This window comes from Paenibacillus litoralis (genome assembly GCF_046244365.1).
Lineage (GTDB): Bacteria > Bacillota > Bacilli > Paenibacillales > NBRC-103111 > Paenibacillus_V.
In genome coordinates, this window is sequence record NZ_CP176395.1 from 7,855,101 (window position 1) to 7,970,443 (window position 115,343).

Below are 115,343 nucleotides of genomic sequence, written 5' to 3' on the forward strand. Positions count from 1 at the left end.
TTATTTTTCCCTCGATATCCCTGCTTTGGGAGTAGATAACCAGTCCTCCCGTCCTGATTCCCGTTGTGGCCGACCAGCAGCTCTTCCACTCGCAATTATGACCATCGAAGATGCCTGCTATACATTATTGTGTATTTTTATTCATAACTATATAGGAGGTGACGGTCAGGAAACTGACCTGACATCAATGAACCAAGCGATGATCAACGAAGGACGCTTTCAACATTTGTTGGAAACGGAACACGATAGCTGCGGGATTATTTGCATAATCGAGAAGAATGGCCACCCTTCCCGCGACAACATCCAAAAAACGATCGATGCACTTGTTAAGATGGAACATCGTTCGGGTTTTATCGCAGGAGAAGGAGACGGCTGCGGTATTTTGACGGACATTCCACGTGCGCTATGGGAGAAACGTCTGCAGGACGCGGGGCTTGACGGCAAGCTCGCTTATGATGCGCGTTTTTCGATCGGCCATATTTTCGTACCGCGCAAGCTGGACATCAGCGCCGCCGACATGCAAGCGGAAATCCGCGGCATGTTCAAGCAATACGACATCAATATCGTTTTTGAACAAGAAAATCAGGTGGACAGCAGCGTCCTCGGACCGAACGGCAGAAACGACGAGCCGGTATTCTGGCAAATCGCCGCGATCTGCGAGAAAGCCGAAACGCCTGCAGCCGACCATCTCTATGAGCTGCACGTCGCCATCGAAGCCCGTTTCAACGTGCACGTAGCATCCCTTAGCAACACAACTGCCGCTTACAAAGTGCTTGGCGCTGCCAGCATTTTGCCGAAATATTTCAACGATACGCGCGACCCGCTCTTTACCGCTCAAGTCACAATCGGTCATAACCGGTATTCCACGAATACGCTGTCCAGCTTTTTCCGTGTCCAACCGTTCTCGCTGCTCGGTCATAACGGCGAAATCAACACTGTCAAAAAAATGCGTTACGAAGCCGATATGATTGGCGTTCCGCTTGTAAACGGCGGCAGCGACTCGCAGGACATGAACCGTGTCATCGAGACGTTCATTCACCGTTTCGGCATGAGCCTGTTCGAGGCGATGGAAGTCGTATTCCCGCCGATTCACAACGAAATGAAGCTGTTCCGTCCGGAGCTGCAGGATATGTACGTTTACTTCCGCCAAATTTGGGGACATTACGCACAAGGACCTGCAGGTATCGTCTCACGTTACGGCAACGAATGCATTTTTTCCGTCGATGCGCTTGGACTGCGTCCCGTATGGATGGTCGAAAGCGAAACGTCCCTGTACTTCTCCTCGGAGCAAGGCGTTATTACGGCTGATGAAATGGTTGCCGATCCGAAATCGATCGCGCCGGGCGAGAAAGTCGGCGTTGTCCTGACACCGGGCGAACACGTACAGGTTATTCCTTATAACCGCGTGCAAACGCTGGTGCATGAACGTTCCAGTGCCAGAATCGATTACACGGGCCTGCGCAAGCATCTCGGCTACAACGAAACCGGTATCGAGGCTTCGCTGAACGCAGCCCCGGAAGTGACCGATTCCGTATACAGCGCGTTCGGTTGGGACCGCGACGGCATTCAAATGATCGAATCGACCGCCGAAACAGGCGCCGAACCGATTCGCTCGCTCGGTCACGACAGCCCGCATGCCGCTTTGAACTGGGAGCGTAACAATATTCCCGATTTCATTAAAGAGAGCGTTGCTGTCGTCACGAACCCTGCGATCGACCGCGACCGCGAGATGGAACACTTCTCGACCCGCGTCGTAGTAGGAACCCGTCCGGTCGTTTACGGCGAAGTAGGCAGCAACCCTCCTATCGAACTGCTCTACCCGCTCATTCTCGAAGGCGATAATGGCGTAGACAGCGAGAAAGAGCTTCATCACCTGTCGCTGGAGCAGCTGCTGGCACGGTTCCGCGGGTTAGGCGAAAAAGCCGTCGCCACCTTGTCCTTGACCTTCGCCAAAGGCGGATCGCTCAAGGAAGCTCTCGACGCTCTTGCCGAGCAAGCCGTTCAAGCCGTTCAAGACGGTGCGATGCTGCTTGTGCTGGACGATTCGGAAGCGCACAGCGGCGACCGCTTGTGGATGGATCCGCATCTTGCGGTTTCCAAAGTCGACATCGCGCTGCGCGGCGTTAAGCTGGGCAACGGCGACAACCTGCGCCGCCACGCTTCGATCGTGCTGCGCTCGGCCGCCATCCGCAATCTGCACGACATTGCCGTCGCCTGCGGTCTTGGCGCGGACATCCTTTCGCCTTACGTTCTGTTCGCCACCGCTTCCGCGAAAAACGGCGCTCCTGCCGCCCGCAAAGTGTTCACGGCGCTGAGCAAAGGCCTGGAGAAAGTCATTTCCACCATCGGTACGCACGAGCTGCGCGGATACACCCGCTTCTACTCGTCCATCGGCCTCAAGCCGGAGCTTGCCGAGGTGCTTGATATCGTTAACTATTTAGGCAGCGAAAAAGCCGGAACGGGATTTGCCGATCTGGAAGCCGACGCCGAGGCCCGCTATAACGACTATGCTAACCCGAAAGCCAAAGCGGCGAAAAACTTCCGCTTCTTCCAGCGCATGTGGAAAGCACTCGGCGATGCCGCTTCAGGAGCCGCTCCTTACACCGAGTATCGTGACAAGCTGCGCGAAGAAGAGGGGCGCAATCCGATTTCGATCCGCCATATCGCGGGCATCAACTTCGAGAAGGCGCTGGCCGAAGGCCGCAAGCCGCTTGATCCTTCGGAAGTCGACATTTCGATCGGCGGTCACGATCTGCCGATGCTTATCTCGTCGATGTCGTTCGGTTCGCAGAACGAAACCGCGTTCCGCGCCTACGCCGAAGCCGGCGAGCGCCTGAACATGGTTACGATGAACGGCGAGGGCGGCGAGATCAAAGATATGCTCGGCCGCTACAAACGTACTCGCGGCGCGCAAGTCGCATCCGGACGTTTCGGCGTTAACGTCGAGCTGGCCAATGCGGTTGCGTTCTTGGAGATCAAAATCGGTCAAGGCGCGAAGCCGGGCGAAGGCGGTCATCTGCCGGGCTCCAAGGTAACGGCCAAAATCGCCGCAGCACGTAACGCGACGATCGGCTCCGACCTGATCTCGCCTTCGAACAACCATGACATTTACTCGATCGAGGATTTGGCGCAAATCATTTCCGAGCTGAAGGAAGCAAGCGGCCGGAAAGCCAAAATCATCGTCAAAATACCGATCGTGCCGGGTATCGGCACAATCGCGGTCGGCGTCGCCAAAGCAGGCGCTGACGTCATCACGCTGTCCGGCTTCGACGGCGGTACGGGCGCGGCTCGTATTCACTCGATCACGCACGTCGGCTTGCCGACGGAGATCGGAACGAAGCTTGCGCACGTTGCCCTGATTGAAGCAGGTCTTCGTCACAAAGTCGAGCTATGGTCGGACGGCGGTCTGAAATCCGGCGCCGACGTCGTGAAGATGGTCCTGATGGGCGCGAACCGCTGCGGCTTCGGCAGCATCGCGATGCAGTCCGTCGGCTGTACGACATGCCGCGGCTGTCACCTCGACACCTGTCACGTCGGGATCGCAACGCAAATCGACTCGATGGAAGAAGCCGAGGAAAAAGGGCTGCGCCGCTTCGTGCCGCGCGTCTTCGATACGGCGGTAGACAGCCTGGTCCGTCTGTTCGGCGGCATCGGCGAAGAAGTGCGCGAAATCGTCGCGCAGCTCGGTTACAAAAGCCTGCAAGAGCTTGTCGGCCGTTCCGACCTGCTTGAGCAAATCGCGAAGCTGGATAAAGTCGACCTGAGCGACATCCTGCGTCCGGCTCCGCTGCAATTCGTTTCCCGCGAGCAGGCGACTGCCGAAGCGGAAGCTGCGGCAACGGAAGTTTCTTCGGATATCCGTATCGCAGCAGGCGCGGAAGGCCAAGCGATGTTCCCGGATGCGCTCGAGTTCAACGCGCCGGTCGAACGCACATGGTCCCGCATCGACGCCGAAACGCGCATTCTCGGAAGCCGTTTCTCCAGCCACCGCGTCAGAGACCGGTTCGACGGCAGCTTCGAAAGCCTGCCTCCGGTTAAGCTGTCGCTCGTCGACGGCTCCGTACCGGGCAACGGCCTTGCGGCTTTCAACGCACGCGGCGTGGACATTACCGTTCACGGCGGCGCGGAAGACGGCGTAGGCAAAATGGCGAACGGCGGTAAAGTCGCCATCTTGAAATCGCCAGGCAAGAACAAGGCGTTCCTCAACGGCTCCGTAGGTAAATCGTTCGGTTACGGTGCGCAGCGCGGCTTGTTCCTTATCCAAGGCAATGCCGATACGCGCGCATGTATCCGGTTCTCGGGTGCAGACGTCGTATTCGGCGGGGAAATTACGTCCCCGCTGCAGGATGAGCTTGGCGGTATCGCCAGCCGTGCGAACCTGAAGGGCTTCGCTTTCGAATATATGACGAACGGCCGTGCCGTCGTTCTCGGCGACCCGGGCCCATGGATTTGCGCAGGGATGACCGGCGGCGTGATTTACCAGCGTCTGAACCCGGAAATGGGTATGGACGAAGCGGCGATTGCGCGTCGTGTCGCCAAAGGCGCGAAAGTGAAAGTAGAATCGATCGGCCAGCAAAGCCGCAAAGACCTGAACGAGCTGCTCGGCGCTTACCGCGATGAGCTTGCCGCGTCCGGCCAAGCGGAAGAAGCCGCGAAGATTCAAGTCTTGCTCGACAACTTGGAGACGAACTTCGTGCGTATCGCGCCGGTCGGCCTGCAAGCCGATCAATCGGTAGCGACGGAATAAGCTTGTTAGTAAAAAAGGCAGTCCCGATAAGCTTTACTTCGGGAGCTGCCTTTTTTGCGTTACCGCCAATCCTTTCTTCATGCCGCATGCCGGCGGGGCTGACCGCCTTCCGTTTAACACGGGCGGCAACTTTTGATACAATGGGTTCAGGAAAGGGGGCATGACCGATTATGACGGGTCACACCAACAACAAATTCCGCGTTTCCGCGGTTCAGTACCATTTGCATACGATTTCTTCCTTCGAGGAATTTGCCGCACAGGTCGAGCACTACGTAAAGACGGCCGAAGAATTTGCGGCGGACTTCGTCTTGTTCCCCGAGTTTTTTACGACGCAGCTGCTTTCGATCGGCGACGGCAAAGGCAACGCCCTGACCATTAACGAACTGCCCGACTTCACCGAGCGATACCGCTCGTTATTTACTAGTCTTGCGCGCAAAACCGGCATGCATCTGATCGGAGGCACGCACGTAATTCGTAAGGGCGACCGGCTCTACAATGTCGCACATCTGTTTTACCCGGACGGTCGTGTAGCCGAGCAGGCCAAGCTGCACATCACCCCTACCGAGGTAACGGAGTGGAACATGTCCGCCGGAGACGGCCTGGAGGTGTTCGAGACGGATAAAGGCACGATCGCCATGCTGACCTGCTACGATATCGAGTTTCCGGAAATCGTGCGAATGGCTCGCGCCAAAGGGGCAGACGTTATTTTTTGCCCGTCGTGCACCGACGACCGCCATGGCTTTTACCGCGTCCGCTATTGCTGCCATGCACGCACGATCGAGAACCAGATCTACGTCGTGACGACCGGAACGGTCGGCTCGCTGCCGACGGTGGACTTCATGCGCGGCAACTACGGTCAAGCGGCGGTCATTACGCCGAACGACGTTCCGTTCCCGCCTCGCGGCATTATGGTCGAAGGCGAGATCAACGGTGATATGATCGTCACCGCCGATGTAGACCTGAGCCTGCTTCACGAGGTTCGGCTTAAAGGCTCCGTGACGACTTGGCGCGACCGCCGCACCGACTTGTACACGGACTGGAAGTAATTCCCGCATGTGCGGGTCCGTCCCGCGTTCTACGGTGGGAAACGGCTTACTTCCATTAAGGAGTCGCCCCGCCATGCGTTGGGAGCAGCGCGCAGTGCGGCAAGCAAGTCCGTCCGGCACCATTTTAGCGGAGGCTCCAGGACGCTCCATGCTCCATGATGAGGAGGCAATCGGATGTATCGCAAATCATTTTATGCGTTCGGTGCGGACGGCAAGCCGTCTCCAGCAGTCGTCCGCCGATACCGGGAGAACGATTTCGACGAGCTAATCGGCATTCAAAGTGAATGCTTCCCCCCTCCCTTCCCGTCGGAGCTCTGGTGGAACAAGGAACAATTGGGCAACCATGTCCGTTTGTTCCCGGAGGGCGCATTATGCGTCGAGGTAGACGGCACGTTGGCGGGCTCGATTACCGGGCTGCTCGTCGACTTCAACCCCAGCGACCCGAACCACGCATGGGCGGACGTCACGGACAACGGGTATATCCGAACGCACAGGCCGGATGGTGATACGTTATACATCGTGGATATAAGCGTGCGCCCTTCTTTCCGCAAATGGGGGCTGGGCAAGCACCTTATGCAGTCGATGTACGAGCTGGTTATCGAGCGAAGACTGGCGAGGTTGCTTGGCGGCGGCCGGATGTCGGGCTATCACCGCGTCGCGGAGCAGATGACGGCAGAGCAGTATTTACAAAAGGTAGCGGCCGGCGAGCTCAAGGATCCGGTCATTACGTTCCTGCTTCGCTGCGGCCGAACGCCGCTCGGCGTCGTCGAGGGCTACCTCGACGACGAGGAATCGCGCAACTATGCCGCGCTGATGGAGTGGCGCAACCCGTTTATGGCGCGGTAATGCCACGAAATAGTGAATCTAGCGTCACTATTAGTGAACCAAAGTTCATTATTTAGGCTGGAATCCCAGCAACATAATGAATAGTGAAGCAAAGTTCACTAATAATGAACTTGCCGGCCAAATAGCGACGTCTGCTTCACTATCGGCCACCCTTTGCTCTTCAGGAAGTAAAATAGTGAATTTAGCTTCACTAATAGTGAAGCTACGTTCACTAATCAGAATTCTTGGAGCTAGGCCTACAATCCAATTAGCAGCAGACGTCCCAGTAGCAACTTAACGTTACTTTATAAGCACTACAACTCGACCTGTTCCACTAATCAGCGCTACTTTTGGAGTCAGGCCAGCGATCCAATTAGCAGCAGACGTCCCAGTACCAACTTAACGTTACTCTATAAGCACTACAACTTGACCTGTTCTGCTAATCATCAACTTTTGAAGCTAGGCCAGCGATCCAACTGGCAGCAGACGTCCCAGTACAAACTTAACGTTACTCTATAAGCACCACAGCTTAACCTGTTCCACTAATCAGCGCTACTTTTGGAGCCAGGCCCACAATCCAATTAGCAGCAGATGTCCAAGCACCAACTTAACGTTACTCTATAAACTACAGCTCGACCTGTTCTGCTAATCAGCGCTAGTTTTGGAGCTAGGCCCACAATCCAACTAGCAGCAGACGTCCCAGTACCAACTTAACGTTACTCTATAAACACTACAGCTCGACCTGTTCCGCTAATCAACTACTTGTGGAGCCCAGGCCCACAATCCAACTAGCAGCAGACGTCCCAGTACCAACTTAACGTTACTCTATAAGCACTACAGCTCGACCTATTCCGCTAATCGGCTCAACAAGCAGCAGCCACCTAAGCTGCCATGTTTCACTAATTGGTCTCATTACTCCGAGCCCATTCATTGCCCGAAACGACAAACAAGGAGGAACAATACCCATGGAATATATTCGCATTAGCAGCATCAACGATCCGCTGTTTCGCAAAATGCACGATATGATGAAAACCGTATTTCCGCCGGTGGAGGTTCTGGCTTACGAGCTTTGGAAGGAGCCGCTGGAGGATCCCGGCATCCGCGTGTTCGTCGCCGTACACGAAGGAGAGGTCGTCGGCGCTACCGAGTACCGGTATTATGCGGATTTTGAAGTCGCGATGACGGACTTTACGATTATCGGGCGCGAAGGCCTCGGCGTCGGGCCGTTCCTCGCCAAGCAGCGGCATAAGGAGCTGGTTGCGCTGGCAGCCGAGAACGGCACGCGTCTGACCGGCATGTTTGCGGAAATTTATAATCCGTACCTCGTAGAAGAATACGAATTCGGCGGTGTCAAAGCGATGAACCCGTTCGTCCGCCGCGAAGTGCTGTCCCATCTCGGCTACCGCCGGCTGGAGCTGGCTTACGTGCACCCTTCGTGGAACAATGACGGCGAAGCCGTAACCGGCCTCGACCTCGGCTTTCTCGCTTACGATGAGGAGCAAGACAGCGTGCCGGCCGAGCTGATCGTGCGCTTTTTGACGCGCTACTATGCCGTGCTTCCGAACAAGCCGCAGGCTTGGCTCGATATGATCGAATCGCTGAAAACACGCGATGCCGTAAAGCTGCTGCCTCTATAAAGCCGGCTGAACGCATCCGATCCCGGACTGCCTGACAGGACTTCATAACCGCCGAAGCGCTTCCTGCTTAATCGAATAAAAACCTCCAAACCACGGAACGGAACGTGCGCAATGACGACAAAACGGATCGAGGCTCTGGCCTTAACCCTCTTGTCGCCAGACACCGTTTGCCTGCGGGATTGGAGGTTTTTTCAAACCTGATTAACGTTAACGGAGTAACCTTTTCTCGGCGAGTTTCTTCCTCATTCATCCGCCTGGCTCGCCGCCCTTAATTGATAGAAGAAGCTATCAGCTTCATCGCCTGCACACAACTTGCCTTACTCACAACCCTTTCCGCTTCCCGCGGATTCGCTCCGCTTCCTTCGCGTTGCCAAGCGATTCATAGATCGTCTGCATAAGCTCGTAATCGAACTTGGCCGGAGCGGCGATCTTTTGCAAATAAGCCAGCGCTTTGGCTTTATCTCCTTTGTCCTCGAAGGTCCAGCCGTTCATCCACAGCAAGGCGAGCGCACGCAAAGCGTACGGATTGTCCTGCTCTCCCTCATAAGCCTGTATAGCGCCGGGATAATCGCCCTCCAGCACAAGCTTGTCGCCTTTTAGCTGCTGCGCGTCATCGATGGAGAAGAACGGAACCTCGCTCGCAAACGAAAAATAGTAACCGCTGGAGCTGCTGATCCTTCGCCCTTCCGTGTCGAAAGCATCGACGGACCAGATAAAATCGCCGCCCGGATAGACGGCCCCCAAAATACCGGATGAAGCCAGCCAAACCTTGTCAGCCGTTCCCGATTTGCCGACGCCGCGCGGATACGTCCGGAGCGTATCGATGGCATATTCCGCCCAAGGCTCCTTCCACGTTTCGTCCAGCCGTACGGTAAACGTTCCGTGCGTCTTGCCCTCTTTGTCCCGCTCCAGCGCCGTTAGGCTCACCTTATAGTTAGCCGCACCGGGATAAGGCTCCCACGCAAAACGAATACGGTCCCCGTCCTTCCCGCTCACCGTCTCATGATTCATCGGACTCGAAACGCCGACCTTGGGCACAAAACGCATGTCGACGGACACCGTCTTGCCGGCGGTCACGACAACCGAAGAGGCCGCTGCCCCCTGCTCCGTCAAAAAATAACCGTCGACCTCCCGATCCGTCACGCCGATGCCGATCTCATACTCCCCGGGAGGAACGTCGTTAAACCGGAAAACGCCGTCGCCATTCGTCATCGCCATCGGGTAGTGTCCGTAAGGAGACGAGTACCACCCGTTGTCGGACTTGCGGCGAAGCACCGCGTAGGCGTCCGCCGCAGGACGGTTCCCGATGTACAGCGTACCGGAGACCGATGGAGTGCCGCGATCGTCAAGCCGTCTGGACGCGAGCAGATCGGCGTATGCCTTCGCTTCTTTCCTTTTGTAATCGTCCTTGGCCGACGCAGCCAGCAATTGAAACAAGCGCTCCGCCGAATCCGGCTTTTTCTCGGCCAAATAAATTTGCGCCAGCTTCGAGCGGGCCATGTCGATATGGCGGTAGCCGGGGTATTTTTCGATTAAGCGAATGAGCATCTTTTCCGCATAATCGAGCTGCTCCCGGGTATGCAAGCCGTCGCCCGAGACGTTTACCGAACCGGGAAAAATAAAGACCCGCCCCTCCTCCTGCGGATTCGGCACCGCCGTTTCCGCCGCCCAATACAAAGCATCGGGAGCCTCCTTGCTGCCCGAAAAGAAAGTCAGCACGCTGTCGTATTGTTTCATTCGCATCAGGACGGAGGGGAGAACCGAATATACCGCAATCAGCAGCAGCACAAGCGCCACGCTCCCGATAGCAAGCGTCTTTACCTTCATACGGATCATTTTCTCCCTCCTTCCCCAAACGATCTCGCGTTATATACGCCGCCGTTCAGCACGACAAAGGTTCGTTCCTCCGGTCCTGCGGAGCCATTCGCGCCATCCCCCCGCTCCCGCTCGGCGGAAGGCGGAACGGGCGCATGGTGAACGGACCGCTGCACCCATACACCGACCACGGCAGAGAGAAGCAAACAAACGATAACCGCTGCCGAAACGGGGATGCGCACCTCCCGCTCCCAGAATGATCTCTTGGCACGCTGCAGCACGCGAAGCTTCAGTTCCTCACGGAACGCCGTCTGCGACAACTCCCGCTCCAGCCGTTCCCGCAGCGCATCCTTCTCAAAATCCGTCCCCATCGTTCCAGCCCCCTTCCTCCAATTTCGCCCTCAGCAGCTTTCTTCCGCGGGAGAGCTTGCTTTTGACCGTCCCCTCGGATTCTTCCAGAACGCCGCCCATTTCCTTGACCGACAGCCCCTGATAATAGTGAAGAACGATCGCTTCCCTGTATTTGTACGGCAGTTGCCGTATAGCGTACGTTAACGATAGGCCATCCGCCGCTTTCTCAGGGCCGGGCTCTGCGCTAGGCAGCTCGTAATCGGCGATCTCCCGAAAGATCAGCCTCTTCCAGGATGCTCTTCTCATTTTGCCCCGGCATAGATTGACCGTAATTTGCAGCAGCCATCCTTTTAGCGAGCCTGTGCCGTTGAACTGCCGTATATTCCGAAAAGCGGCCAAGAACGCTTCCTGACTGATGTCCTCGGCCAAATGTCTGTCCTTCAGCAGCAAGAAGGCGGTCCGGTAGATGTCGTTGCCGTAACTGTCCATCAGTTGTCTCAAGGCGGAGCCGCGTCCGCTGCGAAGCTGGTCGAGCCATTCCCGTTCCTCGGCCGGGTTCATTCGGTTCACCTCTAACTCTCTACATAACAAGATGCATCCAGGCCCCCGAAAGGTTGCAAAAGACCGATTTTTTCCGCTTACCGCGTATTTTTGGGCTCTTGTCGCGTTTTTACAAATGTTCCGACTCGGTTTATGTTACATTACACTAAAACCATCAACCGCTTCACAACCGCTAAATGAAAGGGGAACCCGCATGGACAATAACCGATCGATCGAAAAACAAAGGAACATCAACGCGACGAGTGCCGAGGTCTGGCATGTGCTCACACAACCGGAACTCATCAAGCAATGGCTGGGCGTGACCATCAGGACGGATTGGACCGTAGGAAGTCCGATCGCGTTCTCCTTCGAGTGGGAAGGCAAAGCATTCGAAGACAAAGGACATGTGCTGGCGTTCGATGAGCATCGAGCGTTCTCCTACGACTACTGGAGCGCATTTTCCAATATGCCTGACAGTCCGGAAAACTACTCGGTCATCGCTTTCCGCATTACCGATAACGAACGGCAATCCGTATTGTCCTTGCATCATAGCCGTTTTTCCACTCCGACGATGTACGAGCATTCGGACGCCAATTGGGAAGAAACGCTGGATACCGTTAAAGGGCTCGCGGAAGGGCTCCATCAACGCTAACTTGGTATGCGCATGCCTATCGGAGTACCCCCCCTACATTAACAAGCGGACTGTAAATCGATAGATGCCGCGCCATTTTTCAGCATTCAACAAAAAGAACGTTCGATGCCGGCATCGAACGTTCTTTTGCTTGTCGCGGTTAGGCCTCGCTGCACGGCGCCCTTCCTTGCAGTTTTACGCCATTTCCCTTGGATATACCGGATGTGTTCAGCGCCCGGCTGCTGTTGCACGCTCTATTTCCCCGGGGTATTCGGACGCGTTCAGCACCGCCTACTGTCGCACGCTTTATTTCCCCCGAACCTGCGCGAGCAAGCCCTTAAAATCATGCAGCAGCCGGGTAAACGCCTCAACCGACAGCCCGCTCTGCTCGACCAAACGCTCCGGCACGGTGCAGGCCTGGCTCTGCAGCGCCTTCCCTTCCTCCGTCAAGCTGATCATCACCTTGCGTTCGTCGTCCCCCGAACGTTTGCGGACGACGAGCTTCGCCGCCTCCATTCGTTTAAGCAGCGGCGTCAGCGTACCGGAGTCCAAGTATAGGCGGTCCCCAAGCTCTTTAACCGTAACCTCGTCCTTCTCCCACAACACCAGAAGCACCAAGTACTGCGGATACGTAACGCCAAGCTCATCCAGCATGGGACGATACAGCTTCGTGACTTCCCTCGAGCAGGCATATATCGCGAAGCACAACTGATTGTCCAGCTTCAACCGATCGTCGACGGTCACCCTGCATGCCCTCCGTTCTGCAGCAACCGTTTGATGTCGCCTTCGATTTTTTGCGGAGAGGTCGTCGGCGAATACCGTTTAACGACATGACCTTCGCGGTCGATCAGGAACTTCGTAAAGTTCCATTTAATGCTTTTGACCAAAAATCCACCCTTCTGCTTCTTCAAATAATCATATAGCGGATGCGTATTCGGACCGTTTACATCCACCTTGGCGAACAGCGGGAAATTGACGCCGAAATTGAGCGAGCATGCGCTCTGTATATCCTCGTTGCTGCCCGGCTCCTGATCACGGAATTGATTGCAAGGAAAGCCGAGCACCGAAAAGCCTTTATCCTTGTACGTGTCATGAAGCTTCTGAAGCCCGGTAAATTGAGGCGCAAAGCCGCATTTGGTCGCCGTATTCACGATCAACAGAACCTGATTGGCATAACCGGCAAGCGGCTGCTCTTCCCCTTTGATCGTTTTGGCCGAAAAACGGTAAACGCTCATATCGGACACCCCCCGCGAAAGATTGATAACTCGTAACTATATTGTATACAATTAAATTTATAACAATTACACTAAAAAGGCAACTCCTTTTTCATTCCATATGTTGCGCCGACAAGCAGCCTAGTATACTATATTTAGTGCCTACTCAAGAAATGAAAGGAATGAAAGCTTTGAAAACGATATGTGTATATGCGGGCTCCAACCCGGGGAACAGTACGGAATATGAACGGTATGCGGTCATGCTGGGGGAGCTTTTGGTCGAAAAGGGATACAAGCTCGTTTACGGAGGTTCCAAAATCGGATTGATGGGACGTCTGGCGGATACGGTTTTGGCGGGCGGAGGGGAAGCGGTCGGCGTGATGCCGCGCGGCCTGTTTCGCGGAGAAATGGTGCATGCCCGGCTGACCGAGCTGATCGAGGTCGATTCGATGCACGAGCGCAAAGCCAAAATGCAGGAGCTCGCGGACGGCTTCGTTGCGCTTCCGGGGGGATTCGGTACGCTTGAAGAGCTTTTTGAGGCGGTAAGCTGGTCGCAGCTGGGCATACACGCGAAGCCTGTCGGCTTGCTGGATGTCGAAGGATATTATGCTCCTCTGGTCCGCTTCGTCTCGCACGCGGTCGACGCCGGTTTCATCCACAGCGCCCATGCCGGGCTTTTGCTGCTGGAGCGCGAGCCTGCCAACCTGCTGGAGCGTATGGAATCGTTCCGGCCTCCGCAGAACGTCAACAAATGGTCGGAGCTGCCGGTTTCGAAGTAAAGGGGCCGTCCCGCACATCCCTTCGCATGCAAGAGAACGGGACGGGCATATCCAATTGAGCAGGCACTCGAAGCAGACGTTACGGCCGTCGTGCAGGCGCGTATCCGCTAAACGCAGTGCCCGCGCCAGTCCGATCAGAGAGCGCAGAGCTCGATCTCGAAACCGAGATCCTCGATCATACGATGGTCCAAGGTCGCTTCCTGCCCCTCGGTCGTCAAATAATCGCCGACGAACACGGAGTTCGCCGCATACAAGGCAAGAGGCTGCAGCGAACGCAGGTTGAGCTCCCGTCCGCCGGACGCGCGGATTTCTTTGGACGGACAGATCAAACGGAACAGCGCCAGCACCTTCAAGCATTTGCGCGGGTTCAGCTCTTTCAGTCCTTGCAGCGGCGTTCCCGGAATCGGATTCAGGAAATTGACCGGTATCGAATCGGCATCCAGCTCGCGCAACGAGTAAGCGATGTCGACGATATCGCGGTTCGTCTCCCCCATGCCGACGATGCAGCCGGAACAGGGCGACATGCCCGCGGTTTTCGCTTTTTCCACCGTGCTTATCCGATCCTCGTACGTATGCGTCGTCGTAATGGAGGCAAAATGGCTTCCGCTCGTATTCAAATTATGATTGTACCGGTCTACCCCCGCTTCCTTCAAACGCCTCGCCTGATCCTCCGACAATATGCCGAGACAAGCGCAAATTTTCATCGGCATCGTCGATTTGATTTCCTTTACCGCTTCCACTACTTGATCGAGCTCCTTGTTGGTCGGACCTCGTCCGCTGGCTACGATGCAGTACGTCCCGACCTTCAGCTCCAGCGCTTTGCGGGCGCCGTCCACCAGCGTATCCTTCTCCAGCAGCGGATACTTGCTGACCGGAGCCGTCGAGACGAGCGACTGCGAGCAGTAGCCGCAATCCTCGGGACATAATCCGCTTTTGGCGTTGATAATCAGGTTAAGCTTCACCTTCTTGCCGTAAAAATGCTTCCGCACCCGAAAAGCCGCCTGCATAACCGCCAGCAGCTCATCGTCGTCCGCCTCCAGCACGGCCAGCGCCTCCTCTTCCGTAAGCCGCTCGCCTCTCAGAGCCTTGTCGGCAAGCTCGTTCCAGTCGTAAGCAGGAATAGCCAATGATTGCTCGTTCATCTTCAGGAATGCCTCCTATGTATTCGTATGAATGGTTCGTTATAGAACAAAAAAACGTTAACCAAAATATTATGTCATGGTTAACGATTAATCAACATGTTTTTGCCTCGGCATAAAAAAGCCGGGGATTGGCGAGCGTTTAGGACTCCTATTCCTCCGGAAATGTGACGATATGCTGCGCCTCAGCGTGCACCTTGACTAACACGACTTGAATAAAAACAGGCCGCTCCTTAGGAGAACGACCTGTTTGCCCTGTCATTATTTGATCACGAGCACCGGAATTTTCGCATGCTGCACGACATTGTGGCTGACGCTGCCGAGCACGAACTCGCCGAAGCTGCCCAGCCCTCTGCTGCCGATCACGATGAGGTCGGCTTTCGCTTCCTCGGCATAAGCCAAAATCGTTTTCGCCGGGCTGCCCTGACGGACTTCGATGTGCGTATTGTCGGTATCGCTGATTTTCTCTTGAATCTTGGTGATCGCCTGCTCGGAGTAACCGTAGTAATCTTCTTCGTTTTTGATCGGAGGAACGAACATGACATCGCCCACGACATAGGTCGGAACATTAAATACGTGAATGATGTCCAACTTCGAATAATGGTTAAGCTTGGCCAGCTTGATAGCGGTATCGAGCGCTTTGTCCGAAGCTTCGGAGCCGTCATATGCGAGTACGATTTTGGAATATAACACGGTCATCACCTCATTCGTTTGATAATGATAGGTTAGCAAGTTTGTGCCGCCCGCACTGTGACAAACATCACAGAGGAGCCTCCTGCCGCTCTATCATTTCGCTCCAAGCATATGTAAATCATAACATATATTTGAGAGATGTGAAACCTAGCCGAAGCATCGCCGCGCCAACTCCGGGCCCGTTCTCCCCCCATTCGTGGTACAATATGGACAAGCAGCACCATCTTCAAGCGAAAGGAATCACCCCGTGAAAACGTTGATCATCGCCGAAAAACCCGACATGGGACGGACAATCGCAGCCGTCATCGAGCCGAAAGCGGCCAACAAACGGACGCATCTCGTCGGGCAAAATCATATCATTACTTGGGCGATCGGACACTTGGTCGGCTTGGCCGAGCCGGATCGCTACGATGATAAATATAAAAAATGGAACCTCGGCGACCTGCCGATCATTCCGGAGCAATTCAAGCTGATTCCGAACGCAAGGACCAAAGACCAGCTCGCCGTCATCGCCGAGCTCGCCAAAGAATGCGACAGCCTTGTCAACGCCTGCGACGCCGGGCGCGAGGGCCAGCTTATTTTCGCCTATATCCAGCAGCATCTCCGTTTGCGGCAGCCGGTGAAGCGGCTGTGGATTTCCGACCTGACGGCCGAGACGATCCGCAGCGGCTTCGAGGGCTTGAAGGACGGCGCCGCGTACGAAAATTTGACGAAAGCCGCGCGGGCGCGGAGCGAAGCGGATTGGCTGATCGGCATGAACGGCTCGCGCGCGTTCACGACGCGGCATAACGAGCTGCTGTCGGTAGGCCGGGTACAAACCCCCGTGCTTGCGCTCGTATATGACCGGCAAATTTTGATCGAGCAATTTACGTCGTTAAAATTTTACGATATTGAGGCAAGCTTCGATCAGCAGGCCGCGAGCTACAAAGGCATGTGGCAGGGCGAACGGTTAACCGATCCGCAGAAGGCCGAAGCGATCGCCGCCAAGGTGTGGGGCAAAACCGGCAAAATCGCCAGCTATGAGGTTAAGGACACGAAGGAATACCCGTGGAAGCTGTACGATCTGACGCTGCTGCAGCGGGAGGCGAACGGCAAGTACGGCTTTTCCGCCAAAAAGACGCTCGATCTCGCCCAAGCGCTTTACGAGAAGCACAAGGTTATTTCGTACCCGCGTACGAACTCCAACTACGTCAACGACCAGAACATCGGCGACATGCACCGCGCGCTGGACGCGTTAAGGGGCACCTCGTACAACGATCTCGTACAAGGCGCGGAGAAGCGGTTCGTCCACAAGAACAACAAGAGCATCTGCAACCCCTCCAAGGTCGAGGATCACCATGCCATCCTCCCGACCGCCAAGAAGGCAGGCAGCCTGTCGGCCGACGAGCAAAAGGTGTACGACCTGGTCGTCCGGCGGTTTTTGTCGCATTTCTATCCGGCGGCGGAGTATAAAATGCATACGGTGCTGACCGAGGTCGAAGGCGAAACGTTCAAAACGAACGTCAAGCAGCTCCTCTCGCTGGGCTGGAAGGTTGTTTATCCGGATCAGAAAAATGCGGCCGCCAAGGGCAAGAAAGAGAGCGACGAAGCCAAAGATAAAAGCGGTAAGCCGGGCGAGGACGAGAAGGACGCCGTCGCGGAAATCGAGACGGACGCGCCGTTCTCCGTCGATCCCGAATCGCCCGTGCTCTGCTCGGACGCGCAGGCGAAGGAAAAGGAAACGCAGCCGCCCAAGCCTTTTACGGAAGGCACGCTTCTGAAGGCGATGGAAAGCGCGGGCAAGCAGGTCGAGGACGACGAGCTGCGTGAGGCGATGAAAGACTCCGGCCTCGGCACCCCCGCCACGCGTGCGGCAACGATCGAGCGGCTGAAAAACGTCGGCTATATCGTCATGCAGGGCAAGCGGATCACCATTACGGCCAAAGGGCGCTTAGCCATCGAGCTTATCCGCGGCGCAGGCGTGGAGCTGCTGACGTCGCCGGAAATGACCGGTCAGTGGGAGCGCCGCCTGACCGATATTTCGCGCGGACAAGCCGCCGACGACGCCTTCATGGAGAAGGTGAAAAAATTCGCCGCCTTGATCGTCGACAAGGTGCGCATGCAGTCGCCTGCCGCGAAGCAGGCGTTCGCGGCGGCCGAGCAGCCCGCGAAGCGCGGCCGCGGCAGCCGCAGCGGCGCCGCCGCAGACGAAGGCGGCGCGGGCAAGCGCGCCGCTAGCGGGCGGGCGCCGCGAGGCGCAGCCGCCGGCGGCACGCGCAGCGCAGGCGGCGGGGCGAGCGCCGGCGGCGGCTACGCGGCGGCGCAGCGCGGCAGCGCAGGCGCTTCGCGCAGCGGCGCGGCCGCGAGCACTGCGGCTGCTGCGCAGAGCCGCGTGCGGCAGCCCGCCGGCGAAGCCGGTGCCGCCCCAGCGCCGGCGGCACCGCAGGTCATCGCGGCGTGCCCGCGTCCCGGCTGCGGCGGCGGCATTTTTATGGGCCGCCGCGGCTACGGCTGCAGCCATTACAAGAACGGCTGCTCGTTCGTCGTCTGGAAGACGAGCTTCGGCAAGACGCTCACCGACGCCACCGTCCGCACGCTGATCGAGAAAGGCAAGACAAGCAAGCTCAAGCTGACCGATGCGAACGGCAACGAAGTGAGCGCCCGCATCGTGCTGAAGGATGCCGCAACCGGGGCTCTGGAGCTGGAAACTTGACCGCGAACGATTGTTGAAGGGCCCTTTGCGGCCCTTTTTTCAAGAGTGCCCTCTATACGAATCTACCTGATGCCGAAAACAGACGACGCGAAAGACTCGTAAATCGGTCATTTCGCAGATTTGCAGGAATTTAGACGACGCGAGAGACTCTTAATCCGGTGAAATCGCGATAAAACAGACCATACTGGCAAAATAAGAGACACCGGCGTCTTCTATTTTGGAAAACTCAAGAAATTCTCGCAAATAGGAGACGTTTACGTCTCTTAAGCAAATGGCTCGCAGTTGCAGCCGGAGCCAGGGTGATACGAAACCGCGAAACCGGCTGGCGCAACCCTTTACACCAATTTTATATTACAATAATAGGGAAAAAGAAATGAGGTCTGCCGCATGTCCACCGCAACGCAGCAACAAATCCAAGTCGCCATGTACACGATGTGTCTCGTCCAAGACGGGGACAAGGTTCTGCTGATCAACAGGCCGAACAGGCTCGGTTTTCCCGGCTATATCGGCCCCGGCGGGAAAGTGGACTTTCCTGAAAGCTTGACGGAAGGCGCCGCCCGCGAGGTTTGGGAAGAAACCGGATTACGCGTCTCGAATCTGGTTTACAAAGGGCTTGACGAGTTTGTCGATCCGAAAAAGAATTACCGGTACATGGTGTTCAATTACGTCGCACGGGCTTATGAAGGCGAGCTGCTGCAGAACCCGCCGGAGGGCGAGCTGCTCTGGGTTCGCATCGACGAAGCGCTGAATTTGCCGATGCAATCATGGTTTAAACGGCGTTTCCCTCTGTTCTTCGAGGAAGGCACTTTCGAAATCCACTCCGCCTGGGATCAAGACGCACAGCTAGCGCTTAAAGAAACCACCATCAAAAAACTGTAGCGCCAACCGCATCCGCCTAGCCTAACCGAGTCGCTCCTCAACGGCCTGATCCGCATCCCTGCCCTTCCGATGCCCGGCCTCTAAGGACAAGGTAACGTGCCGGGCAGACGGGATTTATCCGTATTGCCATTATCCAACGGGAGGAATTCAATCATGAAGAACAGCTTAGCCAAAGCCATATACGAAACCGCGCATCTGACGGGCACCTTTACGCTTCGGTCGGGACAACAGTCGGACAACTATTTCGATAAATACCGTTTCGAGGCGAATCCCGCCGTTCTTCGCCAAGTAGCGGAGCGGCTTCGCGCGCTTATTCCTGCAGGCACCGAGGTTTTGGCGGGACTGGAGATGGGAGGCATCCCGATCGCCACAGCGCTATCGCTCGAGTCCGGCGTTCCGGCCGCTTTTGTGCGGAAGAAGGCTAAGGAATACGGAACGTGCAAGCTGGCTGAGGGCTTCGATGTTGAAGGCCGGCGCGTTTGCGTCATCGAGGACGTCGTGACGACCGGAGGTCAAGTCATCTTGAGCACCAACGACTTGCGCGCAGCCGGGGCGATCGTCGAGGATGTCATTTGCGTCATCGAACGCAACCCGGAAGGAAGAAAAAAATTGGCGGAGGCCGGGCTCAGGCTGCATGCCCTTTTCACGATGGAGGAGCTGCTCGCCGCAGGAACCGTGGAAAACGTGTAGTGGCGGAGAAAGGTTTCCGGGGCCGATCGCAGTCATGCCGTTCCCGGTTCGGTAATCCCCCTACGCCCTATAGTGTCTCGGCGACATACCGACCACCTTCTTGAACATGCGCGAAAACAAGAGCGCGTCCTGATAACCTACCGAGCGGGCGACCTCACCGACCGTCAGTCGTCCGCCTTCGATCAGCTCGCACGCTTTGCGCATGCGGTAGCGGAGCAAATACTGCTGTGGCGAGACGCCCAGCGCTTCCTTGAACAGCGCGGACACATACTTTCTGTCCAGCCCCAGATACGCAGCAATTTGCTGAACCGTCATTTCATTGCTGTACCTGGCATGAATGTACGCAACTCCCTTTTGTACGTAGCCGCCCTTCGGCTTGAGCGCCGAGTCCGTCTCCCGGGAGCCGGGCACCGTATCCACAAGCGCCGCCAGCAACTGATACATCAGGCTCATCATGCGCAAATCCCGGCTTCGCTCCTCCGCATAGGCCGACGCTAAACGTTCCACGATTGCCGGCATCGTCTCCTCGTCCATCCCAAAAACCGGACGTTCCGGACTAAGCGACGTGCGCTCCAGCAGTTCCCCCGCCCGCTCCCCGTCAAAAGCAACCCACGAATACGCCCAAGGCTCCTCCCTATCCGCTTGATAAGAAACGACCCGGTCCGGAAACGCGATAAACGCCTGACCCTTCTCCACGGGATGCGTAAAGCCGCCGGATTTGACGACACCACGGCCGGCATGAATGAAATGCAGTTTGACATGGTCCCTCACCCCCGGACCCCATGTATGCTCGGGCCGGCACTGCTCTTGTCCCCAGTACAACAGCCTCAATGCAGTACTGTCTACCGAGCCGGCAGTCGCGATACGGACAAATTTCTTTTCCATCCCGCACACCTCCTCCGACGATCATCATCAGACATTATGCCATTACAATAATACCTGCTGCCATAGAAAACAAGCCCGACGATGCTACAATAAATGAATACCGATCTTGAAGGAGGAATCATGTTGGGATACTTGGCAAACGAACAACGTTACGACACCATGACATATCGTCGCTGCGGCAAAAGCGGGGTAAAGCTGCCCGCGCTTTCGCTTGGGCTCTGGCATAACTATGGAGACGGCGACCGCTTCGAGAACAGCCGGGCGATGATTCGCCGCGCGTTCGACCTCGGCATCACGCATTTCGACTTGGCGAACAATTACGGGCCGCCGCCGGGTTCGGCGGAAATCAATTTCGGCCGCATCCTGAAAGACGATCTGAAACCGTACCGGGACGAACTGATCATCTCTACCAAAGCCGGCTACCGGATGTGGGCGGGACCTTACGGGGAATGGGGCTCCCGCAAAAACCTGCTGTCCAGCCTCGACCAAAGCCTGCAGCGGATGGGGCTCGACTATGTCGACATTTTCTACTCGCATCGTCCCGATCCGGAAACGCCGCTGGAAGAAACGATGGGCGCGCTCGATCATGCCGTCCGTCAAGGGAAAGCACTGTATGTCGGGCTGTCCAATTATAGTGCCGAGCAAACGCAGCAAGCAGTTGACATCCTGAAGCGGCTCGGGACGCCGTGCCTGATTCATCAGCCGAACTACTCCATGCTCAACCGCCGTCCGGAGGAAGGGCTGTTCGATGTTTTGCAGACGGAAGGCGTCGGCTCGATCGCGTATTGCCCTCTTGCGCGCGGCTTGCTTACGAGCCGTTACCTGCACGGCATTCCGGCCGATTCGCGGGCAGCGGGCTCGAGCGTCTTCCTCAAGGAAAGCGACGTAACCGAGGAACGCATCAACCAGGCGCGGCTGCTTAACGAGCTGGCTCAGCAGCGCGGCCAAAGTCTGGCGCAGCTGGCGCTCGTGTGTGTGCTGCGGGGCGGCCGCGTCACCACCGCTTTGATCGGCGCCAGCAAGGTCGGCCAGATCGAGGAAAATGTCGCCGCGCTGCAGCAGTCTCATTTTACCGACGAAGAATTGCAAACGATCGATCGGATTTTGCAGCCTGCGGGCTAAAGACGTTAAACCGTACGGCCGTTCTCTTGGAGCGCGGCTGTACGGTTTTTTCTTTGTGCTGCAGCCTATTTTCATCCGAAACATTCAGCTTCGCACCGGGATATGGTACGATGGTAAGTACCGGCGCCTAACAAGGTTTTCCATCGTCACGAGGCCCTTAGAGGTCCTAGCCTTATCGCCGACGCTCCTACTCTTCCGCAAGCTTGGAGGCGATACGATGAAAAGACGGAACGAAGAGAAGCTTCATCTGGAGAAAGAAGCCATTTCGATATTCGTGAACATATATAACCGCAACAACCCGGTCAAGCTGCGTCTGCTGTACCAGCAGGAGAAACCGGATGCCGTGCTGCAGGACGCGAAGCGGCAGAAGCTCGGTCTGGAAGTGACGCATCTGTTCTTCGGCTCCGAGGAGGCCAAAATGCTGTTCGGCCGCTCTCAGGAAACGTCCTGCGCTTTGGAAACGCTCGATGTGCTCGTCGAAGAGCTGAATAAGCGGATTGAACGGAAGGAACAGAAAATAAGCGCCTACTCGCATGATTATCCGGTCGCCCTGCTGATCCGCAACGCCTCTCCAGCCTTCGGCATGTCGAACATTTTGGCGGTCAAGGACCGCATCCGCAAACCGCTGCCTTCTTTCGTGCATACGTGGTTTTTGTCGCGCGACGGCTCGGAGGAATGGCTGCTTAAGGACCTTAACGATCTGACCGAGGCGGAAAAGGATGTGAACTGACCGTTGCCCTTTACGTTTGCTCATCCCTTGTATGCCTTCCCTCTTAAGCTTGCCGCACCGGCTTCCTTCAGCATGACGGGACTCGTGCTCGGGAGCATGTCGCCCGATTTCGAATATTTCATCGCGCTTGAGCCGTATCAAGCTATCGGGCACACGCATGCGGGACTGTTGGCGGAAGCGCTGCCGCTCTGCACGCTGCTCGCCTTCCTGTTCCACCGCGTCATCCGGATGCCGCTTGCCGTGCATCTCCCGTCAAGCTGCGGCCTGGACGCCAGAGCCGTACAGCTGATTACGCCGTGGGAGCTGAATACGCTCCGCAAATGGATCGTCTTTGTGCTGTCGGTGGCAGCGGGCTTTTACTCGCATGTGCTGTTGGACGGATTTACGCATAGCGGCGGAGCTTTCGTTGGGCGGCTCCCCCTCCTTAAGGACACGCTTGCGGGGATCCCTCTATATAAAATCGGACAGCATTCGCTTTCGCTGATCGGACTTGCCGTGCAAACCGTCCTTCTGGCGTCGCTGCTGCTGCGGAAGAAGCCGGCTATGGCCGGAGAGTTCCCTAAGGCAGACAGCCGGCAAAAGCGGATGTTCTGGCTGCTTGCCGCCGCGGCTGCGGCCGTCACGATCGCCTTGAAGCTTGCTTTTACGGATAGCGCCAACGGCATAGGCATTCTTGTCGTTTCCACGCTCTCCGGCGGCTTTCTAGGAATAACCGCCACATCCGCCATATGGACGGTGCGCTTTGCGCAACTCCGAAGACGCTGAGCCCCGCAGATCGGGACGACCCTATCGCTGGCGGCAGCCGGCTGTCCGTAAGCTTGAACAACGGAAGCAAGATGACGAAAACTCGCGCACTCAAGCGCATTGGACAACTCGCTTAGGCGGAATTCGCTGCAGGCAAGCCGTTTCATAAGAAACGAAACGACTGGCACGGAGGTTGACGGATGACTTCTTTCACTATTCGCAGTTCGATCGGCACGTATGACGAAGACTGGTTCGACGACGGGTTCCATCATCATCCTACCGTTGAAATCAGCATCGTGCTGGAAGGTCGCGGGCTTTTTGAATGGAATGAACGCAAAATCGTGGAAACCGGCCACATCGTCGTCGTTCCGCCTGATTTGCCGCACCGTTATGCCGCCGTGTCCAGCGTGCGCTTCGGCGTCATTCATCTGCTTGACTATGCCGAAGATACGGCGGAGCTGCTGGGGCAGCTTGTCGACCTATCCGGGGCCAAACCCAGCATTGCGGCCTTATCCCGGTTGGACAAGGAAAGGTTTGAACGATTGTTTCGGGAGTGGCTTCGGATCAAAGCCTCTTCGCTCAAGGACACGCCTCGCAATTACGCCGCATGGACCCATATGATGCTGCTGTTCTTGCTCGAGCATTCCCAAGCCGATCTGCACGCCATGACGGTGACGAAGGCCGCCGACTATATTCGCGAAAATTTACAGCAAAACGTTCAAATGTCCGACTTGTCCGAGCTCGCAGGGTTAACGGTGGCCGGCTTCCGCAGGCTTTTCGAGCAAATATACGGAATGAGCCCGAAACGCTACCAGCAGCAGTGCCGGATGAACGAAGCGAAATGGCTGCTCAGCTCCACCGGCAAAGACATTCAGGAAATCGCCGAGCAGATCGGCTTCGAACGGCTTCATTCGTTCTCCCAATGGTTCAAAGAATCCGAGGGGCTATCCCCTACCGCATGGCGCAGAAGATTGCATATGAAAAGCAACGGATCAGACTAGCTGCTAGCTGCGGATGGAGTGCCGGATGCATGACGGATTCGAGAGCCTGCCCGTGTTAAACCAAAACGACCGCGCATGCACCCGGTAACGGGCGATGCGCGGTCGTTCAGTTAGTAAGACTATGCTCGATTTGCCGGGGCTCCAGCCTGCGAGACCTCCCTCCGTAAACGGAGAGAAGCACTTTGGCTTTGGCTACAAGCTATTGCTCCGGCTCCAGCTGGGCTGGGCTAGGCTGCTGTGCGGTTATGGCAGCTCCCTTAGCTTCGACGCGATCGGCGTCCTCTCCTTGACGGCCGGTACGTCCGCCGGATAGCCTACGCCGAATACGCCTACCACGTCGCAGCCTTCCGGCACGCCCATGATCTCGCGGTTTCGCGGCGAGGCGCCGAAGGACGTCCAGCGTGTAGCCGCTCCGGCTTCATGCGCCAGCAGCATGAAGTTCTGCACGAAACAGGATACGGCCATCACATGCTCGTCGCGGTCGAACGGCGTCATAGCCGGCGTCGAAAGCACCGCAAGCACGACCGGAGCTCCGCCGAAATCGTCCTTATGGTTCAGCTTCGCTCTCGTTTCGGGACCGACAACGAGAATTTCCCACGGTTCGGCCATCCTGTGATTCGGCGCATAGCTGGCCGCTTCCAGCCATTCGTTCAACAGCTCGCGACCGATCGGATCGGGCTTAAACGCCTTCACGTTACGGCGCGTAACAACGGCTTGTTTGACATCCATGCTTCAACCACTCCTTCACAGAAATGCATAGAATACACTATTCCATCTCGGATGTTTCGTGTTCCTTTCATTATCCGATTGTCCGGTAAGGGATGCAAGTCGGACCTGCCAAACGATAGCCGATTGTTCGTATCGATGTATCGATCCCGCCGTGCAGCCGTTAAAAGCAGCCGTGCTGCAAGCGCAACGATACCCTTCACGCCAAACGCCCCCCGCTGCAGCCAATGGCCGACGACGAGGGGCGCTACTAACTCTATCGTTACTTGTTCAACAAGCTATGAATGACCTGCGCAACCTCCGCACGGGAAGCCAACGCCTGCGGCGCGAACGTATTTCCTTCGCGTCCTTGAAGCAGGCCGGCTTTCTTCAAGCTGAGCACGTCGGCTTTCGACCAAGAGCTGAACTCGTTCTCGTCTTGGAACGTTTCACCGCTTCCGGATGGAAGCGATCGGCCGTTCAGGCGCTCCCATGCGCGCTTCAGCATGACGGCCATTTGCTCGCGGGTCAGCTTCTCGTCCGGCGAGAAGGACGTTCCGCTCGTGCCTTGCACGATGCCGGCTTCATAAGCGGCCGCAACGGCATCCGCGTACCAAGCTTGAAGCGGCACGTCGCCGAAAGGTCCGGACTTCGTCGCCTTCAGACCGAGCCCGCGAGCCAGCATAGCGGAAAATTCCGCACGCGTCACAAGCTGCTCCGGAGCGAACAAACGGTCCGTTATTCCCTGCACGACGGCTTTGGCCGCCAAATCGGAAACGACCGTGCTTGCCCAGTGGCTTTTCATATCGTCAAACGATTTGTTGATTTCGAGCACGGCATACGGGCTGAAGTGGTTCAGATCCGCCGAGAGCGACTTCCCGTCCGCGCTCCACGTACCTTCGATGCGCTCCAGGGAGCCGTCCGCCGCGATATAAAATACGCTTGTGCGCATCTTGTTCGCGCCGTCTTTTACGCTAAAGTTTACTTGCACCGGAGCGCCGAACTGCTCCAAGCGATAAGATTTATCGCCGTCCCGAACGGAAAGCGAGAAATCGTAAACGTCGCCCGCCGCGGTAATATCGGCATTTTGATGATGTCCGGAGGCCGTCAGCAGTTGCGCGGCCGCGGCTTCAGCCAGCGGTTTTGCTTCCAGCTCGATCGTTGCGTTCGGGCCTGCCTGCGTCATTCCTTTTTGCAGCTGCGTCAAAACTTGAGCGGGAATCGTCAGCGTAACGCCTGCGAATTTCACTTCGGCAACGCCGGTTCCGAGCAGTTCGCCCGCATTGACCGGCAAGGAAACCTTGCCTTCCTTCGCGGAATCGATGACCGCTTTGCCGTTCTTGCCTGCTTCTAACAGCGCCGTCACCGTTACCGGCACAGGCGGTACGGTTACCGGAGACGTAGCGGAAGGCGCCGGATCCGGCTGCGGTTGTTGCGTTACATGAACGCTTAAACCGTAGGAAGCGGTGAAACCTTCGTAAGTCGCCTGGATAACGGTGCTGCCGCTTTGCAAAGCGCGCACCAGACCGTTTGACGATACGCTTGCCACACTCGAAACCGAGCTTGTGAACGCGACGCCGGTCATTTGCTTCGCAGTCAAGTTGTTGCTGAACGTAGCCGTAACATCTACTTGGCTCTCGGAGCCTGCCGCCATGGATGTCGGTCCGCTTATCGCAATGCCGGTCAACACGACGTCCGGCTCCAATACTTGAAGCAGGTAACGCGCTGTGTAGTTAAGGTAGGCTGCCGAAATTTCCGTACTGCCGGATGCTAAGGCGGTAACCTTTCCATTCGCATCCACAGTCGCAACGTTCTTGTCGCTGCTGTCGAACGTAATGCCCGCAGTTACTACAACACGGCTGCCGTCCGAATAAACGGCATTTACGACAGCGGTTTGAACCTGTCCGGCTTTAACAGCGCTAAGTCCGTTAAGCTCGATGGATTCGACGATCGGCGTCACGCGTACCGTCAAGGTTCCGGTTTGTCCGCGGTAAGCCGCAATGACGTTCGCGACGCCAGCTTTGAGACCTTGGATCGCGCCAGCCGGGCTCACTTGCAATACCTCCGTATTGCTGGAGCTGAACGTAACCTCAGGGGTAACGACAAATGCCGAGCCGTCCGAATAAACCGCCGTTGCCACCGTTTGCGCTTGGCCGCCTTTTGGCAATTCAGCTGGACCGCTTACGGCAATACCGGCCAATACCGTTTCGTTCATATCCACGATTCGCATATTGGCGTAATAGCTGTTCAGGATCTGGCTATACGTCCAGCCCTTCCCTCCTAGCATGGAAGCGCCGTATTGGCTCATGCCAACGCCGTGTCCGTTGCCTCCGCCATAGAACGTAACGCCGGTCGGAACACCTGCTCCGTCCTTTGCGATATCGAACGTAAAAAAAGCGGAATACAGAATGCTAGGGTTCTTCAAATTGCCGGCCGGGTCGTAATCCGACGATCCTCCCTTTGCCCTGTAAGCCAGCACGTCGTTGCCCAGCGTGTACGTTTTGGTAGGACGAATCGTAAAGCGGATGTTGTATTCTTTTAAAATTTTATAAGTGCCGGTAGTGCCTTCGATGACCAGCTCGACCGCGTTGCCGCCGGCACCGCGCTTGGTCACGTACATATTTTTGAATTGGCCGATTCCTTCGGCCGGTATCGCTTTGCTTTCAAATACGCCGTACTCGTTCTTCGTCAGCACGGCTCTCGGGTCGGCAGCCTGACGAGGCTTTAGGTTGGCGTTGATCGTATTTTCCAATTCCGTCTTGGTCAAGCCGACCTTCCAGCGGAAATACAAGGATTCGGAGTCATAGCTTTTCAAAGCCAAATTTTTATAAAACGCATTTAATTGCGCTTCATCGGACGTGTCGATCGCCAAAATTTTCGTTTCGTCACTCGGATCGTATGTATAGCTTCTCGCGACTAAGTAAGGAATTGGCGTACCGGGGAACATCTGGTTCGCGTCCGTATCCGCCCACACCTCGTGCTTCGAGGCGCCATAGCCGCCGGAGGTCGAATAGAAGCGGGCATCGACAAGATCATTGCCGCTTTTCATGATTTTGCCCGATGTATCGTTAACCGCCTGCGTGGTGGTCGTATTTTCGGCACTGTTATTGTAAACCTGGCTTAGCGTGCTGTCGTCGATATGGAAGCCGCGGTCTGCGAACCGGTTGCTGTAATAATCGGTCAGCGCATACGTGCGCGCCGCGATCGCTTGCGCCCGCAAAGCTTCTAGCCCGAAGCTGGCAGGCATTTCGCTCGGCACGACCTGATACAAATATTGCTCGACGGTCACTTCGTTTACGAGCTTCATCGTAGCGCCGTCGGCGTTCAAGGAAATCTCGAACACGCCGCGGTAAAGCGGATTGCCCTGAGCCCGGGTGTAGGACATCGCTTGAATCAGCGAGTTCTCGCTGCTCGGCACGACATAGAGCCGATTCCCCGTGCTGTATATCTCTGCTCCGGCCGCCACCGACATTTGCCCTCCGGCTGCCGTAAAAGTTACAAGCTCATTCGAAGCCGCCGTCAGCTCTTTGTTCGCTTTTTTGTCCACGATTTTGAAGCCGCCCGCCGATTTGAACGAGATCGCCGAGTGGTTGAATTGCGAATAATCCGTGATGTCATTGATGTTTTTGCGGATTCCGACGCGCATCGTTTCGACCGGGGTATGGCCGTCGATGATCATTTTTTGATACCTTATTCTCTCCGTCGAACTGAAAACGGACGTTTTTGGTGCCGACCATGACCTGGCTTAGCGATTTGTTGATGACATGGCCGTTCAGATGCTGCTCGACCTTATAGCCTTCCGCCAATTGCACCGAACCGGCATTCTCAAGCTCGATCGATTGAGCGGCAACGTTCTTCGCAAGCAGCCGGTCGCTCACCGGACTGGAAGCGTTTGCAGAAGAAGCGCCTATAGGATCGCTGCCGTTCGCCATAACGCCGGGCGCCAGCTGGGCAACACATAAAGATACGGCGAGGAAAGCGGATACGACTCGACGTTTGGATAAAGCGCTTGCAAACAGTTTAAAACGCATGAGGATACTCTCTCCTTTTAATCAGATTCGCTAATCGCGACAAGCAGATTCGTGATCTCTTCCTATCGGTCCCCCTATTCCGCTAAAGTCATAGAAATCATAATTTAAAATAAAATTTTAGTCAATTATTAATTCAATAAAATAAAAATTTAAACCAGATGTTGCTTTTTGCGTAAATTGCCTAGCGATTTCCTTAAATACAGACCGGGCCGAATCGACTATTCTGTTCGTGTACGGGTTCAACCGCACAGGACAAGGGAGGAAATACGGGTGGAAAAAGTTAGAGTAGGATTTATCGGAGTAGGCGGCATTGCGGAATACCATTTGAACACGCTGAAAAAAGTCGAGCAGGCCGTCATTACGGCCGTTCATGACATTAATGCGGAAAGAGCGCAGCAGATCGCAACGACCTACGGCGCAACCGCTTACGAAACTGCAGAGCAGCTGCTCGACTCCGGACAAATCGACGCGCTATACATATGCACGCCGCCTTTCGCCAGGAACGGCATCGAGCAAGAAGCGGCCAAGCGCGGTATTCACCTGCTTTCGGAGAAGCCCGTCACGCTGAATTTGGAGGAAGCCAAAGCGAATGCCCGCGTCATTCGCGAAGCCGGCATCATCAACAGCTCCGGCTACTGTCTCCGTTATTTGGACAACGTTCAACACGCCAAAAAATATTTGGCCGGCAAGGAAATCGACATGGTGCTCGGCTACCGGATCGGCGGCATGCCCCCCGTTGCCTGGTGGCGCAAAATGGAGCTGTCCGGCGGCCAGCTGGTCGAGCAATCCACGCATCAGGTGGATTTGATCCGTTATTTGGCGGGCGATTTCGCGGAAGTACACGCAATTCACGAGCAGCGTCAAATTCAGAAGCTGCATCCGGAAGCGACGGTATACGATGTCGGCGTCTTCTCGTTCAAGATGCAGTCCGGCGCGGCAGGCAACTTCAGCAACACGTCTCTGGCCAATCATTTCGGACGCGCCGACGTGGAATTTTTCGGACGGGATTTCTATATGCAGCTCGACGGAAACGGCACGACGTTGCGAATCATCGACGATGAGCAGAACATTACGATCAAATCGAAAATGGACTTCTATCTCGAGCAAAACCGGGCATTCGTAGAAGCGGTGCGCACGAAGCGGCAGGATCTTGTGCTGTGCAGCTACGACGAAGCGGTCGCTACGCTTGAAGTGACTTTGGCGGTAAACGAATCGGCCGCTCAACACCGCTCGGTTTCCATCCCCGGCTCCGCAGCTCACGCGTAACGAAGACGCCCGGTTTTACCGTTCGAACAGTACGATATGCGATTGGATGAAGGGAGATTTCATACATGCTAAAGGGTGTTAACCAATGGTGCTTTCCGGCAGGCACGCCGCTAGAGCAGCTGTTCGCCGTCAGCCGCGAGGCCGGCTACGACGCGGTTGAATTGAACATCAATCCCGAGGGCGATGTCGGATTGACGATGGACACGACGGCCAGCGAAGCCGAAGCGATCGGCCGTCTGGCGCGGGAGAACGGCCTGCAGCTGCGCAGTATTTCGACCTCGCTCCTGTGGCGTTCGCCGCTATCCGCAGTCGATCCCGCCGTACGCGAACAAGGACGCCGCGTTGTCGTTAAGCAGCTGGAGCTGGCCGAGATCCTCGGAGCCGACACGGTGCTTGTCGTCCCGGGTGCCGTCAATGAGGAGACGTCTTACGACGTCTGCTACGACCGCAGCCGCGCGGAGCTGGAGCTGCTCGTTAGCGAGGCGGAGAAGCGCAACGTGCGCATCGGCGTGGAGAACGTGTGGAACAAGTTTCTCCTCTCCCCGCTTGAAATGAGAGATTACGTCGATCATTTCGGGTCGAAGCATGTCGGCGTATATTTCGACGCAGGCAATATTCTCGCTTACGGCTTCCCTCAGCAGTGGATCCGGATTTTGGGCGAGCGCATCTTCAAGGTTCACGTCAAAGACTTCCGCCCAGGCATCGGAACCGGCAACGGCTTCGTTCCGCTGTTGTCGGGAGACGTCAACTGGACCGCGGTTCGCGAAGCGCTGCAGGAAATCGGATACACGGATACGTTGACCGCGGAAGTCGGCATTTATAAAGAAACGCCGCTGCAAACGGTATACGATACGGCCAGACATATCGGCGTCATTATCGGTGAAGGCGCAAAATAATTCGCGCTTCATGAAAGCAGCGCACACAGGCAGGTGCCCTAAACGGGGCCCTGCCTTTTAGCTTTCGACACGCGGCTTTCGGGCTCCGACTCGCCTCGATAAGGAGGAATTATAAGCCTCTATCCCGAAGTAGAAACTCCAGGGAAAGAAAAAAAGCCACAGCATCATACGCCGGTACGTCTATCGAAAGAACGAATCCTAGTATACGGGGGAGCCAGAATCCGGTCCGTGTGAAAAGGTTCTTCCTCCCTATCAACCAAGGAGAGACATGATGATACGACCTTCGGAAACCACCTGTATACGCCCCCTGACCCAAGCCGATGCGGAAAGCATGTGGCGGCTTCGGGAGGAAAACAGGGCGTTTTGCAACCCTTCGAGCCGCTTCGGCCGGAAAGCTTCTATACGCTGGAGACCCAGCGGGAACAAATTGTACGCAGCGAGCAAGGCAGACGCAACGATGCGGAATACGTCTTCGGCGTGTTTCTCGGCGCTGGCGAAACGGAGCTGCTGGTCGGAAGGATCGCGCTGACCGGCGTAGCGCGAGGACCTTTTCAGAACGCGAATCTCGGTTATTTTCTGGGGAAGGCGTTCACCGGCAAAGGCTACGGAAAAGCCGCCGTCGGGCTGGCCGTCTCCTTCGCATTCGGCGAGATCGGATTGCACCGCGTGCAGGCTGCCGTGATGCCGTGGAATAAGCCGTCGATCGGCGCACTGGAACGGAATTCGTTCGAATACGAAAGGCTTGCCAAAAAGTATTTGCAAATTAACGGGATCTGGGAAGATCACAACATCTATGCGCTGACCGTCGAGACGTGGCGGGAAAGACCTGATAATCAGGAAGTCGGCCATTCCCCTCCATATAGGTAGCCCTGCCATGCGCTTTTTATGGGGATGCGCTGGTCATTCCTCGGTTTGCCCACCTTGGCATGACGGTCGTCGAACCCTAAATTTTGGAATATTATTTCCGGGGAAATGCTCGACCTCGCTCGAAACAAGTCGGCTCCCGCGAACGGAGTCGCCAATCCAAACGACGAAAAGAGGCGCAACATGACAATTAAAGCCGTTTTGTTCGATTTTGACGGGACGCTGGCCGATACGCTTCCACTCTGCTTCGAAAGCTTTCGCAAGCTGTTCCGGGAGTATGACGGGAGACATGTCTCGGATGAAGAGGTCGTCTCCATGTTCGGTCCGTCGGAGGCCGGGATCATCCGCATCCATTTGGCGAAGAAGGAAGGCGTCGACCAAGCGATCGAGGATTTTTACGCGTCTTACGAGGAGCTTCATACGGAAATGGTCAAGCCGCACCGGGAAATCGCGGAGCTGCTCCAACAGCTGAAAGCAAGCGGCATCAAGCTAGGCATCGTGACCGGCAAAGCGCGCAGAAGCCTCGACATTTCCCTCAGGCTGCTGGAGCTGACGGACTTATTCGACGTCTCGATCACGGGTGATGACGTAACGGAACCGAAGCCTGCCCCGGAAGGCGTTCTGAAGGCTCTCTCGATGCTAGGAGCCGGCCAAGACGAAGCCGTCTTCGTCGGGGACAGCGACGCTGACATCGCAGCCGGCCGCAGCGCAGGCGTCACGGTCATCGGCGTCCGCTGGCTGGACGTCGTCCAGTCCCCGGTCTTCGCGTTCGAGCCCGATGCAACGGTCTCGAACGCGGAGGAATTCCGGCGCTATTTGGCTGCTTTCCCGCAAGCATGAGCGACGGAAATTGAACCGGAGGACATGCGTGAACATGGCGGAAGATAAGAGGAAGCATAGCAGAGGATACGTGGAAACGTATCAGAAGAGTGGAAGCATAACGGAAGATACGTGGAAACGTGCCGTCTCTAGACGGCATGTTTTGCTATTGAAGCGTCGTCGTTCGCCGTTCGCGGCAGTTCGTTTTCTATCCCCTTCATCGGCTAATTGCGGCTAATTTATCAGGGCAACCGAGCAACAGAGCGATCATATAAAGGAAACCTATGCTAGTAAGAGTAGCACAACATATAATGTTTGGACTTAACTAAGGATAAATCCAAATAGTGAATCCAAGTTCACTAATAATGAATCAAACTTCACTATTTTGGCGCCAACGTCTGCTTTTCTAGCAAATAATGAACTAGACGTCACTAATTTGCCGTTTCCTTCACTAATAGTGAACTTTACTTCACTAAACCTCTATGCCTTCCCTTTATCCGGAACTTTAGCATTCCTGTAGATGCTAAGAAATCGGCTTTGTAAAGCACGAGCACCCTCTGTATAGTAGATCATGTCACGGGCAGTGACTAACAGATCCACATGGGAGGGTGCTCTACTATGAAGTTTAAACAAAGAGACGTACAAAATCAACGGATTGAACGAATTTCTACGAATCATCTCATTATCGGTATCGACATTGCCAAGGAGCGGCATGTGGCTCGTGCCGTTACTTACCGTGGATTAGAGATAGGCCGACCTGTCACGTTCGAGAATCAAGGAGAGGGCTTTGGGAAACTTTTACGATGGATCGGACAACTCCAACAACAGAAAGGCCTCTCCTCACTCATCATCGGCCTTGAACCGACCGGACATTATTGGTTCAGCTTGGCCGATTGGTTGATGGACCTTGGCCATGAGGTCGTTCTCGTTAACCCCCTGACCACAAAACGTAACAAGGAAAACCGAGATAACAGCCAATCCAAGAACGACATCAAAGACGCGCTGGTCATTGCCGATGCCGTAAGCCGTGGATATTACACCACTTACAATCGGCACGCAGCCATCTATCGGCGGTTGCGCATGGTAATGAACGACCGCGAATACTGGGTCAAGCAACTGACAAGCTTGAAGGGCCGACTTCACCGCTGGCTGGATATTCACTTTCCTGAGTACAGACTGGTATTTTCCGACTGGGAGATTGCGCGGTCAGTCGCCACGCTGAAGGCTTTCCCGCTGCCCGAAGATATCGCACCGATGACAGCTGAGCAGATGATTACCGGCTGGAAGGAAGAAGGCGGCATGAAGCGTGCAGGCGGGAAGACAGGACTAGAAACGGCCGCCAGGCTCCTCGCTGTAGCCCGTAGTTCTGTTGGGAGTAAGGTTGGATGTGAAGAAGCGCGTAAAGAAATTGCGCGGCTTGTAGAGGACTATGAACGGTTAACCGAAAGGCTAAAGGAGATGGAGCATGAGCTCGACATCCTACTTGCCCAGGTACCGGATGTGGTGAACCTACTTCGCACCATAAAGGGGCTGAGCACGCTGTTCATAGCCGCTTTATTGGCCGGATGCGGAGAGATAAGCAAGTATGCACATGGACAACAGATCCTTTCCCAAGCGGGTCTCAACTTAACGGATAACAGCTCGGGGAAATACGAAGGCAAAGTAGGAATCTCAAAACGAGGCAGGCGACAGCTGCGCAAATATCTGTATTTGGGAACCTTGTCCTTGATTACAAATAACCCGCAGTTTAAACGGTGGCACGAGCAAAACGTAAAAGAAAAGAAGATGAAAAAGCATCGCTCCGTCTTTAAACTGATCGGTAAACTAACACGGATCATGATAGGTATGGTAAAACGAGGGGAAGCCTTTCGGGCGAACGATGTACAAGAGGCTGCAGCCTAGGAGGCTCCCACTTGGGCAACATGTTTCACAAGAGGAAAGTAGCATGGGAACACAAAGGTTAGCGTACGTATTTTGGCTCATTCGCAGGATGGAAAACACATAAGCACGGAGTACCGAATGTGGGTTCACAAAGGGCACTGACCCGTTACACTAGCATTTCGGCCTCCACCTCTTGGATAGGTATAACGAAGGAATGTAAGGGCGAAGACCCGTTGAGAATTGGGAGGGTAAACCACCAAGACGATTGTGGAGTATACGTGCATCATAACGGAAATGATTGGGGATTGAGGCCTTTCCTCTATTCCCGCATACCCAAAATGATGCTCCCAACGGGTCAGGTCCTTGCCTCTACGGAAAGCCTGCTTCAAAGAATGGTGAAATCCTGCGAATGAGCGAGTATTCGTGAGATAATCACTACGAACAGAGGGAGTGAACTTAGGTTCAGTAATAGTGAGCCCAGCTTCACTATTGTTTTTAACTTAGGAGGGTTTGCCCGAGACGTCTACTTTCGCTTTCGATTCTCCCAATTGGGGGTTTGCGAAAGACGCTACTTTCACTTTAGATCCCTCCTACGTGGCCTTACCCGAGACGTCTACTTTCACTTTCGATTCTTCCTAGGAACTTTATGGGAGAACATGCTCCGGACACCGTACGCAAATGCGTTCCGCTTAACACCGGCGCTAAATCGCCTTTAGCCGCCGCGAAGCTTGCGTAAATACGCCTCATAGTCGGCCGGCGCGTTCCAATTCTCGAAGCAGCCGCTGCCGTCCGGCTCTACATATACGGCTTGCAGCTCCGCATAAAAAGCTTGCAGTCGCAAACGGTCATCACGCAAGCACGCTTCCGCCGTTTGGGCGACCCGCTTATGGTAAAAAGCATGAAAAGGCTGTCCCGCGCATAAGACGGCGCCTACGCTTCCGTCCAGCCGTTCGACCATCTCCCGGTATAACGGGACGGACACATGCGGCATATCGCATGCCATGATGAAGCCGTAGCCGGCTTCCGGGATGGCCGACAAGCCGGCGTGAATGCCCGCAAGAGGTCCTTTCCCCGGGTAGCGGTCTTCCGCAAAGCGGATCCGGCTGTCCGTGTCGGCTGAGAGCACATCCGCATAGCGTCGCTCCTGCAGGCTCGCGACAACTACGGTGACATCTGCGCACAAGGCAAGCAGGTTGTCGCAAATATGCCGGATGAGCGGTTTGCCTTCAACAGGCAGCAGCGCCTTATCAGTGCCCATCCGCGAACTGCGCCCGCCGGCCAATAATATACCGTGAATCATCGCCGCTCCCCTCTCTGTTGTCCGTTCGTGTGGACGATAGCGAGCAGCAAGCGAGATATTCCGTCAACATCGTCGATCAAGAAGCGCGGCACCTTTGCCTGTTCAATGGTAGCGCCCCCTTCCGCATCCTCTCTCTCATACCAACAGACGGCGGCAAGCGGACGGGAAACCGCATCCAGCAGCTCCAGATGCGCGGGTTCTTTGAGCAGGACGATTTTCGGATAATGCTCCGCCTTAAAGCCCTCAACCAAAATAACGTCCGCCTCGCGCATCCGGTCGATCAGCTCCTGCAGCTCCGCCGGACCGCTGCGGATCATCGCCGTTTGATAAGCCGACGTTATGGCCACCATATCCGCACCGGCCGCTCTTTGCTTCCACGTATCGGTGCCCGGCGTATCCATGCGGAAATCGTGCCCGTCATGTTTAATCGTACCGACTCGGTAACCGCCGGCTTTGAACGCTTCGATCAACCGGCAGATCAGTGTCGTTTTGCCGGTATTTTTGTACCCGACTACTTGAAACACGCAGGGACCGCTCACCTCCATCACTCCCATCCGTTTATCGCCGTTCGAATTATCGCCTTGATTGCTGCGAAAAATCATTGTCTGCATACGCTTTCTTTGTTAAGATTAGCATAAATCAGCCATAAAATAACCTTGGACATGACGCCGGGCGCTCGCGCATACCAATAAAGGCGATCTCTTTTTCGGATTGCCGGCCCAATACGGACGCTTCAGCACAGCTTTGCGATACTCGATTGACACGGAATAGCGCAACCTGTTACCGGTTAAACGAACGCGCAAACAATGAATAAACCGGCGGAGTTGAGAACGATATGAACAAAACGGAAGCCGAGTTCAGCAACATCGTCAAGGCGTTTCGCAAGCGGCATATGGGCAAAGGCCCCCGCGAAATCCGAACGACGTTCTGCAAAAACTGGGCGATCTGCGAAATATCCGGTAACTTGTCGCCCGTCGAGAAATTCATTTCGACATCGGACGACGGCAAGCATATTTTACGGCAGGCCCGCACTCAAATGGTGAAGGACATGTATCGCAACCATCCGCCTGTCGAGCTGGAGGAGCTGCTGGGCGCGAAATTCCTCGATCTGTACGTCGATATCGACATCGATAAAGACTTCGGCATGTCCGTTTTCGTATTCGATCAGGACATTGCGCATAAATTCGGCGGGAACGAAGCCGGCCCCGTTAAAGGACACTAGACGCAAAAAGCATAGAAGCCGTTGGCGCTTGGCAGCGAACCTGCCGGAGACGAACGCTGTGAAATGACGTTAGCATGTGAAACCGTCATATCGCGGCGTTTTTTAATTCCATACTCCCGAAAGACGAAAGAGGTGCTACGAATGGGCAACACGAAACATAGCGGGCCGATCAAGCTGCCCTCCCGCCCCGATCCGCGCTTGTGGGTGAGCAAGGTTCCTTTCGGTCTCGGCAAAATCAAGCCGCATCATATTCGCGATACGATGAAGGTGGTCTGGGAAAACCGCGACAGCCTCCCGTACGCTTACCGGATTTTGACACAGGGCGTCTGCGACGGTTGCGCGCTCGGCGTGTCCGGTTTGTACGACCGGACGCTTGAAGGCCCGCATCTCTGCACGACGCGGCTGAACGTGCTGCGCCTGAATACGATGCCGGCGATCGCGCCGGAAACACTCCATGCCGATATCGGCGAGCTCCGCAAGATGGACAGCTCCGAGCTGCGCAAGCTGGGGCGCATCCCCTATCCGCTCATCCGCCGAAAGGGAGAAGAGCGCTTTAGCCGCATCTCTTGGGACGAAGCGCTCGATCTGGTCGCGGACAAAATACGCCGCATCCGGCCGAAGCAGCTGGCCTTCTATTTGACGGCGCGCGGCATCACGAACGAATCGTATTACGCGGCCGGCAAAGTGGCGAGACTTCTCGGGACGAACAATATCGACAATGCGTCCCGTATCTGCCATTCGCCTTCCAAGACCGCGCTGAAGCGTTCGCTCGGCATCGGCGCTTCCAGCTGCAGCTACAAGGATTGGATCGGTACCGACGTGCTCATTTTTTGGGGCAGCGTCGCGGCCAATAACCAGCCGGTCTCCACGAAATATATGTATGCCGCCAAACGCAAAGGCACCAAAATTATCGTCATCAACCCCTATCACGAACCTTCGATGGACAGCTACTGGGTGCCGTCGATCCCGGAATCGGCCTTGTTCGGCACGAAGATCGCGGATGACTTTTACCAGGTTAACATCGGCGGCGATATCGCTTTTATGAACGGCATCATGAAGCACTGGTTCGACATGGAGGACAAACAGCGGGGATCGGCAATCGACAGACGCTTTGTCGAAGCGCATACGACCGGGCTTGCGGCAATCGAAGCGCACATCAGAAGTCAGGATTGGAGCCTGCTGGAACGATCCTCCGGTCTGACCAAGGCGCGTATGCGCGAATTCGCGGAGCTTTTGGCCGGAGCGAAATCCGCCGTTTTCGTCTGGAGCATGGGACTGACACAGCACCGCTTCGGGACCGACAATATTTCGCAGGTCGCCAATCTGGCGATGCTGCGCGGATTTCTCGGGCGCGAGTATTGCGGGGTCATGCCGATTCGCGGCCACAGCGGCGTGCAGGGCTCGGGCGAAATGGGCGCCGACCCGTTCAGCCTGCCCGGCGGCGACTTCAAAGAAGACGATATCCGCAGAATCGAGCGGCTTTGGGGCTTTCCCCTGCCCCGCTGGCAGGGCGATATCGTCGGCGTGACGCTGGAGAATGCCGTACTGCCGGAAGAGCACGAACGGAAGCTGAAGCTGTTCTATACGTCGGGCGGCAACTTTCTCGAAACGATGCCCGATCCTGCGTTTATTGGACGCTGCCTGGAATCGGTCGACATTCGCGTCCATCAGGACATCATCCTCAACACCTCCACGCTGGCGGATGCTCAGGAGGCGGTCGTCGTGCTGCCGGCGATGACCCGCTACGAGCAGCCGGGAGGCGGAACGTCGACGTCGACGGAGCGGATGGTCTACTTCTCGCCCGAAATCGAGGGAAGGCGCATGGGGGAAGCCCGCGCCGAATGGAGCATCTACGCCGACCTCGCCGGGCGCGTAAAGCCCGGGCACAAAGCGCTGGACAGTCTGGCCAGCGCGCAGGCGATTCGCGAGGAAATCGCGAAAGCCGCTCCCTATTACGACGGCGTGCAGCATTTGCGGCAAAAGGGCGACGTTTTCCAATGGGGCAACGCCTATCTGTGCGAGGGCGGCGCGTGCCCGACTTCCGACGGCCGCGGCAGGCTGCTGCCGATCGAGCTGCCGGAGCTGCGGAAGCCGGAAGGGCATTTCTACGTCACGACGCGCAGGGGCAAGCAGTTCAATTCGATGGTGTACAGCAGCACCGATCCTTTTAACGCCGCAGACCGGTTCGACGTGCTCGTTCACAAGAACGACGCCCGCACGCTCGGCATTCGCGAAGGCGACGCCATCGTCGCCTATAACCGGCACGGCTACTTCTACGGGCGAGCCAAATTCGATATGATCCGCGAAGGCAATATCGCCGTCTATTGGCCGGAGGGCAACGCCCTTCTGCCCAAGGGCGTCTACGAGCCGTTTGCCGGCATTCCCGAATACAACGCGGCGGTCATCGTCGAGAAAGCGGAAACGTTCCACGCCTTCAAGGACACGAAGTACGTAGAGCGGCGAATCGCCGAGCTGGAAACCGAAATCGAGTAGCTTTCGACAGCGTCTGTTGCCCATGTATGTCGAGAGAAATAAGCGGGAAGAAGAACGTGCGATGACAAGCTGGGCGAAGTTGAGAGAAGCTAGATGAACGTCTGACGGATGAAACCTTCGGATATACAACCATAAATAAATGCCTTATACCACACCGGCTCTAGGTCTGGCTCTAGCTCTGGCTCTGGCTCTGGCTCTGGCTCTGGCTCTGGCTCTGGCTCTGGCTCTGGCTCTGGCTCTGGCTCTGGCTCTGGCTCTGGCTCTGGCTCTGGCTCTGGCTCTGGCTCTGGCTCTGGCTCTGGCTCTGGCTCTGGCTCTGGCTCTGGCTCTGGCTCTGGCTCTGGCCTGGCTCTGGCTCTAGCCTGGCTCTGGCCTCTAGCTATAGCTATAGCTCCGGCTCTGGCTTGGCACCGGCACACCGGCACCGTAATGCCGATCGTCTAAGAGTCCCTAGGGACTCTTAATTGGTCCCCTTCCCTCATTTGGGCACATTTAGAAGACGCCAAAGACTTCTAATTCCGGCTATCCGCCCCAAAATCGCTCTACACAGCCAATTAGAAGTCCCTAGAGACTTCTATATTCACAAGATCAGGGGTAACTGACGGATTAAGCGTCTTTAGCGTCGTCTAAACTCCTGTTCTGCGAGCAGTATTCAGCCTGCGCAAACAGAGCGCCCAATACATTTCCCATTATTTCCCAAAGTTTCGGGTTGCCTTCTATCAAAAAAAATGCCGCCCACGAATCGTGAGCGGCATGTTCTATTTCAACCAAACGGTCCCTCCGTGAACCGGCTCGAGCAGCCTGTCGGGATCGAGCAAGCGGCGCCCCCACTCGGTGTAAAGCCGGTTGAGGGCTTCCTTCGGCGTATCGTCGGCCAGCCGGAACGCCCCGTAATGCATCGGGATCATATAATGGCCTCCCGTATCCACGAACGCCTGCACCGCCTCTTCCGGACTGACGTGCTGCAGCTTCATGAACCATTCCGGCTCGTACGCGCCGATCGGCATCAGGACGTAATCCGGCTTATATTTCGCGCCAATTTGGGCGAAGCCGCCAAAATATCCGCTATCCCCCGCAAAATAGACGGTGCGGCTTCCATCCCGCAGAACCCAGCCTCCCCAATGCGAGGAGTTCGTATCCCAAGGGGTACGTCTCGTCCAATGCTGAGCCGGCACGAACGTAAACGTTACGCTCCCTTCCTGCATGTCCTCCCACCAAGCGAGCTCCTGCACGCGGGAGAATCCTTTCCTTCGCATTTTACCGGCCAAACCGTGCGGCACCAGCACAAGCGGCTGCCCCTTGGCGCGAATCCGGCGAAGCGTCGGAAAATCGAGATGATCGTAATGGCCGTGCGAGATCAGCACGACATCGATCGGCGGCAGCTTCTCCAGCGGTACGCCGGGTGCCGCAAGCCGTTTCATGAATCCCATGCTTTCCGCCCATACCGGATCGGTTGCGATCCATAGACCGCCGAGCCGCATCAAAAAGGTCGAATGTCCGATCCACGTGACGGTCGGCTCGTCCCCGGCAGCGAGCATGCGTTCGATCTCTTCGCTTGGCGCCTGCGGCACGACGAAGGACAAATCCTTCCGCTTCGCCTTCCGTTCCTTGCGCCATTGCAGCATATCACCCAGCGTGTTCATCCGCTCGACACCGCCCATATTCGCATAGCGGTAGCGTTGTTTCGACATGACGTTGTACCCCCTTAATCGTTAATCCCCTATATGGTTAATGACCCAAGGATAAACGGCTTCGCCGTCCTTTTAGGGACAAGCGCGTTTACCGAGATTTAGAGCGACTTCCACGATATACTTTCTGATCAATCAAGGATCAACGGCTTCGCCGTCCTTGGTATACGAAATCCGTTTGCGCGCGGCAAAGAGCGGGGATGTCGGTATAGCGGCCGTAAACGTTGCACCCCATTCCCCCATCCGCCTTTGCCGCTTTCTTCTACGCTTTATTCCAACCCGTGGCTATCTAGATTAATACGATACAAAACCGAAGACGTTCCGGCATGATGCCAGGTCGCCATTTGCGAACCGCCTTCCGGAACCGAAGACCGTCCCTCGTTCCCTCTACATAGCAAAAAGACGCCAATCCGAAGGATTGAACGCCTTTCTCTGTGCTTTTATAGACCTGTCGCCTTCGCTTCGGAAAGAACCGCCTGGAGCTCGCCGTGGATGGCGCCGTTCGTGGCGATCACATGGCGCGTTTCCAGCGAGTACGGACGTCCCGCCGTATCCGTAATGTGCCCGCCCGCTTCCTGAACCATCAATGAACCTGCCGCAATATCCCACGGATGGAGCCCGATTTCCCAGAAGCCGGTCAACCGGCCAGCCGCCACGTAAGCTAAATGCAGCGCGGCCGCTCCAGCCGTACGTATGTTGCGGACTCTAGGAGCGAGCGCCTGAATGCCCGCCAAGTTGCAAGGCAGATTCACCTTCCGGTCGACCGGGAAGCCCGTTGCGATCAGCCCGTCCGCAAGCTTGAGCTCCTGCGAAACGGTCATCCGTTTGCCTTTGACATAAGCGCCCTTCCCCTTCTCCGCAACGAATAGCTCGTCGCGAATCGGGTCGTAAATCACGCCGACGATCACTTCTCCATTGTGCGCAAGAGCGATCGACACCGCAAAATAAGGAAAGCCGTGCACGAAATTCGTCGTGCCGTCCAGAGGATCGACGATCCATAAGTACTCGTCTCCCCGCACTTCCTTAAGCGCTTCCGCCGAAGCTTCCGGCCCCGCCTCGACGCCTTCCTCTCCAAGGAAAGAATGGTGCGGAAAATGCGTCATGATCAAATTGCGGATCATCGTTTCCGAGCCCTTGTCCACTTCCGTTACAAGATCGTGGCTGGAATATTTCAAGTCGAGGTTATTGTAATCGCCGAGCTTGCTTTTGATCCATTCTCCGGCTTTCGCCGCCGTATTGATGGCAACCGCCGTAAAGCTTTTACCGCTAACTGTATATGCCGATTTGCCTTCAGTCGTCAATGGTATCCACTCTTTCATTCTGACTTACCGCCGGAGGACCCGAAATCGTCCGACCCGCGGCCTTCGCTTTTACGGAAAAAGCCCGAAACCAGCGTTGCGAAAGCGTTTTTCCGTACAAGTTCAGTATAGTCATATTACGTTATAATTGCTACGGCGTTTCAACCAAAATTGATCGTGACATGTGACAAATCGGGGAATACGGCAAGCAACCGCGCTCCGTCTCTCCCAATCGTTACAGTCCTGCAACGATCATCCGGACGGCCAGCACGAACAGCGTGATGCGGAGCAGCCAAAGCAGCCCTTTGCCGCTCATACGCGAGGCGATGCGCGCTCCCAGCTTGCCGCCGAACCAAGCCCCCGGCGCGAGCGCCGCAACGGCAAGCCAGTCCACCTCGCCCAAGGCGACATGCGTCGCGCTGCCCAGAATGGCGGACAAGAAGATGACGAACATCGAAGTCGCGGTTGCCACATGCGGCGGATACCGGAACAATAGCACCATAAGCGGCACGAACAGCGAACCTCCGCCTATGCCGAACAAACCGGATATAAGGCCGACTCCTACGCCAACCAGCAGTGCGGATATGATGTTGTAGCCGTAACGATGCTCCGTACCCGAGGCGTCTACGAGCACCCTTTGGATGCGCCAATCGATATGGACGGGCTTCAAGTAATCCCGCGCCACCATCAGGCCCGCCATAAACAGCATAAAAAAGCCGAACGTGAGCTGAAAGCCCGATCCGTTAAACGCCCCCGTAAACGAAGCGCCGAGAATCGACGCAGGTCCGCTTGCCGCAAAATAGAGCCAGCCGCTGCGAAAATCGACCTTGCCTTGCTTGACGTAAGTAACGGTCGAGGCCAGCGCGGTAACGATCAGCACCGTGAGGGAAGTCCCTACAGCGACGGGGCTTGAGATCGTTTCGCCGAGCAGAGCCGGTCCCAGCAGCGTAAGGGCGGGAACGATAATGATGCCTCCGCCGAGGCCGACGATGCTTCCGAACGTGGCGGAAACGAGACCGATAAGAAACAAAACGATGAATCCGATAACCAATCCGCTCTACTCCCTTATCTGCAATGTCGCTTGAAGTTTGATTTCTCTTTATTAAGACTATGCATGCCGAAGCCGGAAAACCGGTTTGCGCCGGGCCTTCTTGCCGATCATCCAAAACGACGAAACCATCCGGGCAAGGGTTCCCCCTTGTTACGGATGGTTCGTTTACAGCGCGCGATCGCTTGCTGCGGGATTAAAGTCTATACGCCTACGATATGATAGCCGTTATCCACATAAATGACTTCGCCGGTAATGCCTCGGGACAGATGGCTCATCAGGAACATCGCGGTGTCCCCGACCTCGGCGGTTTCGGTCGTCCGGCGCAGCGGCGCTTTCTCTTCGACCGTTCTCAAGATCGAGTTGAAATCTTTGATCCCTTTTGCGGCGAGCGTGCGGATCGGACCTGCGGAAATCGCGTTGACGCGGACGTTGTACTGGCCAAGGTCGTTAGCCAAGTAGCGAACGCTCGCTTCGAGAGCGGCTTTGGCGACGCCCATCACGTTGTAGTTTTTCATGGCGCGTTCGGCGCCGAGGTAAGTCATCGTCATGATGCTGCCGCCTTCGGTCATGAGCGGATAAACGCGCTGGCTGACGGCGACGAGCGAATAGGCGCTAATGTCGTGCGCAAGCGCAAAACCTGCCCGGGACGTATCCACGTACAAGCCTTCCAGCTCCTCGGTTTTGGCGAATGCCACGCTGTGGACGTAGCCGTGCAGGACGCCGAACTGCTCCTTGAGCGCTGCCGCGAGCGCGTCGATTTCTTCGTCGACGGTCACGTTGCAAGGAATAACGAGCGAGCTCCCCGGAAGCGTCTCCGCCAGCTTGCGGACGCGTTCCTCCACCCGTTCGCTTTCGTATGTAAAGGCAAGGCGTGCGCCTTGGGCTGCAAGCGATTGAGCAATCGCCCATGCGATGCTGCGATCGTTTGCCACACCCATGACGAGAATATTTTTACCGGCTAACAATTGACTCATGATTAAACCGATCCCCTCTCCTACAAAGTAACCTCGCGAAGGAAGCCCTGCTGACCAGAACAGTCTCGATAGGCAGCACGGTCCGTTCAGCCCCTTCGGCGGGCGCTCCAAAAAAACGCAGAATAAATAGGATAACGTTAAAAGGACAAGCGCTTTCTATCCTTCAACGTACCCCATTTTTACCCATTTTTCAAGTGGGAAAAGCGGTTTTTCATGAATCGAAAAGGCCTTGGCGTCAGCCGATTTCAACGGAAGCGGCTCCAAGCGGCTTGACGCCGGGAATACCGGTCAAATCGCGCATGAGCCGAAACAGCGCGGAGTCCTTCATTTTGGCTTCCAGCATGACATCGAGCCGCGGCGTGTCGCAAGCGACCGCCTGCAGAAATGCCAGCAGCGGGGACGCATCGACGTATTCGGCGTGAGCCCGGAAATCCTTCTCGTTCTTCGGACTGGAGACGTGAATCTTCGGCGGGAGCGGCGCTTGTTCGCCATCTGGCGCCGAGCTAGCTTCTTGCTGCCACGTTTGCCGGATTCGGGGCCATAGCTCCTCTGCCGATGTCCCTTCGTTATTGACCGTATGATGATGCAGATCCAGCACCATAGGGATCCGTACCCGTTCGCAGGCCGTCAGCGTTTCCAGCGCCGTGTACGTTTTATCGTCGTTCTCGAGCGTCATCCGGCGTTTAATCCGCGGCTCCAAGTCCCCGAACTGCCGGCAGAACCGTTCGAACGACGTCGGCTTGTCGCCGTAGGAGCCGCCGATATGAATATTGCATTTCGCCGACTCGTCAAGCCCCATCGCTTCCAGCATGCGGACATGCGTGTCCAAATCTTTCGCCGAGCTGCGCAGCACTTCGGGACGCGGCGTGCTCAGCACCGTGAAATGATCCGGGTGAAAGCTTGTCCGCATGCCGTTCTCCTTCACGTATTCGCCGATTGCGGCGAAATCTTCGGCCAGAACCGGGAACGGGTCCCAGCCGGCCAGCAGCTCATGGCTGAAGAGAGGAATCAGCTTGGACGAAAAGCGGTAAACGCGAATGTCGTGCGCCCGGTTATGGCGCAGCAGACGCAGCGTATTTTGCAAATTTTCGGCGGCGATCCGTTCAAGCTTGCGAATGGCCGCTTCCCGGTCGGGCAGCTGGGCGAACCGGGTCGCCGTCATCGTTCTGGAAGGCGATGCATGCTGGACGACGGTAGACATCGCGACATAGCCGAATCGTACGATCATCGGAACAGGGCTCCATTTCCCGCTTCGGAGGCGTAAAGAAGGCTGCCGAAGCCATTATACTCTGCATAACGTGTAACATTCCCCGTACCGAACGAAAATATGGCTCAGCCGTCCCCTAATCGTCTTACCGAAACCGGCAAAAAAATTATTTCTGATGCTCCCCGAAAAACATTTCATGAGCAAGCGACGTCTGCACTTCCGCTTCCTGGGCGGTCAGCTTGCGCACAAGCTCCATTTCGACCTGCGTCACTTCCTCGCCCTGGAAGTTGATCTCGGCGATCGAAGCGATGATCCGTACGATCGCGATCGCCTGGTTTTCCGGCGTATACGCGATGACCTTTTGGCCGGTCGGGAATACGCGGAAGCCGCTTTTGACCATTTTGCCCCGGCCGTACTCAAGAAGATCGTCCAGCTCCTGCTTGGACTTGAATTTACAAACGGAATTGAATTCGGTCTGAAACCCCATCCTGACACCTCCGCTAAAATAAAATCACCCATTAATTATGCCGCGAGACAAGCTTTTGCAGCCTCCAAGACCGCAATTCACGCTAAAATAACCCGCTGCGCTCCGGCGCGATAAGAAATCCTAGCGCCGCGAACCTTACTCGACATCAAAGCTGTAACGGATGCTCCGTTTTGCTTCATGGCGCTCCAGCGCAAGCCGGATCAGATCGTTCAGCAGCTCGCCGTAAGGCTTGCCGGATTCGGCCCAAAGCATCGGATACATGCTGAACGGCGTGAAGCCAGGCATCGTATTGATTTCATTGATGTAGATGCTTCCGTCCGCCTTGTCGAGGAAAAAGTCCACGCGGGACAAGCCGGATCCGTCAATCGCTTCAAATGCGCGAACGGCAAGCTCGCGCAGCCGTTCCTTCGTTTCATCCGGAATTTCGGCCGGTATGATCATCGCCGACTTGCCGTCGACGTACTTCGCTTTATAATCGTAGAACTCGTTCGACGAAACGATCTCGCCGGGAACGGACGCCTCTGGCCGATCGTTGCCGAGAACGCTAACTTCCACTTCGCGCGCGTCGATCAGCTCCTCCACGACAACCTTCCGGTCATATTGGAACGCCTCCGCCACGGCCCTCAGCAGCTCCTCCTGGTTGCGCGCCTTCGAAATGCCGACGCTCGATCCAAGGTTGGCCGGCTTAACGAAGCACGGATAGCCGAGTACCGTTTCAATTTCCATCAAATAGAAGGACTGGTTCGTCTCCCATTGGGAGCGCGTAAAATGGCGGAACAAGCACTGCGGCAGCCCTTCCTGCGCAAACAGCTTCTTCATCATGACTTTGTCCATGCCCACAGCCGAAGCTAGGACGCCTGCACCGACGTACGGAATATCCGCCATTTCGAGCAGCCCCTGGATCGTTCCGTCTTCCCCGTACGTGCCGTGCAGCAGCGGAAAAACGACGTCAAGAGGACGGCCGTCCTCCTCCCCTGCCGCGGTGAAGATCGGCGAGATCGCATGCTGCGAAGCTTCTCCGGTCTGTCCGTCGCCGCCATCCGGCAGCGATGCAAACGTCAGTTCCGCTTTGGATGCAACAGGCGCGGCGAGCGCAGGCCCTTGGCGCCATTCGCCCTGCTTCGTAATATAGAACGGATGAATTTCATATTTGGCATGGTCAAACGCCTTAATAACGGCCAGCGCGGTTTGCAGGGATACGTCATGCTCCCCCGATTTGCCCCCGTACACTAGTCCAACCCGGATTTTCTTCGTCATCGGTGCTCCTCCTATAGGGCTTTCCGGCGGAAAGCCCGGCGATAGTTATTTTTCTCTATGCAAATAGCGCGATTGACGCGGCGGGGTACGCTCACATCCTGTCGGCAATATGATAAAAGCTGTATTTGGTTTGCTCGGTCCACGCGTAGGAATCGCGATAATCCCAATACCGGTGGCGGCTGTCAACCGTATGAGCGTTTACTAGTGGCATGCCCTCGCCGTCAAATGCCGTTACGATCGTGCTGTGCTGATACGGACCGCCCTCCCAGCTGTAGCTGACGACGTCCCCGAGCTCCAGCTCGCGCGGCGAATCGACCGCTTCGGCGCTTAGTCCGACGCGGCTCTTGGAGCCCAAATACCGGGCCAGCGAGTTGGCGACCGCCCAGCTGTAGCTCCACAGCTCCTGGTACCCGAACTTGCCGCGGTACCACCACCCCAAACCTCTTTTTCCAGTATAGTTCATTGGCGCTCCGCCTGCAAAGATGCACTGCGATACGAAGCTCGAGCAATCCACCTCGAAATGCTCATACTGCGGATTCGCTCCATTCCACCATGTGTCCGCGTATTGGCGGACTTTTTCCCGGTCGTACGTCATACGCCGCTCCTGCGCCTCCAAATGCGCGTACACTTGACGTTTGTTTATAAACGGGGTGGATTTCACCACCGTCAAGTCATCCGGTTCCGCTCCAAAAACATCCGAATAGGAATCTCCCGTTCGGGTCCTGGCGAAATCTCCCGGACCTGCCCCCGAATCCCACGGCCTCTCTCCGTTATCCGCAAGCTCCTTGTCTGCCTGCAACCACTTGCCCGAACGGTCATCCTCCGTTTGCAGGGAGATGACCTCCGCAATGATCCAGCGCCCGTTCCGAAACGACAGCTTGATCCGTTCGCGTTCCGAACGGTCTTCGCGGCTCCGTCTGCCTCTGCATTCGTAAATCATCATCCGGTTCATGGCGATATCGACATACAAATTTCCTTCGGTTTCTTCCAGCGACAGCAGCTTCAGCCTTGTTTCATGGCGCAGCGGCTTCAAATTCCGTTCCATATGCAGCAGCATCGTCCGGCTTACCCTGCGGTTCAGCCTATCCGCAAACGCTTCGTCGCGTACCAGAGACAGGACGGGAGCAACCGCATAATCAAGCTCCATTTGGCTCCGGTTGTGCACATAATCGTAAAGCACCGTTTTCCAGCTCACAAAAGGCACCTCCTTGGCGTTTGGGCAGCATGACAGGCAGGACCGCGCAAGCGACCTGATCATTTCTAAACCATATGAAACCGCGGCGCAAAAAATGTTTAGTTCACTCCGCTTCAGGGGAAGCTATGCTCCGATGCGTGCAGACCCCCAAAGCCTCCGTAAAATGGAAGGCCGCCGATCGCAAGCGCTGAACCGTTCCAAAAGGCTTGCCGCAGCCCGGTTTCAGACGAAAAACCGCCTTCGCAGCAGGTGAAAAGGGGGTTTACGGAACAGCCGTAAAACGGTATACTTATAGTATGGAAATTTGAAATTCAGTTTCATCTGTTGAAACAGCAACGATTTCAAATGACTTCATTTCATAAGGAGGCCAATTGAGATGCCAAAGAAAGACCATTTTTCGGTTAAAAGCTCGCTGGCGGTAAACGGCAAAGATTACGTCTACTACAGCCTGCAAGGTCTTGAAGAAAAAGGACACGGTGACATTTCCAAGCTCCCTTTTTCCATTAAAGTACTGCTTGAAGCAGCGGTTCGCCAGTTCGACGGCAGAGCCATCACAAACGAACATGTCAAACAAATCGCCGGCTGGGCGACCGGACGCGACGATAACAAAGAAATTCCATTTATTCCGGCACGTATCGTATTGCAAGACTTCACCGGGGTACCGGTTGTCGTCGACCTCGCCGCGATGCGCGCAACGATGAAACGCACAGGCGGAGATCCGAAGCGGATCAACCCGCTCGTACCGGTCGACCTTGTTATCGACCACTCCGTAATGGTCGATGCGTTCGGCTCCAAAACGGCGCTTGAAACGAACATCAACCTCGAGTTCGAGCGCAACGAAGAGCGTTACCGTTTCTTGCGCTGGGCGCAAACGGCGTTCGATAACTTCCGTGCGGTTCCTCCGTCAACGGGTATCGTTCACCAAGTTAACCTGGAGTACCTCGCTTCCGTCGCTGCAACGAAGAACGCAGACGGCGAAACCGAAGTGTATCCGGATTCCCTAGTGGGTACGGACTCCCATACGACGATGATCAACGGTCTCGGCGTTGTAGGCTGGGGCGTCGGCGGCATCGAGGCGGAAGCCGGCATGCTCGGACAACCGCTTTACTTCGTTGCGCCTGAAGTTATCGGCTTCAAGCTGACCGGCAAGCTGGCGGAAGGCTCGACCGCTACCGACTTGGCGCTTACGATTACGCAAATTCTTCGTAAAAAAGGCGTTGTCGGCAAATTCGTCGAGTTCTACGGCTCCGGCCTCAGCAACATCAGCCTGGCCGACCGCGCGACGGTTGCCAACATGGCTCCGGAATACGGCGCTACGATCGGCTTCTTCCCTGTCGACAGCGAAACGCTGAACTACCTGCGCGGCACCGGCCGTGAAGAAGAGCAAGTTGCGCTCGTTGAAGCGTACTATAAAGCACAAGGCATGTTCCGTACCGACGAAACGGCCGATCCGATCTTCACCGACGTGATCGAGCTCGACTTGTCTACGGTTGTGCCAAGCTTGGCCGGTCCGAAGCGTCCGCAAGACCGTGTAGAGCTGACTGCGATGAAAGAATCGTTCAACACGATCGTCCGCAACCCGATCGACAAAGGCGGATACGGCCTGAGCGAAGAGAAGCTCGCCGAAACCGTACAAGTCGAGTACGCGAACGGATCCGTTCCGATGAAGAACGGCGCTGTCGTGATCGCGGCGATCACAAGCTGTACGAATACGTCCAACCCAAGCGTTATGGTCGCTGCAGGTCTCGTAGCGAAGAAAGCCGTTGCGCTCGGACTCCAAAAACCGGCATACGTGAAGAGCAGCTTGACTCCAGGCTCCCTTGTCGTTACCGAATATCTCACCAAAGCAGGCCTGATCGAGCCGCTTGAAGCGCTCGGCTTCCACGTTGCAGGCTACGGCTGCGCAACTTGTATCGGTAACTCCGGTCCGTTGCCTGACGAAGTAAGCAAAGCGATCGCCGACAACGACATGACCGTTGCAGCCGTTCTTTCCGGTAACCGGAACTTCGAAGGCCGCGTTCATGCTCAAGTTAAAGCCAACTACCTGGCTTCGCCGCCGCTTGTCGTCGCTTACGCGCTGGCAGGAACGGTCGACATCGACCTGACGAAAGAGCCGATCGGCTACGACGGCAGCAACAACCCGGTATACCTGAAGGACATTTGGCCTTCCAACCAAGAGGTTTCCGAAGCCGTGAGCAGCTCGCTGAATGCGGACATGTTCCGCGAAAAATACGCGAACGTATTCCGCGCCAACGAGCGTTGGAACGCGATCGACGTACCGGAAGGCGAACTGTACGAGTGGGACGAAAAGTCCACGTACATCGCAGAGCCTCCGTTCTTCAAAGATCTCGGCACGACGGTTGGCGATATCGCGGAAGTACACGGAGCCAAAGCGCTTGCGCTTATGGGCGACTCCGTAACGACCGACCATATCTCCCCTGCCGGCAATATCAAAGCCGACAGCCCGGCCGGTAAATACCTGATCGAGCACGGCGTGAAGAGAGAAGACTTCAACTCGTACGGCTCCCGTCGCGGTCATCACGAAGTTATGATGCGCGGTACGTTCGCAAACATCCGGATCCGCAACCAAGTGGCACCGGGAACGGAAGGCGGCGTAACGACATACCTGCCTACCGGCGAAGTGATGTCGATCTACGACGCATCGATGAAATACCAAGAGCAAGGCACGCCGCTTGTCGTTATCGCAGGCAAAGAGTACGGAACAGGCAGCTCCCGCGACTGGGCGGCGAAAGGTACGTTCCTGCTTGGCGTCAAAGCCGTTATCGCGGAAAGCTTCGAGCGTATTCACCGCTCCAACCTCGTCGGCATGGGCGTTCTGCCGCTGCAGTTCGCTAACGGCGAAAGCTGGAAATCGCTCGGCATTACGGGAACGGAAACGTTCGACATCGCCGGCATCAGCAATGACGTGCAGCCAGGCCAAAAAGTGACCGTCACCGCTACCCGCACCGACGGATCCAGCTTCACGTTCGAAGTCGTCGTACGCCTCGACAGCTTGGTCGACGTGGACTACTTCCGCAACGACGGCATCTTGCAAACCGTTCTGCGTCAAATGATCGCAAACAAATAAGCTGCATCCGCCTAACGGCAGAGCGCAGCACGGCCCGGCCCCGCAGCAGATTCCTGCTTCGGGGCCGGGCTTTTTTACACGCCTTCGCCGATCAAATGCGACGAATTTGTTGCCTTATTTAGTCACGCTTGTCTATATAGACGAATGTTTGCTTCTGAACAGCGAGTATTTGTGCTGCTTCACGTGATATATGGTGGAGTAGAGCGTAAAGAAGGAGTAGAGCTTAAAGAACGGGGAGCAGGCTCTTTTACCTGCTCTCCGTTCTTCGCGTTACGTCCAGAAAGTCAGCGAGCTCCGCGTTCACCAGCTCCGCCTGCTCGGCGATCAGACAGTGCCCGGCACGGGACACGATGACGGTCCGGACATGAGGGAGAACGGACGCGGCGGCTTTAGCCGCTTTATCGGCATCGTAGATCACTTCCTCCGCCCCCGCCAGGAACAAGACGGGCGTCTTCAGCCCGTTCCACGCCTCCTTCGGGAATACGCGAGGAATAACCTTCATGCGTATCCGGCAGTGCGTGTACGCTTCGATGATTTGCTTCATGACGACCGGATGCAGCTCGCCTCCCTTTGCGCAAAACCATTGCCATGCCCGCTCGATCCGCTTCGGCTTCGGAAGCAGCAGCGCCGGATAGACGCGCCTCAGCATCTTGAGCAAGGGCATCGGCAGAAACGTGCCGACCGGCGCCAGAAGCGCCAGCCGCTCCACGCGTTCGGGTCTCGCGAGCGCATAATTCGCCGCCAGCCAGCCGCCCATCGAGTGCCCGATCAGCGCGGCCCTGTCCGCGCCGGCCGCCTCGAACAGTTGGTCTATCCAGTGCGCGCAATCGCCGGCATCCCGCAGCGGGCGGGTCACCGTGCTTCGGCCGAAATCCCCGGGCACGTCAACGCAGTACGTACGGTAAGCTTGCAAAGCAGGGATCGTAGCGTACCATAGGCCGGAGCTGCCCGTCATGCCGTGCAGCAGCAAGACCGTCTTGCCTTCGGCCGGTCCGCTGGCGATCACATGGCAGCGGCCGTAATCGGTCTGCCACTCGAGCGTCTCGTAAGGAACGCTCCACAGCTTCATCGTTTCCTCGTAAGCCTGCAAAAACGCCTCGCGGCCTTCGCCGCTTCTGAAAACCGCGATTTCTTCGCCCATCGTTCCTTCCTCTCCCGGCGCCCTCATCGGCCCGCCTTTTCCCTTCCCAGCGCCGTCTCCAGTACCCGGACCATAAAGCCGAACTGCTCCCTCAAGCCTATCCTTTCATGACCGTTCAAGATGGCCTCCATAAACACGCCGTCCAGAAACGAGACCAACGCATGCGCGACCGTATCGGCCTGCTCCTTCGGCGCGAATTCGCCGCGCTCGATTCCCTGCTGAAGCAGCTTACGAACCGCTCCGTGAACCGCCTTATACCTCTCCTCCTGCAGCGCCTTACGCTTGTCGTCACGGCGCCCGGCAATGAAAAATTCATACATGACCGGGGCGAGTCCGTCCGCCGCCTTCTCCGCGCGCTTCCGCTGCCCTTCCATAAAGAGCTCCAGCGCTTCCCACGCCGTACGCCGCTCCGCCTGCGCGAAATCCGGCTCCATTTCCGCATAGCGGCGCTTCAGCAGGTCGTAAAACAGCTCTTCCTTGTTCTTGTAGTACATATAAACGCCGCCGAAACTTTTGCCCGAAGCCTCTACGATGTCCTTCATCGTCGTCGCTTCATAGCCCTGGCGCAGCAATACGCCCTCTGCGGCGGACAAGATTTCCAGCCTTTTGGCATGCCTGTGCTCTTCGGTCACCTTGGGCATAAGACATTCTCCTCCTTTCCTAGCCTGACGTTCGGATGTGCCCTTTTGAAAAAGCCCCATCCTGCAGCTCTCTATCCAACTTTGCCGGAAAACCGCTTAACGGATTTGGAAGGCGTTATTCGGGCGCATTTAGCCATTTTGTTCCCGATAGAGGACTTTCAGGTGCCTATTGCGGCTTTCCCCTCATTCGCAATGCGATACGCCATCATATAGAGCCTCCAAAATCCGTTATTCCGATTCAGCACACTCGCTAAAAACGAATAACGACTTGAAAATCCGCTTTTTCGCATCGACCTGCTTACCGGTTTCACATGATTAGCACGCTAAAACTGAGGCTATTTTCAAACACAAAAAAAAACGAGAAGGCTCTCTTTTATAATAGCGAGAACCTTCTCGTTTTACAATACTAGCGGGTAAAGCTGTCTTCGCCGCCGTCCTACAGCTTTCTAAGCAGCACCGATTCGACGGAATGATCCGCCTGTTTCTTCAGGATGAGGTGGGCCCGGTATTTCGTCGGCAAGATGTTCGCCCGTAAATTAACAAGGTTAATTTCTTTCCAGATGGTCGCGGCCATCTCTTCGCCTTCTTCCTTCGACATCCCGGCGTACCGCTTGAAATACGAATCGGGCTTGCGGAACGCCGTCTCGCGGAGGACATGAAAACGCTCGATATACCAGCGCTCGATATGCTGCTCGCTCGCGTCCACATAGATCGAGAAGTCGAAGAAATCGGAAACAAACAGCTGCGGCGCCGAACCGAATTGCCCGATTCGCGGCCCTTGCAGAACGTTAAGCCCTTCGACGATCAGCACGTCCGGACGGTCAACGACCTGCGTTTCATCCGGTAAAATATCGTAAGTCATATGCGAATAGATCGGACAGCGAGCCTGCGGCTTGCCGGACTTGACATCGACCAGAAACCGGAGCAGACGCTTCGTGTCGTAGCTTTCGGGAAACCCTTTGCGCTTCATGATGCCGCGCTCCTCCAGAACGCGGTTGGGGAACAAGAAGCCGTCGGTCGTGACGAGATCGACCTTCGGATGGTTCGGCCATCGCGACAACAGCGCTTTCAGGACGCGGGCCGTCGTGCTTTTGCCTACCGCGACGCTGCCCGCGATACCGATTATGTAGGGCACCTTCTGCGCCTCGCTGCCGAGAAACGTCTGTGCGGCCCCATGGAGCTCCTGCGTCGCATTCACGTACATGTTCAAAAGCCGCGACAGCGGAAGGTACACATCCTGCACCTCGTCCAGCGACAGCTCGTCGTTCAGTCCCCGCAGCTTGTCTATATCCTCCGCGGTCAAACTCAGCGGGGTATGGTCGCGCAGCTTGGCCCAGTCTTCCCGGTTAAACGCCATATACGGCGAGAACGTTTCATTGTTTGTCCGGCCTGTCATCTTCAGTCAAGGCCTCCTTCATAAAAAATCTCTTAAAAAGCCGTCCTCGTCTTCCGCATCCTTAGGGTATCTAATGGCCCATTCAAGGATGCAGCCATCCGTATAGCGGCATAAAAGCAAGCGCGGTCACGATCCCGGCGATCGCCATCGCCAGTCCGCCGAAGCTTCCCTGCGTCTCGGATTCGCGGATAAGCCGCGCCGTACCGATGCCGTGCGCGGCCGTGCCTACCGCCACGGCTATAGGAAGCTCGCCGCGAATGCCGAGCAGCCTCAGCAGCTCGGGGCCGATCATGCTGCCGAGCAGCCCGGTCAGCACCGTAAGGACGGCTCCCAGCTCCGGGATGCCTCCCGCTTGGCGCACGATTTCGATCGCGATCGGGCTTGTCGCCGACTTCGGCATCATCGTCGCCATCAGCTCCCGCGTGCCGCCGAGCAGCCAGACGAGAAAGCCCGCGCTGGCGATCGAGCTGACCGAGCCGACCGTAACGGCGGTCAGCACGGCGGCCGCGTGACGGCGGATGCGCTCGGCTTGCTTGTATAGCGGAACGCCGAGCGCTACGGTTGCCGGACCCAAGAAGAAGGCGATCAGATCGCCGCCTTCGCGGTACGATTCGTACGGCACATCCAGAGCGAGCAGCAGCGCAATGAGTGCGCCGGCGCAGACGAACAGCGGGTGCAGCCATTTCCAGCGGCGGTGCAGCCGCTGCGCAGCCGCATAGGCCAGGACGGTTATGGCGACGCCGAACAGAGGCTGGGCGGCAGCCTCCCGCAAAGCGGCGGTGACGCTCATAAGCTCCGTCCCTCCCCGCGTTCGACGGGCGCCTTGGCGCTGCGCTCCCGCCGCTGCATCATCGAGGCGACGCCGCCCGTTACGATCAGGCCGACCATCGCGCTGACGATCAGGCTCAGGACCACCGCAACCCAGTTGCTGCGGATAAAAGGCATAAACGCCATCGTCCCGACGACGACCGGCGCAAATAACAGCATCATATGCTTAAGTAAAAATTGAGCCGATTCCTCGACCCACTCCAGCCGGACGAGCTTCAGAAACAACGCGGCCGTAAACAGGATAAGCCCGATCACATTGGCCGGAAGCGGCACATGAAGCCCTTTTTGCAGCAGCAGTCCGAACAAATGAAACCCTAGCAAAATAGCCAATCCCCGCATCCGATCTTCTCCTTGCCCTCCGTTCTGCTTTCTCCCTAAGTCTATCAGAATTTCGCAGCCAAGAAAGCTTTTTTGCGTGGCGGCCTCGGGAGGTACCTTTTCCCAGGAATTTAGGCTTAGCGCAGCTTTCGGATAAGGGCGCTGCAGGCTAAGCGCCGGCAACCGCCTCTTGCTTGCGGCTTAATGCCGGCAGCGCGATCCAGTAATAGCCTCCCGCAGCCAGGATGCAAACGCCCACAATCGTATAGAGCATCGTAACCGAAACGACGGCTGGAAAAGCAAGGGCCACCAAGCCGAGCGCCAAAGATTGCCCCATCATCATAAGCGGCTCGATCCAGGCGCTGACACGCCCCATGCTGCTTGCCTCGACCAATTCGGGGATCCAGCCGCCGAGCACGACGTTCACCGGCGCCAGAACGGCGCCAACCGCGAGCACGAGCGATAAATACAGCCAGACGTTCGACGTCATGCCCAGCGCTAGAGTAAGCGCGCCGGACAGCAGCAGTCCTGCGATCAAGACGCGGACCTTCGTAAACCGCTTGATCAGCGGAGCGCCCGCCGCGCTGCCGAGCAGGAAGCCGATGCCGAGAAACACCGTTATCAGCGCCGAATAGCTTTGGTAGTGCTCGGGGCTAAGCTTGTACTTCATCGTGAATATCGGGAGCACCGCGAACACGCCGTTCACGATGCCGAACAGGAAAAAGCCCGCGATAATGGCAAACAGCAGCTTGTGCTTGCGAATATACGTAAACCCTTGCCTGAAATCCGCCACGATCAGCCGCATGCTTAAATCGCGTATGCGAACCTTGCCATTGGGCTGCCTCACTTCGGGAGCGAAGCGGCATAGCGCGATCAGCGCTCCGGATGCGAGAAAGCTGATGCCGTCGATCGTCACCGCGCCTTCAATGCCGAAATAATGATAGGCGCCGGCCCCAAGCCCCATACCGAACAACATGAAGAGCCCCATCACCGTCTGGTTCAGGCCTGCCGCCTGCACGTACTGTTCCTCGTTCATGATTCCCTGCAGCAAGCTCATTTCGGCCGGGGCAAAAAATTTGGATACGGCGCTTCGGATAAACAACACGACAAATGCCGGCACAAGCCAGTTCCAATGAACCGCCAGCAGGAGCAGCAGCGTCAAGCCCGCTCGTATCCAATCGCTGTTCGCCGCGATCCGCTTGCGGTCGAGGCGGTCGGCCAGCACGCCCACGAACAGGAACACCGCGAGCGTCGGCAGCGAGTACATCAGCTCCGCCACCGTCGCATAATAAGGCTGGGAACCGAACCGATCCAGCAAATAGAAGGCAAATGCCATATTGCCGACAACCGTGCCGAGCTGCGAAGCGAAGTTTGCCAGAAACAGCTTCGTGAACGCCGCGTTCTTGAACAATTGCATAGGGATCCCCGCTTTCTTATCGTTCGCTATAAGGCGTTCTTCACGCCGAGCAGCTGCCGGATATAGGCGATCAAGGCATCGATTTGGCCGTTCGCCTCCGCTTGTTCGGGGCCTACGGCAAGCGCATGCGTCGTAATGCCTTCGATGTGCGACGCGGCGATTTTAGCGATCAGCTCCAGCGGGAGCTGCGGGGCGAATTCTCCCCGATCGGCGCCGGTTTGCAAAAGCTTGGCGAAGGCCGCTATCGATTCCCCGTACCGCCGCTTCAGCAGGCCTCTTCTTTTTTCGTCGCGCCAGCCCGTCATGAAGTATTCGTAATAAACCGGCGCCGCACCGCCCGAAGCCGCCGCCATGTCTTCCTTTTGCCGGGAAAGCATCGTTTCGATTGCCTCCCAGACGGTCTGCGAGTCCTTCAGCAGCGCCTCCATGCCGCGCTCGTTCTCCTCATCCATCCTGGCCGCGAGCGCCTCGAAAATCTCTTCCTTCGTCTGAAAATACAAGTAGATCCACCCGCGGCTCATGTCGGTTTCCTGCACGATGTCCTTTAGCGTTGCAGGCTCGTAGCCCTTACGGATGAAAACGCGCTCCGCCGCATCGAGAATTTGGCGTTTGCGCTGCTCCTTATGCTCATCGGAAACCTTGGGCGACATCGGTCCCACTCCTTCGCGAAAAAAATAAATGAACCACATGTCATTTATAATAATGACACGCGGTTCATTTTACAAGCCCATTTCTTACTTAAGCTCAACTCGCATTCCGCGCCGCGCTAATGTCACGCCCCCCGGCAGCGGATAGGCTTCCCGGACATCGACGCCGTGCGACAAATGCGTCAGAATAACCCGCTTCGGCTTCGTCTCGGCGATCAATTCGAACGCTTCGGTCATGTCGTAGACGGAACGAGTGCTCACCGGCGCTTCCTCCCGGTAAAAGTTCGTCCCCAGCACCAGCAGATCGAGACCTTTCAGCGGCGTTTTCTCGTCCCCTTGCAAATTGATCGCGTCGGAGCAGTACGCCCAAGCATATCCGTCCTTCTCGAACCGGTACGCATACGAAAAACCGTTCTTCCCGTGGCACACCTTCCACGGCATAATCCGCCAGCCCCCGAACGTCATGCCGCCGTCATTCTCGTGAAAATGAAAATGTCTGTCCAGCCAAGGAAACTGCGAGCCGATCGTTTGCAGCACCTCCGCCGGCCCATACAGATTTCCTTTGACGCCTAGCCAGCGGCATGCATCCGCCCATTCCGGCAGCCCGCCTATATGATCGAAATGCGCATGCGTCACGAGCGTATGACCGATCGTTTTGCAGCCGATCGCTTCCATTTGACGAGCCCAATCGGGTCCGCAATCGAGCAGCAGCTCGCCGCCCTCGCTATGAATCATGACCGAGGAGCGAAGCCGCGCGTTCAAGCCGGACGACCTGGCTTCCTCGCACACCCCGCAATCGCAGTACACGCGGGGAACCCCCATCGAATCGCCGTTTCCCAGAAACGTGAAGCTTTCCATCGCCATGTCCCCTCCGGTCTCTCGCTGCATCTTTTTTTTTCGAAATAGGTTTCCACTCTGCTGCGGGAAAATCCTTTATTTTTCACAAAATCGCACGGAAAGATGGTATCATCTTGAAAACGGCCGAAGCCTCAGCCAGGAAATGGGAGGTAACGCAATGCAATACGCCATCGAGCAAGCAACGATCGAGCACAAACTCGTTCTCCGGCATTTGCTGGAGCTGTATCAGTATGACACAAGCGATTACGACGCGTTGAACGTCGATCCGCACGGGCTTTACGGTTACCGCTATTTGGATCATTATTGGACGGAGCCGGGACGGTTCGCTTTCCTGCTCAAGGCGGACGGCCATTGGGCGGGCTTCGCGATGGTGCGCGAGATCGGAGAGGAGCGCGGCGAAGCGGTCTTCCATTCGATAGCGGAATTTTTCGTCATGAAACATTATCGGCGTAAAGGATTGGGCGAGCGGCTGGCGACGGCGCTGTTCGACCGGTTTCCCGGCACGTGGAAGGTGAGGCAGACGGAAGCGAATGCGCCCGCCCAGACGTTCTGGCGTTCCGTCATCGGACGTTATGCGAGCGGAAGCTATACGGAAAGCCGGGAGAGCGGCTGGGAAGGCCCCGTTCAAACGTTCGTCAGCGGGGCCAAAGCGGACCGGACGGGCGGCGCATTCGCTTACCGCGCGCCGGCAGCCGCCCAAACGACCGCGACCATTCCCGCCAAGCTTAAGCCTTGGGACGAAATCCGTATCGTCGCTCCGTCCAAAAGCATGTCGCGCCTCGTCCCCGAACATATCGCGCTCGCCAAGCAGCGACTCGAACAGCTCGGCTTGCGCGTCTCTTTCGGCAAACATGCCTCTGACAGCGACGCCTTCGACTCCTCGCCGATCGAAGCCCGTATCGCCGACCTGCACGAAGCCTTCCGCGATCCGAACGTCAAAGGCATTCTTGCCGTTCTCGGCGGCGAGAACAGCAACCAGCTGCTCCGGCACCTCGACTATGACCTGATCCGCGACAATCCGAAAATGTTCTGCGGATATTCGGACATTACGGCGCTCGGCAATGCAATGTATGCCAAGTCCGGACTCGTCAGCTATTCCGGGCCCAACTTCTCGAGCTTCGCCATGCCGGAAGGACTGTCCTATACAAGAGAAAGCTTCGTCCGCTGCGTTATGCAGGAAGCGCCCTTCGAAATCCGGCCGGCGAGCACATGGAGCGACGATCCGTGGTACCGGTCGGATGCCCCCCGAACGTTCATTCCGAACGGCGGATGGACGGTCATCCAGCCCGGCGAGGCTGCCGGTACGATCATCGGCGGCAACCTGTGTACACTCAATCTTCTGCAGGGCACCGAATTCATGCCGTCGCTCGACGGAGCCGTACTATTTCTGGAAGACGACTATATCGTATCCCCCGAAACGTTCGACCGGGATCTTCAGTCGCTCATCCACCAGCCCAGCTTCGACGGGGTGAAAGGAATCGTCATCGGCCGCTTCCAGATCGGCTCCCGCATGACCCCGGACAAGCTTGCGGCCATTATCCGCAGCAAAAAAGAATTGTCCGGCATTCCCGTCATCGCCGATGTCGACTTCGGCCATACGACGCCGCAAATCACATTCCCTATCGGCGGCACGGCAGCCTTATCCGCTTCCGAAGAACCGGACGGCACGAAGCTTACCGTCATCGATCATTAACGAAGAGGAGCTGTTTACGGCTATGAGCGCAAACGCAACGATTATTTTGACCGATCTGGACGGAACGCTGCTGCGTTCGGACGCGACGCTTTCCGCCTACACGGTGCAAACGGTGACCGCAGCCATACGGCGGGGCATCCCGGTGAGCTACGCCACCGCCAGAAGCTATACGAGCTCGACCAGCGTCGTTTCCGCCATTCCTTGGAACGCCCCGATCGTGCTCTATAACGGGGCACTCTTGTTCGATCCGGTCCGCAAGCAAGTACTGGAGGGGTTTTGGCTGGAGCCGGCTCTATCGAACGCCATTATCGAAACGGGCAAAAAACGGCGGCTTACGCCCTATTTGTTCGCGCTGGACGAGACGGATACGGAACGCGTCCTGCACGAGCCGCTCGTTCGCCGGGGAGAGAAGCAGTTTTACGACAGCCGCCCGGGCGATCCCCGCTTCCGGGAAGTGGCCGCTCTGGCTTGTCCGGACTCCTTCCGGACGCTCGGCCTAACGTATATAGGATTGCAAGAGGAGCTGGAGCCGCTGCGCCGGGAGCTCGAGGATACGTTCGGAGACCGTTTGCATCTTCATTACACGAAGGACAACTACATCGAAAACCATTATTTCCTTGAGGCCAGCCATCCGCAAGCGAATAAACGCGAAGGGGCGGCCTTGTGGGCGCGGTATATGAACGTCGACCCGGCTCATATTACGGCGTTCGGCGACAATCTGAACGATATCGGCCTATTCGAAGCGGCAGGAACCCGGATTGCCGTCGCCAATGCGCAGGAGAAACTGAAGCAAATGGCGGACCGGGTCGTCGAGAGCAACGACGAAGACGGCGTAGCGCGTTACATCGCCGCGCATATGATTGGCGTCTGAAAGAAAGAACGTATTAGACAGGGTAAGTAAACTTTAACTCCGTTCTAAGGCGACGCTTACGTTCCAACACAGACGCAAAAGCCCCAAGGATACGTTTCCGTTTACCTTGAGGCGTTTTGCCGAAAATAACGAACTCTCGGAAGCTGTCGATTCATTGGGGAGAATAGGCAACACTCCTCGATAGCGGATTTTGGAGGCCTTAATTGCCGCCAAGTATCCCGCAACGGAATCATAGCGCCTTTTCGGATCGTTATTTATCGCCAAATGTACCGATAATGATCCATTTTCACCCGATAACGCCTCCAAAATCCGTTATTTCTTTAAATATATCTATTTCCCTTTAAATAACGTCCTCAAAGTTCGCTATGCCAAATGAGGGTTTCATTTTTTGACTTACATTGTGAGAATGGCATGCTTCCTACACAATGAATCGACAGCTTCTCTCGTTCCGTAATGCGGCGATTTACCCGTTCGAAGGAAGAAATAAGGGACTGGCTTTCCGCTCATTCCTCATTAAAGCGCCGTCCTGCACATTCTTTTTCAGCAGACCCGCTCCCGACAATATCCTCATGAGATAGAAAAAAGGTACCGTCTCCTCCATTTTCTTAAGGGACAGTACCTTTCTAGAAGCTTGCGGTTATTTGTTCGTTACGGATTGATCAGCTTCCCGTATCGAAGGAAGCGTTCCAGGATCGTCACCGCTTCGGCGCGCGTTGCCGTTGCTTTGGGAGCAAGCTTGTCTGCCACCGCTCCTTCAAGCAGCTTCTCCGAAACTAGCATCGCCATCGACTCCTTCGCCCATCCGGCGATCTCTCCCGCATCGTCAAAGCGGCGTGCCAGCTCGGCAGGCTCCGCTTGCGGACGCATGTCAGCGAAAGCCATCGCCCGTTCGATCATGACGGCCATTTGCTCGCGCGTAACCTGAGCCCCGGGCTGGAACGTTCCATCCGGCATCCCGTCAACCAGCCCGAGCTCGCTAGCCGCCTGCACCGCTTTCGCGAACCAGTCGTCTGCCTGAACGTCCGAAAATACGGCAGGCTTAGAGGAATCGCCGATGCCCAGAGCTCTTACGAGCAATGCCGCAAATTCGGCTCTCGTTACATGGCCTTCCGGTTCGAAGGCGTTCAAGCCGGCGCCGTTTACGATTCGTTTGGCAGCCAGATGCTCGATCGATTGCTGCGCCCAATGGCCGTTAGCATCCTGGAAGGCCGGACTGGATGAAACGATCATGTACGTTTCGTTCGTACGATGCTTGATCAGAGCGACCGTTCCGCCGTCAGCCGTGCTTTGGAAGACGGAAGGAACGAAGCGAAGCTCCCTCGTTATCGGATCGACCGCTACTACCGTCGAGTTTCCGGGATCGATCTTGGAGGACACGGTTACTTTCTTGTAGATAGCCCCGTCCGCGAAGCTTTCCAAGCTCGCCTGCTTGCCGTTTGCGGCAGCGGTCACGGCGAAAGCAACCGGATCGGCCAAGGGGACGATTCCTTCCGCAGTCATCGCGCTGCGTTCTTTCACCGAGAACAAGCCTTGCATGAACTGCGTAGTCACTACTACCCGTATGTCCGAAGCCGGGGCGTTCAGCGAAGCCTCCAGCCGGGCAATGGAAACGGAACGGACCGGCAGCTCGACAGCCGATTTGCCCGATTGAATGCTGACAATGGCGTTCGGTACGGCAGCCTGGGCGGCCTTCAGCGATTCGGCCGGAAGCTCTACCTTAGTCCCTGCGTTTCCGGGAGCCGAGATCGAAACGATCAAATCCTTCTTCCCTTCGGCGGAACGATCCTTCAACGCTTGAAAGGCTTTGGAAAGCGCCGCCTGATCGACGGCTACTTTCGTAAATGCCTTACCGCCCTCGTTCACTTCCGAAACGGACAATACCGATGGCGGAATGGTTGCGGTAATCGACGTTCCGTTCACGGAAACCGCCGGCAAGCTTGAATCGGCGGGCGGGTTCGTGCCGCCGGCCGATCCCGAGCCGCTATTCCCTGAATCTCCCGGGTTACCGGTACCTCCGTCATCGCCCCCGTTATCCCCGGGCTCCCCCGGATTGCCGCCCCCTCCCCCGTCTGCCTTTTTCTTGACGGTGAACGATTGACTGGACAATGTTTGCTCCGTGCCGCCTTGACCGGCAATCACGGTATACGGCCCGGGCATCGCATCCGCAGGCAGCGTAATGGCATCCGCAAAAGCCCCCTTTTCGGCTTTTACGACATCGATATACAGGACCGTCCCGTCCGGCCGGACAATCTTCACCACAACCTCGTTGAACGGCGAGGTTCCGGACAGCTTCACGGTATCTCCGGGATATTTCACCGCAGCATCCAGCTTCAAAGCCGGCGGTGCCTCCGCCCCGGCCGAAACCGGAACGGACGCAAGCAGCAAAGCCGCCAGCACGAAGGAAACGACGTTTTTCTTGCTCGCCAAGGAAATCTCCTCTTTCTTCATTGGTCTAGGCTGCGCAAGCCCGGTTATTTCAACGTTACGGGCTCCGCAAGCACCGTACCCGCATTCGTCAAGTCGGCGCTGAAATCGGATAGCACCAAGACGTTAACTTGATAGCCGTCCTTGCGGTTGACGTTGAACTTCGCGTTAAACGTACCGCCCTCGGCAGGGATTTGCGCCCGGTAGGCGGATATGCTGACCGGCGTATCTCCCTTCATCAGCTGGAAGACGACAACGGCCGTATTCCGGTCGGCTGCCGGCTTAACCGTTACGGTCGCGTCGACATGCGCCGTGTCGGCTGCCAAAGATGCGCTCTCCACTGCAAACGGATGCGTAACCGGCGGCACCACGACAATCTTATCGTTCAGAGCGGCCTCGGCGTAGGCAGCCGATTCTTTGCCCGAGCTTTGGGAATACGCAAGCAGCTTGGTCGCGCCTTCCGGAATCATCGTACCCGCAGGAAACGTGTAGACGACATTCCCGCCTGTTTTGGCAGCCGAAGCAATTTCCGTAAGCCCGGACAGCTTTCCGCTATCGTCGCCCCAAAACAGCGCATACCGGTCGATGTTCCCTTCGTAAGTAGCCTGCGTGATCGTCACGTCGCCGCCAATCTTGCCCGCATTCGTATCCGTATCGGTAAACGTCAATGCCTGCGGAGCTTCCAGCTTGTCCGCGATTTCGAACGTCACGCGGCCCAGCTCGAGATTGTCGTTATTCGTTCTGTATTCCGCTTCGCCGACATAAACCGCGTCGTACTTGCCCGGCGCCAGACTCAAGCCGCTGAACGTCATCGTTCCGTCATGCTGTTTGACGGTGTTCGTTTTAAGCTTCGCGATAGCCGGAACGTTTTTGCCGAGCACCGTCCCGGCCGGGAAAATGCCGATCCAGTCTTCTCTGACCGAGCCGGTGTAAGCGACTTGAACCGCTTCGCCCGGACGATACGTTTCTTTAACCATACGAACAGTCGGATTGCCCAAGTTCAGGTCCGGATCGGTGGCCGGGTCGACAACCGGTATTTGCGCCGGAATGCTCACCTCGTATTGGGCGTTTGCGATCCAGCGGTCATTCTGAAAATCTCTTCCTTTTACGAGCACTTTATCGTCGTATACTTCCACAAAGTAACCTTGGCTGCCGGCTTTCTCCGTGTTGCTGTCCGTCCAAAGGTACGAAGTCGCCGCCGCGTTGAACATCGTTGCGTATTTCGCGTTGTACATCGTATCTTTCGCTCCGAGCTCCCAGTGCGTGTGGCCGCTGAACAGGATGGACTGGGGATGCTTGGCCAGAATCGTTTTCAATTCCTTGTCCTGCCTTACGCCGTACCAATAATTGCTTTTAAGGTAACCGTCGTTTGCGCCCGCCACCGTATTTTTCAAAGGCTGGTGATGGAAGATGAAGACCGGCTTGTCCTTGGATTCGTTCTCCGACAGCTTGGCGTCAAGCCATTTCAGCTGTGTTTCGGACAGGTACGAGTAGTCTTTCAGGCCCTTTTCGGTCCCGAGGAAAATGAAATGATACCCTTTGATCCAAAAATCGTAATAGCTCGACTTCATATTCGTGTATTTGGCGAAAAGGTCCGAATACTTGCTCCAGTCGCCCCAGCGGACGTCGTGGTTGCCTTGCACGAAATGCGTTTCCGGCAGATCGTTTTTATACAGATTGAAAATTCGGCTCAGCTCCAAATATTCCGCTTCGCTGCCGTTATCCGTATTGTCTCCGACCGCCATGAGGCCGTCGCTGTCCGGATTCAAGGCGATCATATCCTTCAGCGCGTCTTCAATGTTTTTGTTATGCGCATGGTTCTTGTTCCCGGTTATGTGCATGTCCGTAACGACTTCGAAGCTGACCTTCGGCTTCTTCGCCGTTAAGCCCGGGATCGCCGTTTCAGCCCCCGTTGCGGTTTCGCCTGCGGCAGAGTTCGAATAAGCCAGCAGCTTGGTCGCACCGTTCGGAATGGCCGTATCGGCCGGGAACGTATGGGTCGTGTACGTCGCGCCGGTTACGGTCGGCGGCAGAGCGGCAATGGCCGGTTGTCCGTTCAGCTTGCCTGCGTCATTGCCCCAGTACAGCGTATAATTCGTCACATTGGATTGATCGGCGGGGCTCTTGATCTTCACATCGCCTGCCACCTGATCGGCATCCGCATCCGTATCGGCAAACGATAGCTCGGTCGGAGGGCTCAGCGTGATGACGGAGAAAGGCACTCTTTGGAAAATGTTATATCCGTCGTTCTCCATGTACAACGCTTCGTATTTTCCGGCAGGGAGCGCCTTCGTAAAGCTCAATTTGCCGTCAGGCTGGCTCGCCGCGCTCGTATAGCTCCAAGTAAGGGAAGGGTTGCTGCCCTTCGGAATGGCCCCTTCCGGGTAGAGACCGATCCAATCCTTCAGGGAAGCACCCGTGTAGGACAAGGTAACCGGCTGGCCGTTCACGTAGGCGGGCTTATCCATCGTAACCGTCTGAGCTGCGGCAGTAGCCGGTTTACCCGGGATAGCCTGAATGATCGCCGTAAGGGCGAGCGTAATGCTGAGCGCGATGGACATCGTTTGGCGAGTGGATCTCATCGTAACCTGCACCTCTATTCGAATAGAATTTTAAATGAACTCTAGCTTTCGTTTACTGTACTTTGCCGCTCATTTTAAGACCGACGACGCCGATCACGATCAGCGACACCCAGAGCAGTTGATTCAGATTCATCGATTCTTTGAACAGGACAAAGCCGACAAGCGTAATCAGGACGATGCCGACGCCCGACCAAATCGCGTAAGCGACACCGATCTTCATATAGGACAGCGCGAAGTTAAGCAAGGTAAAGCTGCAGCCGTATAAAACGAACATCAGCACGGACGGCCATAATTTCGTAAAGCCTGCGGACAGCTTCATGGAAGTGGTGCCCGCTAATTCAAACAGGATGGCAAGCAGCAGCAGCGTCCATCCCAAGCCGCTTTCAACCTTCATGCACGAACGCCTCCAAATGAAGCTGGGCGTACGCAGACACCTTCGCCATCGCATCGCTTAACGAACGCTCGTCGTTAAGCGCCTCCGCACCGACGATGCCTATCGTTACGGCAGCCCCTGCGGCATTCCCCATCTGCATATCGCCGTTGGTGTCCCCGATTACAGCCACCTCGGCCGGCTTCAAGCCCAATTCTCGGCAAGCTTTCTCGACCATGTCCGGATAGGGCTTCCCCCGCTCCACCCGGTCGTTGCCGACAATCGTTCTGAAAAAAGGGCGGATGCCCATCCATTCCAGATGCTTCGCCGCGTCCGCCGTTTCATCGGCCGTTACGATACCCATGCTTAAGCCCTGGTTATGGCATTGCCTTAAGAACGGTATCAATTCAGGCAAAGGATAAGCAGGACGAACCTGCTCCATCTCCTCATCGGCGAGACGCTTGCTTTCCCGTGCCAGACGCATCGATTCCCCCCAAGGAAGCCCCAGGCGATATCCTTGCCAGGCTAGGACCGCCAGCAGATCCCCCGTCGACCCCATCGCTAACGGACCGCTTCGGCTGTAGTCGCTGACGCGGCCCGAAGCATCGTGAACCGTTCCCCACAGCTCGGGGAGAGGCGCGATCTTTTCGTTTCCGCGGGGAAGCAGGCTCGCATAATGACGGTACACGGATTCGCTCCAGTGGCCCCATAGACTAATAAAATCCAGCAGCGTCCCGTCCTTGTCGAATAAAATCCCTTTTACCGGGTAACGCAGCTTGTTGACGATCAAATCCGGCATTCCGATCTCTCCCGCACTTAGTTTGACGAACTACTACCCGTCTTTCCTGACCAGAAGCCCTTCCGTTCTTCTGCGCATCTTTCCGGACAACCCCATGACGGCCGTTCGAACCAACAGATTGGTCAGTATGATTAACGTAGACATGGCTGCAGCCGGAGCGATATCGCCCGAATCCTCCATATTGACGATCGCCACCGCGGCCGGCTTCAGGTCGGGTGCATACAAGAAAATAATCGCCGATACCGTCACCATGCTGTTGATGAAAAAGTAAATGAACACTTCCAGAATCGTCGGCAGCGAAAGCGGCACGGTTACCCGAAGCAGCGTCCGGTACCAAGGCACGTTCATCGATTCCGAGGCGGCCTCGAACTCGCTGTCCAGCTTCTTCAGCGACGAAGTCATCGTCAGGAAGGAAACCGAGTAAAAATGCACGATGTTGCACAAAATGACGATCCAGACGGTTCCGTAAATCCCATGCAAGGGCTGGTTCGGGTTGTTAAAAAAGAAGACGTAAATCAGACCCAGCACCAGTCCCGGCAGCGCAAGCGGCAGCATAGACAGAAAATAAGCGGCATGGCGCAAAACCGTATAGCCTCGCGATTTCTCGATGAGATACGCGAACATAAAGGTAACCAAAGTGCCGAAGCATGCAGTGCCTGCCGCAATGATCAAGCTGTTCGCGAACGGCCCTGCTCCTTCGAATAATCCCTCGTAGCGGGAGAACGAGATCGACAGGTCATAAGGCCATACTTTCACCAAGGATCCGTAAACGGCGACGAGCAGGATGCCGAGGATGACCGCCGACACGATGGAGCAAAGCAGATAGAAGAAAGCATCTCTGCGCCCATTCTCCCCGATCCGGTAAGGCGTCGATTTCGCGCTCAGCCACCCGCTCTGCTTGCGCTGGGAGATGCGGTCGATAACGAAGGAAATAACGGCCGGGATGAGCAGCAGCACGCCGACGGCCGCACCCATTTGCATATTTTGCTGACCGATGACCTGCTTGTACAAATCCGTCGCAAGAACGTTGTACTGCCCTCCCACGACCTTCGGAGCTCCGAAATCGGTAAACGTTAAGACAAAACAAACGAAGATTGCGCTAATCAACGCAAACTTCACGCTCGGTACGGTTACCGTCCGGAACGTCCGCCATTGGGAAGCGCCGAGCGTTTCCGCCGCTTCATACAGCCGATAATCGGCGCTCGCTAGCGCAACCGACAGGATCAGGAACGCTTGCGGAAACGTATATAACACTTCCGAAATCACGATGCCTGTCGGTCCGTAAAGCGGAATGCGAAGCTCGGGGAGCAGCCCGAAGAAGCCGGTCGAAACAAGCCCTTGATTGCCGAACAAGTAGACCAGCGCCAGTCCGTGCAGCATGGAGGGCGCGAACAACGGCAGCAGCGCAACGGACCGGAAAAACCATTTGCCGCGAATACCGCTTCTCTCCAGCGCGTAAGCAAACCCGAAGCCGAGCGTCACGGCGATGAACGTAGTAAGCGCAGACACCTTGACGGAATTCCATAACGAAGCAACCAGAGCGGGCGTCGAGAAATAGCGGACGAAGTGAGCCGGTCCGACAAATCGCCCGTCTTGGTCGGTGACCGCCTTCATCGCGAGTTCTCCAAGCGGAAGAAGGACCGCGGCCAGCAGCACTAACGTCATCGTGACGATAAGCATGCTTCGGCTCCAGGAGCCGGCATTCGGCTTCATTCGTTTGATCCGGATGTCCATAGCCGTCGTCCCCCCTTACACGCCAACCGCATGCCGGGCAGACGGGTCAAACCGGATCATACGCTCGGACGGGAACGTGAAGAGAATTTTCCGGTCCATTCCGACGTTTAAGGACGCCATGGCATGCGCCGGCACGTCGATCGTAACGAACTGCCGAAGCGGAGCATCCTGTGCGCTCAGCAGCTCGGCAACCAGGCGATAATGCGTCCCCCGGTACTCCAGCTCCCGTACGACACCTTGTTTCATCTGCCCATGTCCTTCCCGCACCAGCTGGACATGCTCCGGACGGATCGCTAGCGAAGCGCTGCCGTGCCGGTCCTCGTCCCTCCCGATAAAGTTGACGGCTCCTATGAAATCGGCGACGAAAGGCGTTGCGGGCTTCTCATACACGTCCTCCGGCGTACCGACTTGAACAATGCGCGACTTGTTCATAACCACGATGCGGTCGGCCATCGTCAGCGCTTCATCCTGATCGTGCGTCACCATGATGGTCGTCATGCCGAACTGCCGGTGCAGACGGCAAATTTCACGCCGCAGCTTGACGCGGACCTTGGCATCGAGCGCGGATAACGGCTCGTCAAGCAGCAGACAATCGGGCGAGAACGCCAGCGCCCTCGCGAGCGCGACCCGCTGCTGCTGGCCTCCCGACAGCTGCGCAGGGACCTTGTGGCGCTGCTCGTCCAGCTCCACCAGTCCGAGCAGCTCCTCCACCCGCTCGGCGATTTGCGCCTTGGACAAGCGGTTTCGCAGCCCGTACGCGATGTTCTCGCCGACAGATAGATTGGGGAATAGGGCATACGATTGAAACATCATCCCGAAGTTCCGTTTCCCTGCCGGCACGGCCGTGATGTCTTTGCCCGCAATGGCCAGCTGCCCCTGATCCGCCTTTTCCAGTCCCGCCAGAATGCGGAGCAGCGTCGTTTTGCCGCAGCCGCTCGGCCCCAAGAGGCAAATGAACTCATGCTTGTCTATATCCAAATGAATGTCCTGCAGCGCCGTTTGCTTCCCGTATTGCTTGGCGAGATTGCGCAGCGATAAATAGCCTGGCTTCATGGCTAATGCCCCTTTTTTTCTATTGAAATCCTCATCGGCTCCCTCACCTGGGAAGGATGCCTTCGGCATCCCGTCCAAGACGGAAGACGAGCTTACTTTTTCGGCTCCGCCTTGGACCCGTACTTCTTCTCCCACTCCGCAAGCACGGCGTCGCGATCCCGAGCCGCTTGATACAAATCGAGCTTCGCCAGCTGCGATACCGGATCTTTACTGTAGCCCTCGGGCGTTTGGCCGCCTTCCTGCTTGATGCTCAAGATCGCGTAGTTTTTGTTGTATTCCTTCATCGGCTCGTCGCTGATCGCCCAATCGAGGAACAATTTCGCTTCCGGTTTGATTTCCTTCTTCTTCACAAGCGCGTTCGCTTCCATATCCCAGCCGGAGCCTTCTTTAGGGAAGATCACCTCGACCGGGGCTCCCTTTTTCTTCTCCAGAATGCCGCTGTACCCATACGAAATGCCGATCGGCGCTTCGCCGGAGGCGGCCATCTTCGCGGGCTTAGAGCCGGAGTGCGTGTACACCATCATATTTTCGTGCAGCTTGTCCATGTAAGCCCACGCCTTTTCTTTCCCGTAAAGCTGGTTGAGCGCGTTTACCGTCAAATATCCCGTTCCAGAGGAAGCCGGATGCGGCATGGCGATCAAGCCTTTGTATTCCGGCTTCGCCAGCTCCTCGTAAGTTTGGGGAACCGCCAGCTTGCGCTTGTCCATCTCCGCCTTGTTGACGATGATCGCCGTCTCCCAAATGTCGATGCCCACCCATTTCGGGGGATTCGCTTTATCCTTGAACTCGGGCAGTACCCGTTCTACGCCTTTGGGGGCATAAGGCTCCAGCATGTTCCGGTCGTCCATGGCAAGCAGGCTCGTCGCAGCCAGTCCCCAGACGACATCCGCTTGAGGATTCTCTTTCTCGGCAATCAGCTTCGCCGTCATGATGCCTGTCGAGTCGCGGACGATGTTGACCTTCACATTCGGATTCTGAGACTTGAAAGAAGTTAAATAAGTCTTGATCTGCTCCTCTTCCATCGCCGTATACACGTTGATTTCGGCCGGCTTGCCGGAAGCCGCGGACGTCGGACTAGGTTGGCCGCCGCCTGCTGCCCCTCCTTCTTGCTTCCCTGCGCCGCATCCTGCCAATAAGCCCGTAACGACCAGCATGGCCGCCATCGATTTCCATTTCCAATTGATTTTCACTGTTTATTCTCCTTTTTGGCTTTGCTGAGGTAGTAGTTACTATTGTTCAAAAATTGTTTAATTTATCTAATATACCTCCTGTTTATTCCCACATTTCATATTCTGTACAAAATTTATTGTACATTCGTTTTGCTTTCCATGTGTCAAATGACTGTTAACTGAGCATTAAGATTATGTAAAGGCCGTTTTCGCTGCATAATTCGCCAACTTAACGGTCTTTTTGCTATAATAGAAGGGAATGATTCAAAATATATTGAACATATACAACGAATCCTAGGAACGGTTACGGGGGAAGGGAACGGTCCGATGTCCCATAGCGAGGAAAGTCAGAACGCCGAACGGCGGCTTCGCATCAGAAGCAATATGATCGAAGCCATAGCGGAAACGATGGATTTATACGGCGGCACGCATTCGTCAGGCCAGCTGTACGGCATCATGTTCTTTGAGAACCGGCCCATGACGCTCGACGAGATGAAAACGCAGATGAACATGAGCAAAAGCAATATGAGCTACGCCGTAAGAGCGCTCGTTGAATCCCAGATGGTCAAAAAGCTGGACGAAAAGCAGGAGCGCAAAGAGCTGTACGCCGCGGAGGCCGATTTTTTTCTGGCGTTTCAAAATTTCTTCTCGCATAAGCTGCAGCGCGAAGTGGATGTGATGACGGAGGCGATCGACCAGGCTCTCCCCGAGTTAACCGAGCTGATTCTTGAAGAGCATATAGCCGATGAGGAACGGAAGCTTGCGCTTCAGGATCTGCATAAGCTCCGGCATGCGAAAAAATATTACGAGTGGCTGCAGCAGTTTGTCGACACGCTGCGCCGAGGGGAATTTTTCTTGGACAGCGCCGCTGAGAAGTGAAAGCTGATAGTGCTATAGAAGGCGTTCTTTGCAAAACAACAAAAAGACCATTCGCGAGCTTCATCTCACGAATGGTCTTTTGTTGCGGCTGGAGGAATACCGATCGTTTACTGGGCTAACGTTCTGCGATAGCTGAATCCCTCATTAGAAAAATGAGAACGTCCCTCTCATCTTGGACCGCAGGTACCCTCTCCTTGGTCTCCCGAACCCTCGCCTAAATCTATGCTTCGGCAACAGCTACCCAATGCCCCTTCTTCACTTCTACGAAGCTCGAGCGTTCCAGGCCGTACGGATCCGCCTTCGAGGACTCCTGGTCAGCGGTGAACGTCTTCCGCGATTCCACCTTCGGGTCGGGAACCGGGATCGCCGCCAGCAGCGACTTCGTGTAGGCATGTTGAGGATTCTCGTACAGCTCCTCGCTCTCAGCCAGCTCCACGATTTTGCCCTTGTACATAACCGCCACGCGGTCGCTGATATGCTTGACCATCGACAGATCGTGGGCGATAAACAGATAGGTGAGGCCCAGTCGCTGCTGCAGCTCCTCCAGGAGCTTGACGATCTGCGACTGGATGGAGACGTCCAGTGCCGACAACGGCTCGTCGCACACGATAAATTCCGGCTCGATGGCAAGCGTGCGGGCGATGCCGATCCGCTGGCGTTGACCTCCCGAGAATTCATGCGGGTACCGCAGTGCATGAGCAGGGCTAAGCCCGACCATGTCGAGCAGCTCCTCGACCCGCTTCAGCCGAGCCTGCTTCCCGCTTGCTATCCGGTGCACGTCCAGCGCTTCGCCGATGATGTCGACGATGCGGAGGCGCGGGTTAAGCGAAGCGTACGGATCTTGGAAAATCATCTGCATGTGGCGCCGCATCGTTTTCATTTCTCCGCGATTGAGCCGGTTCAGCGGGATTCCCTTGAAGAGTACTTCTCCCCCGGTCGGTTCGTTCAGACGAAGAATCGCTCGCCCCGTCGTCGATTTGCCGCTCCCGGATTCGCCTACGACGCCAAGCGTCTCGCCGGCCCGAATATCGAAGCTGATATCGTTAACCGCCTTAACGATCTGCCCCTTCCCGAGGTCGAAATATTGCTTTAGCGACCGGACTTCCAGCAGCGCACGATTCTCGGCCGATCTCGCGATGAGCGAAGTCGGCTTCGGCTTCTTCTTCTCGTCCAACCGGGGCAGCGCGTTCAGCAGCCGCTTCGTATAAGGATGCTTCGGCGCGGAGAAAATCTCATCCGTCGTACCGGTCTCGACGATCTCGCCTTCCTTCATGACGACGACGCGGTCGCACATGCCGGCTACGACGCCCAAATCGTGCGTAATGAGGATGATCGAGGTGCCGAGCTTCAGCTGAAGCTCCTTCATCTGATGCAGGATCTGCGCCTGTATGGTCACATCCAGCGAAGTTGTCGGTTCGTCGGCGATCAGCAACGAGGGACGGCAAGCGAGCGCGATGGCAATCATGACCCTCTGACGCATGCCGCCGGAAAATTCATGCGGATACTGCATATAGCGGGCTTCGCTATTCGGGATGCCGACCATCCGGAGCATCTCGATCGCTTCCCTGTACGCCTCCGGCTTGGAGAGCTTCCGGTGCTTGATTAGACTCTCCTCGATCTGTTTGCCGATCCGCATGGTCGGGTTGAGCGAAGACATCGGGTCCTGAAAAATCATTCCGATATCGCGTCCTCGGATCTGCTCCATCTCCAGATCGGTTTTGTAAGCCAAATTCTGGCCTTGGAACAGAACCTCTCCGCCCTTCACCATAGAAGGCGGCGAAGGCATCAGACGCATGATCGTACGCGCCGTGACGCTCTTGCCGCTGCCGGATTCTCCGACGATCCCCAGCGTCTCGCCCTTCCGCACCTCGAAGCTCACACCCCGAACGGCTTCGATTTCCTTATCACGAGAATAAAACGAGACGGATAATTGGTTCACCTGCAATAACGTATCCATATAGTCACCTGCGTCTAAGTAGTAGATTTGTGAAATATAATTTCATCGTTTTTTGGGGAGTTGTTGACTTTTATCAACCCTCATCATAAAATCTACTATATCGATCGGAATAATGCAAATTACAAATTAAAAGAATGCCAGTTACTGAAAGGGAGCGTACAAGCTTGATAGGGCAAACGATCGCAACAGACTCCCCTCTCGTTGACCGACTCGGGAACATCTACTCTAAAATGTTACTTCATCCGGCTTATCGCTTCCTGCTGCTGCTCGCAGGGGCACCCGTAACTGTTATCGTCGGCATCGTTTACCTATATCGACGCAAGAGGAACGATCATCAGGAACTTCGCCAAAGCCTGGAACGCAAGCTGCTGGAGTCCGGCTACAGGGACCGGATCTTAACGGAAACGAAGGAGCAGTTGACCCGGAAGCATCATTTTTTCAACCAGCACGTGGATCGGAAGCAGCTGGAGCATGAAGCGGAACGCATAACCGCCGAGAAGTTCAAGGAAGCTCTGCATCGGCAGGTCGAAGCTCGTCTGGAGCAGCGCCACCAGACTCCGGTCACGTTTGCTGAGACGTTCCGGATGTTGATCGATAACCCGGCGTTTCTGGCCGTGTCCTTCCTGCCGGGCATCCTGATGTATGCGCTGATCGGGATCTACGGCAATGCATATCTGAAGTACATCTTGGAGCGGCTGGTCATGACGGTGTTCGTCATCTTCGGCGTCGCCTTCCTGGTCTTCACCATCCTGTATATAGCGCCGATGGACCCGGCCGCCAATATCCTCGGGGAAACCGCGACCGCCGAGCAGATAGCCGCTTTCAACAAGCTGTATGGACTGGATCAACCTTATCTGGTTCAGCTCTGGGATACGCTGAAGGGCATCCTGACTTTCGATCTCGGCAAGTCGTTTGCCGGCAATGAGGACGTTACGACAGCCATCGCTAATAAATTTCCCGTGACTATGACGCTCACGGTCATATCCACGATCGTCGCGGTGCTTATTGCCCTGCCGATCGGCATCGTATCGGCGACGCGGCCGAATTCGTTTTTCGACTATACGTTTATGTTCATTGCCCTGCTCGGCTTGTCGATCCCTAATTTCTGGCAAGGCTTGATCTTCATCCTGAACTTCTCGATCAAGCTGCAATGGCTGCCCGCCACCTATAATCCGCATAACTGGGTATCGATGATCATGCCTATTATCGTTCTGGGCACGGGGTTAACGGCCGCAGTCGCGCGGATGACCCGCTCCTCCACGCTCGAGGTCATCCACGAGGATTATATTACGACCGCCAAAGCCAAAGGTTTGTCTCGCAGGCGGGTCCTGTGGAAGCACGCGGTAGGCAACGCGCTGATCCCGATCATTACGGTCATCGGGCTTCAGTTCGGCGGAATGCTCGGAGGAGCGGCCGTTACCGAGAAGGTATTCAATATTAACGGCATCGGGAGTTTCATCGTGGACAAGCAGTTTATCCCGGACATCCCCGCTATTATGGGCGGCGTCGTATACACCGCGATCGTAATCTCCATCGTCAATGTCGTTATCGATATTCTGTATGCGTTTTTCGATCCAAGAATCCGTTCAAAGATGAAACAATATTAGCAGGTGGCAACCGTGAAAATAACTCAACTTACCAAACATGAAGCCCGATTCCGGCTGAGCAGTTGCCCGGAATACAGTCAAGCCGGCTTCTCCTTCGTCGCTTCTCTCGGGATCGCACTGTTGTTGCTGCTGAACAGCTACGACTGGTCCGACGCGGTCTTGAAGCCGGCCGTCCTGACCGCTTGCATCGCTTATCTGGTTTTTGGGCTGCTGCAGCTAGCGGTGATGTCCCTTATCAGGAAGGACCTGCTTCGTAACGGCGAGCTGCGGCGGGCCACGCGCCGGCTAGGCTACGTGCTGCTGCTCAGTTTGCTGACCGCCAATATCTTCGTCGGGACTGCGGCTTTCCAGCTGGTCAAGCGCAAGAAGAGCGCCGCCTATACGCTGGCCTTCTATACGCTGCTTACGACCGTGTTCGTATTCGCCGTCTCGGCCTTGAACATATTCAAGCCTTACGTTGCCAATACGTTCCTGCCAGGAATGTCGCTGCTCCTGGTCGCGGCCGTACTCCAGTTGATCGCCTTACTGCTGGTGGCCCGCCACGCGGAAGACAAGATCCTGCCCAAGCGGATGTGGATCGTCGCCGTCGTGCTGCTCGCTACTTCCGTATCGGGCAATCTGTTCTCCCTGTTCCTTGGCATCCTGTTGATCGCCAAGCTGCGCGACAAAGGGTATTCGTCAGGCTCAAAGCTTAGCAATGCCGTCGAGCGCCTGTCCAGAAGCTCCACCTCGATGCTCGGCCTGTTTTTTATCGGCTTGCTGCTGGCCATCGCCGTGTGCAGCTACTTAACGTTCGATTACGGAATGGCGGTCGATAACAACTACGGTGCGATTCTGCAGTATCCGAGCTTGGCTCACCCACTCGGCACCGACAATTTCGGCCGCGACTTGTTCTCCCGAATCGTGTTCGGCGCACGGATTTCGCTTTTCGTCGGCATCCTGTCCACGCTCATCCCGGTCGTGATCGGGGGCTTACTGGGTGCGATCTCCGGTTATTACGGCCGGCAGACCGATAACGTCATCATGCGGGCGCTCGACATCCTATACGCCATTCCGGGCATTCTGCTTGCGATTGCGATCATCGCGGCATTCGGCGCCAACACGGTGAACCTTATTCTGGCGCTGAGCGTCGGTGCGATTCCCACTTACGCCCGGACGATGAGGGCGAACGTCATGCTCGTCTCTACGCTCGAATACGTACAGGCAGCACGGGCTTTCGGCTCCGGCGATCTGTCGATTCTGTTCAAGCATATCGTTCCGAACGCCATCTCCCCGATGATCGTCAAATCGACGTTGACCATCGGCGGCGCGGTGATCTCGACCAGCAGCTTGAGCTACCTCGGGCTCGGCGTCGAGCCGCATATCCCGGAGTGGGGCAACATCCTAAAGGTCGGCAGCGCGTATCTGGAGACGCATTCGTTTACGGCCATCTATCCGGGTCTGGCTATCATCGCGCTGGTCCTCTCCTTCAACTTCCTGGGGGACGGGCTCCGCGACGCGCTCGATCCGAAGGTGGAATAAGGCTGCCGTCCCTAAGAGGCAAGACATTCGGAATCCTCATTCATATTTGATCTACCTTCTACGTTTCAAAACATGCAGGGACGAAGAATGAATGTGCATTCATATATCATTTTTTTCATCAGGAGGGAATCAAATTGAAGAGAAAAAGTAAATTGCTCATCCCCATGATCCTAGGCGCATCGCTTATGATGAGCGCGTGCACTTTGACGACTAAGGACGACAAGACGCAATCGCAAGCGCCTTCGGGACAGCCGGCGGTCGACAGCAACCCGGTCGATATCGAGCTGCTGGCCATGAGCTCCGGAGAGACGGACGTTAACATCATTCGCGATCAACTGACGAAGAACGGCTTCAACGTCAAGCTGAACATTCAGCCGGACTATGGCACGTTCAAGGCGCAGCAGGACGCAGGCAATTATGACATCGCCCTGTCGAGCTGGACCACCGTAACCGGCAACCCGGACTACGCCGTGCGTTCGGTGTTCAAGACCGGCGGCGACTACAGCATCTTGGCCGACACGGAGATCGACGAACTGATTGACAAAGCTTCGACGCAGACGCAAGGGCAGTTCACAGACACGTACAAACAGCTTGAGCAGAAGCTTGTATTCGACAAGGCGTATATCGCGCCTCTGTACATTTCGGTCAAATCGCAAGCTTTTAATCAGGAAGTCCTGAAAAAGGAGTCCGTACGGCTGTCGAAATCCCGCTCCCTCCCATGGGAAGAGCTCGATTTCAAGGATGCCGCGAAGCGCGCGAAAGACCCGATCATCCTGCAATCGACGCAGCCGACCTTGACTTCGCTTGACCCGATCAAAGGAAATGACGGCTCGATCAACATCATCAACACGAACATGTACGTACGCTTGCTTAACCTGACGGATGACGACAAGCTGACGGCCGAAGGCTCCCTGTCGTATAACTTCGCAATAGCCGAAGGCAATTCCGACTATTACTTCATCCTGCGGGACGACATCAACTTCGCTCAAATCAAGGATAAGCTGGCCGTCGATACGGGCGAGCGCGTAGGCGCGGACGATGTCATCTTCTCTCTTCTTCGCGCGAAGGACAAAAATTCGGTACCGAACCACCGTACGTACACGCTGCATGAGCACATCAAGAACGCAGAGCTCGTAACCGATCCGGCTGTTCTGGAATCGATCAAGCAATCCGGCAGTTCCGAAACGGTTAAAGCCGGTCTGGAGAAGGGGTTGGGCGCCAAAATCTCCGGTCTTGTCTCCGACAAGAAACAAGCAAACAGCAAAGAAGGCAACTATCAAGTCGTGAAGCTGACGACGACGAAGCCGTTCCCGCAAGTGCTGAACTACCTGGCTCACCAATCGGCCGGCATCGTGTCCAAGAAGCAAGTCCAGAGCATCAACACGTATGACGTTGCCAAATTCGACGTGAACAAAGACATCCCTTACGGCGATCAAAACACGGTAACCGAGGGCGCTAAATACAACAACACCCTGTTCACGAGCGGTCCGTACATCCTGTCTTACAAAAACGATTACGAAGCGATCTTCCTTAAAAATCCGGCTTACATGGCGGGCACGAAACACGAGCCGAAGGTTAACAACATTAAAGTCCGCTTTATCAAAGACGCCGACAGCTCGCTATCCGCGCTGCGCAGCAGTGAGATTCACCTGTACTATGGCGTGTCGGAGACGAAGTTCGACATCGTCAAGGGCGACAGCAAGCTCTCGCTGCAGACCATCCCGAGCAACGCCGTCTCGTACCTGCTGTTCAACACCAAAAACCGTGAAGTGGCGAAAAGCGCCGACCTGAGAAAAGCGGTGCTCTACTCCATCAATCAAGACGAGTTCCTCGCTTACTACAAAAACAATAAATTCAAAGCCGTATCGACGGTCAGCCCGATCGTCAAAACCGGCCTTGAGCTTAAAGCCGATGCCGGCAAAGTCAAAGAGTTCCTGAACGCTTACAAAGCAAGCAAAAAATAAAGAGTTCAAAAGACAATCAAAAGAGACTGCCTCAACCGTCGCGGATGCTGACCGGGGCAGTCTCTTTCTTCAAACACTCGCCAACGCCTATAAAAAGGAGCGATCATTCATGTCTTCTTCCGAGAAACATCCAATCAAGCTGTCGCAGTGGGACGCCCTCATGCTGGAATCGCTAAACGCATACGGTTGGTCCAAGGAGGAGCTGCTCCGCCGCATCCATGCAGACGAGTTGCCTCAGGACGAGAGCAGATTCCAGTTCGACTACAAGCTATTGACCGCATCGGCCGCCAGCGACCCGACCGCCTTCGAAGACGCCGTCTACAACGGCTACCGGATCAAGTTCAACACGCTGCGGGGCATCTCCAGCTGGATTCTGCTCGCCTTAGGCGAGGAAGCCGAGCTCGGGCTGGAGCCCGGACAAGAGTCGATCTCCGCCAAGCTCCGTGCGGAGGAGCGCGACCGTCTGGCTTCCACGCTGTCTTACGGCTGGGTCATTCACGGCGAGCACCAAGGAGCGGCCGGCGAGAAGTCGGCCTATCGCATCGAGCCGCTGCACCGGTTTTAACGAGACGCAACCCCTTTTGCGCATCGAGGCTGCCGGTCCATGCCGGCAGCCTCCTCCGAGTTGATTATTGAGCTCTCGTTCTCGTTAGTTGAATGCCAATCCCATCTGGATATACTTCACACCTCTTAATAATAACTCCTTATTCTTGTGTTTTTTATGCTCATGTGTATTAGATTACGATATATACTATTATGAACTCCAAAAAAGAAAGAGAGTGTGGAAATTTGAAGATTAGAGTAGCAAGTGAAGTAGACTATCCTGAATTAAGACAGATATATCTTGAATCACGTCGTAAGAGTTTTGATTGGATGAGTGCAAAAGAAATGATTTTAGAAGACTTTGATACGCACACTAGAGGAGAGTATATTATTTTAGCAGAAGAAGATACTCATATCATGGGATTTGCCTCTTTGTACTTGCCAAATGATTTTATTCATAATTTATTTGTTCACCCTGATTTTTTAGGTAAGGGTATTGGTAGTAAGTTACTTAATGCTGCCATAGAGAAAATGAATAAACCATTGACATTGAAATGTGTATCTGAAAATAAAAAGGCAATGAGTTTCTATGAGAATAATGGTTGGAAGAAAGTTGTTGAACAAGGTGGTCCAGGAGAAAAATATTGGATTATGGTGTATGAATAAAATATAATTTTATATTTATGAACCCCTTACTTTTATTCTTTTGCAGGGTAGGTTGAACGAGGGAAGTTGTTCAGCATTACTGCCCGTTACTTAAGCGAAAGGCTGCCGATTGCTGGCAGTCTGTTACCTTCTTGAAATAGAAAATTTCAAATTACTACTCCCATTTTTGAAAGAACCCGATCCATTTCATCAAAATGTTCATTGTCGCTTGAAGCATAGATCAAATCAAAACTATCGTCATTTTTCATCACTGTTATTATGCTGTCATCGTAATTCCCATAAAATTCGATGCCAACCCAATGCCGAAAGGAAATACCTTTATTTTTAAAATTTTCACGAATAAAATCCAAGTCGGTTTGTTCAATGGAATAGAACGATTCACAGCCGTATTCAAGAGCGAATACGGTTTGCAAATAGGCCATCGCATGGAAAAAATCGGTCAATGTTTCAAATTCCTTTTTCCATACCTTTTCATCGTAACTCATATAGACAGGGGGATTGGACCTGGATAAATCGTTCTTACGGATTCCCCAAACACAGACACGCTGATTCTCGCAATAAAAAATTAAATATTCGCTATGTTTGAAGTATTGGAGTTGCTCGGGTTTGATCAAACTATCTTGCGTATGATTCAGCCGCTCGTCTTTACCGAGTTCCGAATAATAATCTATAAACACCTGGGGCAATTCACCAAAATTACTTTTTATGGTTTGTATCTCTTCATGACTAAACCCGTTTCGTTTCGTAATATGAAACAGCTTTTTAATCAATGTAAAATCAGTCATCCGCATCACACCATATCCTTGTATAATTTTCCATCGATTGACTTAAGAATATTCCAAGTCGGTCTCCTTGACCATCAAGGGGCATGTTATACACCCATTTTACCATATCTTTACTCCACTATCCGTATATCCGTAGCATTTCCTTCGCTATCCGCTTTTCCGCCGACAAGAGAAATAGTTCCTCCTGCGTGTTCCTCTTTAGCGCTGCGCTTAATTACCAACCATTTTCCACTGTAGTAAACCGCACCTTCGACATTTACAATGAACATTCAAGGACCTCCTCACCGATTAGAATCTCCTTTTGAAAAGCGATTGGAAGTCGACCTCATTCTGTGCTCTAACCGTACTAATCCTCTCCTATCCGGGTTCACCCGCAAGAAGAAATCCACGTGCTTCCTGAACTGTATCACCATTTGTTCATACCATGCGCTTTTAACATAACAAGGGATCCGGACCGCTAGATTCGGTAAAAAATAAAAGACTAAGCAACCGGGAGCAAGAACGAGGAAACGCAAGTTCTCATTTTCAGAAAATGCTCCCGGCCAATAACGCTTCAATCAATCCAAAAAGGCGAACATTTGTTTTTGCCGTTTGCCCTTTACGGAGGTCGACTGCTACGATAAGAACACTTTTACCACCTATTTTTTGGGAGGATGGACTCCGTTGTTAAAAATGCCAGATTGGATCGTTTTTTTCGCGAGGCAGCTTGGCCGCTCCAAGGGCGCCTTTCTGCTCGTCACGCTGCTTACCGTTGCAGCCGCTCTGTGCGGGGCGGCCGCGCCGCTGCTGATCGGACGGTTGATGGACGCCATCGCGCTGCACGGAGGAGAGGGCATGCCGGGAATCTCCCTTCTGCTGGTAGGGGCCTTGCTGCTGTCCGAGTTGTGCATGGCGGTACGAACCTACGTGTCGGCCAAGACGATGATCAAGCTGTCCTACTCGCTGACCGAAGAAACGCTAGCGGCCGTACTCCGCACCTCCTCGCTTTTTTTCACGAAAACGGCGAGAGGCGAGCTTCTGCAGAGATGCACGCAGGACACGAGGGTAATCCAGCAGTTTGGCTTATCCGCGCTTCCCGGCTTTGCTCAAGAGCTCCTGCTCGCCGGCGTGGCGCTGGTCGTCATTTTCCGCTGGAACGGACTGCTTGCCGGGGTGCTGCTGCTCTCCTTCGTGCTTCTGTTTATCCCGATTCATATTTATGGCCGGAAACGCGGGATCGCCCGCAAACAGCTGGTCGCTCACGACGCCCGCCTCCGGCAAAGTCTGCTGGAAAAGCTGGATACGGTCAAACAGATCAAGCTGTACGGAAATGAGCGCAAGGAGTTCGAGGACGTCTCCGCCGAACAAGACAAATGGGCCGACCTGACGTTCAAGGAAAATATCGTCGACAGCATGTACAGAACGTTTCCGCGCATTCCGGATTCGCTGGCTCCGGCACTGGTCTTTCTGTTCGCCGGCTGGCAGATGATTACCGGACAAGCTACCGTCGGACAGCTGGTGGCCATTATCGCTTATATTCCGGCCCTTAACGCGCCGGTACGCTCATTCTTCGGGTTATATGTGAGCTTCGCGGACATCAAGGTCCGCATACGGGGAATTATGGACTATTTGCATTTGCCGGCCGAACCCGGAGCTCAGGAAGGCTTGCACAGGCTGACCGAATACCGCAGGCAGCCTATTTCCTTCCACGGCGTGCATGTTGCCGGAGAACGCGGCGATTTGCTGCGCAATCTCCGGTTTACGATTGCGCCGGGCGAGCATGTTGCGATCGTAGGACCGAGCGGAGCAGGCAAAAGCACGCTGCTCAAGCTGCTGCTGCGGCTGCAGGAACCGTCGGCGGGCGATATCCGAATCGGCGGCGTTCCCCTCCGCGAGCTCGAAGCGTCGCATATTCGGTCGCGCATCGGCTACGTCATGCAGGAAGGAATCTGGTTCCGCGGCAGCCTGTACCGCAATCTCACCTATCTTGCCGACGCGGACCGGGGGACGCTGGACATGTGGATGGAAGCGTTCGGAACCGGCGATATCGTAACGAAGCTTCCTTCCGGCTACGATTCCGATATCGGCGCGAATGGCGAACGCCTATCCGGCGGTCAGCGTCAGCTCATCGGCCTTGTGCGCACGATGCTCAAAAATCCCGATATTCTGCTGCTCGACGAGGCGACCTCGGCGCTCGATCCAAAGAGCGAAGCTCGCGTATATGAGACGCTCGGCGCACACGCAAGCGGAATCACGCGAATTAACGTCACCCACCGCTTAAAAGGAGCGGCTTTAGCCGACCGCATTCTCGTGCTGGATCAAGGCGAGCTGGTCGAGGAAGGCACGCACGAAGAGCTCCTGCGCCGCCACGGCTTGTACGCCCGATTGTGGAGACAGGAATGCGCCATGAACGATTCGGCAGCGGCGCAGCCGGGATGGGAAGGAGGTGCTCGCGATGAGCGTGCCTTCGCCGTCCGGTAACCGGGCAGCCGTCGCCGCCTACGCCAGGAAGCATTTGTGGCCGCGCCGCCTAAACCTGGTTCTGATCCTTATGAAAAATGTAATCGGCAGCCTTCTGTACATGGTACCCCCGTTCTTGTCCAAATACGTCTTGGAGAGCGTGCTCCCCCAGCGCAATTGGCATTTGCTCGCCATCGTCTCGGTGTGCATGGTGCTCGCACCGATTACCGGAAGCATGATGATCGTTCTGGAGAACGTATGGGGACGGTTCATGATCCGGCTTGCCGGACGCGGCCGGGCGGAGCTGTTTGACGGTCTCCAGCGTCGGCCCTTAGAGTCGCTGCGCGACAGGCGGACCGGCGATTTGCTAACGCGCATTCTCGACGATACCCGTTCGATTGCCGATATGGTCAACGGGCACATCGGATTCATGCTTTTTCATGTCGTGACCATTGCAGCCGGTTCGGCACTCCTGCTCGCGCTGCAGCCCCTGCTGGCGGCCGCCGTTTTGGCGATCTGGGTTGGACAGGCTTTGCTCATGACGACGCTCGGCCGGCATGTCAAGCGGCGAGCGGCCGATACGGCTCGGCACAATTCCCTGGTCTCCGAGACCGTTCGCGAGCTTGTTTCCGGCGCTGCCTTCATCAAAGCGGCGGGGCAAGAGTCTCAGGCCCTGCGGAACGTAAAGGAATGCTTGCGACAGGAGTGGGACCATACCCGGCGAGCGGTCGCAACGGATCACCGCGTTCGGATGCTGAACGGGGCGCTTAACGCATGTGCGCTAGTCTTGATGTATGCGGCAGGCGGATGGTTCGTGCTGGGCGGGAAGATGACCGTAGGCTCGCTCGTGGCCTTTGTCGCCATCTATACGTGGCTGCGGCCCTTCGGCGTCTCCTTGATTGAAATGGCCCTGGCAGCCGTGAAAATCATTCCGTCGATCGAGCGGGTGTCGGATATCGCGTTTCCCCCGGCAGCGGCAAATAGCGGTGTCATGCCGGAGGGCCCGGTCGCTCTAGCGGTGAGCCGGCTCTCGTTCCGGTACGATAACGGCGCGGCTCTGGACAATATTAGTTTTTGCGCGGCTCCCGGTTCCGTCCTGTCCATCGTAGGGCACCGCGGATCGGGAAAATCGACGCTCGCGGATCTGCTCCTCGGACTGCGCGAGCCCGTTTCCGGCGATATTCGTTTGAACGGCATACCTCTACCGCAGCTGGATACGGGCTGGTTCAGGCATCATGTGCTTTGCGTCACGCAGGATGTCATGCTGCGCAGCGGCACGATCCTGGATAATATCGTTTACGGCAGCGAGACAGCTGATAGGGAGGCGGTTCGGGATGCCGTCCGCATCGCAGAGCTGGAGGAGTGGATTTCCAGCCTTCCGGACGGGTGGTCCACCCTCGTCGGCGAACAGGCGTTGCAGCTGTCAGGCGGAGAACGGCAGCGGATCAGCATTGCGCGTGCGCTGCTGCGCAAGCCTGCCATTCTTCTTATGGATGAAGCGACCTCGTCGCTTGATCAGGGAACGGAAAGGCGGCTGCTCGATCGGCTGCTTCGGGAGCTGAAGGGGACGACGTTTATTTTTATTACGCACCGCCTCGAAATCGCTCAGCGATCGGACGAAATTCTGGTGCTGCATGAAGGCGGCGTTGCGGAAAGAGGAACGCACGACGCATTAATGGCGAAGCAGAGCATGTACCGGGAGCTGTGGTCGGAGCAAGAAATACGGAAATAAGACAAACCGAGAGCGAGTTGCATTTTCAACGCTCCATAGGGAATATTGCTGCCCCTCTCCTCTCTCGTTCCGTCAACCAAAAAGGTCATGATCGCCGTGCAGAGCAACTCGCTGCCGGCCTTCCCCCTATCGGCGTTTATTGTTTGGCATTCTTCATTCGAATCATAGAGAAATTGACGGTTGAGGTAAGAATGGCATTCCGAAGCGGCATTAACGACGGGGTGATCCGAAGCTCGATATCCTCCTCGCCGAGCTTGGACAGGAGGTCTCCCATAGGGTCGACCTTGACGGGTTCGACGCTATGCAAGCTGGTATAATAGCCGGCATCCGCGCTATAGAGGGTAAAATCATTAGGGCTAAAGGAATACCGGTAAAGCCGGGTTTCCCGGATGCGGGCAAGCCACCCCGTTTCAACGGCAATGACCCTATCGGTCGACGAATGTCCGAAAAAACGCTCGATGTCGCGATCGGCGGTATCCTCTTTTGGCCAGATGCACACTCTCGGACAGTCCCTAGGGAAAAAATAATGCGCCGCGTGAAACTCGTCGATCGCCCACACCATCGCCGGTTCGTCGGGCCGATAGTCGAGCTTTCTAGGCTCGAAAACCGGAATAGCCGGATTTTCGCTAAAATGATACAGCACGGCTAGCCAAGCCTCCTTTTTATGCGGGTTGCGCAGTAAGGACGGACAGGAAGTTCGCATGCCGATGAACGGCCCGATATGCGGGACCTCATGCCTCCTAAACATAGATAATGCCATAGTATCATCACTCCGCACGATTATGCCATGTACGAAACGGTTATAACGAAGCATTAGGCAAGCCGCGCTTAACCGTTCGCGTTTTCCTGGATCCCGTACTTGCTTCCTTCGGCCGTTCCTGTACAATTGGAAGGGTAAACCTAACGCATAAGTCCGGAAAGAAAAAGGATAATCGGTTATGAATAACAAGAAAGGCGGCTAAGCTATGGTACATGCCTTCATCATCGAGCCTACAACGTATATCGCCTTCGAGAACGAGGCGGCCCAGATCGACCAATGCAAGGAATGGGGTTTGCTTTCCGAGAAAGCCTCCAAAACAAAAGCGTTTTTCTACAAGAGGAGCGGCCAAAGCCTGGCCTGCAGCATTATCGGTTATGTCGATACCTTTACCGCAGTCATTGAATTTGAAAACGGACAACGCCACTGTATCCATCCCTCCTTCTTGAAGGAGATGCAGGCGGCCAACTACGGCCAGAAGCTTACGGCTGCGTCGGAAGAGGCGGATAGCGCGGAGGCTGAGGGCGCGGAGCATGAGGGAGCAAAGTCCGAGGGCGTAACGCTCGAGGACGCAAATCTTGAGAGCGGAAAGCCGGAAAGCCCGCAGCCTAAGGGCGCGGAGACGCAGCCGGAGGCAGAGGCCCCTTCTGCCGAGCAAGCCAAGACCAAAACCAAGACCAAGACCGAAGAACCGTCTGAGGGCAAGGCCAAGAAGGAAAAAGCGCAAAAGCTGCAGCTCCCTGAAGAGAAGGTCAAAATGACCGCAACCATTAAAGAATTTACGACGGTTCCGAATCATTTCTCCGATACGGATGACGAAGTGATCATCTACGAAGAGGTTGCCATCGTCGAGCCTGAAACCGCAATCGGCTCCGCCTGGTCCAGCCACAGCGCGACGCTCAAAAAGCTGGAGCTGGAAGTCGGCGACACGATTACGTTCGAAGCCAAGATCGCGGCGAAGAAGCTCACCAAGCATCCCGTACCTTACAAGATCAACAATCCTGCGAAAATACAAAAATCTTAACTTCCTTGGGGAGTATGCGGCTGCATGCTCCCTTTGATTTTGCCCTTTTCGCAGCACAGGGCGTTATGTTCACCCGGAACAGGTTGTGCAACGAGAAGCCGTACAGTACCCGTGGTGAAGAAATCGTGTCTTGTTTAGTTGATGTTTGGAGAGAGGCTGCTTTGTGCCCGGTAGACTGCATACTTGGCGGGGCAAGTGTGGTTCTGTTAGGCGGATGTGAGGAAACAAATGCACAGTGCGCTGCGATTTGTTAGATTCTGGTTAGTCGATGCTTGGCGAGGAGCTGCGTTGCTTCGGATGATGTCTGGAGAAGAGTCGTGCTTTGCTAAGTTAATAAGCTGACGTCGGGCGGGGATGACTGACGGAGAATTATTCAGTTTGCTCAGTGGATAGGCGTGGTGTGGGTGCTGGGACTGGCGGAGAACTGTTCAGTTTGCTGAGTCGATATGCGTGGTGTGGTGCTGGGACTGACGGAGAACTGTTCAGTTTGCTAAGTGGATAGGCATGGTGTGATGCTGGGACTGACGGAGAACTGTTCAGTTTGCTCAGTGGATATGCAGTATGTGGTGCTGGGACTGGTGGAGAATTGTTCAGTTGGTTGAGTGGATATGCGTTATGTAGTGCTGGGACTGGCGAAGAATTGTTCAGTTTGCTGAGTGGATAGGCGTGGTGTGGGTGCTGGGATGACTCGCAGAGAACAGATGTATTTGCTAGGTTGGTGCAAAGATATGCGTAGTGTATGATCGCTCCGTAGTTTGTTGAGCATATAGGTGGTGTTGAGCTTCGTCGTGCCGGATAGTTACTGGAGAATAGCCGGGGTTATGCGGGTGGCAACGGGCAGACCGCTGTGAGCAGCATCACTGGCAAAGTTAGTTTTAAACCTTCATTCCATGACAAATCGTAAATATAGTGAACCTAAATTCACTATTAGTGAAGGTAACTTCATTATTTCCGCTCCATATCGGCCTTCTAGAGGCTATAGTGAACCTAGCTTCACTATTAGTGAACTTCACGGCAAAATAGCGACCTTTGGTTCACTATTGGTCGTTTCTCGCTATTTTGAGGCCGAATACTGAACTTAGGGTAACAAATAGTGAACCTGGGTTCACTATCGCCTAGAGCTGCATAAAAAGACGGCTGGCTGATGGCGATCTTACGCTCAGCGCTTCTACCGATCGGCTATTACCGACTGCATAGCCCAGCGCTTGTACCGGTCGGCTATTTCCGACTGCATAGCCCAGCGCTTCTACCGGTCGGCTATTACCGACTGCATAGCTCAGCGCTCCTACCAATCGGCCATTTCCGACCGCGTGGCCAGTGCTTCTACCGGTCGGGCGTATCGTCGCCCTCCGTTTGCGCTGCCGCCTTGCCCAGGCAGCAGCCAGGGGCAAGCGCCCCGCGCAAGCCGGCGCGGACCGCTCCTACATCAGCATCGCGCCCATGCGGGAGGCGAACTGCACCACCTGCGGGGCATGCTCCCGCATTTTTTCGGCCGTCAGCCGGTTGGCCGGCCCCGAAACCGCGATAGCCGCGACCAGCTTGTGCGCGTGGTTGAAAATAGGCGCCGCAACGGCAGCGGCGCCGGGCTCCCGCTCCTCGATGCTCGTCGCGAAGCCGAGATCGCGCGTCTCGCGCAGCTGTTGGATGTACGACTGCCGGTCGAGCCACGTCGGCCAGTCAGCCGTCTGCAGCACATGCGCTTCCACGTTCGGCTCGGCGAACGCGACCAGCACCTTGCTCGACGCGCCAACGTACAGCGGCAGACGCGCTCCGACCGGAGCTACGCGGCGGATCGCCTGATTGCTCTGCACCGCTTGCACCCTTACGCGTTCCAGACCGTCCCGCACGTACAAGCTGACGGTTTCGCCGATCAGATCGCGCAGCCTCTCCATTTCCGGCAGGAGCAGCACCTCCGGATCGCCGCTTTGCGACATATTGGCGCTTAGCTCCCAGATACGGAATCCGAGGCGATACCGCTCCGTTGCCGTATTGCGAATAACGAAGCCTTTGCTCTCAAGCGAAGCCAGCAACCGGTGAACCGTGCTCTTGTGCAGATCGACGCGAGCCGCGATTTCCGTCAGGCTCAAATCCGTCGTTTCGCGGAAACAAAGCAATATGTCGAGGGCGCGTTCTACAGCCCGCACCGTCAATTTCGTGTCTTCCATCCGTGCCAACGTCCTCTCCGGCATGCCTACCCATGGTACTGTTTCAGGGAGCAACTGCCACGCGTTTCATTGCATGAAACTCAGTTACCGTTAGTATACCTGAAACGGACGCACAGCGTAAAGCATTCCGCAGCGATATCCAATTATTACGTCACTGACCGCCTTCTTCGCAATCAGTCCCTAACACTGTTGCTTTCCGCAGCCTCGCAATCAGCAATTCCTTCCACTTGGAATCTTAAGTTATCCAATTTTTTAGTCTAACCGCTTCTTTATACTGCAACCGGTCGCTAGTACGGACTCCTCCCCACCCTCGACCGGCAGCTCCTTCATTTGGAATCGCCCCGATGAACGATATCCAATCTTTACATTCCTGTCCCTGGCGTACATTCCGCTTCGATCGCGGCCAGCAATCCCTTCATTTGGTTAACGAAATCCGCGATTTCCAGCGTGTATAGGTTTACGGTTCCTATCTCTTTCACGGAAACGAGCCCGGCTTGGCGCAATATTTTGAGATGGTGTGAAATCGCCGGGCGCGACAAATGGGACTGCTCCGTTAATTGTTTCACATTAAGCGGGCCCGAGCGCCCGAGCGTCAAAACGATTCTCTGCCTGACCGGATCGCCGAGCGCTTGAAACAACGGTATGCTTCGCTCGAATTGCTCCAGACTCATCCCTTCACATGTCTCATAGTCGGCATTCATACCGTTATCATCAGGAATGCTCAAAAAATCCCGCTCCTTTCCTTCACTTACTATCTGTCACTTGTCACTTGTCACTTGTCACTTGTCACTCGTCACTTGTCACTTGTCACTTGTCACTTGCCCCTTGCCTCTTGCCTCTTGCCTCTTGCCTCTTGCCTCTTGCCTCTTGCCTCTTGCCTCTTGCCTCTTGCCTCTTGCCTCTTGCCTCTTGCCTCTTGCCTCTTGCCTCTTGCCTCTTGCCTCTTGCCACCTATCACCTGTCACTTGCCACTTACCACTTACCAATGTCAACAAACGACATGCGAGATCCGCCCGCTTCGCCTCCTAGTCCAGACGCTTAGCCCATCGCCGCCCCGAGCTTGCGGATATGCGTCAAATAGCCGCTTCGCCGCTCGTCTGACGACTGGCGAACAGGGCCGATGTTCGTCGTGCGGACAGGCTTCACACCGCAGAACTCGAGTGTCGTTTTCTTCATTGCGTTATGTCCGGGCTTCCCTTGCACGAGGTAATAATACCACACCGGCGTGTCCAGCGTCACAATGAGTCTGGCGCTTTTGCCCTTCAGCAATTTGTCCCACAACATGGAGCCTTTCCGGTATTTAAAAGCAAAGCCCGGCAAAAAAACACGGTCGATAAAGCCCTTGAGCAGAGCCGGCATCGTCCCCCACCATACCGGGTAGACGAATACAAGATGCTCCGCCTCCCGGATCAGCTCCTGCGCCCTGACCAAATCCGGCTCCAGCTCCGTTCTCCTTTTGTAGCCGCCGGCCAAATTCGGATTGAACGAAAGCTGGCTCAAATCGAGAACGCTAACGTCCGCCCCGCTGCCGCGCGCACCGTCCGCATACGCGGAAGCGAGTGCCGAACCCAGTGAATCGGATGAAGGATTTCCTTGAATAACCAATATTTTTTTCATAATAGCCTCCGTTTGGTTTAAAAGTTTAAACTAATGATCCAAGTATACATCCTACGAACGTCATTGTAAAGTATTACCACCCTTTTCAGCCGACCAAATTGCAAACATCCTTAATGAAACCGCGACCTTTGACCGATATAAAATCATATAGGGTTAATAGGGAACATCGGCCACTCAGCTCTTTTCACATTGCTTTACAACTTAGACGACACAAGCGGGGTGGGATGTAATGATGAAACAGCGGCTTCTGAAACAACTACAGCATTTGCAGGACGCGTACTCGCAGGTTTGCGGATTAACGATGATCATTACGGACGCGGCCGGCAACCCGCTTACCGCCAGATCGGAGCCTCAGCTCGTCACGCAGCTTTTAGCGGAGCGCTTCCTGCTCCCCGAGCAGCATTCCCTCACGCATATTTTGAAAGATGTCTCCAACATCAATAAACCGATCGTCTACCAGAGACAGTCGGGCTTTAAAATCATTATCGCCCCGGTGAAAGTAAACAACGTGAATGAAGCCTACATTTGGTCGGGCGTCATCATCGAGAAGCAGAACCGGGCGCTCATCGAGCGTGCGTTGGGACATAGCTACACGGATAACGATCAGCTCCGGGAAGCCGTCGCGCTTACTCCCGATACGTCCGAAACCCAAAAGCTCGCCATGCTGGATAAGCTGGCCCAACTGGCCGATATCGCTTCCACTCTGCGCCAGCAAGCCTCTCTAATGAATACGTACGACGAACATATTCACGATATTAACGATTTTCTCCTAAGCGACCGCGCCGCCCTGCAGCCTAGTTCGCTCATGGAGCGAATGACGCGGATACTCGAGCTCGACTTTGCCGGGTATGCCGATTATATGGAGGATGAACGGTTCCGCATTACCGGAACGACCGGAGGTTCCCTGTACGAACAGCTGAACGGAGGGGAATTTACGCTTGGTGAAGGATTTTTGGGCCAAGCCGGGCTTACGGGAACGGTTCGTCGCTGGGAGCACATCGCCTGGGATCCGCGAACGGACTTTTTTACGGAACGCGGCGTACAGCCGAGGGAGCTTGTCTGTTTTCCGGTCAAAATCAACAACAAGCTGAAGGGCATCCTGTTCGGCGGAATCGTCTCCGAAAGCACGCTGCCGAAGTACGGCATGGCCATAGGCAGTCTTCTGATAAACGCATTCACCGCCAAGCTGAATGTTTGCCTTCTGGAAGAGAGCAAGAACCAACAAATGATGCGTCTCTCGCTGCTGCTGGAAATCGCCCAAACCATGGCGGACGGCGACGATATCCGTACCATTTTGCACATGCTCGTAGATGTAAGCGTATCGCTTGTGCAGGGGACGTGCGCCTGCGTCGTGATCAAACAGCCCGGAGAAGCCGCTCAGGCGCATGTCGTTTCGAAGAAACTCGCCGCCGAGCATATCGAGAAGTATGCCAAAACCGTAGCCAAAAAGCATTTTACGAAAAAGCTGACGTCCCCGGTTCCTTACCGTTCGCCCGTCATGATCGAAACCGAATGGAACCGCTTCGTGTACGAGTTTCCTCTCATTTGCAGAGGCGAGGTGACCGGCGTTCTGGCTGTAGGCCTCGTCAGCGAGGAAGCTTGGGAGCAGCAGCGACCCTTCCTGATCGCCTTGTCGCTCCTTGGAGAGGTTATTCTGGAGCGGAGTCTGCCGGCCGTTTCCGTCAAAGAGCAGCCGCCCAATCCCGCACATTCGTTCATCGGCCTTCAACCGGAACCGACCCCGGTGCTTTTTCACGACAATCCGCTTACCCCGAGGGAGAAAGAAGTGCTCGCTCTCGTCATGAAGGGAATGAGCAATCTGCAGATCGCCCAAAAGCTGTTTATAAGCGCCCACACGGTCAAAAACCATATCACCAAAATCTACGAAAAGCTTGGCGTCACCGACCGTACCCAAGCGATGGCCAAAATGTATTCGACCGGCGAACAGCAGCGACGCGCTTAAGCCCGGATTTTTATGACGACCGGTTTGCCGCCAAGGCAAGCCGGTTTTTTGGCGTTTCGTCCCCCGGGAACATCTTGTCTATAGGAATCTTTTCCCTATAGGATGACCTCTAAAATAAGACGAATTTAAGGAAACGAAGGTGATACTTTCTACCCAGTTCTTTATGCACAATTGATATATCGACAAAGGAGGAGCAATAACGGAAAAATCCGCTTTTAAAGGGGGATTTTTAAAAAGGAATTTCACAGGACTATAGTCCTATGTTGTCAAGAATGTATGAGGGATTTACATGCAAACTTCACACGCGTTTAACATTATCCTAAATGATCCCCTTTATGATGGTATCTGGGAAAAATAAGAAAATGGGGTGCTTCATGAAAGTAACGGTAGGCAAAAAAATGTACGCCGGTTTCATCGCTATCCTGCTGATTATGTGCTTGGTAGGCTCGGTCGCTCTTTACAAAATGTCGGGCATGAACCGGGAAACCCAGGAAATAACGGGGAGCTGGATGCCCGGCGTGGAAACGATCAATTCTATCAGCTATTTAAAAGAATATGTGCTTAGCGCCACCTTGACCCATATTTTATCTCCGGACAAAGCCGCTATGGACGCCGCCGAGAAAGAGCGTACCGGACAACTGGCCAAGCTTGACAAAACGCTGTCCGACTACGAGAAAACGATTCTTCTAGACGAAGACCGCAAACAATTCAATAAGATCGTCACATCGTGGAAGCAATTTTTGCCGCTTAACGAAGAAACGATTAAAATCAGCCGGACAAACGACCGTGATCAAGCGTTTGCCATGTATCAGCAGAGCCTCGGGAAGCTCCAAGGCTTGTTCGAAGGCATGAATGTGCTTCTCCAGCTCAATCACGACGGCGCCACTCAATCGAGCGAGGATTCGCATAAAGCCTATACGTCCGGCTTGACGCTGGGCATCATCATGATCGCAGGCGGTCTCGTGCTCGGACTCGCAATCGCTTTCCTGCTTACGCGCTCGATTACAAAGCCGCTTGCGCTCGTGACGGAAAGCATCGGCGAGGTCGCCAAAGGCAATTTAACCATTGCGCACGTGGAGGTGCGGAACAAGGACGAGCTGGGCCGGCTGGCCGACTCCACAAACCAAATGCTCGATTCGCTTAAAAGGGTGATCGGCCGCGTGCTTTCCTCTTCGCAAAATGTCGCCGCGGCAGCCGAGGAAATATCCGCAAGCACCCAGGAAATCGCCAGCGGGGCCAGCAATCAATCGAACTCCGCGCAAACGGTCAACGAGCTGTTCAAGGAGTTGTCCGCCGCGATCCATTCCGTCGCCTTCAGCGCCGAAGCGGCTGCCGACGCGTCGATGCAAGCCAAGGATGTCGCCATCGACGGAGGTAAGACGATCGATTCGACCATGCAGGCCATGGCCACGCTCGAGAAGCAAATGGGGCTGCTGCAGGACGATTCCGGCAAAATCGGCTCCATCATTTCGGTGATCGACGATATCGCGGATCAAACGAATTTGCTTGCGCTTAACGCAGCTATCGAAGCCGCGCGCGCCGGCGAGCAAGGCAAAGGCTTTGCCGTTGTCGCGGACGAGGTGCGCAAACTGGCTGAACGAAGCGGCAATGCGACCAAGGAGATCGCCTCCATCATCAAAGGCATGCAAGCGAATACGGGAAGCAGCGCCGAAGCGGTCGCCCTTGCCGTTTCGCTCTCGAAGCAGATCGAAGCCGCACTGAAGCAGATCATGAGCCAAGTAAACGACTCTGCGGCACAAGTAAATGAAATCGCCGCCGCCAGCGAACAGCAATCGGCTCAATCGTCGGAAGTGCTCAGCTCCGTCGAAGCGATCGCTGCGACAAGCGAAGAAGCGGCTGCCGCGGCGGAAGAAACGGCCTCCGCTTCTCAATCTCTGGCTCAGCTCGCGGAAGAGCTTAACGATGCCGTCTCTACGTTCCGGCTTCGCTAATGCCGGAACGCCTTTTTACAACCCGAAGGAATGAAGGGAGATCGATTATGAAAGTAACCATTCGCACGAAAATGATTGCCGGCTTTATGGTCGTTGTCGTTCTTCTGCTTCTCACGAACGGGATCGCCGTATGGAAAATGTCCGGCATGGGTGCGGAGAACCGCGAGATCGATGCCGTCTGGATGCCCGGCGCAGGCTCGCTCGGCGAACTGAACGGCTATGTATCCGACGTGCAGCGGCTGCTGCTTAAATATATTTTGGAAACGAACCCTACAGAGAAAGCCCGGTTTCTAGAACGCATCAACGAATCGCTGGAAGCGGTCAAAAGCTCCCGCGCCGCTTTCGAGAAGGTACTGGTCTCGAGCGAAGACAAGAAGCTTTACGAGCAGTTTGCCAAAAGCTATGACGCCTACGTACTGAAGCTGCCCCCCATCCTTAAGGTCGCCGAAGGCAATGACTTCGCTACTAGCAATGCCCTGCAGACGGAAGCGCACGAACACTTCAAAACGGCCGCCGAATCGATCAGGAGCTTGATGCAATCCAATAAAAACAACGCCCATAGCGTAACCATGCGATCCGTCGCCCTTTTCGAATCGGGCAGGACGTTCGTCATCGTGCTCAGTCTAATTGCGACAGCCGTGGCGCTCGCGCTGGCCCTCGTGATGTCTCAACTGATTTCCGGGTCGCTCAAGCAGCTGGTCGCCTTGTTCGTGAATGTCGCCAAAGGCGATTTGCGGGAAACCGCCTCGATCCGCTCAAAGGATGAGCTGGGCGAGCTAGGAAGCGCCGTTAACCGGATGGTGCTGCATTTGCGCGAGCTGATCGGCAAAATCATGCTGTCTTCGCAGAACTTGGCGGCGGCTTCCCAGCAAATATCGGCGAGCACCGAAGAAATTGCCGGCGGCGCGACGAGCCAAGCAAACGAGGCTCAGACAATTAACGAGCAGTTCAAGGAGCTTTCCAGGGCAATCGCCACGGTAACCCATCACGCAACCGCGGTCGCCGAGCTGTCGGAAGCTTCCCGCCAGAGTGCGGAGCAAGGCGGAGCCATCGTTCAGGGCTCGATTCAGGGAATGCGGCTGTTAACGGAGCAAATGTCGAGGCTGCAGGAGGATTCCGAGAAGATCGGAGCCATTATCGAAGCGATAAACGATATCTCCGAGCAAACGAACCTGCTTGCCCTCAATGCGGCGATCGAAGCGGCCAGAGCCGGCGATCAAGGCCGCGGCTTCGCCGTCGTGGCGGACGAGGTCCGCAAGCTGGCCGAGCGGAGCAGCAATGCGACCAAAGAAATCGGCTCCATTATCCAAACGATGCAGGCCAATACGCTGGAGAGCGTCCGCGCCGCTGACGATGCCGTTGCGTTATCGGAGCAAACCAGCTCTGCCTTCGGGCAGCTTGTCGCCGGCATTAACAGAACGGCAGGACAAATGGCCGAAATTGCCGCCGCCTGCGAGCAGCAGTCCGCCCAATCCGGCAGCGTGATGCAATCGGTCGAGCTGATTGCCGCGTCCAGCGAAGAAGCGGCCGCCGCTTCGGAGGAAACGGCCTCCACCTCGCAGGAGCTCGCCAGACTGGCCGAGGAACTGAGCGATACGGTATCCTCATTTCAAATCAAATCGGAGAACGGGTGAAACGGATGGCAGACGTCAATCAAGGGCAGTACGTGGAGATCGGCATCGCCAAGGAGAGATTCGCCTTTCGGATTCAAGACATCCACGAGATTATCAAAATGCAGCAAATAACCGAAATCCCGAACAGCAAGCCGTATTTGCTCGGCGTCATCAACCTGCGGGGGACGGTCGCTCCTGTCGTAAGCTTGCGGAAGCGGTTCGGACTGCCGGAAATTCCATTCACCAAAACCAGCCGGATCGTCATCGTAAGCGATGAGGAGGCCATGGTCGGCTTGGTCGTCGATCAAGTGTATCAGGTCACTTCCTTCCAAGAAATCCAGCCGCCGCCCGAACGGATCGGCGGTCTTGACAACCGTTACATAGCCGGCATAGGCAAGACCGAATCGGACCTGGTCAGCCTGCTCAAGCTCGATCGGATTTTGTACGACGACACCATTCATCAGTGAGGAGGCGGGTTTCATGGATTATTACGCGTCCGCTTACATGGGCGTTTTCTTAGACGAGCTGGACGAACAGCTGCAAATGCTGGATACGGGGCTGCTCAAGCTGGAGCAGGATTGCACCGACATGAAGACCGTATCGAACATTTTCCGTGCCGCCCATACGCTTAAAGGCTCTGCAGCCGCCATGGGCTTCGACCCGCTCAAGGATTTGACGCACAGCATCGAGAACGTATTCGAGCTGATCCGCAACCGCGAGCTCGCGGTCAGCGCTTCGATCATCGACGCCTTGTTTCATTCCATCGACTACATGAAAGTATTGAAGCAAGCGATTTGCGACGGAACCCTTGGAGAACAGAACATTCAGCCGTTGGCCGACAGGCTCGCGCTTATATACAAGCAAGCCAAAGGAGGAGGAGGCGGTGCTCCCGGGGAACCGTCCCCTGCCGGAGAGGAACAAGCCGAAGAAGCGGAGCGGCCCGCTTCCCCGCTCATCCGCTTCGACGATTACCAGAAAGAAGTCGTGCTGAGCGCCATCCAGGACGACTTTCAGGTCATGGCCATCTATGTCAGCCTGATGAGCGACGCCGTGATGAAATCGGCCCGCGCCCTGCTCATCTTCAATAATTTGAAGGAATTCGGGGAAGTCGTCGTCTCCTACCCAGGCACGGAAGAGATACAGGACGAGCAAACGTTTCAAGGAAGCCTCGTGTTCATTTTTGCGACCAAAGCCAACCGGCAGTCGTTCATTCAAAGCATGAGCCGCATTTCCGAGATCGACACCTTCCATATCGAATCGATCAACCGTCATAATCTCGACAGCTACTGCGGCAGCTCGCCGGTTCCGAACGCGCAGCCTGCAGAGGTTCATTGCGAAGAGACTGCCGATGAACTGCCGAAGGCAATCGTGGAAACCGACGGCAAACTGAAGGTAAGCCAAACGGTTCGCGTCGATGTCGATCGTCTGGAGAAGCTGCTTAACTTCGTCGGCGAGCTGATTATCGACAATACCCGGCTGCAGCAATTCCAAAGCCGGTTTAACGAGCATTTCAAGGAGCATGAGGACGCCGGCGTGCTGAACGATATATGCAGCCATCTCGGCCGGGTCATCTCCGATCTGCAGGACGGCATGATGAAAACGCGCATGCTGCCGATCGAACAACTGTTCAACCGGTTTCCGCGGGTCGTTCGCGATGCGGCACAGCTCGTAGGCAAAGAGATCGATTTCGTCATGGAAGGGAAAGAAACCGAGCTCGACCGCACTTTGATCGAGGAAATCAGCGATCCGATCATTCATATTTTGCGCAACGCGGCCGACCACGGACTCGAAAGCCCGGAAGAGCGGGAACGCGCAGGCAAGACTAGACGAGGCAAGCTCGTGCTCAAAGCGGCTCATCAGGAAAACCAGATCGTCATTTCGATTGCGGACGACGGCCGCGGGATCGACCCGGAGAAGGTCAAGCAATCGTCGATTCGCAAGGGCTTTATCACCGCCGAGGAAGCAAGCCGGATGACCGACAAGGAGCTTGTCTTTCTCATCTTCCATTCCGGCGTTTCCACGGCGGAGACCATTACGGACTTGTCCGGCCGCGGCGTCGGCATGGACATTGTGCGCGCGCGCATCGAGAAGCTTAACGGCATTATCGACATCGATACGTCACCCGGCGAGGGTACGGTCATCACGATCAAGCTGCCGTTAACACTGGCTATCATTCGCTCGCTGCTCGTGAAGCTCGGCGAAGGTACGTTTGCGATTCCGCTCGTCAACGTGATCGAAATCGTCCGGCTGCAGCAAGATGAGATCAAGACGATACAGGGCCGGGAGGTATGCATCATACGCGGTACCGTATTTCCGCTTATCCGCATGCACCGCAAAATGAACTTTGCGCAGGACGATACGGCCGATGCGAATAAGCGGCTCTTCGTAGTCGTCGTCGGCATCGCCGACAAGCGGGTATGCCTCGTTGTCGATAAAACCGTCGGCAATCAGGAAATCGTAATCAAATCGCTCGGCCGGTTCGTCGGCGATGTTCCCTACCTATCCGGCTCGACCATTCTTGGAGACGGCAATGTAGCCCTGATCTTCGATGTCGGCGCGATCGTGAAGGAAGAAGGCTCCCTGCTCGCTTCGCATGTGGCGGAGCAGCAGGAGAAGGCTGCGAAGAATGCCGAGCTTCAGCAGCTCGTGACGTTCACGCTGGCGGACGAGCAATATGCGCTGAACATTCACAAGGTTAAGGAAATCATCAAAGTGCCGCCGATTACGAAAATGGTGAACGCTCCCTCCCACATGCTTGGACTCGTCAACCTGCGCGGAGCGCTTCTTCCCGTCTTCGATCTTCGCCGCAGCTTCGGGTTGCCCCCGGAGGATCACAGCGACGAATCGCGGATCATCGTCGTGGAAACGAACCGGCGGGACGTAGGCATTCTAATCGATCAAGTCACCGAAGTGCTGAAGGTGCCGAGCAAAGAGATCGAAGCTGCGCCCAGCCACACAGGGAAAGCCGACAGCCGCATGATCAGCGGCATTTACAAGAATGGCGAGCGGTTCGTCGTGCTGCTCGACATCGACCGCGCCCTTCGCGAAAACGAGCTGCCTCAGGAGTGCTACGCGTAAGCTTTTGGCCGGAATTTTTCTTTGAAAGGCGGTGCTAATTATGGTAATCACCAAACGCGACAATATCCGGGTTTTGTGGTGGGACAAGGATATAACGCTCAAAAACATTGACGATTTCCGGCTCGCCGTATGGAAATTGCTCGACTCCGACGAGGCGCATCTCGTGCTCGACCTGCGCCAAGTGGCTTATATAAACAGTTCCGCTCTTGGGGTCGTTGCCGATGCGGTGCTCCAAGGCCGGCGTCATCAGAAGCAACTGGTGATCACGGGCATCGAACCGACGGTATACGAAATATTCAACATCGTGAAGTTCGGCACGTTCATTAAGCTGTTCAAGCAGCTTGACGACGCAGTGGCCTACATTCAGACCTTGCCGGCAAAATAACGCGAACCCATTCATTCATAACGGAGGGCGGTCAGCCATGGCCTGTTTGCAAAACAGCGTCGTCAGCATGGACAAATGCTTGGAGGTACGGGATTGCGATGACATTCTGACAGCCATGCAAATGACGAGGACCATAGCGGAGGAACTAGGTTTCAGCCCTGAAGAAACGTTGTTCTTGCAGCTTGCGACCGAGGAAGCGTGCACGAATGCCTATGACCACGGCGCTATGAAACGTACCGGTTATTTTGAAATTCAATGGACGGCGCATGCGGCGACCATCCAGATCTGCGTCCGCCAGGAAAGCCGTCCTTTCGACATCGACCTGCGGGCCTTGACGGAACTTACGGAACGCAACGACGGCCTGCGTGGAAGAGGCCTGATTCTGATCGCCGGCCTGATGGACGAGCTAGGTGTCGTTAGCCACGGAACGCAAGTAACCTTTTCGATGAAGAAGACACGCAAACCTCCGAGCCACGAACGGTAGAGGCTCAGCCAGCAAGCCGGCCGGAAGCCGCGGCATTTCAAACCTATAGACTTTTTGACGGACAGACCAAAGCTTAGCCCCCCCCCTGTACCACCAGCTCGTAAACGCCGGAAGGAGAACAACCATGAAACTGAATATCGGCGTCAAGCTGGTAGCCATCTCGCTCATTCTGCTGATCGTCCCCGCGCTCATAACCGGGTATATCGGATACAGCAACGCCAAAGAGCAGCTTAATGAAGCCGGCGCCACCGGCCTCAAAAACAACGTCCGTATGGCCGTAGAAATGATCGGCGCCCTGGATAAGGAAGTTAAGCAAGGAAAGATCTCGCTCGAGGAAGCGCAGGAACAGGTCAAGCAAAAGCTCCTAGGCTCCAAACGGCAGGACAATACGCGTCCCGTCAACCCCAAAATCGATGTAGGCGCCAACGGCTATATGTTCGTGCTGGATCAAAAGGGCGGCATGCTCGCCCATCCGAGCGCCGAAGGCAAAAACATGTGGGAGAATAAATCGGCCGACGGACGTTTTTTTACACAGGAGATCATCAAGGTAGGGCTTAACGGCGGCGGCTTCATCTATTACGACTGGACGCTGCCGAACAATCCCGAAGAGGAAGCGCAAAAAATCACGTATTCTGAAGTCGATCCGGCTTGGGGCTGGATCGTTTGCGCCGGCTCCTATATGATGGATTTCAATTCGGGAGCGGATCGTATTCTGAAAGCCGTTCTGATTACGATGCTTGTTGCACTTGCCGCAGGCGTTTTCGTTATTTATATTCTTTCCCGCCATATCGCCACACCGATTACGGTTATTACCAATCAGGTACGGCAGGTCGCCGGAGGCAACTTGGGCATGGAACCGCTCCGGTTCAAAAACCACAGCAAGGACGAGATCGGCCAGCTTGCCTTGTACACCAACGAGATGGTCGTCAGCTTGCAAGGCTTGATCGGCCATATCGGGGATTCCGCGCAAAATGTGGCGGCCGCCTCCCAGCAAATATCCGCAACGATGGATGAAATCGCCAGGGGCAGCACCAACCAAGCCGATTCCGCCCAAACGATCAACGATTCCTTCCGCGCGCTTTCTTCGCTTATCGACGACGTTAGCCGAAATGCGGAGCATGCGGTCGATTTATCCGGGCAGACGAAACAAACCGCTGAAAAAGGAAGCAGCGATGTCCATGCATCCGTCGAAGCGATGGGACGCGTATCGGAGCAAATGTCGCTGCTGCAGAACGATTCGCAGCAAATCGGCGACATCATCGAGGTCATCGACGAGATTGCCGAGCAGACGAATTTGCTGGCATTGAACGCCGCGATCGAAGCGGCCAGAGCCGGCGATCAAGGCAAAGGGTTCGCCGTCGTCGCGGACGAAGTCCGCAAGCTGGCGGAACGCAGCGGCGAGGCGACGAAGCAGATCGCTTCCATTATCCGGGTCATGCAGAACAATACCCGGGAGAGCGTGAACGCCGTCGATCATGCCGTTACCCTGTCGCACCGGATCGGCACCGAGTTCTCCAACATCGTGACGAAGGTCAACGAGACCGCCTCGCAGGTAAACGGCATTTCGCAAGCGAGCGGCATGCAAACGGCACGGTTCGGCCAGGTGCTGCAGGCCGTCGAGGCGATAGCCGCCTCCAGCGAGGAAGCCGCCGCCGCAACGGAGGAGACGGCATCCGTCTCTCAATCGCTCGCTCACCAGGCCGAGCAGCTTAACGAAAGGCTGTCCGCCTTTAAAGTAAGGTAGTTTTATAGGAACGCGTTCGCTTCGCCCAGCTTCGCATCCAAAGGGCGCTGTCCCAGAAGGTACCGAATCAACCAGTCCCAAAATAGGAACGAAGGGGCTGTTCCAAAAGGGTAGAGCGGAATGGGCCAGTCCCAAAATTTAAATAAATAAGCTTCCAAAACCACTGCCAAAGTGGGGATGGAAGCTTATTTGTTTGTTAATTTAGCACTCTAAGTGGGACGTGAAAATGGCAAAAATGACTTTTGGGACAGCCCCTTTTTAGGTGACAGCCAACACCTTATTGCCTCACCGCGCGCTGAGCGCTGCGCTCGGCTCAAAAAACAGAATAGAAAAATTCATTCGAGCAACGATATGCGTCATATCCTCGCCGAATTACTTTGTAGTTCAGATGTGATTCAAAGAGATACAGATGTTTATGATCTAGCCTTTGCGACTAGACGACCTGGTTCGCATAACATCCATATTTATATCATACGCCTTTCCCCCTGCGCGCTTGCGGCGTTGCACGGCTTCGGTCAGACCACATGCAGCCGCATGATGAGAGCTAATCTTTTCACAGACTATCGATCGAGCTCGTTCTCGGAGTACCGAATAGCAAGCTTGTGCTAACTGGAAAACATGCTGTTCATTTCCCTATTTTGAGGATTGTTTTCCCCACTAACTGGAAAACATGTCGTTAATAAAGCTGCATATCGGCTTTTTCGCGAAGATACCGATAAAATAACTGGAGGTTTTCTAGTTAGATGCTTTTCTAAAGCCATTTGAACGAAACAACTGGAGGTTTTCCAGTTAGACGGTGTATCCAGACTCGGCCATGGCACCCGGTCAAGCGGATAGCCTTCCCTCGTTAGCCGGCTCATGCTTCGGCAGCATAATCTTGGGAGGTAATATTGAACTCGTACCGGGCAAGGGTATTGCGCCGGCCGGGAAGCGAACCCAAAATTACCGCCGCTTCTAAAACGGTCATCTGCTTGAAATAACGCCCCCAAGAAGCTATCGGATCATGCGGAAATAAGGGCTACATTGGCGTTAGCGGATTTTCGAGGCGTTATTTGTCACGAAGAACCTCCTCCTTAAAGCATAGCGCCTTTTCAGGCCGCTATTTCCCCTAAATGTGCAGATTCCGTTCCATTTTACTTCATTTATCAAAAATAGCTCCTTCAAAATCCGCTATCCCTTTTGAATACCTCTCAGCCGTCGCTTTCCGGACGCTTACCGATGAAGCAGTCGTCCGTCCGCCCCTTGCCCTCCCTCTTCATCCGGCAAAGCCTCGTTAAACAACCGCAGCAGCTCCTCCTCATCCGCCAGCCCGGCAAAATAAAGCTGCAAGCACTCCCCGAGCCGAAACAGCTGTTCCCCGCTCAGGTTGATCCGGTCGCAGGACGCCACATACGGGGTCATTTCCCTATGCAGCTCCAGACGGGACGGCTTGCGGGGGAGTTCCACCTTTTCGTATTCGGTAACCCACTTGCTGGCGGGCAAGCTGAACGTATGCTTGCGAATGTGCGTCTGGGCAGCGTCGGAGGCAAGAAAGTCAGCCAGGCACAGCGCCGCCTCCTTCTGCTTGGAATGAGCGCTCACGGCAAGGCCGGTAGCCAGCAGCAGCGTTTCTCCGCCCTCCAGACGGGGAAGCTGGGCGATATCGTATTCGAATTCCGCATCCTTCAGTTCATTCAGCCTGTAGTAGGTCGTCAGAATGACCGATACCTTCTGCTGCATAAACAGCTTCTCCGGCGAATAGTCCCCCATCGCCATAGCCAGAGGAAACATGCCTTCCTCGTGAACCAGCTCACGCAGCTTGCGCAGTCCGGACAGCGCCCCGGGTCTTTCCGGAAGCAGCTTCCCGGAAGAATCCCTTTCGAAGCGGACTCCGTTCTGCAGCATGAAGACAGGCCACCTCCGAATCGAAGAAAGCTGAAAAAACATCCCGAATCGGCTCGGAGCCTTCAACTGGCGCAGCAACCCGGACAAATCGTCCCACGTCCAGCCGTTAGCCGGACCGTACAGCCTTTTCTCCCGCAAATGCGCGGCGTTGTAGCACACAATTACCGGGGAATAAACGAACGGCTGGGCAAGAAGCATGCCCGCCTCGTCCGTTTCGAACATGGTGCGAACGAACGGATAGACGTCTTCCTTGCACGCCGTTTTTTCAAGCAGCTGCTGAGCGCCCGTTTCCCGCAGACGCATCGAATCTATGTCGCTGACGGTAAATACATCCAGCATCCCGAGGCGAAGGAGGCTTTCGATGCCGCCGTCGTCCTGAGGAAGCTCCACGATCTCGACTTGAATGTGCGGATGGCGGTCATGAAACAGGCGGAGGAGCTCCTCCATGCCGGTTTCCCGGATTAAGGAAGGGGAAACGCCAAAACGCACGGATGCCTGCTCCATTTGCACGGCTACCTGCGTGCCGACGCGAGGGATTTTGACGATCATCCCTTGCTCCAGCAGTTGATCGAGCACCTGCCTCACGGAATTTTTGCTTAACCGATACTGCTCGCTCAGCGTCGTTTCCGACGGCAAAAAATCTCCTGGTTTATAGCTGCCTGTCATAATTTCTTGACGAATGGACGCCATCATCGATTTCATTCTCGCGTGAAAAGTACCACGGTCCGGTCTGGTCATCGTAAGCTCGCTCCCCGTCTATGTTCCACCATAGAATCATTGGTTTTTATCTAGTATACAAAAATGCGAAAACATTATCTACCGTCATAAAAACGCGCTTTTTCAGGGAGAAAAAGAGGGAGAAGAGTGACTGGATTTATTTCCCAACAAAAAAAAAGGCTGCGCCGTAAGCAACTGATTTGCTCTACGGCGCAGCCTGTAATCCGATAACCTATTCTTTGATGAGTGACAGAAACTCCGAGCGCGACGCGGCATCCGTACGGAAAATACCGCGCACCGCCGAGGTAACGGTTTTGCTGCCCGGCTTTTTTACGCCCCGGGAGCACATGCACAAATGCTCGCCCTCCACCACGACCATGATGCCATGGGGCTTCAGCACATCGTCCATAATATCCGCGATTTCGGACGTGATTCGCTCCTGTACCTGCAGCTTGCGGGTTACCGCTTCGACGAGACGGGCGAATTTGCTCAATCCGGCAATTTTGCCGCTAGGGATATATCCGATATGCACCTTGCCGAAAAATGGCGCCATATGATGCTCGCATTGGCTGTAATAAACGACATCCTTAACGATGACGAGCTCTTCGTGCTTCTCGTCGAACGTAACGCCCAGCACCTCGCGCGGATCCGCGTCATAGCCGCTGAAAATTTCCTCGTACATGCGCGTCACCCGGGCCGGCGTTTCGAGCAGCCCTTCGCGGTCGACGTCTTCCCCGATCAAACGCAAAATTTCCCTGACATGCTCTTCGATCTTGGCCCGGTTCTCTACGACTCTCTCATTGCGATATTCTTTCGCAGGCATGGTTTCAACCTCCACTCTAGATCTCTATAACTCCTACAACGCCTTGCCCGCAGCGGCATATTCCGCTCTAGGCTCGGGCGCGCCAAGAAAGTGAAGCATCATTTTCAGACTGTGGCGCATCGGCTCGCTATTGGTATATCCCTTTGTCAGCAGGATGCTTCCCTGAAGCAGCGCTACGATGGAGGCCGCCGCTTCCTCCGGCTCCAGGCCGTTCAGCGACAACTGCCCGCCTCGAACCGCTTCGGCCAGCACGGACGTTATCCGCTTTTCCGTGTAATGGAAAAACTCGCCGACCTTCGCCCGCATGCTTTCATGCCGCTCGCCAAGCTCAAGGGCCAAATTGCCGAACAGGCATCCCCGCCGGCAGTCGTGCTTCTCGCAATAGTCGATCATATGCAGGAAGAACAGCCTAAGCCGCTCGCGAACGTCCAGCTTGGCCGCATCAAGCGTCGGCACGATCATCGTGTCGATCAAATCCGCCATTTGGCGTTCGACAACCTGCAGCCCGAGATCGTCCTTGCTTTTGAAATGATAATAAAAATTGCTTTTGCAAACGCCGCTACGGCTCAAAATGTCTTCCAGTCCCGTCGCCTGAAACCCGTTCAGATGAAAGAGCTCTGCCGCGGCGACCAAAACCTTCTCCTTGTTGCCCGCCACCTTGACTGTTCACCTCGAGTCGGCGGATGCCCCTGGAATCTCGATCAAAGACTCCGCCATAGATAGTACCGGTATGTTCTAGTGATATTGAAAAGCGGCGTACGAAAGCGTCTAAGCTTCGTCTCCGCTTTTGCCGGAATAGCCGCGATTACTTGAATTTCTGTTTCTTCATCATTTGCTGCGCTTTGTTCATCTGCTGTTTGTTCATGTTGTAGCCCATTTGCTTGGCCATTTTCTGGAGCATTTGAGGGTCGTTCTGCATACGCTCAAGCTGTCTGCGCAAGTAATAGACTCCCGCGAAAAATCCGCCGGCCGCGCCCGCAATGAGCGTGACGATCGGAATAATGATGTTCCACATTTGCCGTCCACCTCTATCAACAAAGTTCATCTCGAATCTCGTTCGGATTCGTACACGTTCATCTTATCATGTCCGAACTTTCCAGACAAATGCCACATCCCGAACTGTAGACAAAATACGGACAGCCGCACATAATATAACATGGCATCAAGAAACTACACCCGAAGGATGGACAAAATGAACGACAGCCTAGCGTTCGCGCTGCTCTGCCTTACATCGTTTTTCACACTGCTCAGCCCGCTTAACGTCATGCCGATCTTTATGACCATGACGGCCGATATGGAACCGGACATCAGGCATCAAACCGCCCGGAAAGCCGTCTCCGTGTCGTTTATCACGCTAGTTCTGTTCGCTTTTGCCGGCCAGCTCATCTTTCAGTTCTTCGGCATTACCGTAAACAGCCTCAAGATCGTAGGCGGCGTCATGTTTTTTCTGATGGGACAAGATATGCTGCAGGCAAGGCTGACCAAGACGAAGATCGCCGAGAAAGAAATTAAAAAGTATGCCAGCGATATTTCCGTTACCCCGCTAGCGATACCGCTTATTTGCGGCCCCGGCGCCATCACGAACGCCATCGTACTGATGGAGGAGGCCGGTTCGATTGTCAATAAAACCATCCTGATCTTGTCCATGCTTCTTATCTGTTTAATCACCTTCATCGTGCTGCGCAATTCGTCCATGCTGTACAGAGTGCTCGGGGAAACCGGCAACAACGTGCTGATGCGCCTGATGGGACTCATCCTAATGGTTATGGCGGTCGAATTTTTCGTCGGCGGAGCCAAACCGATCATTCGGGATATTCTCCACATCTCCTGAGCTGAGAAAGCTGCCGAAGGACAAGCCTCTATGTAAGTACGCCTTCAATAAAGACGGTCGTATGCTTGGCCAAGTCGATTTCCTTGACCTCCAGGTTGTTGTCATCGTCCTTCTTAACCACACGTACGACCGGACGACCGGGAAGCCCGCGGTGCTGCCCGACGACGACGCCTGTTTCGCGGGTAGACAGACGAACCGAAGTTCCTGTCGGATAGACCGAAATGATCCTCATAAAATGAACGAGCACCTCATGGTCCAGCTCCATTCCCGAAAGCGCCATCATCCTCTCGCAGGCTTCGTGCGGGAGCATACGCTTGCCCGTTTCGGGATCGAACAGCAGGTTGTCGAAGCGGTTCGCGCAGCTGACGATCTTGGCGTATTGGTGGATTTGATCTTTATCCAGCTTCCGCGGAATCCCCTGACCGTCGGGGCGCTCGTGATGCTGGAAGGCCACATGGGCGCTCAGCAAGCTGAACTCGCGCTTGCTCTTAAGCAGTTCGAAGCCGCGCCACGTATGGTGCAGCTTCGGATCCTTGGATTCGTCGTCCGTAATCATCTCCACCTTGCCGATATCGTGGAGCAGAGCGCCGATGGCCAGCTCCTTCAGCTGGCTCTGATTCAGCCCCATGTTAATGCCGATCAAGGTTGCAATCGTGCAGACGTTCAGCCCGTGAAGGTACATCTCGTTGTCCTTCGTCCGGATATCCGATAATTGAACGAGCACTTCTTTATTTTGCAGCACATCTTCAAGCAGCCGGTCGATGCTGATGCTGACGCCGCGCGTCTGAAAATCTTTCCCGGAACGGACCGTTTGCATCGTTTCGTTTATTTTTTGCATGACCGCCCGTTTGTTCTCTTCGGACACGACATCTTCAATTTCAACATCCGCGAAATGCTCGTCTTTGATGTAGATCATCGTTACGCCGATCCGGCGCAGCGTAGTAATCATGTACACGGTCAGCTGCACGCCTTCCGCGAGCAGAACTGCACCGTTGCTGGAAAAAATCGTTCTCCCCAAAAATTGTCCGGTTTCGACCGAATCAAGCGATATGTACCGCACAGCTACACTCCTTGCTGGATTTGCTTTTCTACCCTTCTCGTCTAGGTGCCTTCCAGCCCCAGTCATTACCGCTTGATGCAAGGTCCGCCGCATACCCGGCCAACCAAAACCCGTCCCTGCTATCCGTCTACGCTCGTTCCGGCTGCCTCCTCTTGTCTGCGGTTTTCTTCGGCGCTAACGCCGGCCGCTTTCTCGAGCGCTTCCCGTACGACCGTCTCTTTCTCCGTATCGAGCGCTTTACGAAGGGCCGACTCCGCATCCGCTCCTCCGATTTTGCCGATCGACCAGGCTGCAGTTGCACGAATCTCCGGTCGAGGATCGCTCTTGACGATATCTATTAATATCGGCAAAGCGGAGCGGTCTTTGAAGTTGCCGAGAGCAATAATCGCATTGCGCTGAATCGGCTTTTTGCCGCGCCATGACGATGCGCTTCGTCCGTACTTCTCTTTGAACTCCTTATTGCCGAGCGTCAGGAGCGGGATTAGCAGCGGCTTGACGAGCTCGGCGTCCGGCTGCAGCTCGGGCTGGTGCGTCCAGTTCTTCCCTTTGTTGATCGGACAAACGATCTGGCACGTATCGCAGCCGTATAGCCGGTTGCCGATCTTCTCCTTCATTGCGTCCGAGACGACGCCCTTCGTCTGCGTAACGAAGGAAATGCACAAGCTCGAATTCAGCTGTCCGGGGCCGACCAGCGCCCCCGTCGGGCAAGCATCGATACATCGCGTGCACGTCCCGCACGATTCCGTTACCGGCTCGTCGGGAGGGAAAGGGATATTCGTGATCATTTCGCCAAGGTACACCCAGGAGCCCCACTCGGGCGTAAGGATCGCGCAGTTTTTGCCGCTCCAGCCGATTCCTGCGCGCTCCGCCACCGCGCGGTCGACGAGCGCCCCCGTATCGACCATGCTTTCCATACGTGCGCCCGGGACGCGTTCGCGGATGAACGCTTCGAGCCGCGCCAGCCTGTTCCGCAGCACATGGTGATAGTCCTCCCCCCAGGAAGAACGGGAAATGATGCCCCGGTAAGCGCCCGGCTCCGAACGCGGCGGATCGTTCAGCTTGGACGGATAAGCGATCGCAATCGAGATAATGGAACGCGGCTTATCGAAGCTAAGCTCCGGATAAACGCGCTTATCGATGTCCGGCTCCTCGAAGCCGGATTCGAACCCTTTTTCCCTGTGCTGCAGCAGAATATCTTTAAGAGCCAAAAAGGGATCCGCCGAAGCAAACCCCACCTTGTCGATGCCAAGCGAAGACGCAGCCGCCGCGATATCTTCCTTCAAACGCCGCCACTCCATCTCGCCGCCCCGTTCGGACACCGCAGCCATCACGCTCACCTCCGCCATTTTTCCGTAATCAGCCGTTCCGTTTAATCGCCGCTCGGGCCAGCTCGTCGCAGCGGTTGTTGAACTCGTTGTCGCTGTGGCCTTTTACCTTAATATACTCCACGCGGTGCTTTTCCATCAGCTCGTTAAGCTGCTTCCAAAGCTCCTGATTCTCTACGGGCTGGCCCTTGCTGTTCTTCCAGCCGTTGCGCAGCCAATTGCGCATCCAGCCTTGCTTAAAGCAGTTCACAACGTAAGCCGAATCGCTGTACAGCTTTACCGAACAGGCTTCCTTGAGCGTGCGGAGCGATTCGATAACCGCCTGCAGCTCCATTCGGTTGTTCGTCGCAACCTTCTCTCCGCCCGACATTTCTTTGCGGTGCTCGCCGTAGAACAAGATGGCGCCCCAGCCGCCGGGACCGGGATTGCCCGAACAAGCGCCGTCCGTGTATATCGTCACTTCCTTCAATCCCTTTCCCCTTCCTTCCCTCTGTTTCTCCACATATCGTAGTAGGCGTATACCCTTTTGTCGTTAAACGGCTCCGCGCGCCGTTCCAATCGCCCGAGCAATCCCGATAGGCCTGCCTGCACCTTCTCTTCGATCATCGGAGAGTAGTGGTATACCGCTTTATGCCGCTCGTACTCATCTTCGTCCACGAGTACCGTCTCTCCGTTCATCATCCGAATGACATCCAGATCGTAATCGATATAGGTCACCACCTGACCCGCCTCATACGGCGGAGAAGCTACGTTGCAGTAATACCGGATACCGTTATGCTCCAGCAAGGCGACGATATTGAACCATTGTCCGGGGATAAAAAAAGACACACCGGGAACTTTGCTTGTCCACTCTGTGCCGTCGGCTTCGCGAATGCGCGTATGGCTGTTGACAAACACGAGCATCCCCTCCGCTGCGTGATCGGGATGCAGGGCGTTCGCGGGAACGCGCCAATTTTGGAGCCATACCCGGTGCAGGCGGCCGTCATGCTTGAAGCTTTTGATCGTATAGTTCATGCGGTTGTCACCGTGCCCTTTAGCTCTTTACATACAAGAAAAGCATATCTGCAATGGATTTGCAAGATATGCTCGGATTTCCCTATTCATCATCGTGATTCCTGCACTTCGTTCGATGCGTCCGGGATGCTTTATCTGTCTCGTTCCTAGCCGTTCACGATGCTAAGCTGCTTCAGCGGCTTGTTGAAATCCGCCTGGACGTAACCTGCCGATTCATAAACCGGCAAAATCGGTTCGTTGTGCTCGTCCACCGTAATGTAAATCTTCCTGACATTCCGCTGGGCGAACCGCTGCTTAAGCGATTGAATCATCGCTTTGCCGATTCCTTTACGCTGGTGGTCGGTGTGTACGGCGATCCGGTAGTAATACCCGTTGTTGTTGTCAATCGTTCCGATAATGACCCCTACGATTTCTTCTTCTTCCTCCGCGACTAGCACAAGCTCGCTATCCCAAGACAGCTGTCTGGCGATCGCGCGGATCGTTTCACGGTAGCACTCTTCCGAAAGCACGCTTTGCAGCACACGGGTTACGGCAACATAATCCGACAATTGAAAGGAACGAACAAGCATGTTAGGTCTCTCCCCGTTGTGGTCTAAAAGAAGTCTTAATTAAGAAATACGACAAAAAACGAGGAAATCCTGCTTTAACCGACACAAAATCGTAAAAAAGTTAACAAAAATTTAAGAAACTAAACGAAAATGGCTGAAAACGCTTAAATTTAAGCGCTTTCAGAGTTTCGGCAAAGCGGGATAGCCCTTTCGCAGAGAAGGGACGGGGGTGGGATTTCAGCCGTTCTTCCCCCCCGTACCCGTTCCCACTGCTCACCTTTCCTGCTTCCTGTTACGCCTTTGTCCCTAACCGTCTTCCGCTCATTCCTCGTTAAAGCGCCGTCCTGCCGGTTCTTTATGAGGGGAACCCTATTTTTTGGCCAGTTGCTCGTTGTCTTCTTTAATCGCATCCTGCAGCCCTTTGCTGTCGTAGCCCTTGACGATGTCCTGCCACATTTTGACCGCGTCGTCTTTACCGAGCGCCACCTTGATCAGATCCTCATACGCTTTGATCGCGCTAAGCTTATCCTTGGCCGGTGTCTGCATCGCGGAGATGTCCCAGTTGATCGGCGTCGGCTTGACGTTGTCCATCTGTTTTCTAAAAAATGTCCAGACCGGTTAATAAAGATTGTCCATAGCGGCATCGTGTACCGTTGGTCTTTCTGCTAAATAGTCCATAAGAAGAGTAAAAGTTTCCCATATATCCCGGACATGGTATAATGAAATTCGAATAACGGACGGTGGATGTGACCGACGGCGCAGCCTTCTTGCAAGGAGGTGATGGCCTTGGTCATACTTGTGGCGCTGCTTGACTGCCTGAAATGGATAGCTACCTTACTGAGCTTGTTTTTCAGTCTAAGGAAACTTTTCAAATGGCTTAAAAGACGGCAAAACATGCGAAAAAACCACCGTGATTAGGTTGGACCCCTGACCGGTGGCTTTTCGCTGATTCACATTGAATTATGCGCGCCGTGGGTGTCCACAGCTTCGTTGTTCAGAGGGTCGTTACGTGTTAGCGCACGTAACGTCTCTTTTTTATTGTATCCAGTGCTATGCATACATAATACCATATCGTATTGTTTTTCGCCATCCTCACAACGGCCTGTTCCGGTACTGCGTAGGCGTTTGGCCGGTCACCTTCTTGAACAGGCGGGTAAAATAAAAATAGTCGTGGAAGCCGCACCGCTCGGCGATCTCCCCCACCGGAAGCTCCTCCTTGTCAAGGAGCTCGCAGGCGCTGCCGATTCGGAGCTTGGCAATGTAGCCGGTGAACGTATCGCCCGTTTCTTTACGAAACAGCTGGCTAATATAGCTCGGGTTCATGAAGTGGCTCTCCGCCAGTCCTCGCAGCGACAAATCTTCACGAAAATGAAGATTCGCGTAATGCAAAATCGCCTTGAACGTCTTGCAGATCGATCCACGTTCCGTTCTCGCCGGAGATGACGATGTCGAGAATGCCTTCCATCAGGTTTTTCTGGTTGATGATGAAGCTGTTCAGCTTCTGATATATAACGAACTGCACGCCCCCGATCGTCGATACCGCCAGGATGAGCAGTTGGGAACGTATGGACAGCTTGCGTAAAAAAGACACGGACAACCTTCCCCTCGAGTCCGGATAAGCGGGTAAGCCCTCGCCGGAATATACGCTTTGCGGCTTGTATGAACGTATCTGCCATCATGCTCCAACGGGTCCTCGGGCAGGAGCCAGGCCGGATCAATCAATAAACGTGCGGAAGGGCGGTCCCTGTCCGGCATGGGACGGGCTTTACGTCACCTGGATGGCTGCGCTCATCTTGCGCACGTATTCTTTGGGCGAGCATTCGTTGTACCGGCGGAACAGCTCGTAGAAATGGGCCATGTTCGTGATGCCGACCTGCTCCGCTACGCGGTTGATGCTAGAGTCCTGCGTCAGCAGCAGCCGCTCGGCCTTGCGGATCCGCCGGACGTTGACGAAATCGATGAAGGAAATGCCCATCACCTTCTTAAAATAACGGGAAAAATACGAATAACTCATGTTGGCGAGGCCGCTTACATCCTCCAGCAATATTCGAGTCTCCAAATGGCGGTCGACATGTTCGATGACCGGCCGGATCACAGACATTCCTTCGGTGTCGTATTCCTGCAGCAGTTCTTGCCGGTCGTTCCGCACGAGCAGCAGCAATATTTTTTTCATCAGCATGCTGGCGGCGATCTCGTAGCCGCGCGAACGGTCGTTCATCTCCCCGTGCATATCCATAATAATGCCGCCTACCTCGCGGTTAACGTCGGCATTCTGCCGGAACATGTAGTTCAATCGACTAAGCGGCTGTTCAAGCTCGGCAAAAAAACGGTAGTGCACCATCATCGCCGGATCGAAATACGGCTGCAAATCGAATTGCAGGACGATATAGGATACCGGCTCGTCCGTCTTTTTGCGCGTGTTGTGCAGCTGCGACGAGCCGACCAGCAGAACGTCCCCCGCATGGAGCGTGCACGGCTCCTCGTTCTCGATCATGACCTCCATCGTCCCGCGTTCGACGTACAACAGCTCGAGCTCCTTATGGTAATGCCATCGCCTTCCCCATTCGCTGGCCTTGCCTCCGTACTCGATCCGCCATATTTTGATGCATAAAATCGGATTCTGATACTGAACCTGTTCATTGTATATCTCTTTGTCCACCGGCTTCTTCCCTCCTCGGCATGACAACAAAATTGGATACAACTGCGCAAAAAATCGCCATATCTATGAAAGGCTTTGCGTACTATGCTTGGGTTATAGCAAAAATTATAAACAATCGGGATACGGAATTCGAGCTAAACTTGCTTCGCCGCGAGCCGTAGGCCCCTAATTAAGGAGAGAGACCGATATGGGAGACGTTACACGCGTCACGATTTGGAACGAGTACCGCCACGAGAAAGTGCACGACCGCGTTCGCGAGGTTTACCCGGAAGGCATTCATACCGTCATCGCATCCGGCTTGACCGACGGCTTCGCCGTACGCACCGCGACGCTTGACGAACCGGAGCACGGGCTGACCGAGGAAGTGCTTAACGATACCGACGTGCTGATCTGGTGGGGCCATATGGCGCACGGCGAAGTCAGCGACGAAATCGTCAACCGCGTTCATCAGAGAGTGCTTCGCGGGATGGGGCTGGTCGTGCTTCACTCCGGACATTTCTCGAAAATTTTCAAAAAGCTGATGGGTACAGGCTGCGACCTGAAATGGCGCGAGGCGCGCGAAAAAGAGCGGCTGTGGGTCGTATCGCCCGGCCATCCAATCGCCGAAGGCATCGGCGAATATATCGAGCTGCCGGAAGAGGAAATGTACGGGGAGCATTTTGACATCCCTCAGCCGGATGAGCTGGTGTTCGTAAGCTGGTTCGAAGGCGGCGAAGTATTCCGCAGCGGCTGCACCTTTTCCCGCGGTCAGGGCAAAATCTTTTACTTCCGTCCGGGTCACGAA

The 115,343-nt window shown here is 55.4% G+C and carries 97 protein-coding genes and 2 pseudogenes (1 of these 99 only partly in view); 43 read left to right on the forward strand and 56 right to left on the reverse strand.

The window, feature by feature from the left end:
* The first annotated feature begins 187 nt into the window (after positions 1-187).
* The 4 genes from ACKGJP_RS32980 (at position 188) to ACKGJP_RS32995 (ending at position 8,255) form a co-directional block, all read left to right on the forward strand.
* Positions 188-4,747 (forward strand): glutamate synthase-related protein, encoded by a 4,560-nt coding sequence (locus tag ACKGJP_RS32980; RefSeq protein ID WP_409342965.1) that lies wholly within the window; start codon positions 188-190, stop codon positions 4,745-4,747.
* A gap of 170 nt (positions 4,748-4,917) precedes the next feature.
* Complete coding sequence (locus tag ACKGJP_RS32985) at positions 4,918-5,793, forward strand: carbon-nitrogen hydrolase family protein (protein WP_409342966.1); 876 nt, start codon at positions 4,918-4,920, stop codon at positions 5,791-5,793.
* Between the two features lie 174 nt (positions 5,794-5,967).
* Positions 5,968-6,639, forward strand: coding sequence for a GNAT family N-acetyltransferase (locus ACKGJP_RS32990; RefSeq protein WP_409342967.1), 672 nt, complete (start codon positions 5,968-5,970; stop codon positions 6,637-6,639).
* A 944-nt stretch (positions 6,640-7,583) separates the two neighbouring features.
* Entirely contained in the window at positions 7,584-8,255 is a 672-nt protein-coding gene (locus ACKGJP_RS32995; protein ID WP_409342968.1) for a GNAT family N-acetyltransferase, read from the forward strand.
* Between the two features lie 321 nt (positions 8,256-8,576).
* Here ACKGJP_RS32995 and ACKGJP_RS33000 read toward each other — a convergent pair whose 3' ends face one another.
* Genes ACKGJP_RS33000 through ACKGJP_RS33010 form a run of 3 tightly spaced genes read right to left on the reverse strand, consistent with a single transcriptional unit; the run spans position 8,577 to position 10,982 of the window.
* The gene (locus ACKGJP_RS33000; protein ID WP_409342969.1) at positions 8,577-10,091 is read right to left on the reverse strand and encodes a hypothetical protein; all 1,515 of its coding nucleotides are present in this window, start codon (positions 10,089-10,091) and stop codon (positions 8,577-8,579) included.
* Positions 10,088-10,441 (reverse strand): hypothetical protein, encoded by a 354-nt coding sequence (locus ACKGJP_RS33005; RefSeq protein ID WP_409342970.1) that lies wholly within the window; start codon positions 10,439-10,441, stop codon positions 10,088-10,090. The genes ACKGJP_RS33000 and ACKGJP_RS33005 overlap by 4 nt, the downstream gene beginning before the upstream one ends.
* Positions 10,425-10,982, reverse strand: a complete 558-nt coding sequence (locus ACKGJP_RS33010; RefSeq protein ID WP_409342971.1) for an RNA polymerase sigma factor — start codon at positions 10,980-10,982, stop codon at positions 10,425-10,427. Before ACKGJP_RS33010 ends, ACKGJP_RS33005 begins: the two co-directional genes overlap by 17 nt.
* A 193-nt stretch (positions 10,983-11,175) precedes the next feature.
* Here ACKGJP_RS33010 and ACKGJP_RS33015 point away from each other — a divergent pair, with 193 nt between their 5' ends.
* Positions 11,176-11,613, forward strand: a complete 438-nt coding sequence (locus tag ACKGJP_RS33015; RefSeq protein ID WP_409342972.1) for an SRPBCC domain-containing protein — start codon at positions 11,176-11,178, stop codon at positions 11,611-11,613.
* Between the two features lie 285 nt (positions 11,614-11,898).
* On the opposite strand, the gene ACKGJP_RS33020 is transcribed toward ACKGJP_RS33015, so the two are convergent.
* Together ACKGJP_RS33020 and ACKGJP_RS33025 are read right to left on the reverse strand one after the other, a co-directional pair.
* Positions 11,899-12,336, reverse strand: a complete 438-nt coding sequence (locus tag ACKGJP_RS33020) for a MarR family winged helix-turn-helix transcriptional regulator (RefSeq protein WP_409342973.1) — start codon at positions 12,334-12,336, stop codon at positions 11,899-11,901.
* Positions 12,333-12,827 carry a glutathione peroxidase gene (locus ACKGJP_RS33025; protein WP_409342974.1) on the reverse strand — a complete coding sequence of 165 codons (495 nt, stop codon included), beginning with the start codon at positions 12,825-12,827 and terminating at the stop codon, positions 12,333-12,335. The genes ACKGJP_RS33020 and ACKGJP_RS33025 overlap by 4 nt, the downstream gene beginning before the upstream one ends.
* Positions 12,828-12,997: 170 nt before the next feature.
* On the opposite strand from ACKGJP_RS33025, the gene ACKGJP_RS33030 reads away from it, so the two are divergent.
* Positions 12,998-13,585 carry a TIGR00730 family Rossman fold protein gene (locus ACKGJP_RS33030; protein ID WP_409342975.1) on the forward strand — a complete coding sequence of 196 codons (588 nt, stop codon included), beginning with the start codon at positions 12,998-13,000 and terminating at the stop codon, positions 13,583-13,585.
* Between the two features lie 134 nt (positions 13,586-13,719).
* On the opposite strand, the gene bioB is transcribed toward ACKGJP_RS33030, so the two are convergent.
* Both bioB and ACKGJP_RS33040 read right to left on the reverse strand, forming a co-directional pair.
* Positions 13,720-14,727, reverse strand: a complete 1,008-nt coding sequence (gene bioB, locus ACKGJP_RS33035; protein ID WP_409342976.1) for a biotin synthase BioB — start codon at positions 14,725-14,727, stop codon at positions 13,720-13,722.
* Between the two features lie 258 nt (positions 14,728-14,985).
* Entirely contained in the window at positions 14,986-15,456 is a 471-nt protein-coding gene (locus ACKGJP_RS33040) for a universal stress protein (RefSeq protein ID WP_409342977.1), read from the reverse strand.
* Positions 15,457-15,664: 208 nt separating this feature from the next.
* Between ACKGJP_RS33040 and ACKGJP_RS33045 the strand changes: the two genes are divergently transcribed.
* From ACKGJP_RS33045 to pyrE, 3 genes are all read left to right on the forward strand, one after another.
* Complete coding sequence (locus ACKGJP_RS33045; protein WP_409342978.1) at positions 15,665-18,109, forward strand: DNA topoisomerase 3; 2,445 nt, start codon at positions 15,665-15,667, stop codon at positions 18,107-18,109.
* Positions 18,110-18,496: 387 nt separating this feature from the next.
* The gene (locus tag ACKGJP_RS33050) at positions 18,497-18,988 is read left to right on the forward strand and encodes an 8-oxo-dGTP diphosphatase (protein ID WP_409342979.1); all 492 of its coding nucleotides are present in this window, start codon (positions 18,497-18,499) and stop codon (positions 18,986-18,988) included.
* Positions 18,989-19,138: 150 nt separating this feature from the next.
* Positions 19,139-19,678, forward strand: a complete 540-nt coding sequence (gene pyrE / locus ACKGJP_RS33055) for an orotate phosphoribosyltransferase (protein ID WP_409347322.1) — start codon at positions 19,139-19,141, stop codon at positions 19,676-19,678.
* 60 nt (positions 19,679-19,738) lie between these two features.
* Here the strand turns inward: pyrE and ACKGJP_RS33060 are convergent, their stop codons facing one another.
* Entirely contained in the window at positions 19,739-20,563 is an 825-nt protein-coding gene (locus ACKGJP_RS33060; RefSeq protein WP_409342980.1) for an AraC family transcriptional regulator, read from the reverse strand.
* A gap of 123 nt (positions 20,564-20,686) precedes the next feature.
* On the opposite strand from ACKGJP_RS33060, the gene mgrA reads away from it, so the two are divergent.
* From mgrA to ACKGJP_RS33080, 4 genes are all read left to right on the forward strand, one after another.
* Complete coding sequence (mgrA, locus tag ACKGJP_RS33065) at positions 20,687-21,685, forward strand: L-glyceraldehyde 3-phosphate reductase (protein WP_409347323.1); 999 nt, start codon at positions 20,687-20,689, stop codon at positions 21,683-21,685.
* A 217-nt stretch (positions 21,686-21,902) separates the two neighbouring features.
* Entirely contained in the window at positions 21,903-22,415 is a 513-nt protein-coding gene (locus ACKGJP_RS33070; RefSeq protein WP_409342981.1) for a hypothetical protein, read from the forward strand.
* 3 nt (positions 22,416-22,418) lie between these two features.
* On the forward strand, positions 22,419-23,180 hold the full coding sequence (locus tag ACKGJP_RS33075) for a DUF4184 family protein (protein WP_409342982.1): 762 nt from the start codon (positions 22,419-22,421) through the stop codon (positions 23,178-23,180).
* A gap of 179 nt (positions 23,181-23,359) precedes the next feature.
* Positions 23,360-24,160, forward strand: coding sequence for a helix-turn-helix domain-containing protein (locus ACKGJP_RS33080; RefSeq protein ID WP_409342983.1), 801 nt, complete (start codon positions 23,360-23,362; stop codon positions 24,158-24,160).
* A 243-nt stretch (positions 24,161-24,403) separates the two neighbouring features.
* On the opposite strand, the gene ACKGJP_RS33085 is transcribed toward ACKGJP_RS33080, so the two are convergent.
* The 3 genes from ACKGJP_RS33085 to ACKGJP_RS33095 form a co-directional block, all read right to left on the reverse strand.
* On the reverse strand, positions 24,404-24,889 hold the full coding sequence (locus ACKGJP_RS33085) for a nitroreductase family protein (protein ID WP_409342984.1): 486 nt from the start codon (positions 24,887-24,889) through the stop codon (positions 24,404-24,406).
* Between the two features lie 259 nt (positions 24,890-25,148).
* On the reverse strand, positions 25,149-28,544 hold the full coding sequence (locus tag ACKGJP_RS33090; protein ID WP_409342985.1) for a SpoIID/LytB domain-containing protein: 3,396 nt from the start codon (positions 28,542-28,544) through the stop codon (positions 25,149-25,151).
* Positions 28,480-28,896 carry a hypothetical protein gene (locus tag ACKGJP_RS33095; RefSeq protein WP_409342986.1) on the reverse strand — a complete coding sequence of 139 codons (417 nt, stop codon included), beginning with the start codon at positions 28,894-28,896 and terminating at the stop codon, positions 28,480-28,482. Before ACKGJP_RS33095 ends, ACKGJP_RS33090 begins: the two co-directional genes overlap by 65 nt.
* A 270-nt stretch (positions 28,897-29,166) precedes the next feature.
* Between ACKGJP_RS33095 and ACKGJP_RS33100 the strand changes: the two genes are divergently transcribed.
* The 5 genes from ACKGJP_RS33100 (at position 29,167) to ACKGJP_RS33120 (ending at position 34,643) form a co-directional block, all read left to right on the forward strand.
* Complete coding sequence (locus ACKGJP_RS33100; RefSeq protein WP_409342987.1) at positions 29,167-30,162, forward strand: Gfo/Idh/MocA family protein; 996 nt, start codon at positions 29,167-29,169, stop codon at positions 30,160-30,162.
* A gap of 65 nt (positions 30,163-30,227) precedes the next feature.
* Positions 30,228-31,058: a sugar phosphate isomerase/epimerase family protein gene (locus ACKGJP_RS33105; RefSeq protein WP_409342988.1), complete on the forward strand. Its 831-nt coding sequence runs from the start codon at positions 30,228-30,230 to the stop codon at positions 31,056-31,058.
* A gap of 363 nt (positions 31,059-31,421) precedes the next feature.
* Complete coding sequence (locus ACKGJP_RS33110) at positions 31,422-31,925, forward strand: GNAT family N-acetyltransferase (RefSeq protein ID WP_409342989.1); 504 nt, start codon at positions 31,422-31,424, stop codon at positions 31,923-31,925.
* A 180-nt stretch (positions 31,926-32,105) separates the two neighbouring features.
* Positions 32,106-32,762 (forward strand): HAD family hydrolase, encoded by a 657-nt coding sequence (locus tag ACKGJP_RS33115; RefSeq protein WP_409342990.1) that lies wholly within the window; start codon positions 32,106-32,108, stop codon positions 32,760-32,762.
* Positions 32,763-33,359: 597 nt separating this feature from the next.
* Positions 33,360-34,643 (forward strand): IS110 family transposase, encoded by a 1,284-nt coding sequence (locus tag ACKGJP_RS33120; protein ID WP_409342688.1) that lies wholly within the window; start codon positions 33,360-33,362, stop codon positions 34,641-34,643.
* 691 nt (positions 34,644-35,334) lie between these two features.
* On the opposite strand, the gene ACKGJP_RS33125 is transcribed toward ACKGJP_RS33120, so the two are convergent.
* Positions 35,335-35,922, reverse strand: coding sequence for a molybdenum cofactor guanylyltransferase (locus tag ACKGJP_RS33125; protein WP_409342991.1), 588 nt, complete (start codon positions 35,920-35,922; stop codon positions 35,335-35,337).
* Positions 35,919-36,524: a molybdopterin-guanine dinucleotide biosynthesis protein B gene (mobB, locus tag ACKGJP_RS33130; RefSeq protein ID WP_409342992.1), complete on the reverse strand. Its 606-nt coding sequence runs from the start codon at positions 36,522-36,524 to the stop codon at positions 35,919-35,921. The genes ACKGJP_RS33125 and mobB overlap by 4 nt, the downstream gene beginning before the upstream one ends.
* Before the next feature lie 233 nt (positions 36,525-36,757).
* On the opposite strand from mobB, the gene ACKGJP_RS33135 reads away from it, so the two are divergent.
* Positions 36,758-37,144, forward strand: coding sequence for a DUF2294 domain-containing protein (locus ACKGJP_RS33135; RefSeq protein ID WP_409342993.1), 387 nt, complete (start codon positions 36,758-36,760; stop codon positions 37,142-37,144).
* A gap of 141 nt (positions 37,145-37,285) precedes the next feature.
* The gene (locus tag ACKGJP_RS33140) at positions 37,286-39,637 is read left to right on the forward strand and encodes an FdhF/YdeP family oxidoreductase (protein ID WP_409342994.1); all 2,352 of its coding nucleotides are present in this window, start codon (positions 37,286-37,288) and stop codon (positions 39,635-39,637) included.
* A gap of 758 nt (positions 39,638-40,395) precedes the next feature.
* Here ACKGJP_RS33140 and ACKGJP_RS33145 read toward each other — a convergent pair.
* The 8 genes from ACKGJP_RS33145 to ACKGJP_RS33180 all read right to left on the reverse strand — a co-directional run bounded on the left by ACKGJP_RS33145 (position 40,396) and on the right by ACKGJP_RS33180 (position 48,794).
* Positions 40,396-41,328: an MBL fold metallo-hydrolase gene (locus ACKGJP_RS33145; protein ID WP_409342995.1), complete on the reverse strand. Its 933-nt coding sequence runs from the start codon at positions 41,326-41,328 to the stop codon at positions 40,396-40,398.
* Positions 41,329-41,765: 437 nt separating this feature from the next.
* Positions 41,766-42,644: an inositol monophosphatase family protein gene (locus ACKGJP_RS33150; RefSeq protein WP_409342996.1), complete on the reverse strand. Its 879-nt coding sequence runs from the start codon at positions 42,642-42,644 to the stop codon at positions 41,766-41,768.
* A 214-nt stretch (positions 42,645-42,858) separates the two neighbouring features.
* Positions 42,859-43,668: a sulfite exporter TauE/SafE family protein gene (locus ACKGJP_RS33155; RefSeq protein WP_409347324.1), complete on the reverse strand. Its 810-nt coding sequence runs from the start codon at positions 43,666-43,668 to the stop codon at positions 42,859-42,861.
* A gap of 206 nt (positions 43,669-43,874) precedes the next feature.
* Positions 43,875-44,648, reverse strand: coding sequence for an enoyl-ACP reductase FabI (fabI, locus tag ACKGJP_RS33160; RefSeq protein WP_409342997.1), 774 nt, complete (start codon positions 44,646-44,648; stop codon positions 43,875-43,877).
* Positions 44,649-44,883: 235 nt separating this feature from the next.
* Positions 44,884-45,876 carry a UV DNA damage repair endonuclease UvsE gene (uvsE, locus tag ACKGJP_RS33165; protein ID WP_409342998.1) on the reverse strand — a complete coding sequence of 331 codons (993 nt, stop codon included), beginning with the start codon at positions 45,874-45,876 and terminating at the stop codon, positions 44,884-44,886.
* Positions 45,877-46,021: 145 nt separating this feature from the next.
* Positions 46,022-46,342 carry a hypothetical protein gene (locus ACKGJP_RS33170; protein ID WP_409342999.1) on the reverse strand — a complete coding sequence of 107 codons (321 nt, stop codon included), beginning with the start codon at positions 46,340-46,342 and terminating at the stop codon, positions 46,022-46,024.
* Between the two features lie 135 nt (positions 46,343-46,477).
* Complete coding sequence (locus ACKGJP_RS33175; protein ID WP_409343000.1) at positions 46,478-47,599, reverse strand: D-alanine--D-alanine ligase; 1,122 nt, start codon at positions 47,597-47,599, stop codon at positions 46,478-46,480.
* A 91-nt stretch (positions 47,600-47,690) separates the two neighbouring features.
* Positions 47,691-48,794, reverse strand: coding sequence for an amidase domain-containing protein (locus ACKGJP_RS33180; RefSeq protein WP_409343001.1), 1,104 nt, complete (start codon positions 48,792-48,794; stop codon positions 47,691-47,693).
* Positions 48,795-49,170: 376 nt separating this feature from the next.
* Between ACKGJP_RS33180 and acnA the strand changes: the two genes are divergently transcribed.
* On the forward strand, positions 49,171-51,882 hold the full coding sequence (gene acnA / locus ACKGJP_RS33185; RefSeq protein WP_409343002.1) for an aconitate hydratase AcnA: 2,712 nt from the start codon (positions 49,171-49,173) through the stop codon (positions 51,880-51,882).
* 247 nt (positions 51,883-52,129) lie between these two features.
* On the opposite strand, the gene ACKGJP_RS33190 is transcribed toward acnA, so the two are convergent.
* The 8 genes from ACKGJP_RS33190 to ACKGJP_RS33225 form a co-directional block, all read right to left on the reverse strand.
* Positions 52,130-53,050 (reverse strand): alpha/beta fold hydrolase, encoded by a 921-nt coding sequence (locus ACKGJP_RS33190; RefSeq protein ID WP_409343003.1) that lies wholly within the window; start codon positions 53,048-53,050, stop codon positions 52,130-52,132.
* A complete protein-coding gene (locus ACKGJP_RS33195; protein ID WP_409343004.1) occupies positions 53,047-53,664 on the reverse strand; it encodes a TetR family transcriptional regulator in 618 nt (205 codons plus the stop codon). Before ACKGJP_RS33195 ends, ACKGJP_RS33190 begins: the two co-directional genes overlap by 4 nt.
* 436 nt (positions 53,665-54,100) lie before the next feature.
* A complete protein-coding gene (gene coaA / locus ACKGJP_RS33200; protein WP_409343005.1) occupies positions 54,101-55,060 on the reverse strand; it encodes a type I pantothenate kinase in 960 nt (319 codons plus the stop codon).
* Between the two features lie 82 nt (positions 55,061-55,142).
* Complete coding sequence (locus tag ACKGJP_RS33205; RefSeq protein WP_409343006.1) at positions 55,143-55,850, reverse strand: LrgB family protein; 708 nt, start codon at positions 55,848-55,850, stop codon at positions 55,143-55,145.
* Complete coding sequence (locus tag ACKGJP_RS33210; protein ID WP_409343007.1) at positions 55,847-56,227, reverse strand: CidA/LrgA family protein; 381 nt, start codon at positions 56,225-56,227, stop codon at positions 55,847-55,849. The genes ACKGJP_RS33205 and ACKGJP_RS33210 overlap by 4 nt, the downstream gene beginning before the upstream one ends.
* Positions 56,228-56,375: 148 nt before the next feature.
* Positions 56,376-57,623, reverse strand: coding sequence for an MFS transporter (locus tag ACKGJP_RS33215; protein WP_409343008.1), 1,248 nt, complete (start codon positions 57,621-57,623; stop codon positions 56,376-56,378).
* 26 nt (positions 57,624-57,649) lie between these two features.
* The gene (locus ACKGJP_RS33220) at positions 57,650-58,273 is read right to left on the reverse strand and encodes a TetR family transcriptional regulator (RefSeq protein ID WP_409343009.1); all 624 of its coding nucleotides are present in this window, start codon (positions 58,271-58,273) and stop codon (positions 57,650-57,652) included.
* An 84-nt stretch (positions 58,274-58,357) separates the two neighbouring features.
* Positions 58,358-59,128, reverse strand: a complete 771-nt coding sequence (locus ACKGJP_RS33225; RefSeq protein ID WP_409343010.1) for an MBL fold metallo-hydrolase — start codon at positions 59,126-59,128, stop codon at positions 58,358-58,360.
* Between the two features lie 157 nt (positions 59,129-59,285).
* On the opposite strand from ACKGJP_RS33225, the pseudogene ACKGJP_RS33230 reads away from it, so the two are divergent.
* The 3 genes and pseudogenes from ACKGJP_RS33230 to ACKGJP_RS33240 all read left to right on the forward strand — a co-directional run.
* Positions 59,286-59,672, forward strand: a pseudogene (locus ACKGJP_RS33230) (GNAT family N-acetyltransferase); the annotation flags it as partial.
* A 168-nt stretch (positions 59,673-59,840) separates the two neighbouring features.
* Positions 59,841-60,821, forward strand: coding sequence for a S66 peptidase family protein (locus tag ACKGJP_RS33235; RefSeq protein ID WP_409347325.1), 981 nt, complete (start codon positions 59,841-59,843; stop codon positions 60,819-60,821).
* A gap of 22 nt (positions 60,822-60,843) precedes the next feature.
* Entirely contained in the window at positions 60,844-61,692 is an 849-nt protein-coding gene (locus tag ACKGJP_RS33240) for an HAD hydrolase family protein (protein WP_409343011.1), read from the forward strand.
* A gap of 648 nt (positions 61,693-62,340) precedes the next feature.
* On the opposite strand, the gene ACKGJP_RS33245 is transcribed toward ACKGJP_RS33240, so the two are convergent.
* The 7 genes from ACKGJP_RS33245 to ACKGJP_RS33275 all read right to left on the reverse strand — a co-directional run bounded on the left by ACKGJP_RS33245 (position 62,341) and on the right by ACKGJP_RS33275 (position 71,817).
* Positions 62,341-64,119 (reverse strand): S-layer homology domain-containing protein, encoded by a 1,779-nt coding sequence (locus ACKGJP_RS33245; protein WP_409343012.1) that lies wholly within the window; start codon positions 64,117-64,119, stop codon positions 62,341-62,343.
* A gap of 44 nt (positions 64,120-64,163) precedes the next feature.
* Positions 64,164-66,698 (reverse strand): metallophosphoesterase family protein, encoded by a 2,535-nt coding sequence (locus tag ACKGJP_RS33250; RefSeq protein ID WP_409343013.1) that lies wholly within the window; start codon positions 66,696-66,698, stop codon positions 64,164-64,166.
* 52 nt (positions 66,699-66,750) lie between these two features.
* Entirely contained in the window at positions 66,751-67,092 is a 342-nt protein-coding gene (locus tag ACKGJP_RS33255) for a DMT family transporter (RefSeq protein WP_409343014.1), read from the reverse strand.
* Entirely contained in the window at positions 67,082-67,867 is a 786-nt protein-coding gene (locus ACKGJP_RS33260) for an HAD family hydrolase (RefSeq protein WP_409343015.1), read from the reverse strand. Before ACKGJP_RS33260 ends, ACKGJP_RS33255 begins: the two co-directional genes overlap by 11 nt.
* 33 nt (positions 67,868-67,900) lie before the next feature.
* On the reverse strand, positions 67,901-69,601 hold the full coding sequence (locus ACKGJP_RS33265; protein WP_409343016.1) for a putative 2-aminoethylphosphonate ABC transporter permease subunit: 1,701 nt from the start codon (positions 69,599-69,601) through the stop codon (positions 67,901-67,903).
* A gap of 15 nt (positions 69,602-69,616) precedes the next feature.
* Complete coding sequence (locus ACKGJP_RS33270) at positions 69,617-70,654, reverse strand: ABC transporter ATP-binding protein (RefSeq protein WP_409343017.1); 1,038 nt, start codon at positions 70,652-70,654, stop codon at positions 69,617-69,619.
* A 92-nt stretch (positions 70,655-70,746) separates the two neighbouring features.
* Positions 70,747-71,817, reverse strand: a complete 1,071-nt coding sequence (locus ACKGJP_RS33275; protein WP_409347326.1) for a putative 2-aminoethylphosphonate ABC transporter substrate-binding protein — start codon at positions 71,815-71,817, stop codon at positions 70,747-70,749.
* A 333-nt stretch (positions 71,818-72,150) separates the two neighbouring features.
* Between ACKGJP_RS33275 and ACKGJP_RS33280 the strand changes: the two genes are divergently transcribed.
* The gene (locus tag ACKGJP_RS33280; RefSeq protein WP_409343018.1) at positions 72,151-72,702 is read left to right on the forward strand and encodes a GbsR/MarR family transcriptional regulator; all 552 of its coding nucleotides are present in this window, start codon (positions 72,151-72,153) and stop codon (positions 72,700-72,702) included.
* Between the two features lie 220 nt (positions 72,703-72,922).
* Here ACKGJP_RS33280 and ACKGJP_RS33285 read toward each other — a convergent pair whose 3' ends face one another.
* Positions 72,923-74,659: an ABC transporter ATP-binding protein gene (locus tag ACKGJP_RS33285; protein ID WP_409343019.1), complete on the reverse strand. Its 1,737-nt coding sequence runs from the start codon at positions 74,657-74,659 to the stop codon at positions 72,923-72,925.
* Between the two features lie 230 nt (positions 74,660-74,889).
* On the opposite strand from ACKGJP_RS33285, the gene ACKGJP_RS33290 reads away from it, so the two are divergent.
* From ACKGJP_RS33290 to ACKGJP_RS33310, 5 genes are all read left to right on the forward strand, one after another.
* Positions 74,890-76,266 (forward strand): ABC transporter permease subunit, encoded by a 1,377-nt coding sequence (locus ACKGJP_RS33290; protein WP_409343020.1) that lies wholly within the window; start codon positions 74,890-74,892, stop codon positions 76,264-76,266.
* A 12-nt stretch (positions 76,267-76,278) separates the two neighbouring features.
* Positions 76,279-77,787, forward strand: coding sequence for an ABC transporter permease (locus ACKGJP_RS33295; protein ID WP_409343021.1), 1,509 nt, complete (start codon positions 76,279-76,281; stop codon positions 77,785-77,787).
* A gap of 164 nt (positions 77,788-77,951) precedes the next feature.
* Entirely contained in the window at positions 77,952-79,751 is a 1,800-nt protein-coding gene (locus tag ACKGJP_RS33300; RefSeq protein ID WP_409347327.1) for an ABC transporter substrate-binding protein, read from the forward strand.
* A 109-nt stretch (positions 79,752-79,860) separates the two neighbouring features.
* Positions 79,861-80,316 carry a hypothetical protein gene (locus tag ACKGJP_RS33305; RefSeq protein WP_409343022.1) on the forward strand — a complete coding sequence of 152 codons (456 nt, stop codon included), beginning with the start codon at positions 79,861-79,863 and terminating at the stop codon, positions 80,314-80,316.
* 224 nt (positions 80,317-80,540) lie between these two features.
* Positions 80,541-80,960, forward strand: coding sequence for a GNAT family N-acetyltransferase (locus ACKGJP_RS33310; RefSeq protein ID WP_409347328.1), 420 nt, complete (start codon positions 80,541-80,543; stop codon positions 80,958-80,960).
* Positions 80,961-81,106: 146 nt separating this feature from the next.
* Here the strand turns inward: ACKGJP_RS33310 and ACKGJP_RS33315 are convergent, their stop codons facing one another.
* Together ACKGJP_RS33315 and ACKGJP_RS33320 are read right to left on the reverse strand one after the other, a co-directional pair.
* Complete coding sequence (locus tag ACKGJP_RS33315; protein ID WP_409343023.1) at positions 81,107-81,745, reverse strand: hypothetical protein; 639 nt, start codon at positions 81,743-81,745, stop codon at positions 81,107-81,109.
* Between the two features lie 125 nt (positions 81,746-81,870).
* Positions 81,871-82,014, reverse strand: a pseudogene (locus ACKGJP_RS33320) (DNA mismatch repair protein MutT); the annotation flags it as partial.
* Positions 82,015-82,417: 403 nt separating this feature from the next.
* Between ACKGJP_RS33320 and ACKGJP_RS33325 the strand changes: the two are divergent.
* Entirely contained in the window at positions 82,418-84,205 is a 1,788-nt protein-coding gene (locus tag ACKGJP_RS33325; RefSeq protein ID WP_409347329.1) for an ABC transporter ATP-binding protein, read from the forward strand.
* Positions 84,180-85,916, forward strand: coding sequence for an ABC transporter ATP-binding protein (locus ACKGJP_RS33330; protein ID WP_409343024.1), 1,737 nt, complete (start codon positions 84,180-84,182; stop codon positions 85,914-85,916). The genes ACKGJP_RS33325 and ACKGJP_RS33330 overlap by 26 nt, the downstream gene beginning before the upstream one ends.
* Positions 85,917-86,052: 136 nt before the next feature.
* On the opposite strand, the gene ACKGJP_RS33335 is transcribed toward ACKGJP_RS33330, so the two are convergent.
* Entirely contained in the window at positions 86,053-86,559 is a 507-nt protein-coding gene (locus ACKGJP_RS33335; RefSeq protein WP_409343025.1) for a DUF6886 family protein, read from the reverse strand.
* 322 nt (positions 86,560-86,881) lie between these two features.
* Between ACKGJP_RS33335 and ACKGJP_RS33340 the strand changes: the two genes are divergently transcribed.
* On the forward strand, positions 86,882-87,697 hold the full coding sequence (locus ACKGJP_RS33340) for a hypothetical protein (protein WP_409343026.1): 816 nt from the start codon (positions 86,882-86,884) through the stop codon (positions 87,695-87,697).
* 1,421 nt (positions 87,698-89,118) lie between these two features.
* Here ACKGJP_RS33340 and ACKGJP_RS33345 read toward each other — a convergent pair.
* The 3 genes from ACKGJP_RS33345 to ACKGJP_RS33355 form a co-directional block, all read right to left on the reverse strand.
* Positions 89,119-89,862, reverse strand: a complete 744-nt coding sequence (locus ACKGJP_RS33345; protein ID WP_409343027.1) for an IclR family transcriptional regulator — start codon at positions 89,860-89,862, stop codon at positions 89,119-89,121.
* Positions 89,863-90,224: 362 nt separating this feature from the next.
* A complete protein-coding gene (locus ACKGJP_RS33350) occupies positions 90,225-90,587 on the reverse strand; it encodes an ArsR/SmtB family transcription factor (RefSeq protein ID WP_409343028.1) in 363 nt (120 codons plus the stop codon).
* Between the two features lie 313 nt (positions 90,588-90,900).
* A complete protein-coding gene (locus tag ACKGJP_RS33355; RefSeq protein WP_409347330.1) occupies positions 90,901-91,482 on the reverse strand; it encodes an NAD(P)H-dependent oxidoreductase in 582 nt (193 codons plus the stop codon).
* A 226-nt stretch (positions 91,483-91,708) separates the two neighbouring features.
* Here ACKGJP_RS33355 and ACKGJP_RS33360 point away from each other — a divergent pair, with 226 nt between their 5' ends.
* The 8 genes from ACKGJP_RS33360 (at position 91,709) to ACKGJP_RS33395 (ending at position 102,698) form a co-directional block, all read left to right on the forward strand.
* Entirely contained in the window at positions 91,709-93,442 is a 1,734-nt protein-coding gene (locus ACKGJP_RS33360) for a LuxR C-terminal-related transcriptional regulator (RefSeq protein ID WP_409343029.1), read from the forward strand.
* 374 nt (positions 93,443-93,816) lie between these two features.
* Complete coding sequence (locus ACKGJP_RS33365; RefSeq protein ID WP_409343030.1) at positions 93,817-95,394, forward strand: methyl-accepting chemotaxis protein; 1,578 nt, start codon at positions 93,817-93,819, stop codon at positions 95,392-95,394.
* Between the two features lie 47 nt (positions 95,395-95,441).
* Positions 95,442-97,028 (forward strand): methyl-accepting chemotaxis protein, encoded by a 1,587-nt coding sequence (locus ACKGJP_RS33370; RefSeq protein ID WP_409343031.1) that lies wholly within the window; start codon positions 95,442-95,444, stop codon positions 97,026-97,028.
* 5 nt (positions 97,029-97,033) lie between these two features.
* Positions 97,034-97,474, forward strand: a complete 441-nt coding sequence (locus tag ACKGJP_RS33375) for a chemotaxis protein CheW (RefSeq protein WP_409347331.1) — start codon at positions 97,034-97,036, stop codon at positions 97,472-97,474.
* A gap of 13 nt (positions 97,475-97,487) precedes the next feature.
* Positions 97,488-100,085, forward strand: coding sequence for a chemotaxis protein CheW (locus ACKGJP_RS33380; protein WP_409343032.1), 2,598 nt, complete (start codon positions 97,488-97,490; stop codon positions 100,083-100,085).
* A 40-nt stretch (positions 100,086-100,125) separates the two neighbouring features.
* Complete coding sequence (locus ACKGJP_RS33385; protein WP_409343033.1) at positions 100,126-100,470, forward strand: STAS domain-containing protein; 345 nt, start codon at positions 100,126-100,128, stop codon at positions 100,468-100,470.
* Between the two features lie 37 nt (positions 100,471-100,507).
* Complete coding sequence (locus ACKGJP_RS33390) at positions 100,508-100,954, forward strand: ATP-binding protein (RefSeq protein WP_409343034.1); 447 nt, start codon at positions 100,508-100,510, stop codon at positions 100,952-100,954.
* 124 nt (positions 100,955-101,078) lie between these two features.
* On the forward strand, positions 101,079-102,698 hold the full coding sequence (locus ACKGJP_RS33395) for a methyl-accepting chemotaxis protein (RefSeq protein WP_409343035.1): 1,620 nt from the start codon (positions 101,079-101,081) through the stop codon (positions 102,696-102,698).
* Between the two features lie 1,212 nt (positions 102,699-103,910).
* Here ACKGJP_RS33395 and ACKGJP_RS33400 read toward each other — a convergent pair.
* The 4 genes from ACKGJP_RS33400 to ACKGJP_RS33415 all read right to left on the reverse strand — a co-directional run bounded on the left by ACKGJP_RS33400 (position 103,911) and on the right by ACKGJP_RS33415 (position 107,137).
* The gene (locus ACKGJP_RS33400) at positions 103,911-105,320 is read right to left on the reverse strand and encodes an extracellular solute-binding protein (protein WP_409343036.1); all 1,410 of its coding nucleotides are present in this window, start codon (positions 105,318-105,320) and stop codon (positions 103,911-103,913) included.
* Between the two features lie 211 nt (positions 105,321-105,531).
* Positions 105,532-106,122 carry a GTP cyclohydrolase I FolE gene (gene folE, locus ACKGJP_RS33405; RefSeq protein ID WP_409343037.1) on the reverse strand — a complete coding sequence of 197 codons (591 nt, stop codon included), beginning with the start codon at positions 106,120-106,122 and terminating at the stop codon, positions 105,532-105,534.
* A 33-nt stretch (positions 106,123-106,155) separates the two neighbouring features.
* Positions 106,156-106,779, reverse strand: coding sequence for a TetR/AcrR family transcriptional regulator (locus tag ACKGJP_RS33410; RefSeq protein WP_409343038.1), 624 nt, complete (start codon positions 106,777-106,779; stop codon positions 106,156-106,158).
* A 148-nt stretch (positions 106,780-106,927) separates the two neighbouring features.
* Complete coding sequence (locus ACKGJP_RS33415; protein WP_409343039.1) at positions 106,928-107,137, reverse strand: YneF family protein; 210 nt, start codon at positions 107,135-107,137, stop codon at positions 106,928-106,930.
* A 177-nt stretch (positions 107,138-107,314) separates the two neighbouring features.
* On the opposite strand from ACKGJP_RS33415, the gene ACKGJP_RS33420 reads away from it, so the two are divergent.
* Positions 107,315-107,953 (forward strand): MarC family protein, encoded by a 639-nt coding sequence (locus tag ACKGJP_RS33420; protein ID WP_409343040.1) that lies wholly within the window; start codon positions 107,315-107,317, stop codon positions 107,951-107,953.
* A gap of 28 nt (positions 107,954-107,981) precedes the next feature.
* Here ACKGJP_RS33420 and ACKGJP_RS33425 read toward each other — a convergent pair whose 3' ends face one another.
* The 9 genes from ACKGJP_RS33425 to ACKGJP_RS33465 all read right to left on the reverse strand — a co-directional run bounded on the left by ACKGJP_RS33425 (position 107,982) and on the right by ACKGJP_RS33465 (position 114,559).
* The gene (locus ACKGJP_RS33425; protein WP_409343041.1) at positions 107,982-109,013 is read right to left on the reverse strand and encodes an HD-GYP domain-containing protein; all 1,032 of its coding nucleotides are present in this window, start codon (positions 109,011-109,013) and stop codon (positions 107,982-107,984) included.
* 119 nt (positions 109,014-109,132) lie between these two features.
* The gene (gene queG, locus ACKGJP_RS33430; protein ID WP_409343042.1) at positions 109,133-110,341 is read right to left on the reverse strand and encodes a tRNA epoxyqueuosine(34) reductase QueG; all 1,209 of its coding nucleotides are present in this window, start codon (positions 110,339-110,341) and stop codon (positions 109,133-109,135) included.
* A 28-nt stretch (positions 110,342-110,369) separates the two neighbouring features.
* A complete protein-coding gene (rnhA, locus tag ACKGJP_RS33435; RefSeq protein WP_409343043.1) occupies positions 110,370-110,807 on the reverse strand; it encodes a ribonuclease HI in 438 nt (145 codons plus the stop codon).
* A complete protein-coding gene (locus tag ACKGJP_RS33440; protein WP_409343044.1) occupies positions 110,804-111,352 on the reverse strand; it encodes a DUF402 domain-containing protein in 549 nt (182 codons plus the stop codon). The genes rnhA and ACKGJP_RS33440 overlap by 4 nt, the downstream gene beginning before the upstream one ends.
* 146 nt (positions 111,353-111,498) lie before the next feature.
* The gene (locus tag ACKGJP_RS33445; RefSeq protein WP_409343045.1) at positions 111,499-111,921 is read right to left on the reverse strand and encodes a GNAT family N-acetyltransferase; all 423 of its coding nucleotides are present in this window, start codon (positions 111,919-111,921) and stop codon (positions 111,499-111,501) included.
* A 348-nt stretch (positions 111,922-112,269) separates the two neighbouring features.
* Positions 112,270-112,491 (reverse strand): hypothetical protein, encoded by a 222-nt coding sequence (locus tag ACKGJP_RS33450; protein WP_409343046.1) that lies wholly within the window; start codon positions 112,489-112,491, stop codon positions 112,270-112,272.
* 501 nt (positions 112,492-112,992) lie between these two features.
* The gene (locus ACKGJP_RS33455; protein ID WP_409343047.1) at positions 112,993-113,289 is read right to left on the reverse strand and encodes a helix-turn-helix transcriptional regulator; all 297 of its coding nucleotides are present in this window, start codon (positions 113,287-113,289) and stop codon (positions 112,993-112,995) included.
* A complete protein-coding gene (locus ACKGJP_RS33460) occupies positions 113,261-113,491 on the reverse strand; it encodes a hypothetical protein (protein WP_409343048.1) in 231 nt (76 codons plus the stop codon). The genes ACKGJP_RS33455 and ACKGJP_RS33460 overlap by 29 nt, the downstream gene beginning before the upstream one ends.
* Before the next feature lie 174 nt (positions 113,492-113,665).
* Positions 113,666-114,559: an AraC family transcriptional regulator gene (locus ACKGJP_RS33465; protein WP_409343049.1), complete on the reverse strand. Its 894-nt coding sequence runs from the start codon at positions 114,557-114,559 to the stop codon at positions 113,666-113,668.
* Between the two features lie 187 nt (positions 114,560-114,746).
* Here ACKGJP_RS33465 and ACKGJP_RS33470 point away from each other — a divergent pair, with 187 nt between their 5' ends.
* Positions 114,747-115,343 carry the 5' portion of a ThuA domain-containing protein gene (locus ACKGJP_RS33470; protein WP_409343050.1) on the forward strand. It continues 141 nt past the right edge of the window, so 597 of the gene's 738 nt are visible here — the first part of the coding sequence; it begins with the start codon at positions 114,747-114,749; its stop codon lies beyond the right edge, outside the window.

Coding starts and splice junctions, on each gene's coding strand:
- ACKGJP_RS33140 (WP_409342994.1), top strand. CDS start 37,286: ATGGGCAACACGAAACATAGCGGGCCGATCAAGCTGCCCTCCCGCCCC.
- ACKGJP_RS33380 (WP_409343032.1), top strand. CDS start 97,488: ATGGATTATTACGCGTCCGCTTACATGGGCGTTTTCTTAGACGAGCTG.
- ACKGJP_RS33450 (WP_409343046.1), bottom strand. CDS start 112,491: ATGGACAACGTCAAGCCGACGCCGATCAACTGGGACATCTCCGCGATG.
- ACKGJP_RS32995 (WP_409342968.1), top strand. CDS start 7,584: ATGGAATATATTCGCATTAGCAGCATCAACGATCCGCTGTTTCGCAAA.
- ACKGJP_RS32980 (WP_409342965.1), top strand. CDS start 188: ATGAACCAAGCGATGATCAACGAAGGACGCTTTCAACATTTGTTGGAA.
- ACKGJP_RS33025 (WP_409342974.1), bottom strand. CDS start 12,827: ATGAGCGTTTACCGTTTTTCGGCCAAAACGATCAAAGGGGAAGAGCAG.
- ACKGJP_RS33000 (WP_409342969.1), bottom strand. CDS start 10,091: ATGATCCGTATGAAGGTAAAGACGCTTGCTATCGGGAGCGTGGCGCTT.
- ACKGJP_RS33395 (WP_409343035.1), top strand. CDS start 101,079: ATGAAACTGAATATCGGCGTCAAGCTGGTAGCCATCTCGCTCATTCTG.
- acnA (WP_409343002.1), top strand. CDS start 49,171: ATGCCAAAGAAAGACCATTTTTCGGTTAAAAGCTCGCTGGCGGTAAAC.
- ACKGJP_RS33190 (WP_409343003.1), bottom strand. CDS start 53,050: ATGAGGGCGCCGGGAGAGGAAGGAACGATGGGCGAAGAAATCGCGGTT.
- ACKGJP_RS33255 (WP_409343014.1), bottom strand. CDS start 67,092: ATGAAGGTTGAAAGCGGCTTGGGATGGACGCTGCTGCTGCTTGCCATC.
- ACKGJP_RS33365 (WP_409343030.1), top strand. CDS start 93,817: ATGAAAGTAACGGTAGGCAAAAAAATGTACGCCGGTTTCATCGCTATC.
- ACKGJP_RS33120 (WP_409342688.1), top strand. CDS start 33,360: ATGAAGTTTAAACAAAGAGACGTACAAAATCAACGGATTGAACGAATT.
- ACKGJP_RS33305 (WP_409343022.1), top strand. CDS start 79,861: ATGTCTTCTTCCGAGAAACATCCAATCAAGCTGTCGCAGTGGGACGCC.
- ACKGJP_RS33400 (WP_409343036.1), bottom strand. CDS start 105,320: ATGACCAGACCGGACCGTGGTACTTTTCACGCGAGAATGAAATCGATG.
- ACKGJP_RS33340 (WP_409343026.1), top strand. CDS start 86,882: ATGGTACATGCCTTCATCATCGAGCCTACAACGTATATCGCCTTCGAG.
- bioB (WP_409342976.1), bottom strand. CDS start 14,727: ATGAACGAGCAATCATTGGCTATTCCTGCTTACGACTGGAACGAGCTT.
- ACKGJP_RS33285 (WP_409343019.1), bottom strand. CDS start 74,659: ATGGATACGTTATTGCAGGTGAACCAATTATCCGTCTCGTTTTATTCT.
- ACKGJP_RS33115 (WP_409342990.1), top strand. CDS start 32,106: ATGACAATTAAAGCCGTTTTGTTCGATTTTGACGGGACGCTGGCCGAT.
- ACKGJP_RS33170 (WP_409342999.1), bottom strand. CDS start 46,342: ATGGGGTTTCAGACCGAATTCAATTCCGTTTGTAAATTCAAGTCCAAG.
- ACKGJP_RS33265 (WP_409343016.1), bottom strand. CDS start 69,601: ATGGACATCCGGATCAAACGAATGAAGCCGAATGCCGGCTCCTGGAGC.
- ACKGJP_RS33050 (WP_409342979.1), top strand. CDS start 18,497: ATGTCCACCGCAACGCAGCAACAAATCCAAGTCGCCATGTACACGATG.
- ACKGJP_RS33080 (WP_409342983.1), top strand. CDS start 23,360: ATGACTTCTTTCACTATTCGCAGTTCGATCGGCACGTATGACGAAGAC.
- ACKGJP_RS33135 (WP_409342993.1), top strand. CDS start 36,758: ATGAACAAAACGGAAGCCGAGTTCAGCAACATCGTCAAGGCGTTTCGC.
- ACKGJP_RS33090 (WP_409342985.1), bottom strand. CDS start 28,544: ATGATCATCGACGGCCATACCCCGGTCGAAACGATGCGCGTCGGAATC.
- ACKGJP_RS33150 (WP_409342996.1), bottom strand. CDS start 42,644: ATGAAAGAGTGGATACCATTGACGACTGAAGGCAAATCGGCATATACA.
- mobB (WP_409342992.1), bottom strand. CDS start 36,524: ATGATTTTTCGCAGCAATCAAGGCGATAATTCGAACGGCGATAAACGG.
- ACKGJP_RS33220 (WP_409343009.1), bottom strand. CDS start 58,273: ATGTCGCCCAAGGTTTCCGATGAGCATAAGGAGCAGCGCAAACGCCAA.
- ACKGJP_RS33005 (WP_409342970.1), bottom strand. CDS start 10,441: ATGGGGACGGATTTTGAGAAGGATGCGCTGCGGGAACGGCTGGAGCGG.
- ACKGJP_RS33375 (WP_409347331.1), top strand. CDS start 97,034: ATGGCAGACGTCAATCAAGGGCAGTACGTGGAGATCGGCATCGCCAAG.
- ACKGJP_RS33415 (WP_409343039.1), bottom strand. CDS start 107,137: ATGTGGAACATCATTATTCCGATCGTCACGCTCATTGCGGGCGCGGCC.
- ACKGJP_RS32985 (WP_409342966.1), top strand. CDS start 4,918: ATGACGGGTCACACCAACAACAAATTCCGCGTTTCCGCGGTTCAGTAC.
- ACKGJP_RS33010 (WP_409342971.1), bottom strand. CDS start 10,982: ATGAACCCGGCCGAGGAACGGGAATGGCTCGACCAGCTTCGCAGCGGA.
- ACKGJP_RS33085 (WP_409342984.1), bottom strand. CDS start 24,889: ATGGATGTCAAACAAGCCGTTGTTACGCGCCGTAACGTGAAGGCGTTT.
- ACKGJP_RS33330 (WP_409343024.1), top strand. CDS start 84,180: ATGAGCGTGCCTTCGCCGTCCGGTAACCGGGCAGCCGTCGCCGCCTAC.
- ACKGJP_RS33125 (WP_409342991.1), bottom strand. CDS start 35,922: ATGATTCACGGTATATTATTGGCCGGCGGGCGCAGTTCGCGGATGGGC.
- fabI (WP_409342997.1), bottom strand. CDS start 44,648: ATGAGTCAATTGTTAGCCGGTAAAAATATTCTCGTCATGGGTGTGGCA.
- ACKGJP_RS33260 (WP_409343015.1), bottom strand. CDS start 67,867: ATGCCGGATTTGATCGTCAACAAGCTGCGTTACCCGGTAAAAGGGATT.
- queG (WP_409343042.1), bottom strand. CDS start 110,341: ATGGCTGCGGTGTCCGAACGGGGCGGCGAGATGGAGTGGCGGCGTTTG.
- ACKGJP_RS33360 (WP_409343029.1), top strand. CDS start 91,709: ATGATGAAACAGCGGCTTCTGAAACAACTACAGCATTTGCAGGACGCG.
- ACKGJP_RS33390 (WP_409343034.1), top strand. CDS start 100,508: ATGGCCTGTTTGCAAAACAGCGTCGTCAGCATGGACAAATGCTTGGAG.
- ACKGJP_RS33070 (WP_409342981.1), top strand. CDS start 21,903: ATGAAAAGACGGAACGAAGAGAAGCTTCATCTGGAGAAAGAAGCCATT.
- ACKGJP_RS33205 (WP_409343006.1), bottom strand. CDS start 55,850: ATGAGCGTCACCGCCGCTTTGCGGGAGGCTGCCGCCCAGCCTCTGTTC.
- ACKGJP_RS33225 (WP_409343010.1), bottom strand. CDS start 59,128: ATGGAAAGCTTCACGTTTCTGGGAAACGGCGATTCGATGGGGGTTCCC.
- ACKGJP_RS33210 (WP_409343007.1), bottom strand. CDS start 56,227: ATGCGGGGATTGGCTATTTTGCTAGGGTTTCATTTGTTCGGACTGCTG.
- ACKGJP_RS33315 (WP_409343023.1), bottom strand. CDS start 81,745: ATGACTGATTTTACATTGATTAAAAAGCTGTTTCATATTACGAAACGA.
- ACKGJP_RS33250 (WP_409343013.1), bottom strand. CDS start 66,698: ATGAGATCCACTCGCCAAACGATGTCCATCGCGCTCAGCATTACGCTC.
- ACKGJP_RS33240 (WP_409343011.1), top strand. CDS start 60,844: ATGAGCGCAAACGCAACGATTATTTTGACCGATCTGGACGGAACGCTG.
- ACKGJP_RS33060 (WP_409342980.1), bottom strand. CDS start 20,563: ATGGAAAAGAAATTTGTCCGTATCGCGACTGCCGGCTCGGTAGACAGT.
- ACKGJP_RS33290 (WP_409343020.1), top strand. CDS start 74,890: ATGTTACTTCATCCGGCTTATCGCTTCCTGCTGCTGCTCGCAGGGGCA.
- coaA (WP_409343005.1), bottom strand. CDS start 55,060: ATGACAGGCCGGACAAACAATGAAACGTTCTCGCCGTATATGGCGTTT.
- ACKGJP_RS33345 (WP_409343027.1), bottom strand. CDS start 89,862: ATGGAAGACACGAAATTGACGGTGCGGGCTGTAGAACGCGCCCTCGAC.
- ACKGJP_RS32990 (WP_409342967.1), top strand. CDS start 5,968: ATGTATCGCAAATCATTTTATGCGTTCGGTGCGGACGGCAAGCCGTCT.
- ACKGJP_RS33325 (WP_409347329.1), top strand. CDS start 82,418: ATGCCAGATTGGATCGTTTTTTTCGCGAGGCAGCTTGGCCGCTCCAAG.
- ACKGJP_RS33445 (WP_409343045.1), bottom strand. CDS start 111,921: ATGCTTGTTCGTTCCTTTCAATTGTCGGATTATGTTGCCGTAACCCGT.
- ACKGJP_RS33270 (WP_409343017.1), bottom strand. CDS start 70,654: ATGAAGCCAGGCTATTTATCGCTGCGCAATCTCGCCAAGCAATACGGG.
- uvsE (WP_409342998.1), bottom strand. CDS start 45,876: ATGATCGTACGATTCGGCTATGTCGCGATGTCTACCGTCGTCCAGCAT.
- ACKGJP_RS33195 (WP_409343004.1), bottom strand. CDS start 53,664: ATGCCCAAGGTGACCGAAGAGCACAGGCATGCCAAAAGGCTGGAAATC.
- ACKGJP_RS33015 (WP_409342972.1), top strand. CDS start 11,176: ATGGACAATAACCGATCGATCGAAAAACAAAGGAACATCAACGCGACG.
- ACKGJP_RS33275 (WP_409347326.1), bottom strand. CDS start 71,817: ATGGCGGCCATGCTGGTCGTTACGGGCTTATTGGCAGGATGCGGCGCA.
- ACKGJP_RS33215 (WP_409343008.1), bottom strand. CDS start 57,623: ATGCAATTGTTCAAGAACGCGGCGTTCACGAAGCTGTTTCTGGCAAAC.
- ACKGJP_RS33420 (WP_409343040.1), top strand. CDS start 107,315: ATGAACGACAGCCTAGCGTTCGCGCTGCTCTGCCTTACATCGTTTTTC.
- ACKGJP_RS33370 (WP_409343031.1), top strand. CDS start 95,442: ATGAAAGTAACCATTCGCACGAAAATGATTGCCGGCTTTATGGTCGTT.
- ACKGJP_RS33105 (WP_409342988.1), top strand. CDS start 30,228: ATGCTAAAGGGTGTTAACCAATGGTGCTTTCCGGCAGGCACGCCGCTA.
- ACKGJP_RS33145 (WP_409342995.1), bottom strand. CDS start 41,328: ATGTCGAAACAACGCTACCGCTATGCGAATATGGGCGGTGTCGAGCGG.
- ACKGJP_RS33280 (WP_409343018.1), top strand. CDS start 72,151: ATGTCCCATAGCGAGGAAAGTCAGAACGCCGAACGGCGGCTTCGCATC.
- ACKGJP_RS33385 (WP_409343033.1), top strand. CDS start 100,126: ATGGTAATCACCAAACGCGACAATATCCGGGTTTTGTGGTGGGACAAG.
- ACKGJP_RS33175 (WP_409343000.1), bottom strand. CDS start 47,599: ATGACGAAGAAAATCCGGGTTGGACTAGTGTACGGGGGCAAATCGGGG.
- folE (WP_409343037.1), bottom strand. CDS start 106,122: ATGCCTGCGAAAGAATATCGCAATGAGAGAGTCGTAGAGAACCGGGCC.
- ACKGJP_RS33300 (WP_409347327.1), top strand. CDS start 77,952: ATGATCCTAGGCGCATCGCTTATGATGAGCGCGTGCACTTTGACGACT.
- ACKGJP_RS33440 (WP_409343044.1), bottom strand. CDS start 111,352: ATGAACTATACGATCAAAAGCTTCAAGCATGACGGCCGCCTGCACCGG.
- ACKGJP_RS33095 (WP_409342986.1), bottom strand. CDS start 28,896: ATGCGTTTTAAACTGTTTGCAAGCGCTTTATCCAAACGTCGAGTCGTA.